This is a genomic window from Azotobacter tropicalis (assembly GCF_059739045.1).
In genome coordinates, this window is record NZ_AP046059.1 from 2,583,441 (window position 1) to 2,670,000 (window position 86,560).

Consider the following 86,560-nt stretch of genomic DNA (forward strand, 5'->3'; position numbering starts at 1 on the left):
GCGCATCGCACGCCAGCGCGGCCCCGTGCGCGGGCACAGCCCGAGGAGGCAAGCCATGTCCAACGCGCCGCTGGATAGCGAGGAAACCGCAACCACCCTCGCGATCACCCCCATCCCCGCCGAATCCCTGCCACTGGTGCACGACGCCATCGAGCGCCTGCGCCCGGGCGTGCAACGCGACGGCGGCGACCTGGAGCTGGTCGCCGTGCAGGACAACATCGTCCGCCTGCGCCTCAAGGGCGCCTGCGTCGGCTGCGCCATGTCCGCCCAGACCCTCGGCGGCGTGCGCCGCGAGCTGGTCAGGGTGCTCGGCAACCCCTCGGTCCGCGTGCTGCCGGCCCCCTGAGCAACACCCCATGCGCCAGACAGAACGCCAGACAGGAGCGGTTCCCCCATGTCCAGCCTTCCCCACTACTGCGAATGCGACTTCGGCGAGTGCCGCACGGACCTGCTGCCGCTGCTCTACGAGATGAGCCAGATCGCCACGGAGAGCGGCGATCTGTCGAGCATCATCAACATCCTGCTGCGCCTGATGCAGCGCCACATGAAGGTGGTGCGCGGCATGGTCACCCTCTACGACCGGGACTCCGGCAGCATCGTCCTGCACGAGAGCTTCGGCCTCAGCCCCGAGGAGGCCGGCAAAGGCGTCTACCTGCTCGGCGAGGGCATCACCGGGCGGGTGGTGGAGAGCGGCCAGAGCATCGTGGTGCCCTGCATCCGCGACGAACCGGCGTTCCTCAACCGCACTGGCAGCCGCGACTGCGCAAGCGACGACGCCAACCTGTCGTTCATCTGCGTGCCGATCATGCGCGGCCGCCAGGTGATGGGCACGATCAGCGCCGAGCGCCTCTACGACAATGCCGAGCTGCTCAAGCTGGACGTCGAGGTGCTGTCGATCCTCGCCACCACCACCGCCCAGGCGGTCGAGCTGTATCTGGTGGAAAACGTCGAGAACGTCGCCCTGGAGGCGGAGAACCGCCGGCTGCGCAGCGCACTGGGCGAACGCTTCAAGCCCGCCAACATCATCGGCAACTCCAAGCCGATGCTCGAGATCTACCAGCTGATCCAGCGCGTGGTGCGCACCAAGACCACGGTGCTGATCCTCGGCGAGAGCGGCGTCGGCAAGGAGCTGGTGGCCGGCGCCATCCACTACAACAGCCCGGCGGCCAAGGGGCCGTTCGTCAAGTTCAACTGCGCCTCGCTGCCCGAATCGGTCATCGAGAGCGAGCTGTTCGGCCACGAGAAGGGCTCCTTCACCGGCGCCATCGGCCTGCGCAAGGGGCGCTTCGAGGAAGCCGCCGGCGGCACCATCTTCCTCGACGAGGTCGGCGAGATGTCGCTGACCACCCAGGCCAAGCTGCTGCGCGTACTGCAGGAGCGCAGCTTCGAGCGGGTCGGCGGCAACACCACCCTCCACGTCGACCTGCGGGTGATCGCCGCGACCAACCGCAACCTCGCCGAAATGGTCGCCGAGGGCAGCTTCCGCGAGGACCTCTACTACCGCCTCAACGTCTTCCCGATCACCATCCCGCCGCTGCGCGAGCGCGGCAGCGACATCATCACCCTGGCCGACCACTTCGTCTCGCGCTTCTCCAAGGAAATGGACATCGAGGTCAAGCGCATCTCCACCCCGGCGCTGAACATGCTGCAGAGCTACCACTGGCCGGGCAACGTGCGCGAGCTGGAGAACGTCATCGAGCGCGCCATGCTGCTCAGCGAGGACGGCGTGATCCACGGCTACCACCTGCCGCCGTCGCTGCAGGCGCCGGTGGTCGGCGACGGCGAGGCGCCGGCGGACGGCCTCGAGGCGCGCCTCGGCGCCATCGAGTACGAGCTCATCGTCGAGGCCCTCAAGCTGCACCACGGCAACATGACCGAGGCGGCGGCCCACCTCGGCCTGACCCGCCGCGTGCTCGGCCTGCGCATGGGCAAGTACCACCTCAACTACAAGGACTACCGCTGAGCGCGGCGGCGTACGCGAAGGTACCGCGGCGTACGGGAATCGTTCGCCGCGGTACGCCAAAGCCCGGCGGATCGCGCCGGAGCCCGCCAACGACGCGGCTTGGCGCGGTTGGCGCGGCCTTTGCTCCAGCCTCTGCAGGGGTTCGCGACGGAGCGCTCCGCCCGCCGGACTGCACCTTTCCATCCACCGCACGCGACGGGCGCCGCCCGTCCGGAGAGGGACGATGAACCAGACCGAGATCCAGAACCTGCTCGACGAGCCGGCCTGCACCCACAACACGGCGGGCAAGACCGGCTGCGCCCGCTCGCGTCCCGGCGCCACCCAGGGCGGCTGCGCCTTCGACGGCGCGCAGATCGCCATCCTGCCGATCGCCGACGCCGCGCACATCGTCCACGGCCCGATCGGCTGCGCCGGCAGCTCCTGGGACCTGCGCGGCAGCAGCTCCTCCGGCCCGCAGCTGTACCGCCTGGGCATGACCACCGAACTGTCCGACGTCGACGTGATCATGGGCCGCGGCGAGAAGAAGCTGTTCCACGCCATCCGCCGCGCGGTCGAGCAGTACCGGCCGCAGGCGGTGTTCGTCTACGGCACCTGCGTGCCGGCCATGCAGGGCGACGACATCGAGGCGGTGGCGCGCGACGCCAGCCAGCGCTGGGGCGTGCCGGTGATCCCGGTGGACGGCGCCGGCTTCTACGGCACCAAGAGCCTGGGCAACCGCATCGCCGGCGACACCCTCTACCGCCACGTGATCGGCAGCCGCGAGCCGGCGCCGGTTCCGCAAGGCGCCGTCGCCCCCGGCATCAAGGTGCACGACGTCAACCTGATCGGCGAATACAACATCGCCGGCGAGTTCTGGCGCGTCGCGCCGCTGTTCGACGAACTCGGCCTGCGCATCCTCTGCACCCTCTCCGGCGACGCGCGCTTTCGCGAGGTCCAGACCATGCACCGCGCCGAGGCCAACATGGTGGTCTGCTCCAAGGCCATGCTCAACGTCGCCCGCCAGCTGCGCGAGGACTACGGCACGCCGTTCTTCGAGGGCAGCTTCTACGGCATCGCCGACACCTCCCAGGCGCTGCGCGACTTCGCCCGGGCGATCGGCAACCCGTCGCTGGCGGTACGCACCGAGCTGCTGATCCTGCGCGAGGCAAACCGGGCCAAAGCGGCGCTCGAACCCTGGCGCGAGCGCCTCGCCGGCAAGCGCGCGCTGATCTTCTCCGGCGGGGTGAAATCCTGGTCGGTGGTCTCGGCGCTGCAGGATCTCGGCGTCGAGGTGATCGCCACCGGCACCGAGAAATCCACCGAGGAGGACCGCGCGCGGATCCGTGAGCTGATGGGTCCGAACGCCCGGATGATCGACGACAACGACCAGAGCGCACTGATCGCCACCTGCATCGAGAGCGGCGCCGACATCCTGATCGCCGGCGGGCGCTACCTGTACGCCGCGCTCAAGGCGCGCCTGGCGTTCCTCGACATCAACCACGAGCGCGATTTCGGCTACGCCGGCTATGAAGGCTTCGTCGAACTGGCCCGCCAGCTCGCCCTGGCCGTGCACAGCCCGGTGTGGCAGCGCGTGCGCCAGGAGCCGCGCTGGGTGCGCGCGAGCCTCAATGCGGCCCTGCTGGAGGAAGCCTGACATGGCCCGGATCGTCCAGACCAACAAGCCGCTGAGCGTCAACCCGCTGCGCGTCAGCCAGCCGATGGGCGCCGCGCTGGCCTTCCTCGGCCTGGCCCGCAGCCTGCCGCTGGAGCACGGCGCCCAGGGCTGCACGGCGTTCAGCAAGGTGTTCTTTACCCGCCATTTCCGCGAGCCCATCCCGCTGCAGACCACCGCGCTGGACCTGGCCAGCACCGTGCTCGGCGGCGACGAGCGGCTGCACGAGGGCCTGGCCACGGTGATCGACGAGCATCATCCGGAGGTGGTCGGGCTGATCACCACCGGCCTGGTGGAGATGCAGGGCGCCGACATCCGCCGCGTGCTGCGCGACTTCCAAGCCGGGCGCTGCGAAACCGCCAGCGTCGTCGCGGTGAACACCCCGGACACCCTCGGCGGGCTGGAGAGCGGCTACGCCCTGGCGGTGGAGGCGATCGTCGAGGCGCTGGTGCCGGACGCCGTGCTGCCGGCGGCGCAACGCGCCCGCCAGGTCAACCTGCTGGCCGGATCGATGCTGACCCCGGCCGACGTCGAGGCGATCCGCGAATGGATCGAGAGCTTCGGCCTGCAGGCGGTGATCCTCCCCGACCTCGCCGACTCCCTCGACGGCCACCTGACGCCCCAGGGCTACACCACCCTGACCACCGGCGGCACCAGCCGCCAGGCGATCGCCGCCATGGGCCGCTCGGCGCTGACCCTGGTGATCGGCGACTCCCTCGGCCGCGCCGCCGACCTGCTCAAGGCGCGCACCGGGGTGCCGGACCTGCGCCTGCCCGGGCTGACCGCGCTGGCCGATTGCGACGCCTTCGTCCAGGCGCTCGCCGACGTCTCCGGCCGCCCGGTGCCGGCGCGCCTCCTGCGCCAGCGCGAGCAGCTGCTCGACGCGATGGTCGACAGCTACGTCCCGGTCGGCGGCGCGCGCATCGCCATCGGCGCCGACGCCGACCAACTGGTCGCCCTCGGCCGCTTCCTCGACGACATCGGCGCCCGCCTGGTCGCCGCGGTCAGCCCCTGCCGCAGCACGGCGCTGCAGGCGCTGAACGTCGAGGAAGTGCTGGTCGGCGATCTCGAGGACTTGGAGGAACGCGCCCGCACGGCCTCCGCGCAGCTGCTGATCGGCAACTCCCACGCCCTGCAGAGCGCCGAACGCCTCGGCATCCCGCTGCTGCGCGCGGGCTTCCCGCAGTACGACCAATACGGCGCGGCGGCGCGCCTGTGGGTCGGCTACCGCGGCGCGCGCCAGCTGCTCTTCGAGCTGGCCAACCTGTTCGCCCCCCGGGGCGCCGGCATCGCCCCCTACCACTCGCCGCTGCGCCAGGATTTCGACGGCGCCGCCAGCCCTTCCGCGAGGAGCATTTCCGCATGATCAAAGTCGCTTTCGCCTCCAACGACCGCGTCAACGTCAACCTGCACTTCGGTGCCGCCGACACCCTGATGCTCTATGACGTTTCGCCGGGCTATGCCGAACTGCTCGGCGTCGGCGAGTTCGTCCAGGTCAACATGAAGGGCGAGAACCGCTTCAAGTCGCTGTCGGAGGGCCAGACCAACATCATCGACCTGCAGCTCAGCGCCGAGGAGCTGGAACGCCTCGCCGCCAAGCCGCCGGAGGACAAGGTGATCGCCAAGCTGGACTTTCTCGACGGCTGCTCGGCGATCTACGCCGCCTCGATCGGCACCTCGTCGATCAAGCGGCTGATCGCCGCCGGCATCCAGCCGATCATCGTCGGCACCGGCCAGACCATCGAGGATTTGCTCAACGAGGTCAGCCTGGCCCTGCACTGCGGCGGCCTGAGCTGGGTCGAACGCGCCAAGGCCAAGGCCGAACGCGCTGCCCAGCCCCCGCCGCGCCCCGCGAGCCCGGCAGCGGGCTACGCCTGATCACCTCCATCGAGGAGCTGGAATAGCCGCCCGTGCGGGGCGGCGGGAGACGATCAGCGCATCGAGTGGTGATGCGTGGAATGACCTTCCATGGCGTCCATCCCGTGATCGCTGAGCTGGGCGCCGATCCAGCTGTGGATCGCATGGATCAGTTCCGGCCTGGCGGCGGCGAACTGCAGCTGCGCGCCGTCCCGGATATCGGTGTATTTCACCGACATCTCGCCCGGCGCGGCTTGCCGTAGCGCTTCGAGGCCCGGCATATCATGGCCATGGATGGTTTCCGGCCCGGAAAAGTCCTGCTGCGCGAACTGATCGCCGATCTCCTGCAGATGCTGACGGATCAGCGCCAACTGGGCGGGGTCCGCCCCCTCCCTCAGGACGACCTGCTGGATGCCGCCGTCGGCCGTTCTCTCGAAGACATGCGTGGTCTGACTCAAGGCGAAGGGCATCACCTGCGCGCCACGGCGGGCGACATCCGCCTGGCGCTCGTGCGACGCCTGGGACGCGACCGCATGGCCCGAAAGACATACCGCGATCCCCACTACCGACAAGAGCTTCATCGATCTTTCCATAGAACTCACACCAGCCTCCTGCACACCACGTGCACTATTCGATGCCTCAACGAGCCCCCGGCTCTCGGCAAATCCTGAAAGCGATCGGCTGTTTCTCCGCGCGGGTATCAGCCGCCGGCCATGGCCGATACGACAAATACTTCATCACGAGGTTCGAGGACCGTTTCCATTCCCTCGAGCGCCTTGATGTCCTTTCCGTTGACGAAAATCCTGATGTATTTCTTCATCGCGCCATCCTGGCCGTAGAGCTGGGCGCTGAAACCCGGATAGTGCACATCGACTGCTGCCAGAAGTGCATTGATGGTTCCTGCCCCGACCTCCAGCTTGGACTTGTCCTTGACGGACTTTCTGAACGGCGCGGGCACAAAAAGGATGGGCATTCTCTTCTCCTGGGTCAGTGGCTCTTGCTCGCCCCGCAGGCAGGGCAATCCTTCGTACGTCCGATCTCGAGATAGCGGGTCGTGTTCGACTCGAGGTCGAAGAACCAAAGAACGTTCTTGAGCGGTTGCCCGAAGCCGGTCAGCACCTTGATCGCTTCCATGGCGATGGTCGTCCCGACCATCACCGGACCGGGACCGATCGCCGGGAAGACCTTCATGTCCGTCCAGTACTCGGGCTTTTCCGGAAACACGCAGCGCAGGCAGGCGGTTTCGCCGGGATGAAGGTGCTGGCATAGCCCTCCATGCTGAACATGGCGCCCATGCACACGGGTTTTCCCTGCCGCATCGCCTCGTCGTTCATCAGATAGCGTTCCTCGAACAGGGGCGCGCCATCCACGACCACATCGGCTTGCGCGACGAGATCCGCGACATTCCGCTCGTTGATGTACTCGTTGACCGTGACTAGCTCGATGTCCGGGTTGATTTCCCGGAGCTTCTCCGCCCACACCTCGGCGCAAGGCCTGCCCAGGTCGGCGGGCGTCACCAGTTGCCAGCGATTGAGGTATTCCGGAACCACTTCGCCGCCGTGCGCCAGGACCAGGCGGCCGACACCGGCGCGCACCAGATTCATCGCCGCGGTGCCGCCGACACCGCCGACCCGGGAAACAAGTACGGTAGAACCCTTGAGACGTAATTGCCCCGCCTCGCCAAAACCTTCGATTCGCAACTGCCTGGAGTAACGCGCCCTGTCGAACTCGCTAAGCACTTTGGTTTGCATGAGACTCCTTCACTCGATCACGGTTACAACACGTGAGGCGCCCTACCGGCAATGCCAATAGAGGACAGCCTCAGGATACGACTCATCAATAAAAGGGCATTTCCGGATCGACTTCCGCCGCCCAGGCCCGAATACCGCCTCGCAAGTTATAAGTCTTGTGGAAACCCTGCCTGGCAAGAATGTCCAACGCCTTCCGACTGCGCTCGCCCATCAGGCAATAGACGATGAGTTCCTTCGACGGGTCCAACTCCGCATAACGAACAGGCAACTCGCTCAAGGGCACATGTAGTGCGCCTTCGATTCTGCAGATTTCCCACTCATGCACTTCCCGCACATCGAGAAGAACTACATTTTTGTCATGCCTGGACTTGGCAGCCGCCTCCGTGGCGGTAATCTCCCGATAAGACCCTTCCGCCGGCGCGGGCGAACTGCAGGAAACCTGATAATTCCGAAGCGACGTGATGCTAGGCGAAGCACCGCATATTGGACAGCTGGGATCTTTCTCGATCTGCAGTTCGCTGGTGCGCATGCTCAAGGCATCGACCATCAGCAAGCGTCCGACCAGCGGATCGCCGATACCCAGAATCTGCTTGATCACTTCGGTCGCCTGAATGACCCCCAGCAATCCCGGCAGAACGCCCAATACCCCGGCCTCGGCGCAACTCGGCATTTCTCCGGGAGGCGGCGGCTCGGGGTATAGACACCGATAACAAGGCCCCTTGCTGGCATGGAAAACCGATGCCTGCCCCTCGAAGCGGAGGATGCTGGCATGCACATTGGGTTTTCCCAGCAGCACGCACACATCATTGGTCAGATAGCGCGTGGAGAAATTATCGGTGCCATCGGCAACGATGTCGTACTCGGAGCAGATCGCGAAGGCGTTCTCCGCCGTGAGCATGGTGTCATGCTCCACGATCTCGATTTGCGGATTGAGATCCCGCAGTTTCCTGGCAGCCGAACCTATTTTCGGCTGGCCGACATCGGAAGTGTGGTGAATGATTTGACGCTGCAGATTGCTGTAATCGACCACATCGCTATCGACGAGTCCCAGGCGCCCCACGCCTGCAGCGGCCAAATACAATGCCAGCGGAGACCCCAGACCGCCTGTGCCGACGCACAGAACTTTAGCCTGCTTTAGCCTTAATTGTCCTTCTCGTCCCACTTCCGGTAACAGCAGATGCCTGCTGTATCTGTTGACTTCCTGATGCGAAAGCTCCATCGAGCATATCCTTGCAGAAGATCGAGCAGAAATAGCTACCCGACTCTTTCTTGTTCTTGTAGAGGTTCGGCAGCCGACTCAATCAAATAATTCAATGCAAAGCAACGCCTTTAAAGATTTTTGCCTGCCGAGACAGCGACAAAACCGTGGCGCTATATTTTTTTATTTATATAAAAACATTGCATCACTTATAAAACACTTTAAAAACAAGGTGTAGCACGCTATGGCGACATTTCTTTTATAGCGCCATACATATATCAAAAGATGAAGAACCTGCGGCTCCCATAAACTTATGGAGAAAAACGCCAGGCAAGTTGCTCGGACCCAATTTACGACACCTGAAGTCAGGGATCCGCCAATACCACCGGCACGAAAGAGTGATCCCCGTCACGAACCCGGCAAAAAGCCATGTTACAAAATGTTTCAAACCTATCGCCTGTGCATAGGACAGGCTCTGGTCAGCGATGCGCGGTGTCGCTCATTCAGAGGCGCTTGCCACGAAACCAAATCCTCTGGGGGGCGTCGACACATCCCGTCGCCAACCAACCTTCGCTCATCGAAAGGAAACCGCCTCTATGCACCTGCGCCGCATTCACCACGCCGCCATCATCTGTTCGGACTACGCGGTTTCGAAGCGTTTCTACACCGAGGTCCTCGGCCTTCGCGTCGTGGCCGAGCACTACCGAGCCGAGCGCCGCTCCTACAAACTCGATCTGGCGCTGCCGGACGGCTCGCAGGTCGAGCTGTTCTCGTTTCCCGCGCCACCGCCCCGTCCTTCCCGACCGGAAGCCCAGGGGTTGCGCCATCTGGCCTTCGAGGTCGACGACGTGACGGCCTGCAAGGCGGAACTCGAGGCCCAGGGCATCGCCGTCGAGGCGATCCGCAGCGACGAGCACACCGGCCGGCGTTTCACCTTCTTCGCCGACCCGGACGGGCTGCCGCTGGAGCTGTACGAAGCGCCGCCGCAGGCGGAGGGCTGACGAAAAGGCCCGCCGGACAATGTCGCGGCGGGCCTTGCGGACACCCGGAGGGGGCTCAGGTGGCGTCGGCGTGGCTGACCAGCCCCTTGACCAGGATCGCCGCGCTGGCGAGGCCGGCCGGCAGCAGCAGGGCGCTGAGCACTTCCTCGAAGGTCCAGCCGAGGCCGAGCAGGGTCGCGCCGATCCAGGCGCCGAGGATGGCGCCGAAGCGGCCGATGCCGAGCATCCAGGACACCCCGGTAGCACGACCCTGGGTCGGGTAGAAGCGTGCGGCCAGGGACGGCATGGCCGACTGGGCGCCGTTGACGCTCATCCCGGCGAGCAACACCAGGGTCGCCAGCAGGGCGGCCTGGCCCAGGCTCTGGCCGACCGCCCAGGTGAACAGGCCGGCCATCAGGTAGAACAGGCCGATCACCTTGTGCGGGTTCATCCGGTCCATCGCCCAGCCGACCGCCACCGCGCTGAGCACGCCGCCGAACTGGAACAGCGCGCCGATGAAGGCGGCCCGTTCCATGCTCGCGCCGCTGTCGCGCAGCAGCGTGGGCAGCCAGCTGGTCAGCAGGTAGACGATCACCAGGCCCATGAAATAGGTGAGCCAGAGCAGCAGGGTGCCGATACGGAAGGTGCCGCCGAAGATCACCGCGAAGACGCTGCCGGCCTTCTCCGTGCGCTGCTCGGGGATGCTGAAGCCTCTGGCCCGGACGGCCTCCTCGCCGATCGGCCGCAGCACCCGGCGGACGCGCTCGACGTCGTGACCGCGCGCCACCAGGTAGCGGGCCGACTCGGGCAACCAGAACAGCAGGGCCAGCGCCAGGAGCAGCGGCAGCACGCCGCCGACCAGCAGCAGGCTGTGCCAGCCGTAGACCGGAATCATCCAGGCGGAGACGAAGCCGCCGCCAGCCATGCCCAGGTTGAAGCCGCAGAACATGCTGGTCACCAGCAGCGACTTGTGGCGCACCGGGGTGTATTCCGAGAGCAGCGTGGTGGCGTTGGGCATTGCCGCGCCGAGGCCCAGGCCGGTGAGAAAGCGCAGTACCACCAGTTCGCCGACGCCGCTGCTGTAAGCCGAGGCCAGGCTGAACAGGCCGAACAGCAGCGCCGAGCCGACCAGCACGCCCTTGCGGCCGAAACGGTCGGCCAGCGGGCCGGAGCAGAGCGCGCCGAACACCATGCCGATCAGCGCAGCGCTCATCACCGGGCCGAGGCTGGCGCGGTCGATGCCCCAGTCCTGGATCAGCGCCGGGGCGATGAAGCCCATGGCGGCAGTGTCCAGGCCGTCGAGGAAGACGATCAGAAAGCACAGCAGGACGACGCGCCACTGGTAGAGACTCAGCGGCCGGGAATCGATGAAGGTTTGTACGTCGAGGATGTCCGGAACCGAGGCGCTGCCGGCTGCGGCGGCCTCGCCCGGAAGCGTGAGGGGGGTGCTCATAAGGCTCTCTCTTGTTGTTGTTGTTGGGGGTAGAGCGAACCTGAACGCTACGGCCGCCCCGCCCTGCCGGACAAGCCGATAACCGCCTTAGCGTTCGATCAGCGCACGACTCTTCCCGGCGCGACCCGCTTGCGCCGCACGCCGGCCAGTGCCGCCCAAGTGCTGGCATCCCCCCAGTACCGAGCGGAACGGATCGCCTGCCGGCTGTACCTGCGGGTACGCCGCACGGCCGGGCGGCGCAAAACCGCTTCTTTCATGCTTGCAAAAAGCCACGCGCCAATGGCATAAAAAACTATAAAAGATAAATATATTGGTTTTTTATGCCAAAAATACACAAAAAATGAATTTCATACCCTGATGGCATCGCCCTTGCTCAATCTCCTCCGACACTAATCAAACGCCACGAATCAACGGAGGTTCCAAGATGGCATTGCGTCAGTGTGCAATTTACGGCAAGGGTGGTATCGGCAAGTCCACCACCACCCAGAACCTGGTAGCCGCCCTCGCCGAGTCCGGCAAGAAGGTGATGATCGTCGGCTGCGACCCGAAGGCCGACTCCACTCGCCTGATCCTGCACTCCAAGGCCCAGAACACCGTCATGGAGATGGCCGCATCCGCCGGCTCGGTGGAGGACCTGGAGCTGGAAGACGTGCTGCAGATGGGCTTCGGCGGCGTCAAGTGCGTCGAGTCCGGCGGTCCTGAGCCGGGCGTCGGCTGCGCCGGCCGCGGCGTGATCACCGCGATCAACTTCCTCGAAGAGGAAGGCGCCTACAGCGACGACCTGGACTTCGTGTTCTACGACGTGCTGGGCGACGTGGTGTGCGGCGGCTTCGCCATGCCGATCCGCGAGAACAAGGCCCAGGAAATCTACATCGTCTGCTCCGGCGAGATGATGGCCATGTACGCCGCCAACAACATCGCCAAGGGCATCGTGAAATACGCCCACTCCGGCAGCGTGCGGCTGGGCGGGCTGATCTGCAACAGCCGCAAGACCGACCGCGAAGACGAGCTGATCATGGCCCTGGCCGCGAAGATCGGCACCCAGATGATCCACTTCGTACCGCGCGACAACGTCGTGCAGCACGCCGAAATCCGCCGTATGACCGTGATCGAATACGATCCGAAAGCCAAGCAGGCCGACGAGTACCGCGCCCTGGCCAAGAAGATCGTCGAGAACAAAATGCTGGTCATCCCGAACCCGGCGAGCATGGAAGACCTCGAAGAGCTGCTGATGGAATTCGGCATCATGGAGAAAGAAGACGAGTCCATCGTCGGCAAGACCGCCGCCGAAGGCTGATCCACCCAGCGCCGTGTTTGCGGAGGAGAGCGTGCGTCGCGGGTTTCCTGAATGGCTTCTCGCGGCCGGCGGCGCACGCCGTCCTCCCTTTTGAACCACCCCGAATTTCCCGACCTCAGGAGCTGACCCTATGGCGATGGCCATCGACGGCTACGAATGCACCGTCTGCGGCGACTGCAAGCCGGTCTGCCCGACCGGCTCGATCGCTCTCCAGGACGGCGCCTACGCGATCGACGCCGACAGCTGCAACGAGTGCGCCGATGCAGGCGAACCGCGCTGCCTCGGTGTCTGTCCCGTGGATTTCTGCATCCAGCCGCTCGATGACTGAAGACTGAACGACTCCGCACCCCGTTGCCGGCGGCAGGACATCCCGCGCCGTTCTGCCGGCGGATCTCGAACGGCGATCGCTTTCCTCAGGGGCGGTCGCCGTTTTGTTTTTCTCCTCCGATAGCGACTTTTCCGGTTCCGTTTTTCCTCTCCGGCGACGCCCCCTTCCGGGCGGCCACAAGCGCCCCCCAGTACTGCCTGCCCACATCCCGCAAGAAGCTGCCCATCGGCATCCAGCCTTCGCCAAGATTCATGATCGTACCCACGCTCCTGCGTGGGTACGCCGCAGGGAACGCTTCGGCGCAGGACTGGGGGAGCCATCAATCGCCGAGGGCCGCGAATGAATTCGCTCCTACGGGCCTGCCAGCTCCGGAGCATCGCCTGCGATCCGGAGCGGCTCGACGCCACGCACCTCGACGTACAGACCCCGAACGCTCCGTACTTGGCTGAACGAAAAACCTTTGGCGTATTCCGCCGGCCGTCCGCGCCAGCGCCGCAAACGCGGAAAAAATGCCCGAAAAGCCCCTGCGCGGCGCCTTTAGGCAGCACTGAAAGAAATGCGCAAGCCATTGATTAGAAAGCACTAATCAGGCCGCCGGGCGGGCGGGCGGAAAATTCCCGCAGCCACCGCAAGGGCATCTGGCACGCATCCTGCCATTACCTCCTCGCCAACCGGTTTTTCCGGTCCCGGTCGAGTGCCGTCAGGGGACTCGATCCACGCATACAGCCGAGGAGACTTCAACCATGCCAATGGTATTGCTGGAATGTGACAAGGACATACCCGAGCGCCAGAAACACATCTATCTGAAGGCGCCCAACGAGGACACCCGCGAGTTCCTGCCGATCGCCAACGCGGCGACCATCCCCGGCACCCTGTCCGAACGCGGCTGCGCCTTCTGCGGCGCCAAGCTGGTGATCGGCGGCGTGCTCAAAGACACCATCCAGATGATTCACGGCCCGCTCGGCTGTGCCTACGACACCTGGCACACCAAGCGCTACCCGACCGACAACGGCCACTTCAACATGAAGTACGTCTGGTCGACCGACATGAAGGAAAGCCACGTGGTCTTCGGCGGCGAGAAGCGCCTCGAGAAGAGCATGCACGAAGCCTTCGACGAGATGCCGGACATCAAGCGGATGATCGTCTACACGACCTGCCCGACCGCACTGATCGGCGACGACATCAAGGCGGTGGCCAAGAAGGTGATGAAGGACCGTCCCGACGTGGACGTCTTCACCGTCGAGTGCCCCGGCTTCTCCGGCGTGTCCCAGTCCAAGGGCCACCACGTTCTGAACATCGGCTGGATCAACGAGAAAGTCGAGACGATGGAGAAGGAAATCACCAGCGAATACACCATGAACTTCATCGGTGACTTCAATATTCAAGGTGATACCCAGCTGCTGCAGACCTACTGGGACCGCCTGGGCATCCAGGTCGTCGCCCACTTCACCGGCAACGGCACCTACGACGACCTGCGCTGCATGCACCAGGCCCAGCTCAACGTGGTGAACTGCGCGCGCTCCTCCGGCTACATCGCCAACGAGCTGAAGAAGCGCTACGGCATCCCGCGTCTGGACATCGACTCCTGGGGCTTCAACTACATGGCCGAGGGCATCCGCAAGATCTGCGCCTTCTTCGGCATCGAGGAGAAGGGCGAGGCGCTGATCGCCGAGGAATACGCCAAGTGGAAGCCGAAGCTCGACTGGTACAAGGAGCGTCTGCAGGGCAAGAAAATGGCGATCTGGACCGGCGGCCCGCGCCTGTGGCACTGGACCAAGTCGGTCGAGGACGACCTGGGCGTGCAGGTCGTGGCCATGTCCTCCAAGTTCGGCCATGAGGAAGACTTCGAGAAGGTCATCGCCCGCGGCAAGGAAGGCACCTACTACATCGACGACGGCAACGAGCTGGAGTTCTTCGAGATCATCGACCTGGTCAAGCCGGACGTGATCTTCACCGGCCCGCGCGTCGGCGAGCTGGTCAAGAAACTGCACATCCCCTACGTCAACGGCCACGGCTACCACAACGGCCCGTACATGGGCTTCGAGGGCTTCGTCAACCTGGCCCGCGACATGTACAACGCCGTGCACAACCCGCTGCGCCACCTGGCCGCCGTGGACATCCGCGACAAGTCGCAGACCACGCCGATCATCGTGCGGGGGGCCGCCTGATGAGCCAGTCCCATCTCGACGATCTGTTCGCCTATGTCGAGGAGCGCTGCCTGTGGCAGTTCTTCTCGCGCACCTGGGACCGCGAGGAAAACATCGAGGGCGTGCTCAATCAGGTCGGTCGCCTGCTGACCGGCCAGGAGCCGCTGCGCGGCACCCCGCAGGAGCGCCTGTTCTACGCCGACGCCCTGGCCATGGCCAACGACGTCCGCGAGCGTTTCTCCTGGGCTTCGCAGGTCAACAAGGAAGAGATCGCCTTCCTGATCGACGGCCTCAAGTCCCGTCTGGTCGACGTGACCATCACCCGCTCGACCAACCGCGAACTCAACCACCACCTCTACTGAGTCACCGGCGCGCAGACGGCCGTCCGGCCGTCTGCGCGCACGAAGGAGCCATTTCATGAGCAATTGCGAGCTGACCGTCCTCAAGCCGGCGGAAGTCAAGCTGTCCCCGCGCGACCGCGAGGGCATCATCAACCCGATGTACGACTGCCAGCCCGCTGGCGCCCAGTACGCCGGCATCGGTATCAAGGACTGCATTCCGCTGGTCCACGGCGGCCAGGGCTGCACGATGTTCGTCCGCCTGCTGTTCGCCCAGCACTTCAAGGAAAACTTCGACGTCGCCTCGACCTCGCTGCACGAGGAGTCGGCGGTGTTCGGCGGCGCCAAGCGCGTCGAGGAAGGCGTGCTGGTCCTGGCCCGCCGCTACCCGAACCTGCGGGTGATCCCGATCATCACCACCTGCTCCACCGAAGTGATCGGCGACGACATCGAAGGCACCATCAACGTCTGCAACCGGGCACTCGCCGCCGAGTTCCCGGACCGCAAGATCTACCTGGCGCCGGTGCACACCCCGAGCTTCAAGGGCAGCCACGTCACCGGCTACGCCGAGTGCGTGAAGTCGGTGTTCAAGACCATCACCGACGTGCACGGCAAGGGCCAGCCGAGCGGCAAGCTCAACGTCTTCCCGGGCTGGGTCAACCCCGGCGACGTGGTGCTGCTCAAGCGCTACTTCGCGGAAATGGGCGTCGACGCCAACATCTACATGGATACCGAGGACTTCGACTCGCCGATGCTGCCGAACAAGAGCATCGAGACCCACGGCCGCACCACCGTCGAAGACATCGCCGACAGCGCCAACGCCCTGGCCACCCTGTCCCTGGCCCGCTACGAGGGCAACACCACCGGCGAGCTGCTGCAGAAGACCTTCCAGGTGCCGAATGCCCTGGTCAATACGCCCTACGGCATCAAGAACACCGACGACATGCTGCGCAAGATCGCCGAAGTCACCGGCAAGGAGATCCCCGAGTCGCTGGTCCGCGAGCGCGGCATCGCCCTCGACGCCCTGGCCGACCTGGCGCACATGTTCTTCGCCAACAAGAAGGTGGCGATCTTCGGCCATCCGGACCTGGTGCTCGGCCTGGCCCAGTTCTGCATGGAAGTGGAGCTGGAACCGGTACTGCTGCTGATTGGCGACGACCAGGGCAACAAGTACAAGAAGGATCCGCGCATCGAGGAGCTGAAGAACACCGCGCACTTCGACATCGAGATCGTCCACAACGCCGACCTCTGGGAGCTGGAGAAGCGCATCAACAACGGCCTGCAGCTCGACCTGATCATGGGTCACTCGAAGGGCCGCTACGTCGCCATCGAAGCCAACATCCCGATGGTCCGCGTCGGCTTCCCGACCTTCGACCGCGCCGGCCTCTACCGCAAGCCGACCATCGGCTACCAGGGCGCCATGGAGCTCGGCGAGATGATCGCCAACGCCATGTTCGCCCACATGGAATACACCCGTAACAAGGAATGGATCCTCAATACGTGGTGAGTTGAGCCACCAGCGGCGGCCCCCTGCTTCGGCAGGGGCCTCCGCCCCGTATTCCACTCCGGCCGCCATGCCGCCTTCGGGAGAGAGCCATGAAACAGCGACAGGAAATGGTCGCCCACTACCGCGCGTGCTTCGGCGAGCTGTGCGCCCGACCGGAACACCGCCCCATCGAACCCTACACCCGCCCGCGGCGCCTGAACTTCGCCGAGCCGGAAAGCGAGACCGCTCGCCGCGTGCCGGCCCGCCTGACCCTGGCCCTGACCAGCGCCTACGCCCTGCTCGCCGACTGGCAGGAGTCCCGCGACCCGTCGCTGGCTGGCCTCGGCAGCTGGCAACGCTACCTCGCCCTGCCGCGCCGCACCCCGGCGGAGAAGCTGATGGCCGAGGTCTTCCGCATCCTGCGCGTGTTCCGCGCCGCAGCGATCCAGCAGAACGGCGCCATCGAGATCCGCGACGACGGCCTGATCCGCGCCAGCTGCACCTACAACCGCTGCGCGCTGAGCCTTTTGATCAGCCAGAGCGGCCTCGAACTGCTCGCCGCCTGCGTCGCCTGCTACCTCGAATCCTTCGACCAGCCCTACAGCGACGCCTACGAGGAACTGCTGCTCGGCCAGTACTACGCCGACATCGTCGCCGAGATCCGCGCCTTCGCCGACGACGACCGGGTGCTGTTCCAGTTCCGCCACACGTGCTGGTTCAACCGTCATGTCCGCCTGGACTGCGACAACCCGCGCCTGCTGCTCGAAGAGGACGGCCACTACCGCATCGACCTGGGCAAGTACGGCGAAAACGCCGCCCGCCACCCGATCGATTTCTACATCAGCCTCGACGACCGCCTGTACATCGTGCCGGTCGAGGCCCTGAAGGCCGGGCGCATCGCCGTCGCCGAGCTGCCCCGCTGGCAGGCGCGCACGGACGGCGGGACGAAGCTGCCGGACGCCTTCCGCCTGCGCTTCGCCCACGAGAAGAACGTCGTCGGCCTGCCGATGACCTGAACCCCGCGCGCCGGGCCGCGCCCGGCGCCCGCCCGAGCCACCCCGAGGACACGGACATGAACGAGATCGGTCATCTGAAAATCGCCATCACCAGCAACGACCTGCTGCAGGTCGACGCCAATTTCGCCACCGCCAAGCAGATCGTCATCTACGACGTCACCTACGACGAGGCCAACTTCCTCGACGTCGTGCAGTTCAAGGGCGGTGGCAAGGGCGGCGAGGGCAAGCGCGGCCCCGGCGGCGGCGGTGGCTGCTCCATGGGCGATCCGACCGGCGGCGCCTCGGTCGACCAGATCCAGCTGCGCGTCGACGCCATGGCGGGTTGCGCCGTGCTCTTCACCCTCGCCCTCAGCGACTTCGCCGCGGTCAAGGTGAAGAACGCCGGGGTCTTCCCGGTGAAGATGCAGCACCCCCGCGAGATCGACGAGGTGGTCGAGCACCTGCAGCGGATGATGGGCAGCAACCCGCCGCTGTGGCTGCGCAAGGCGCTGGGCTACGGGGTGCGCAACCCCGACTACCTGATCGAGCGCGAGGCATGAGCGGCGTCTACCAGCTGCCCCTCGAACGCGCCCTCGCCGGCACCGCAACCTCCGGACACGACACGCCGGCGCTGGCCGCGGGCGGCTCGCCGGTGCTGCTGCGCCTCGACCGGGTGTCGATCGAACGGAGCGGCAAGCGCATCCTCGACGGCCTCGACCTGGAGATCCGCCGCGGCAGCATCACCGCCATCGTCGGCCCCTCGGGGATCGGCAAGAGCACCCTGCTGGCCACCCTCAACGGCCTGCTGCCGCCCGCCTCCGGCACGTTGAGCGTGGATGGCATCGGCCGCCTGCAGACCCCGGCCAGCCTGCTCGCCCACCGGCGCAGCAGCGCCACGGTGTTCCAGGAGCATGCGCTGATCGCCCGCCTCTCGGCGCTGGACAACGTGCTGCTCGGCCTGGCCGACCGCCGCCACCCGCTGTCGCCGCTGCCCTGGCCGCGGGCGATGCGCGAGCAGGCCCTCGCCGCCCTCGCCGAGGTCGGCCTGCTCGGCAAGGCCCTCGAGCCGGTCGCCCGGCTCAGCGGCGGCGAGCGCCAGCGCGTCGGCATCGCCCGCGCCCTGGTGCGCGAGCCGCGCCTGCTGCTCGCCGACGAACCCTTCGCCTCGGTCGATCCGGCCCTCGCCGAGCGCCTGGCCGGCGAATTCCGCCGCCTGGTGCGCGACCACGCGCTGACCCTGGTGATCGTCCTGCACCAGCTCGATCTGGCCCGCCGGCTGGCCGAGCGCATCGTCGGCCTGGCCGACGGCCGGATCGCCTTCGACGGCCCGCCGTCGCGCTTCGACGCCGCCGCCCAGGCGCGCCTGTTCCCCCTGCACCCAGCCCCGGAGCCCAGCCGCCCCCAGTAAAAGGAACGCCCCATGACCCGACTGCTCAAACGCCTGCGCCCGCTGTTCGCCGCGCTGCTCCTGCCGGCCGCCCTCGCCGCCCTCGCCGCCCACGCCGACGACGCGGCCCTGCCGAAGAAGCTGACCATCGGCCTGCTGCCGGCGAGTCAGCGCCCACCGTGATGCGCCTCAACGAACCGCTGCGCGCGCACCTGGAAAAGACCCTCGGCATGCCCGTCGAACTGACCGTCGGCGCCAACTACGCGGCGACCGGCGAGGCGCTGCGCTTCGGTCGCATCGACATCGCCTACCTGGGGCCTGTGACCTACATCCTGCAGAGCCAGCGCGCCAGGCTCGAACCCTTCGCCCGCCCGAGCCACGCCCAGGTCGGCCCGACCTTCCAGGCGGTGCTGATCGTCCCGGCCGACAGCCCGGCGCGCAGCTTCCAGGACCTGCGCGGCCAGGACGTCGCCTTCGGCGATCCGGCCTCCACCTCGGGCACCTGGGTGCCGCGCTGGATGCTGGCCGACGCCGGCCTGGTCTCCGGACGCGACTACACCCTGCGCGTGCTCGGCGCCCACGATGCGGTGGCGCTGGCCGTCGCCAGCAAGAAGGTCGCCGCCGGCGGCCTGTCCAGACCGATCTACGAACGCCTGCTCAAGGAAGGCAAGCTCGACCCCGCCAAGGTGCGCGTGCTGGCCGACTCGCCGGCGATCCCCGAATACATGTGGACCTTCCGCGAGGGCCTGGCGCCGGAGCTGAAGGAGAGGATCCGCCAGGCCTTCGTCAGCACCAGCGACCCGGCGGCGCTCGGCGTGTTCCGTGCCGAGGCCTTCATCCCCAGCGTCGATGCCGACGTCGACCGGGTGCGCGAGTGGATCTCGGTGGTCGAGCGCGAGCATCCCGAAGCCGTGACGGTGAAGCCATGAGCGCCGCCTTCGCCCAGCGCCAGGCGCTGCTGAAGGCAACGGCGCAACGCGCCTGGCTGTCGCGCCTCGCGCTGCTGGTCGGCCTCGGCGTGGTGCTGCTGGCCACCGGCTATACCGGCGCGCTCGATGCCGAGCGCTACCGCGAGCTGCTGCCGACCCTCTGGACGCTGGCCGGCGACGCCTGGCCGCCGGTGTTCGAGCGCTGGGAACACTGGAGCAAGCCGCTGCTCGACACTCTGACCATGAGCGTCGCCGGCACCGTCGGTGGCATCCTCGTCGCCCTGCCGCTCGGCGCCCTGGCGGCCGGCGGCCAGGCGCCCGCGCCGCTGCGCCAGTTGGTCCTGCTGCTGCTCAACGCCATCCGTTCGATCCCCAGCCTGGTGTGGGGCATCCTGTTCGTCGCCGCGGTGGGCTTCGGCCCGCTGCCCGGCGTGCTGGCGCTGGCCACCCACTCCACCGGCATGCTCGGCAAGTTCTTCGCCGAGATCTTCGAGCACGTCGACCGCGCCCCGGTGGACGCGCTGCGCAGCCAGGGCGCCCCGGTGCTCGGCGTGCTGCGCTTCGGCGTGCTGCCGCAGGTGCTGCCGCGACTGGTCGATGTCGCCCTCTACCGCTGGGAACACAACATCCGCGCCGCCACCACCCTGGGCGCGATCGGTGCCGGCGGCCTGGGGCTGGAGATCGTCACCGCCTTCCACCTCTTCGAATACCGCGAGGCCCTGGCCCTGATCGCCGTCCTGCTGGCGCTGGTCAGCCTCGTCAACCTGCTCGGCGCGCAGATCCGCCGCCGTTTCCTCGACCCCACCACCGCTTAAGGAGGCATTTCCGATGAGTGTCGAATCCGCCAAGGCCTACATCAACCGCATGCGCAGCGACGAAGCGTTCAAGAACCTGGTCAACGAAGGCGCGGAAGACGAAGAAGCGAGCTGGGCGCTGCTCAAGGAGCACGGCTTCGAGTTCAGCATGAACGAGTTCCGCCAGGCCCAGGACGAGATCTACGCCGAATACGGCATCAATCCCCTCTGAACAACACCCTCCCCTGCGACTCTGGCCTTGCGCCGACCGGACTCCCTGCCGGTCGGCGCTTTTTTCGTGTACCCATGTGCGCCTCCAGGTTCCCGCTGCGCCGCCCCCGCTCGCGTCCGAGCGCTTATGCTGAGGAAAGAAGGAACCACCGACAGGAGTCCCCATGGCCCGCTTCATCGTCATCGAATCCCTGGACGGCGTCGGCAAGACGACCCTGGTCCGCAACCTGGCCGCCGCGCTCGGCGGGATCGCCATGAGCATGCCCGGCCCGGCGGTCAAACCGCTGCGCGAGCAGATCCACAGCGTGCTGGGTGACGCCAAGATCGCCCACGCCCTGTTCTACCTCGCCATCGCCGCCGCCGAGGGCACCAGGGCGCGGGCCGCGGCGGACGCCGGCCGGACCGTGGTGATGGACCGCTTCCTGGCCTCCACCATCGCCTACGCCCGGGCACGCGGCGTCGAGGCCGACTTCGACGCCCTGCTCCCGGCCCTGCCGCGCCCGGACGTCTCGGTGCTGCTCACCCTGGACGAGGCCGAACGCCTCCGCCGCCTGGGCGCCCGCGGGGAAATGAGCCTCGCCGACCGCCAGAGCCTGGACCCGGCATTCCGGGGCGTGGTCATGACCGAACTCCGGGCGCGCTGCGATCTGCAGGTGGATATGACGGGGGCGGATGAGGAAGAGGCGGTAAGGCGGGTGATCGCGGCGGTTGGCAGTCTACCAACACTGCTGTAGGAGCGAACTTATTCACGACAGGAAGCCGCACCATCGCGAATAAATTCGCTCCTACCGAGGCCTGCTCCATCGGCCTCCCGAATAGGAAAGTGCAAGACCTTGAAAGGGCTGGAAATGAACGCTCCCGATCCTCACAAGCAACGGCGGCTGCACAGCTTCGGCAAGGCCCTGCTGCAACTCGACGAAGCCATGAAACTGATGAGCCGGCGGCCCCTGTCGAAACTGGAAAGGCAGGGAGCGTTTCATGTGTTCGAATGCAGCTACGAGCGGGGCTGGAACACGCTGAAAGATTTCCTCGTCTGGCAAGGCATCGAAGGAATCGTCGGCCCACGCGATACCATCCGCGAAGCCTTCAGCGCCGGCCTGATCGCCGATGGACAGGGCTGGATGCAGATGCTGACCGACCGCAACCGCACCTCGCACACCTACAACGAAGAAACCGCCGAAGCGATCCTGCTCAATATCCGGCAACAGCATCATCCGCTGCTCAAGGCGCTGGAGCGTGTGCTTTCCAGCCGGGCGGAGCCGAACGCATGACGCCCGAGGAAATCGGCCTTCCGCCGCAGGTCGTCGAGTCCATCCGCTAGGTGCTCGACCAGTTTCTGTGCGTCGAACAGGCCGTGCTCTATAGGGCCCGCGCCAAGGGCAACTGTGCGTCGATGATGGTTCTGTAAAAGATCGGTGCAACTGCCAGCAGACGGGTTTTATCGTTTTTAGAAGGCCGGCGTGGAGATCTATTTCTGCGGCCGCCCCTTTTGCAGCGCGGCAGCAACGAGAACATCAACGGGCTGATCCGCCACTACTTGCCCAAGGGCACGAACCTGACGGTCTACAGCCAAAAGCAGCTAAATACGATTGCCTATAAGCCGAATATCCGGTAGCGCAAACACTCCGAGTTTGAATTTCCGATCAAATTGATGACGGAAGCAATAGCGCTGCATCATGCTGTGCCTGCTTCCATCCAGTAATCATGCTGCACTCAGGCTCTGTAACAACCATCGCTAACTCTTGAGTTGAGCTTAGCTACGCAGCAGCTCCGACTCAAATAAATTTCCAGCCTCTAATCTCAATTAGATCCTGAATTTGCACATCAGCACCTCTGTTTCATATGACTAAATCTAATGAAATCTATCAGCGAATCCAGGATAAAGTTAGCTCATGTGCTCAATAAAAATTGCAAGCTCGCTCCCAGTGAAGAAATCCAAGCTGTATGCGAATGGCCAGAGCAGCGATTGCAGCAGTGTAAGCCCAGTCGAACCTCCGATGAGCATGGGGGCAACTCCCATACGAAAGAGCACAACATAAAAAAGCATTGCCACGCCAATCTGTAATAGTTTTACAGTAATCTCTTTCATCACCGTCTCTATAGTTCGATGCGAGATGGCATGTGCAAGCTCATGCGGCGACTTGCCCCAAAGCTGGTTAAAGAGCCGTTTCACGCTTCCGAGACTATTAATTTCTTTGCGCGCCTCTTTCAATGCCTCAGCATAAATTTGCGCTTGAATATAGCTTTTAATTTTGAATCGGTGGCGAGCCAGCTCTATTCCTTTCGGCAGATAGCCGACAGCACTAAAAGTGCCCGTGACTACGGACACTAAGTAAACAGAACAAACTAATAATTTTCCGGCTTCTTCCGTGAGCACCACCCCAGTGGCAACCACGGCGAGGCTGATTGACGCTACGTTTATTAGCACTGTTATTAAATACCCCCGGAGCATCTGACGAACCTGAGTCGAGACCTCGCTCCGGGCCCTACCGACACCGTCACGTACCCCTTGGTCCACAGCTTTTTGCACAAGTGTCCTGGCAGCATAACGAGCTCCAAAGTAGATAACAGGAGCGATCAGCACTGGCAACATGATTGGCCATTTCTCCGACTCATTTCCTTAAAGTCTCATATATATCTAAATTATTAATTCCCATAGCAAGCGCCCAATTGCCATCTTCTCTTCATCAACGTCAAAATAACAGCCGGCAGGAGAGACTTGGCTTGACCCCTCAGCCTAACAAGCCACTGGCCCAACAATTAAGTTAAACAACAACCAAAAACCATGATCTTTAGCCACCTTATAAATTTCTTGATTAACCTTGACCATATAGCTGGCTTGACGATATCCTCAAAAACCACAAGAGCCTAGCCACCTTGCATTAGCCACCTTATTAGCTTTTGGCTACTTAAACCCATAAGCACTTAGCTTAATGATCACTGTAGATCTCTGCTCCCCACCCTCTACCGTTGGCAGCCTTGCAGTTACTTGGTATTGAGTCGAGGAAGTACTTAAAGTCCATGAGAGCTCCTTAGGAACCTTCCGCGTAGTTATTGAGCCATCTTGGAACTTTGACAACGCTTTGGAAAACCCATCTTGCACTCCTTGTTTGTAGGAGCTTTGGACTAACTGATTTATAGAGACATCCAAACTCCCACCCGATTCAATAGCCAATTTAATCTTCTCAATCAAGTCCTCCATTCTTTCAGTTGGCGCACCACCAGAAGATACAATCTCCGTTTCCTCTTCAAGCCTGCCAATCCACTTGACCATAGACTCTGATCTGGCCTCTTTTAGTATTATATTTAATGGCTTCTTACTTTCCACCTTAGACACAACCCCACCACCCAAGAAAATTAACCACTACCAGACAACAAATACACAGCTTATCAAAACAGCACACTTTAAATAACGCCCTTGCACTCTCCAAGACTTCCATCCGCAATGGATTTTTGGCAAGAAACTACTTTTTCGGAAACTACATATTCATCTGCGTGAGGCTCTTCCATGGCATCATGAGAAGGAGAGGCAATCCTCAATGACCACATTACTCTGACATACCTGCTCTAACGCCCCATGCCTATCCCCTTTCTACTTTTACACCCCCATAAAATAAAGAAGAAAGGCACCGCAAAGCACACCCAAGCCGGCCAACTCGAAGGACGATAAAGACAGAGCAACAATTAAATATGGAGATAGAGAGCATGGCAGGCACCATTGCCGAAAAAAGCCCACAGAGCCATATGGTAATTTCACACGCATAGTAATGGCATTTTGATTTTATAAAAACTGGCCTGTTTACGACTCGACTAATCCATGACTGCTCAGCCGGGGCCTACAGGTACGGCGGACGCCCTGCGCAAGCGCCCAACTGCACTCTACCCAGGTAGCCCCCGATACCTCCGCTCCGCACTCCTCGGCCTTCTCGCCACCGCATAAAACCGCCGCTTCACCGCCTCCGACGCCGCTGCGTAAAGCAAGGTGATCACCCCGATCATCGCCAAGAGTCCCGGCGGCAGGGGGACGAGATCGAACCAGCTGCCGGCCGGGGTGTAGGGCAGCAGCACGGTGAGCAGCATCACCGCCAGGGTGCTGGTCAGCAGCAGGCGGCCGGGGCGGCTGCGGTAGAGGGGTTTGTAGGTGCGCACCACGAAGATGATCGCCAGCTCGGTGAGCAGCGACTCGACGAACCAGCCGGTGCGGAACAGTTCGGGCCGTTCGCCGACGAAGTAGAACAGCGCGCCGAAGGTCAGCAGGTCGAAGGCCGAGCTGACCAGCCCGAACACCACCATGAAGTTGCGCACCTCGCGGATGTTCCAGTGGTGCGGGGTGCGCTCCCATTCGCGGTCGACGTTGTCGCCGGCGATGCCCATCGCCGGGATGTCGGAGAGGAAGTTGTTGAGCAGGATCTGCTTGGCCAAGAGCGGCAGGAAGGGCAGAAACAGCGAGGCCAGAGCCATGCTGATCATGTTGCCGAAGTTGGCGCTGGTGGTGATGAAGATGTACTTGAGGGTGTTGGCGAAGGTGTGGCGGCCTTCGTCGATACCCTGGCGCAGCAGGTCCAGGTCGTGGCGCAGGAGCACGAAGTCGGCCGCTTCCTTGGCCACGTCCACCGCCTGGTCCACCGAGACGCCGACGTCGGCCGCGTGCAGCGCCGGGGCGTCGTTGATGCCGTCGCCGAGAAAGCCGACCACGTGGCCGGTCTTCTGCAGGGCGAGGATGATCCGCTCCTTCTGGTTGGGGTCGACCTCGGCGAACAGCGCCACCTGCGGCGCCAGGTTGAGCAGTTCCTCGTCGCGCATCTGCAGCAGCTCGCCGCCGGTGATCACCCGTTCGGCGGAGATGCCGACCGCCTCGGCGACATGGCCGGTGACCAGGCGGTTGTCGCCGCTGATGATCTTCACCGCCACGCCGAGCCGGCCGAGGGCCTGCAGGGTGTCGCGCACGCCGGGCTCGGGCGGGTCGAAGAACAGCAGGAAGCCGGCGAAGGCCAGCTCGCTCTCGTCGCGCTCGGCGTAGCGCGCCAGGCGCGTCACCGGCCGGCTGGCCAGGCCGAGCACCCGGTAGCCCTGGGCGCTCCACTGCGCGTAGCGCTCGCGGAGCGCGGCCAGTGCCGCCTCGTCCAGCGGCGCCGCCGCCTCGCCCTCGCCGATCCGCGTGCAACGCTCCAGCACCTTGTCCAGCGCGCCCTTGACGATCATCAGCGCCTGCCCGTCGGCGCCCTCGACGACCACTGCGAGGCGCTTGCGCACGAAGTCGTAGGGGATCTCGTCGAGCTTGCGATAGGCGCCGAGGTCGAGGCCCTGCTCCTGCGCCGTAGCGACCAGCGCGGCGTCCAGGGCGTTGGCCAGCCCGGTCTGCAGGCTGGCGTTGAGGCTGGCGAGCAGCAGGCAGCGCGCCGAGGGCTCGCCGCGCTCGTCCAGCGCGCCGTCGAGCTGCACCACGCCGCGGGTCAGGGTGCCGGTCTTGTCGGTGCACAGCACGTCCATGGCGCCGAGGTTCTCGATGGCGTTCAGGTGACGCACGATCACCCCGCGCCGGGCCATGCGCTGCGCGCCCTGGGCCAGGGTGATGCCGAGGATCGCCGGCAGCAGCTCGGGGGACAGGCCGACCGCCAGGGCGATGGCGAACAGCAGGGTGTCCACCGTGGGCCGTTCGAGCAGGATGTTGGCCGCCAGCACGCCGACCACCATCAGCAGCATCACCTTGAGCAACAGGGTGCCGAAGTGGCGCAGGCCGCGCTCGAACTCGGTTTCCGGCGGGCGCAGGCTCAGGCTGCGGGCGATCTGCCCGTACTCGCTGTCGGCGCCAGTGCGCACCGCCAGCAGGGTCGCCGTGCCGCTGCGCAGCGAGCTGCCCATGAACAGGCAGTTGTCGCGCTCGGCGAGGCTCGCCTCGGGCCGGGCCTGCCCCGGGCGCTTCTCCACCGGGAAGGTCTCGCCGGTCAAAAGACCCTGGCTGACGAAGCAGTCGCGCGCCGCCAGTACCAGCCCGTCGGCGGGGATCAGGCTGCCGGCGGACAGCTCGACCACGTCGCCCGGCACCACCTCGCCGGCCGGAATCTCGACCAGCGTGCCGTCGCGGCGCACCCGGGCGGTGATCGCCACGCGCCGGCGCAGCTGCTCCAGGGCGTGGGAGGCGCGGTATTCCTGGCCGGCGCCGAGCAGCGCGCTGACCAGCACGATGACCAGCACGATGGCCGCGTCCAGCCAGTCGTGGACCACCAGCGAGACCACGCTGGCGAAGATCAGGATCAGCACCAGCGGGCTGCGCAGCTGTTCGAGGAACATCCGCGGCAGACCGCGGGGGCGGGCCTGTTCCGCGGTCCGGCCGGCGCCGGCGCGGGCGGCGGCCGCCGGGCCGGCGAGCCCTTCGGCGCGGCTGTCCAGGGCGGCGCAGGCCTGCTCCGCCGTCCAGCTCCACCAGGCCTCGCCGCTCGCCGCCGGCGCCGCCTGCGGCGTGCGCAGCGCCCTGCGGGTGACCAGCAGGCCGGGCAGCATCGGCAGCCAGAAGCTCAGTCCGCGAAACAGCAGGGTCGCCGACAGCGCCACCGCCAGCGGCACGCCGGCCCAGTGCAGGGTGGTCACCGCCGCCGCCTCGAAGACGCCGAGGCCGCCCGGCGTGACGCCGATGCTGCGCAGCACGCAGGCCAGCATGTAGCCGGCGAACGCCCCGCTCCAGGGCACTTCGCCGCCCAGCGAATGGACCAGCGCCCAGAGGCTGGTGGCATCCAGCAGGACGATGCCCAGGTCGAGGGCCACGGCCAGCGCCAGCAGGCGCGGGTTGCGGGTCAGCCGCCGGTCGGCCTCGCCGATCAGCGCCAGGCCGCGCTCGACCCAGGCGCCGCCGTCGAGGCGTTGCAGCCAGCCCGGCAGGCCGCCGCCGGCCAGCAGCGCCACGCCCAACCCGACCGCCAGGCTGCCGAGGGCGAACAGCGTGCCGGCCACCAGCAGCAGCAGCGTGGCATGCCCCTCGGCGACCGCGATGCCGAGCGCCACGGCCAGCGCCAGCGCATAGGCGAGCAGGTAGGAGCTCAGGCTGACCGCCAGGCAGGCCATGGCCACCGGGCGCGGGATGGCCAGGCGCTCGAAGGCCGCGGTGACCGCCAGGGTTCCGCTGACCCCGTAGGTCGGCAGCGCCTGGTCGACGAACAGTTTCATCAGCCCCAGCCGGCAGGCGCCGAGCAGCGGCAGGCGGGCTTGGCCGGCGCGCGCCACGCTGCGGTAGAGCTGGCCCTGGGACAGATAGGTCAGCGCCTGCAGCGCCAGGGCCAGGACGAACCAGCCCGGCTCGACCTGCTCGACCAGGCGGGCGAACGCCTCGGCCTCGGCGCGATGCAGGGCCACCCCCACCACCGCCGCCAGGGTCGCCGCGCCGAACAGCCAGGAACTCCACAGCCGCCGCAGCGGCTGCAACAAGCGCGGGGAGCCGCTGCCGAGGGTGCCGGCGGACGAATCCATGTCGTTGGAACTGGTCATTTCTCCCCCTTGCCGGCGACGCGGGCACACCTCTACAGCGTAGCCAGCGCGGCGGCTGTCCGGGAGCGGGCAGGGTGTCACGCCCTCGAGCAGCGGAGACGGCGTGTTCACGGCTTCCGCGGGGCTTTTGCGCAGCGCCTCGGCTACCGGCGGCCGCGATCTGCCCGGCTGCCGGCGCGATCGTGCGAGGATGTGCATTTATCTGGATGAATCGTTTTACCTAAGAACAATTCCGGCGAAAACCAATTGATAAGCCGACATCTTGTCAAATGGAAAACCCCCTACTAAGGTAGCGATATCCCGGTACCAAGACCCTTGCCAGGACCACCGCCCGTTTCGGAACGGCCCCGGCAACCGACAAGAACAACAAGACGGCGACGACGCTCCGCTCCGTGGCGCTACGCCCGGCGAAGACAGCGGTGTCTGCCGACAAGGTGTCCCATGCCTCCAGCCATCCTGGCGCTCGCCCCGTGGGCGACTCTCCCGCCCCGCTCATCACTGTCCCCTGCCTGGCGGGCGGCCCTCCCGCGCCATGCCCAGCCGTCACCGTTGCCCGTGTTTCAGACCGCATCCCCCAGGAAGAACCGCAACACGCAAGGAAGTGCGCGTCCTGCTTACCGATAATCCCAACAATAGGAAGCTTGTATGTTTCGTCGTAAGTTCCTCGGCACCACCGTCATGACCGCTCTGGCGCTGTCCCTGGCGTCGCTCCACCCCGGCGCCCACGCGGCCGGCCAGACCGGCGAGGACTGGTCGCGCCATTCGGTGATCTACCAGATCTATCCGCGCTCCTTCGCCGATGGCGATGGCAACGGCATTGGCGACATGTCGGGCGTCATCTCGCGGCTGCCCTACCTGGACAGGCTGGGCGTGGACGCGCTCTGGCTGTCGCCCTTCTACAAGTCGCCCCAGGCCGACGCCGGCTACGATGTGGCCGACTACCGGGTGGTCGATCCGATGTTCGGCAGCACCGAGGAGTTCGAGCGCCTGCTGAAGGAGGCCCATGCCCGCGGCATGAAGGTGATCGTCGATCTGGTGCCCAACCACACCTCCGACGAGCACGCCTGGTTCCAGGCCGCGCTGAAGTCGCCGCCCGGCAGCCCCGAACGCGCCCGCTACATCTTCCGCGACGGCCGGGGCGAGAACGGCGAGCTGCCGCCGAACAACTGGCCGAGCGTGTTCGGCAAGGCCGCCTGGGACCGGGTGCCGGGCGAGAAGCAGTGGTACCTGCACCTGTTCGACAGCAAGCAGCCGGACCTCAACTGGGACAACCCGCAGGTGCGCGCCGAGTTCGAGCAGGTGCTGCGCTTCTGGCTGGAGCGCGGCGTGGACGGCTTCCGCGTCGACGTGGCGCACGGCCTGATCAAGGAGAAGGGACTGGCCGATCTGCCGGTCGAGGAAGGCCGCGAGAACGCCGGCGCGCTGGTCGGCCCGATGTGGGATCAGGACGGCGTGCACGAGATCTACCGCTCCTGGCGCAAGGTTCTCGACCAGTACCCCGGCCAGCGCATCCTGGTGGCCGAGGCCTGGGTCACCCCGCGCGAGCGCCTGACCCATTACGTGCGCCCCGACGAGATGGACCAGGCGTTCAATTTCGAATACCTGATGACCCAATGGGACGCGGGCGCCTTCAAGGAAGTCATCGACAGTTCGATGGCCCTGACCGCCACGGTGGGCGCGCCGACCACCTGGGTGACCTCCAACCACGACACCGTGCGCGCGCCCTCGCGCTACGGCCTCGAGGCGCTGGGCAAGCATGCCCTGCCGGGCAACGGCATCGGCCCCGCCAGCGCGCAGCCGGACGAGGCGCTCGGCCTGCGCCGGGCCCGCGCCCTGGCCATGCTGACCCTGGCCCTGCCCGGCTCGACCTATATCTACCAGGGCGAGGAGCTGGGCCTGCCCGAGCACACCACCATGGAAGGCCAGTACCGCCAGGACCCGATGTTCCTGCGCACCAAGGGCGAGGAAGTCGGCCGCGACGGCTGCCGCGTGCCGCTGCCCTGGAAGGCAGACGCCCCGTCCTTCGGCTTCGGCCCGGGCGACAAGACCTGGCTGCCGCAGCCGGCCGCCTACGCGCGCTATGCCGTGGACCGCCAGGAAGGCTCCGCCGATTCCACGCTGAACCTGTACCGGAAGATCCTGGAGCTGCGCCATGAGCACAAGCTGGGCGACGGCAAGCTGCAGTGGGTCGACGCTGGGAAGGACGTGCTGGCCTTCGACAATGGCGACCTGCGCGTGCTGATCAACATGGGAACACAGGCCGCAGCGCTGCCGGAAGGCAGCCAGGTGCTGCTGTCCAGCGAAGCGCTGCCGGAGGCGGGCAAGCTGCCGGGTAATACTGCGGTCTGGCTGAAACGGACGTAATCGCAATCCGGGGCAGCCTTCGCGGCTGCCTCATCACAAGAAAAGAAGGGTCACCATGAACAAGCTTTCCTGCCTCATCAGCCTGGCCGCCATCGTCGGCACCACCTCTGCCCTGGCCCGGGACTATGTCCTGCTCGATGCCGACAAGCCGGCACAGAACTGGAAGATCGACAGCCAGCAACTGGGCATCCAGACCGACAAGCCGTTCTCGGTCAGCCTGCGCACCCTGCACGGCGGCCTCCAGGAGGGCGTCAGCCTGATCGACATCGACACCGGCGCGATGACCATCACCGTGGTGCCGACCCGCGGCATGAACGTGCTGCGCGCGGTGGCCGGCGACGTCCGCCTGGGCTGGGACTCGCCGGTCAAGGAGGTGGTCAACCCGGCGTTCATCGAGCAGAACGGCCGCGGCGGCCTCGGCTGGCTGGAGGGCTTCAACGAGCTGGTCACCCGCTGCGGCTACGAGTGGGTCGGCCACCCCGGCATGGACAACGGCGAACTGCTCACCCTGCACGGCCGGGCGGCGAACATTCCGGCTACTCGGGTGGTGCTGAGCATCGACGAGCAGCCGCCGTACGCCATCCGCCTGAGGGGCGAGCTGAAGGAGCAGGCGTTCAAGAAGGTCGACTTCGCCATCGCCACCGAGCTGAGCACCGCGCCGGGCGCCACGGGCTTCGTCATCGACGACACCCTGACCAACAACGGCGACTACCCCAAGGAATACCAGGCGCTCTACCACAACAACTTCGGCACCCCGCTGCTGGGCCAGGGTGCGCGCTTCGTCGCCCCGGTCAAGCAGGTTTCGCCGTTCAACGAGAAGGCCCGCGGCGACCTCGCCGGCTGGCAGACCTACCGCGGCCCGACCAAGGACTACGACGAGACCGTCTACAACCTGATCCCCTACGGCGACGACAAGGGCGACACCCTGGCCGTGCTGCACAACCAGGCCGGCGACCGCGGCGTGCGGGTCGACTACAACGTCCAGCAGCTGCCGGTGTTCTCCCTGTGGAAGAACACCGACACCGCCGGGCAGGGCTACGTCACCGGCCTGGAGCCGGGCACCAGCTTCTCCTACAACCGCCGCTTCCAGCGCCCGCTCGGCCTGGTGCCGACCATCGGGCCCAAGGAGCAGCGCCGCTTCCGGGTCGGCTTCGCCCTGCTCGCCGACAAGGCGGCGGTGGAGCAAGCCGTGCAGCGGGTCAACGAGGTCCAGGCCGGCCGGCCGACCGAGGTGCGCGAGGCGCCGCTGGTCGATCTGACCAAGCCGCAGTAAGTCCTTCCGGGGCGTAGGGCGGGTGAAACCCGCCGATTTCGGTGCGGCCCGCGCCACTTAGTTGATCGTGCCCACGCTCCTGCGTGGGCACGTTTCAGGGGCGCAGGAGCGCCCGGCCCTGGGCTCCTACGTAAGAGCGTTGGAGCCGCTGCCCTCAGGCCGGGGCAGCCCCCTCCCGCAGCGTGCGCTCCAGATCCTCGGTCGCCGCGACGATGGTCCGGAAATTCTGCTGCGCCTCCTCGTCGCGCGGATTGGCCCGCTCGATCCAGGCGCGCGCCTGGGTCAGGGCGTGGCGGGCCTCCTCCTCGGCCTTGCCGAGCAGGGTGGCGCTGCCCAGCTTGCGCGCACCGACCAGGCGGCGAGTGGCGTTGACGATGCCGCGTGACTTCATGGCGTGTTCCTCGTGATGAATGCCCCGGGAGCGATGCCAGCGGCGTGCCAGAAGCCCGCAGCCGCCGCCGGCCGGGCCACGAACGCCAAAGGCGCCGGCCCAAGGGTTCGCCCCGGTACGTCTGGCGCGGCAAAACGTTCCGCAGCGAACGTTTCCTCCACGCGCCCTTCCCCGCCCATGAGCCCGCAGCCCCGGCTGGCGCGGCTCCGCGCCGGCTGGCCCGAATCTCGCTAAAGCCTGTCCACAGGGTGGAAAACGCGCGCAGCGATTTTCCACCGACCGAGGCACCCACGGACCAGACGACCCGCCGGAGCAAGGAGGTCAGCGTGACGACACCGCAGCACACCCCCGCCGACGCCGGCCACGCGCTGCCGGCACCGGGCGCCCTCGGCGCCCTGGACCTGCTCGGGCGCATGCCGATCCCGCTGCGCCGGGCGTTCAAGGCCGGCATCGACCAGACCCTGGCGGCGCAGCGCGCGGCCGGAGGCCCGGCCCTGAACTGCTGCTGTCTGGGCGGCGGCGAGTGGTACAGCCCGTTCGACACCCTGGCGACCGAGCGCGACCCGGCGCGCCTGCCGGGCCTGCTGGTCTCGACCGTCTACCAGGACATCCTGGCGCCGGATCTGCTCGCTCGCTACGCCCCCGGCCCCGCGGCCCGCCCCCTGCCCGAATTGCATCCGGCATGCGCGGCGGCCGGCCTCGCCGACCCGCTGGGCGCCTTCCGGGTGTTCGCGACGATTCCCTTCGTCTGGCTGATCGACCGGCGCCGCCTCAAGGGCCGCCGGCCGCCGCGAATCTGGAGCGACCTGCTCGATCCGCAATGGGCCGGGGAGATCGTCTTCGGCGGCTGGCGGCCGAATCCGCAGGTGCCCTACCAGGACTACAACGCCTACCTCTTGCTGGCGCTGTACCGGGAGTTCGGCCAGAGCGGCCTCGCCGCCTTCGCCGACAACGTGCGCCACCTGCAACACAACGTGCGCACCGCGACCCAGGCCGGCTCGAACAGCCCGGACGTCGGCGCCATCGCCGTGCTGCCCTGGCTGCAGGCCGAACTCTGCCCGCGCCGCGAGCGCACCGCGGTGCTCTGGCCGGAGGACGGCGCGCTGGTCATGCCGATCGGCTACCTGCTCAAACCCGGCGGCGAGGAGCGCCTCGCCCCGCTCATCGACTACCTGCACGGCGCGGAGCTCGGCGCGGTGCTCGCCCGCAACTGCTACCCGCCGACCGGCGCCGCGCACGCCCGGGCCTTTCCGCCGGGGGCGCGGCTGAAATGGCCGGGCTGGGAGTTCTTCCACACCCATGATTTTGCCGCCGAACAGCGCCGCGCCGCCGAGCTGTTCTTCGCCGCCGGCCGCGCCCAAGGAGGCCTGCGCCTATGCAACTGATCACCGTGGCCGGCTCGCCGTCGGTCGGCAAGACCTCGGTCATCCTCCAGGTCGCCAAGCTGCTGAAACAGGACGGCCTGGCCGTCGGCGTGGCCAAGTTCGACGCCTTGTCCAGCGACGACGGGCGCCTCTACGCCCAGCACGGCATCCCGGTGGCGGTCGGCCTGGCCGGCGCCCTCTGCCCGGACCACTACTTCGTCTCCAACATCGCCGACTGCCAGGCCTGGGGCCGGCGCCAGGGCCTCGACGTGCTGATCGGCGAGAGCGCCGGGCTGTGCAACCGCTGCTCGCCGCACATCGACGGCGTGCTGGCGATCTGCGTGGTCGACGCCCTGGCCGGGGTGCACACGCCGAAGAAGATCGGCCCGATGCTGCGCCTGGCCGACCTGGTGGCGATCACCAAGGGCGACATCGTCTCCCAGGTCGAGCGCGAGGTGTTCGCCTTCCACGTGCGCCTGGCCAACCCCGGCGCGCCGGCGCTGTTCTGCAACGGCCTCACCGGCCAGGGCGCCGCCGACCTGGCCCGGCACATCCGCGCCGCCGCGCCGACGCCGGACCTGGACGGCAGCCGCCTGCGCTTCTCGATGCCCTCGGCGGTCTGCCCCTACTGCGTCGGCGAGACCGCCATCGGCGAGACCCATCAGCGCGGCAACGTGAAGAAGATGCGCTTCGCCGACCTGGAGGAGTCCCGATGAGCCTCGCCGAGCTGCCCTTCGCCCTGCTGGCGGAGCGCCATCCGCAGGCGGCCGAATTCGTCGCCGCCCTCGCCCTGCCCCCGGCCGCGCCCGGCGCCAGCGTCACCCAGTGGCTGGCCGGGCTGCCCGACGAGGCGCTGTTCGATGCCGGCATGCAGCGCGACCAGCTGCTCGACCACCTGGAGCGGCTGGTCGCCGAGGTGCGCGCCCTGGCCGAGGCGCCGGACGCGCGGGTCGACAGCCTCACGCTGCTCGGCGGGCACGACAAGCAGGGCCGCGCCGAGGACCTCGAACTGGTCTTTTCCGCCGGCGAGATCGTCTGCATCGTCGGCCCGACCGGCTCGGGCAAGAGCCGCCTGCTCGCCGACATCGAGTGCCTGGCCCAGGGCGACACGCCGACCGGCCGCCGGGTGCTGGTCAACGGCGCCGAGCCGCCCGCCGAGCGCCGCTACGCGCCGGACCGCAAGCTGGTCGCGCAGCTCTCGCAGAACATGAATTTCGTCGTCGACCTCGGCGTGCGCGAGCTGATCGAGATGCACGCCCGCTGCCGGATGGTCGCCGATCCGGAGGGCATGGCGCGCACGGTGATCGCCTGCGCCAACGCCCTGACCGGCGAGAAGTTCGCCGCCGACACCTCGGTCACCCAGCTCTCCGGCGGCCAGACGCGCGCCCTGATGATCGCCGACGCGGCGCTCTTGTCGGCCTCGCCGGTGGTACTGATCGACGAGATCGAAAACGCCGGGGTCGACCGCAAGCGCGCCCTGGACCTCTTGGTCGGCGGTGCCAAGATCGTGCTGATTTCCACCCACGACCCGCTGCTCGCCCTGCGCGGCGCACGGCGGCTGGTGATCCGCAACGGCGGCATCGCCGAGGTGCTCGACACCAGCCCGGCCGAGCGCCGTAACCTGGAGCGCATCGAGCGCCTGGACGCCGCCCTGATGGGCATCCGCGAACGGCTGCGCGCCGGCCTGCGCATCGAGGAGGAACTGGCATGGGCGGAATGATCCCGATTCCCGCGCCGGATTCCGCCCTCGGCCTGCTGCTCAACCGCCGCTCCTGCCACAGCGTGCGCGCGCCGGGGCCGGACGATGCGGAGCTGGCGCTGATCCTGCGCGCCGCGTTGCGCGTGCCGGACTTCCAGCGCCTGCGCCCGTACCGCTTTCTCGCCGCCCGCGACGAGGGTCTGGACCGACTGGGCCAGGCCATGCAGCGCGCCGCCCTGGCCGCCGGGCGGAGCAAGGCGGAAATCGCCCGCACCCCGCGCATGCCGCACCGCGCGCCGCTGGTGATCACCGTGGTGGCCAGTCCGCGGCCGAGCACGGTGGTGCCGCTGTTCGACCAGCAGCTGTGCGCCGCCAGCACCGTGCTGACCCTGCAGCTGGCCGCCCGCGCCCTGGGCTACGGCGGCCTGTGGCGCTCCGGCTGGCTGATGTACGACCGCGGCTTCCACCGCGAGCTGGGGCTGGACGAAGACGAGCAGATCGTCGGCTTCCTCTATCTGGGAACGCCGCAACGCGCCGAGGAGACAACCCATGAGGCTGTGCCAGCCCCCCAAGACGTCCTCACCTGGATCTAGGCCGATGCCGGCCGTGCACTACGGCATCGAATTCGAATACCTGCTGGTCGATACCCGCGGCCCGCAGGCCGGGCGCCTGCGCGACATCCATGCCCTGGACGTCGCCCGGCTCGCCGAGCTCCTGGCCGACCGGCCCGGCCTCGGCGATCCGGCGCTGGCCGAGGGCGACCTGGGCATCCGCCGCGGCTACTGGTATCTGGAGGGCGACGAGCGCTTCGACCCGGACGGGCGCTTCTGCGGCTTCGTCGCCAAGGGCGTGGAGATCCGCACCCCGCCGCGGCCGGGCGTCGCGGCCGCGATCGACTGCCTGCTCGACATCGAGCGCCAGCTCGCCACACGCCTCGGGCGCGACGGCCTGGGCCTGGCCATCGCCGGCTTCGACCCGCTGCGCACCCAGTACGGCTACCAGCCGCCGCTCAACGCCTTCGAGCAGCGCCTGCGCGCCGGGGACCGCGAATACGAGGGCATGGAGCTGTCGATGCTGACCTACGGCCCGGACCTCAACCTGTCGCTGCCCGACTGGAGCACCCGGCGCAACCTCGACGCGGCGCGCAAGCTCAACCACTACGCGCCCTACATCGTGCCCTTCAGCTTCAGCTCGCCGTACTGCGCCGGGCGGCCCTGGCACGGCTGGTCGCGACGCACCTGGCTGCGCTGCGACCGGCGCCCGGCGGTCAAGCTGTTCCTCGGCCTCGAGGAATACGCCGAACAGGCCGGACGCTCGCCGCTGCTGCGTCCGGCGCGGCTGGCGCGGGAGGCCGGGCGCATCGAGTTCAAGGCCTTCGACGCGATGCCCTCGGTGGAGCTGCTCGCCGCCTGCTGCCACCTGCTGACCGGCATCTGCCTGGCGGGCAATCTGCGCGGGCGCAGCGACATCCCGGACGTGGCCCTGTACCGCCGCGCCGCGCTGCACGCCTTCGACGATGCCGAGATCCGCAACGGCGCGCGCGCCGCGCTGTACGCCGCCGCCGAAGCCCTCGACCGCGCCGGCAATTCCGCCGCCGTCGAAGGCCTGGCGCCGCTGGCCCGCCTGCTGTCGAGCCGCACCACCCCGGCCCACGCCCTGCGCGCCGGCGGCCGGCTGTTCCATGCGGGCGGGCTGGCCGACCGCCTGGCGCAGGCGGCGGCCTGCTGAGGAGCGGGCCTCAATCGGCCCGGCTGGTCCGCATCTGCTCGAGCATGGGCCTGCAACGGTTCGGCTGTTCGGCGCTGGGCGCGATCAGCGCGAGCAGGCCGGCCACCGGGGCGACGGCGCTGCCGAGCGCCACCATGCCGGCGCCGCGGGCGATCAGGCCTTCGGCCTGCACTCCCGGATCGGGGTTCTTGAGGGTGCCGCGCACGTAGAGCGGCGAGCGCAGCGAGATGATCCGCACGCCCTTGGACTTGGGCACGATGTCGAGGTCCAGCGCCTCGCTCTTGAAGTTGATCGAGCCGTCGATGTTGACCACCGCGTTCTCCGTGTCGAAGACGAACAGCCGCGGCGTCGCCAGGCCGTTCTTGAAGCCGAGGTCCGCCGCCGCGCAGTTGATCGCCACCTCCTCGTCGCCGAACAGGCGCTCGACGACGTAGCTGCCGACGTTCAGCCCGGCGAGCTCCATCAGCGCCCGGCTGATGGTGCCGTCGTTGACCAAGAGCCTCAGCTCGCCGTCGGCCGAGCCGAGCAGGGCCGCCACCGAGTTGCCGGTGCCGCGCAGGCTGGCCTCGCCGTTCAGCTCGCCGAGGCTGTCGCGCATGGTCTCGACGGTGGGAAACAGGCGCTTGAGCTCGAGGCCGCGGATGCTCATCCGGAGCTTGCCGTCCAGCGGCGTCTGCCGGCCGTCGAGGGACACCGTGGTGTCCAGGCGTCCGCCGGCGACGCCCAGGCGCAGCGGGTCGAGGCGCAGCCTGCCGTCCTCGAGCTGCACGTGGGTGGACAGGTCGGTGATCGGCAACTCCTTGCGCCGGACGATGCGCTTGCCCTCGAAACGCACGTCGGCGTCCATGCTGCGCCAGCGCTCGGTGCGGAACGCCTCCACCGGCAGGGCCTTGTTCGGCGGCTGTTTGGATTCCTCGCGCTCGGCCTTGGTGTCGGTGCCGATCAGTGGGCCGAGGTCGCGGAACAGCAGTTGGTTGGAGGTCAGCGCGCCGGACAGCTTGGGCCGTGGCTTGCGCGCCACGTAGGTCAGGTCGCCGTGGATGTCGCTGTCGCCGATCTTGCCGCTGAAGTCGCGGTAGCGGTACTCGGCGCCCTCGGGGTCGCGCAGGTCGGCGGTCAGCCGACCGCGGGTGGAATAGGCGTCGGTGTCCGGCAGGGTCACGCCGATCAACGGATGCAGGTTGGCCAGGCTGTCGCCGGACAGGCGCAGGCGCAGGTCCAGGGCGCTGAGCTTGCGCGGCGCGACCAGCACGCCCTCGGCGCGCAGGCGGGTCTTCCCGGCGCGCAGGTCGACCTGCACGGGAAACGGCAGCTCGGCGTCCTGGAGGGCCAGGAGTCCGCCAACCTTGCCCTCGCCGGCGAGCGGCTGGCCCCGGTAGCGGCCCTGCGCCGTCCAGGCGAAGGCGTAGTCCTGCGGCCGGGCGCCCTCGCGGATGGCGTGCGCGGCCTGCGCCTTGCCGACCACCTGCTCGAAGGGGATCGGCGCGCCGAGGGGTACGACGTCCGCCTGCAGATCGGCCTTGAGCACCTGGTCGTCGACCCGTATGCGCGCCCGGTCGAACTGCACGGTGCCGATGTCGAGGGACCAGGGCGAGGGTTCCTTGTCCTCGGCCTTGTCGCCCTGGTCGAAGGTCCAGTTGGCGCGGCCGTCGGCCAGGCGTTCGAGGCTGGCGTCCGGGCCGGTCAGCCGGATCTGCGGGATGCGCACGGTCTTGCCGAGCAGGGCCAGCGGCGCCAGGTCCAGCTCGACCCGTTCGAGGCTGACGAAGCGCTCGCCTCTGGCCCAGTCCGGATTGCCCAGGCGCAACGCCTCGGCGCTGATGTGCGGCCAGGGCACCCAGGCGCGCCAGCCGGACTCCTGCGCCGGGCGCTGCCAGCGCACCGCCAGGTCGCCCTCGATGGCGAAGGGACGGTTCAGGGCCTCGGAAACCTGCGCGTTGATCCGCGGCTTGAGCCGGTTCCAGTCGAAGGTCGCGACGAGCACGACCAGGGCGACGAGCAGCGCCGCCAAACCGCCCAGCACCCAGATGAGGATCTTTCCGCTTCGCGCCATGTCGTTCTCCGGCGGCCCTGCCTCGCTCTGCGGCAGCGTTCTTGTTCTGCTATCGACTGACGAAAGGCGCCGATGACTCCGGCGTCAGCGATGAGCGGTCCCTGGCTGCCGATCGGCCAGCACTATCGTTCGGTTGCACGGTCGTAAGCGAAGACTCCCTCCGGCGTCACGCCCGGGACGCCGCATCCCACACGAGGAACTCCGCGCATGTCGACCCTGACGCTTCAAGACGGCACCACCCTCTTCTACAAGGACTGGGGATCGGGCCAGCCGATCGTCTTCTCCCACGGCTGGCCGCTCTGCGCCGATGCCTGGGACGCGCAGATGCTGTTTCTCGGCCTGCGCGGCTACCGGGTAATCGCCCACGACCGCCGCGGCCACGGCCGCTCGGCGCAGACCTGGGACGGCAACACCATGGACCAGTACGCCGACGACCTGGCCGAGCTGCTGGAAGCCCTCGACGTGCAGGATGCCGTGCTGGTCGGCCACTCCACCGGCGGCGGCGAGGTGGCCCGCTACATCGGCCGGCACGGCACGGCGCGGGTCGCCAAGGTGGTGCTGCTGGGCGCGGTGCCGCCCCTGATGCTGAAGACCCCGAGAAATCCCGGCGGCCTGCCGCCGGAGGTGTTCGACGCCATCCGCCAGGGCGTTCAGGAGAACCGCGCGCAGTTCTTCAGGGACCTGCCGACCACCTTCTACGGCTTCAACCGCGATGGGGCGCAGGTCTCCGAGGGCCTGCGCGAGGCCTTCTGGCTGCAGGGCATGAGCGCCGGGATCAAGCCGGCCTACGACTGCATCGAACAGTTCTCCGAGACCGACTTCACCGAGGACCTCAAGAAGATCGACGTGCCGACGTTGATCGTGCACGGCGACGACGACCAGATCGTGCCGATCGACGCCTCGGCCCGGCGCGCCGTACAGCTGGTGCCGAACGCCACCCTGCTCGTCTATCCGGGCGGCTCGCACGGCCTGGCGCAGATCGAGGTGGAACGCTTCAACCACGACCTGCTGCGCTTCGTCATCGAGGGCTGAAGAAGGCCCTGAAAGGACAATGCCCGCGCAGGCGGGCATTGTCATGGCAGGCACCGGGCTCGCTCGATTTCGCAACCCTGCGCGGCTCAGGTCCGCGCGTTAGTGGCGATGGCCGTGATCGTCATAGTGACGACGGTGCGCCTCTTCGTGATGGAAGCGGGCGTCCCGGTGGTGTTCGATGGCCCAGTGACGCTCGGCGGCTCTGCGCCGCTCCATGGCCCGCTGGTGCCGGATCGCCGCCCGGCGGGCCTCTTCATGTTCGTGTGCCGCGGCCCAGTGGCGTTCGCGGTGCTCGTCATGGTCATAGCGATGGTGATCGTGCTCATAGGCGGAGGCGGAACCCGCCGCAACGAAAGCGAACAGGCCAACGAGCATCACCCTGGTCATACAGCGTTTCATGGTCACGGCAACCTTCCATCGAAAAAGGCGGAGATGGCAACCGAGCGGCCGGGGCCGGCGAGGGCCGGCTCAAGCGAAACGCCCGATGGCACGCGACATACGACCTCGAACCGGAACGGGAGTTCTATTTCCGCCCGCACGGCGCGCGGGAGCGCCGGCCCACCTCGACCGGGAAGACTGCTTGACTTGAAGCGCACTCGAACTTCTAGGCTTCCCCCATGAGCAAGTACCTGACCATTTCACAACTGGCAGCCCGTTCCGGCTTGAGCGCGCACACGCTTCGCTACTACGAGCGGATCGGCCTGCTCGATCCGGTGGGCAGGGCCAGTAGCGGCCACCGGGTTTTCGTCGAGAAGGATGTGCTCTGGATGGAGTTCCTGCTGCGCCTGAGGAGCACCGGCATGCCGATCCGGCAGATGCAGCGCTATGCCGAGCTGCGCCGCCAGGGCGAAACCACCCTGGCCGCCCGTCGGGAGTTGCTCGAGGAACACCGCCGGGCGGTCGCGCAGCGGCTCGAAGAGCTGGGCCGGTCCCTGCAGGCCCTCGACGGAAAGATCGACCTTTATCGCCAACTCGAGCACGAGGTGAACGCCCGTGAGTCTCCGATTGCCCCCGACCAGTACCCTTCTTTGGACCCTTCTGACAGGAGCGAGCATGATCAGCCAGGCCAGCCCACTTCCCGAAAACGACCGGCGTGCCCGCGGTGAAGCCGCGCTGGCCGAAATCACCGGCAGCGCCGGGCGGAACGTCGTCGACTCGCTGCAGGGCATCGCCCCGGAGCTGGCCGACTGGATTCTCGACTTCGGTTATGGGGATGTGTTTTCCCGACCGGGGCTCGATTACTGCACCCGCGAACTGGCCACGGTCGCGGCCCTGACGGCCATGGGCAACGCCCAGCCGCAGCTGAAGGTGCATATCGGCGGTGCGCTGAACGTGGGGTGCAAGCCGGAAGCCATCATCGATGTCATCCTGCAGATGGCGGTCTATGCAGGCTTTCCCAGCGCCCTGAACGGCGTGGCGGCGGCGCGCGAGGTGTTCACTGCCCGGGGCATCGACCCGGTCGCCGCCGGAAAGGGCTGATGGCCCGGGCGGACAAAGCAATGCCCGCGGATGCGGGCATTGATGAGTGGGCGGCGTCGACAGCGGGCGCAGGGGATGACGCCGCGCCGTCGCGGGCACGCCGCCCCAAGGTTCAAGTCCGGTCGATACCGCGCTTGATCGACTCTTTTATGTCGCCCTTGACCTGCTGGGCCTTGCCCCGGGATTCCTGAGCGCGACCTTCGCTTTCCAGGGCCGGATCGTCGGTGGCGCCGCCGATGCCCTTCTTGATCTTGCCGGCTGCCTCGTTGACATTGCCTTTGATCTTGTCGGAAGTGCTGCCCATGTGTCGTCTCCTTAATGTCATGAGTGACACCTGAATGGACCGGCAAGGCGCAGCGATAGTTTGGCGGAACCGGACGAACGGTACAGGAGCAGGGTGCTTAACAGTCCCGGGTAGTGCGCGGCGCTTCGTCCCTGCCTTCCAGGCACTGCTTCAGCCAGGCCCGGTCCTGCTCGGCGCTGCGCGCCAGCACCCGCTCCCGATACAGCGCCAGCCGGCGCTTGCGCTCCCCGGCGGCGAGCCCGTCCCAGCCGAGAAACAGGCCGGCGTCGTCCGCCGCCTGCAGGTCCGCCTCCAGGCGCGAAGGCGAACGCATCCGGCGTCCCAGGCACACGCCGGCCACGAACAGGGCGCAGCATGCGAACCAAACCACAAGAACCAGGGCCATGATCATCGGCCACCCTCCTTGGCATAGCGATTCGTAACAGGTTATTACGTCATCAGCGCTGTGACAGTCCGCCCTGGCGAAAGTGCGACCCCGTTCGGCACCTGCCGCGGACACTGCGCACGTCTCTCGCGGCCTGGGATCTGGCCGATGGATGCGGCCGCGGCGGCCTCATTAGAATCGGCGCCCTCATTGATCGACAGAAGGAACCGCGTCGATGGGCCATCCGACTGCAAAGAAGATCGTGTCGCTGCTTTCCGGCATCGTACTGGCCGTCGCCGGCGCGCTGTTCAGCGATATCGAGCCGCCCGACACCTTCGGCGAGGCGAAGAAGATCGCCCGGGCGATCCATGCCGACGAGCCGCTCACCTTCTACTGCGGGTGCCGCTATCGGGACAATCGCGTCGACCTCGCCAGTTGCGGCTACAAGCCGCGCAAGAACCCGCAACGCGCCCGCCGGCTGGAATGGGAGCACGTGGTGCCCGCCTGGGTCATCGGCCATCAGCGCCAGTGCTGGAAGAAGGGCGGGCGCGAGCACTGCACGGCCAACGACCCGGCCTTCGCCCGGGCCGAAGCCGACCTGCACAACCTGGTGCCGGCGATCGGCGAGGTCAACGGCGACCGCAGCAACTTCGGCTTCGCCATGCTGGGCAAGGCGCCCGGCCAGTACGGCCAGTGCCGAATGGTCGTCGACTTCGCGGCGCGCAAGGCCATGCCGCGCGAGGAAGTGCGCGGCGCCGTGGCGCGCATCTACCTCTACATGCACGACCGCTACAAGCTGCGCCTGTCGCGCCAGGACCGCCAGCTCTACGAGGCTTGGAACCGCCAGTACCCGGTCAGCGCCCAGGAACGCCAGCGCAACCAGGAGGTCGCCTGCCGGATGGGCTGGGGCAATCCCTACGTCGGCGAGGTCAGCCTGTGGCGCTGCGGCTTCGGCGGGGTCATGAGCAGCCTGCTCGACGGCGCCGGCGCGCTGGCGCGGGCCGGGCTGGGCGACACCCTGGGCGCGCTGCTGAAGCGCTGAAGGCCGGCCCGCCGCGGGCGGCGCCCGGCCAGGGGCGGACATTGGAAGAGCCGATGGCGGGCAGCTATCCTGCGAACAGAGAGCCTCTTACTGCCACGCAGTCGGCCGCCTCGCTGGCTCGCTGTCCATGCACGCGTCGCCGGGCGCGATGCGGACCGATCCGGAAAAAAGGCGGAACTGCCCGCACCTCTTCGACTCCATAACCAAGGAGTGCCGCTGACGAGGCTGAACGAAGCGATGCGCTCTCCTTACTTTCTTTGCTAATTGATTGGAGGTCCTCATGGCTGAAAATAAAGGCAAGATGAGTGTAAGCGAAGCGGGACGGAAGGGCGGTGAGGCGACGGCTGCCAGCCACGACCGGGAGTTCTACCAGGAGATCGGCAGCAAAGGCGGCCAGCAGAGCGGCGGCAACTTCCGGAACGATCCGGAGCGCGCTGCCGAAGCCGGCAGCAAGGGCGGCCGCAACAGCGGCGGAAATTTCGCCAACGACCGCGAGAAGGCTTCCGAAGCCGGCCGCAAAGGCGGCAGGAACAGCCACGGCGGCGGCCGCAACGGCTGAGCCGAGCGGAGCGGAAGCCCCGGCTTCCGCTCACCTTCCCTGCCCCGTGCAAGGCTGCTCCCGGCACCGCAAGCTCCCATGGGCCGAGGCGCCAGCGGCAGTTCCTTGCCGGTGTCGTGATGCGAAGGGCAGCGCTCGACCGGCGCACGCACAGCGCACGCCGGCAAGACGCAACGGTGCCGACAGCGAGGTATCGAACATGCCGCAACAGATGCCGGAGCAGGACCATGCAGACATGGCGGATGCCATGCACAGCCCTGGCGACGCCAAACCTCACGCGAGTAGTAATCCATGACGAACCATGTCATTCACTTCACGGGGCCGATCAACTCCTCGACGTGCGGGCAGCTCATCAACAAGTGCTCGCAGGCCCTCAAGCAGGATGCGTCCGAGATCACCATCAAGATCGCCACCATGGGCGGCGAGTGCAGCTACGGCTTTTCGCTGTACAACTTCCTGCTGTCGCTGCCCATCCCGGTCAATACCCACAACCTCGGCACCGTCGAGTCGATGGGCAACATCATCTTTCTGGCCGGGCAGCGACGCACCGCCTGCCAGCACAGCAAGTTCCTCTTCCATCCCTTCCACTGGACCATCCACGGTTCGGTCGACCACGCCCGGATGTCCGAATACGCCATGAGCCTGGATTTCGACCGGGTCCTGTATGCGCGCATCGTGGCCGAACGCACCCTCGGGGCGATGGACCCCCTGGACGTCTCTCAGTATCTGACGGCCGACTCGAAGATCCTGACCCCCGACGAGGCCATGGCCGCCGGGCTGATCCATGCCGTCGAGGATCTCGGCATGTCCGCGAACACCACCAGCTGGTGCATCCACTCCTGACACGGCGACGCGAACGCATTCGCGGCGCCGTGGCGCGCCCGTGACCGGTGCCGCTCAGCAGGGGTTCAGATCGTCTCGCTCCACGTGCTCCGACTCCACCTCTCCCCGCTCCTGCTCCCTCACCACCGCCTCGTCGTAGGAGCCCGACGGAATCTCGCCTTCGTCGACGTTCGCTTCGCCGTCGTCCGGCCCCAGATCGCTGCGGCCCCGGCTCAGCGGATCGCAAGGCCCCGGATACGACGTTTCTCTGCCTCGACCATGACTCATAACCACCTCCGGCAGCCCCGACACCAGTACAAGTAGGGCCTCGATGAGTTAGAGAGGCCACGGGATCGAAGCGTTCGGGCGGCCGCACGACCGTCCGTCAACACGCCGGCACCGGGCGCCCGCGCACGGACCGTTCCCCTGGCAGGTTTTTCAGGAACCCTCTGCGCCCCGGCGGCAGCCCGGGGCACCATGGCGCGCCGAGGGGAGAAATCCGCAGCGCCCCTTACCTAATCCCGGCCGCCCCGGGAAACTAGCTGCACATGCGGAGAGACATGCCTTGGCGAGGTCCGGGAGGCCGACCGTGCAATACCTGTTCGTGCTGGGGGCACGCGACCCCGAGATGATGATTATCGAGAAGCTGGTGCAGGACGCCGGGCACAAGGTGGCCTACGCCATGGCCGGAGAACGGCGGGTGCATGCCGGCAACGCCTATGCCGCCGAGCGGACCTCGGCACGCCCGGGCCGGCACCGCGGCCCGCTCGTCTGGGTCGAATGCGCCCTGGCCGACCGCGGCGTCCCGCGGGACATCGTGGTCGATCACCATCACCCCGGCGATCCCGGCTTCAGCATGCCTGCCGAGCGCTTCTGGGAAGGCGCCTCGCTCGGCCAGGTCTGCACGCTGCTCGGCATCGAGCCCACCGAGGAGCTGCGCCTGGCGGCGGCCGCCGACCATTGCCTGAACGCCGCCTACCTCGGCCGCTGCCCGGCATCGCGCCGCAGGCGATGCGCGCCTGGCGCCTGGCGTCGCGCGCCGCCTGGCAGAAGATCGACCCCGAGGCGCTGGCCGAGCGGATCGAGGCGGCCATCGCCCAGCTGCGATCGCTCGCCCGGCTGCGCATCGGGGCGTTCGAGTTCGCCGACGCCATGGGCCAGGAGATCCCGGAGATCGCCGAGGCCTCGGCGATCCTCGGCATCGCCGTGATGTACACCCTGGCCGAGCCGCGCTCCGGGCGGATCAAGGTCGGCGCGCTGAACGGCACTCCCGAGATGCTGGAGGCGTGGATGGCATTCGCCCGCAATGTGCTCGGCCTGGCCGATGTCTATGGCAGCCCGGTGCGCGGCTACGCGGGGGGATATCTGAGCGAACCGGCGGCCGGATAATGGCAAACTCTCCCCTCGCTCCGATTCACCCTTCCGCTACGAAATCTCTCCCATGCCGAGCCGTTCCAACCGCCACCTGCCGTTCTGCGTCGCCGCCCTGCTGCTGTTCGCCTACACCGGCGCCGCCGCCCAGCCAACCCCGCAGGCCAGGGGGCCCGCCGCTTCGACGGGGGCACGCCTGGCGGCGGCCGAGGTGCAGACCCTGCTGCGCGAGCACAACCGGGCGCGGGCGGAGGTCGGCGTCGCGCCCCTGCAATGGTCGCCACAGGTGGCCAGGACCGCCCAGCGCTGGGCCGACCACCTCGCCTCCAGCAGTTGCCGCATGCAGCACAGCCGCGGCTCGGGCTACGGCGAAAACCTGTTCATGGGCACGGCCGGCCACTACGGCGTGCGGGACGCCGCCCTCGCCTGGGAACAGGAGAAAAGGCTCTACCGGGGCGGCGCGCTGAAGCTGAACAACTGGAAGGGCAGCGGCCACTACACCCAGATGGTCTGGCGCGACACCCGCCACCTCGGCTGCGCCCTCAGCCAGTGCAGCAAGCGGATCATCGTGGTGTGCAACTACGAGCCGGCGGGCAACTATCTGGGCAAGGCGCCGTACTGAACGGCCTGCAACGGCGCCGCGTGCCGACGGGTGCGGGTCGGCTTATCGATCCAGCGCTACTGCTCCATGAAGCGCAGCAGGCGCCGTTTCAGGCGCTCGTTCTCGGCCCGCAGGCGCGTCACCTCGTCGAGCAGGTCCAGCGCCACCGCCACCGCCTGCCAATCGAGCTGCAACTCGCGATGCAGGCGCAGTGCCTGGCGCAGCCGGCCCAGGGCGAGGCTGTCGAAGCGCCAGTCGGCCGGATCGGCGCCGCCCGGCTCGACGATGCCGTACTCGACGATCTCGACCAGGCTGGCGGCCGGCGCCTCGACCAGCAGGCTGCATTCTTCCAGGGTCAGTTGCACGGTCAGGGTCGTGGTCATGCTTGCTTGCTCCATTGACTGCGCGGGTCGAAGTCCGCCGCCTCGCGCAGCTCGGCCCACAACTGGCGGGCGCGCTCGTCGCCGTGCGGCGGCATCATCACCTTCAGCACCGCATACAGATCGCCCTCGCCCTGCCGGCCCTTCAGGCCCTTGCCGCGGATGCGCAGGCGCTGTCCGCTCTGGCTGTCCGGCGGGATGCTCAGGCTGATCCGCCCGGACAGCGTCGGCACCTCGATCCGCGCGCCCAGTGCCGCCTCCCAGGGCGCCAGGGGCACGGTGAGGACGAGGTCGCGGCCGTCGACGTCGAAGAGCGGGTGGGGCACCAGGCGGACGATCAGGTACAGGTCGCCGCTCGGCCCGCCGTCGACGCCCGGTGCGCCCTGGCCCTTGAGGCGGATGCGCTCGCCGTCGGCGACGCCGGCGGGGATCTTGACGTGCAGGCTCTTGTGCCGATCGACGCGCCGGCCGTGCTCGTCGAAGTCGGGCACCGCATAGTCGAGCGGCTTGCGCTGCTCCGCCAGCGTTTCCTCGAGGAACACCGGCATCTCCAGCTCGATGTCGCGGCCCCGCCGCGGCGGCCGCGCATGGGGATGGGCACCGGGCCGGGCGCCGAAGATCGACTCGAAGAAGTCGGAAAAATCGCCGCCGAAATGCTCGTGCGCCCCGCCGAAACCGTGCGCCCGCTGCCAGCCCGGCGGCACCTCGAACTGCTCGCCGGCGCGGCCGTACTGGCGCAACTGGTCGTACTCGGCGCGCTTCTCCGCGCTGCCCAGCACCTCGTAGGCCTCGGCCACCTCCTTGAAGCGGTTCTCCGCGCCGGCCTCCTTGTTCATGTCCGGGTGGTACTTGCGCGCCAGCCGGCGGTAGGCCGTCTTGATGGTCTTCTCGTCGGCCGTGGGTTCCACGCCGAGGATCGCGTAATAGTCCTTGAACTCCATGGAAGCTCCCCTGGTTCGCTCGCTCTCAGTCTAGGCGCGCCACCGAGGGAGAGGATCGGGCAGAAGACGGTTGCAGGCGAATGAAGCGCGCCGCCATATCCCTACCCGACGTAAGTCGATTGCCTGCAATGCCCCTGCTGCGGCATAGTGACGCAAGCTTACATGTAGGCACCTATTGAAAAGCCCATGCCTTCCGGAGGTAACGATGATCGCCGATCCGATTGTTTCCAGTGCCTTGGTCGTGGTTCTTCTCGCCTTTTCCGTATACCTGGCCAGCGGGCCGCGTCGCCCCGCATCCGGCCAGGACAGTCCCGGCCACGACATGCCACGCGCCGAAACGACCCCGCCCGGCCGGGACGAGTGCGCCACGCCCCCGGCGCTGTACCGGGGCAAGCGGAGCCTGTGCATCTGAGGCCAGCCCGCTTCGGGCAACCGGTCTGAGAGTGCTCGCCCAGCATCTCGCGCCCGGCGGAGGGCTCGAAGTTCAGTTGCCAGACTTCGCCGTATCCCAGGGCGCCTCACCATTGCTCGTTCCCGGCCGCCGGCATGACATCCCAGCCCTCGGCTCGTGCCTCCTTCGGCGTTTCGGCGATCAGTTCGGCCAACGTCGGTTTCTTGTGGGCCGGCTTGATGATCAGGGCGTCCCCTTCGATCATCCAGACCATCTGGCAGCCGGCCGACAGTCGATTCTGCGCGGCAAAGGCCGCCGGCACGGCCAGAATCAGCGACCCGCCGGAGCGGCGCAGTGCAACGGTCCCCATGGCGGGAGCCTCTTCGGGTTTTCCGAAAACATGATCAAGGTTTTACCCATGGAAAACCGGCAGGAGACAGCCGAGCCGGGCTGCGGATGCCAAAGTCGGCACGCAACGGCAGGTCGGTGTGGCGGCGCCTATGCCGAGAGCAGAGTCCACCTGTGGCGCTGAATCACAATGCCACATTGCCATCGATTTCCTCGTCGAGGTCGATGGGGCGCTCCAGGCTGGCCAGCATCAAGCGCGCAAGATCCTCCGAGAGGGCCGTCATGTGCTGCCCGGATCGAATGTCCTGCTCCAGCAGACGGAGAACACTGGCAATTGCAGGATCGGCGTGATCCTCATCCGCTATGCGGGGGACGATGACCTGCGAGCCCACCAGATCGAACGCGACCTTATCGCCCAGATCCACGCCCGGCGCTTGGCGGATCGACTTGGGCAGGGCGATTCGCCCCTTGGCAGTGATGGTGGCGACGCTACGAATGCTGGCCATGCTGGAACCCTCCTGATTTTGAGCAAAAGCAAAGAATGATTCTTACCCCGTCAATGACCGTCTGCCTGCCTTGGCATGAGAACAGGCTCTGGCCTGCCTTGAGCGCCGACTTCTTCGACAAAAAGCCGCTGCCTCCTCACGAAAGCAGCGGCTCCTGTCCTACCTGGAACGCTATTACTGCCGGGCGCCACGCACGCCTTCGGCCAGTTCACGGCAAAGCCCCAGCACATCGCTGACGGCCTGCTCCTTCGAACCGGCCTTGGCAATCCGGTCGACCAGTGCCGAGCCCACCACCACGCCGTCGGCCAGGCGGGCGACGCTAGCGGCGTGTTCCGGGCTGCGGATGCCGAAGCCGATGCACACCGGCAGATCGGTGTGGCGGCGCAGGCGGGCGACGGCCTGCTCGACGTGCGCCAGGGTGGCGGCGCCAGCGCCGGTGACGCCGGCCACGGAGACGTAGTAGACGAAACCGGAGCTGCCGGCGAGCACCACCGGCAGGCGCGTGTCGTCGGTGGTCGGGGTGGTCAGGCGGATGAAGTCGAGGCCGGCGGCCTGGGCCGGGTCGCACAGCTCGTCGTTGTGCTCCGGCGGCAGGTCGACCACGATCAGGCCGTCGACGCCGGCTTCCCTGGCGTCGGCGATGAAGCGTGCGACGCCGTAGGCGTAGATCGGGTTGTAGTAGCCCATCAGCACCAGCGGAGTGTCCTGATTGCCGGTGCGGAATTCGCGCACCATCTGCAGGGTTTTCAGCATGTTCTGCTTGCCGCCGAGGGCGCGGATGTTGGCCAGCTGGATCGCCGGGCCGTCGGCCATCGGGTCGGTGAAGGGCATGCCCAGCTCGATCACGTCGGCGCCGGCCTCCGGCAGGCCCTTGAGGATGGCGAGGGAGGCGGCGTAGTCCGGGTCGCCGGCGGTGACGAAGGTGACCAGGGCGGCGCGGTTGGCTTGCTTCAGTTCGGCGAAGCGGGTCTGCAGGCGGCTCATGCGTGCTTCTCCAGTTTTTCCTGCATGTGGTGCATCACGGTCTGCATGTCCTTGTCGCCGCGGCCGGACAGGTTGATCACCATCAGGTGATCCTTGGGCAGCGTCGGCGCGCGCTTGAAGGCTTCGGCCAGGGCATGGGAGGACTCCAGCGCCGGGATGATGCCTTCCAGACGGCAGCAGTGGTGGAAGGCCTCCAGCGCCTCGTGGTCGGTGATCGGCACGTATTCGACGCGCTTAATCTCGTGCAGCCAGGCGTGTTCCGGGCCGACGCCGGGGTAGTCGAGGCCAGCGGAGATGGAGTGGGCGTCGGCGATCTGGCCGTCGGCGTCCTGCAGCAGGAAGGTGCGGTTGCCGTGCAGCACGCCCGGCGCGCCACCGGCCATGCTGGCGGCGTGCTTGCCGGTGTCGATGCCGTGGCCGGCTGCTTCGACGCCGACGATCCGCACGCTGGCGTCATCGAGGAAGGGGTGGAACAGGCCGATGGCGTTGGAACCGCCGCCGATGCAGGCGACCAGCGAGTCGGGCAGGCGGCCTTCCTTTTCCATGATCTGCGCGCGTACTTCGTTGCCGATCACCGACTGGAAGTCGCGGACCATCGCCGGGTAGGGGTGCGGGCCGGCGGCGGTGCCGATCAGGTAGAAGGTGGTCTCGACGTTGGTCACCCAGTCGCGCAGCGCCTCGTTCATGGCGTCCTTGAGGGTGCCGGTGCCGGCGACGACGGGGATGACCTCGGCGCCGAGCAGCTTCATGCGGAACACGTTGGCCTGCTGGCGATCGATGTCGGTGGTGCCCATGTAGATGACGCACTGCAGACCGAAGCGCGCAGCCACGGTGGCGGTGGCCACGCCGTGCATGCCGGCGCCGGTCTCGGCGATGATGCGCCGCTTGCCCATGCGCCGGCCAGGAGGATCTGGCCGATGCAGTTGTTGATCTTGTGCGCGCCGGTGTGGTTCAGGTCTTCGCGCTTGAGGAAGATCTTCGCACCGCCGAAGTGCTCGGTCAGGCGCTCGGCGAAGTACAGCGGGCTGGCGCGGCCGATGTAGTCGCGCTGGAAGTAGGCGAGTTCTTCGAGGAAGGCCGGATCGTCCTTGGCCTTCTCGTATTCCGCCGCCAGCGAGTTGATCAGCGGCATCAGGGTTTCGGCGACGAACTGGCCGCCGAACTGGCCGAACAGGCCTTTTTCGTCAGGGCCGGTGCGGTAGGAAGTCTCGGTCATGGGTGCTCCCGGGATGTGCGGAGGGGCAGGCGGTGCGCTGTGCACGGTCCGCCTGCGATGGTCACACGGTAACCAATGGCGCCCCCGGCGAAAAGCGATAAGATCGCCCGAACACGTCAGGAAAACTCACCGATGACGCACCCGGACCTGCCCTCCCTGAACGCCCTGCGCGCCTTCGAGGCCGCCGCCCGCCTGCAGAGCGTCAAGCAGGCAGCCAAGGAGCTGCACGTCACCCACGGGGCGATCAGCCGGCAGATCCGCGCCCTCGAGGAAGCGCTGGGGGTGGCGCTGTTCGGCAAGGAGGGGCGCGGCGTAAAACTCACCGATTCCGGCATGCTGCTGCGGGATGCCGCCGGCGACGCCTTCGCCCGTCTGGACGGCGCCTGCGCCGAGCTGAAGCGGCGCACCGAGGAGGCGGCCTTCGTGCTCGGCTGTCCGGGGAGCCTCTTGGCGCGCTGGTTCATTCCGCGCCTGGATCGCCTCAATCGCGAGCTGCCGGAGCTGCGCCTGCAGCTGTCGGCCAGCGAGGGCGGGCCGGACCCGCGTCGGCCGGGCCTGGACGCCACTTTGCTGTTCGCCGAGCCGCCGTGGCCGGCCGACATGCGGGTTTTCGAGCTGGCCGCCGAGTGCATCGGCCCGGTGCTCAGCCCGCGCCATGCACGCTTCGCCGCGCTGCGCCGGGCGCCGCCGCGGGCGCTGCTCGACGAGGCCCTGCTGCACACCGCCTCGCGCCCGCAGGCCTGGCCGAACTGGGCGGCGAGCCAGGGACTGCCGGTGGCCGGGCTGCGCTACGGCGCCGGCTTCGAGCACCTTTATTACCTCTTGGAGGCGGCGGTGGCCGGGCTCGGCGTGGCCATCGCGCCGCAGCAGCTGGTCGCCGACGATCTAGCCGCCGGGCGGCTGGCCGCGCCCTGGGGCTTCGTCGAGACGCCAGCGAAGCTGGCGCTGTGGGTGCCGCTGCGCCGCGGCGAAGGACGGGCGGAGCGGCTGGCTGGCTGGCTGCAGAGGCAGCTGGCGGAAGCGCCGCAGGCTGGCGATCTGCGCTAGGGACAGACTCATCGCGCTGCCTGGAGTGCCACCGGTGACGAGCGCGGCTCAGCCCGCCAGGGCGGTGTCCTTGTCCAGCTCGTAGCCGTTCGGGTTGCGCCGCTGCCAGCGCCAGGCGTCGCGCAGCATGCAGCTCAGGTCGCGCTCGGCACGCCAGCCCAGTTCGCGCTCGGCCTTGCCCGGGTCGGACCAGCAGCGCGCCACGTCGCCGGGGCGGCGGGCGACGAAGCGGTGCGGCAGCGGCCGGCCGGTGGCCTGCTCGAAGGCGTGGATCATCTCCAGCACCGAGTAGCCGCGGCCGGTGCCGAGGTTCCAGATGGACACGCCGTTGCCGGCCGACAGACGCTCCAGCGCCTTGAGATGCCCGCGGGCCAGGTCGACCACGTGGATGTAGTCGCGGATGCCGGTGCCGTCCGGGGTCGGGTAGTCGTTGCCGTAGACGTTGAGGCATTTCAGCCGGCCGATGGCGACCTGCAGCATGTAGGGCAGCAGGTTGTTGGGCAGGCCGTTGGGCGATTCGCCGATCAGCCCGGAGGGATGGGCGCCGATCGGGTTGAAGTAGCGCAGCAGGCCGATGGACCAGCGCGGGTCGGAATGGGCCAGGCCCTTGAGCACGTTCTCGGCCATCAGCTTGGACTGGCCGTAGGGGTTGGTCGGGATGCCGGTCGGGCAGTCCTCGCGGATCGGCATGCCCACCGTTTCGCCGTAGACCGTGGCCGAGGAGCTGAACACCAAGCGGAACACCCCGGCCCGGCGCATCGCCTGGCACAGGGCGATGCTGCCGGCGACGTTGGTCTCGTAGTAGCGCAGCGGTTCGCGCACGCTCTCGCCGACCGCCTTGAGGCCGGCGAAGTGCATCACCGCGTCGATCGGGTATTGCTGGAGCAAGCGGTCGAGCAGCCGGCGGTTGCGGATGTCGCCCTGCACGAAGTCGAACGTTCGGTCACTGAGCTGCCCCAGGCGTTCGAGCGCGAGCACCGAGCTGTTGCACAGGTTGTCCAGCACCAGCACGTCGTGGCCGGCGCCGAGCAGTTCGAGCACCGCATGGGAGCCGATGTAACCCGCACCTCCAGTCACCAGAATCATTCAGGACCTCCGTACCGCCGTCTGCGAGCAGGGCGACGGGCCAGCCAGGCGGAGCGCGCCGGCACCGCGAGGCGCCGGAGGCGATGCCGGTGGCCGGCTCGTCGGGCCGAAACGAGCCGAGCATGAAAATACGGATGCTCCGCCGCCAGCGGAGTTCCCTGCCGGCCGCCGGGCTGCACGGCTCGACGGCCGCCCGGCGGGCAGGCGGAACCTGGCCGCTTTTCCTCCAGTCCATACCTCCCATGACGGCTCGCCCCCTGCCGGACGGCGAGCCAGACACCGACAACCCGGGAGCAGGAGGCAGCCGGCGTCCGCACGGGAGAACAGGCATGAGCTGGGCAGGCCCCTTCCAATACGCCCTCGGCAAATCGAGCCAGACCACGGCTGCGGCACCGATCGACTACACGGCGGATGCGCCGACCTTGCTGTGCCTGTCCCATCTGCGCTGGAGCTTCGTCTACCAGCGCCCGCAGCACCTGATGGCGCGCTTCGCCCGCGACTGGCGGGTGCTGTTCTTCGAGGAGCCCATGGCCGACGCCAGCGGCGAGCCTTGGCTGGAAAGCCGCCACGAGGAAGGCGTGCAGGTGCTGGTGCCGCACCTGCCGGCGGACTGCCAAGGCCCGGCGGCGGCGGCCGTCCTGCGCCGCCTGCTCGACGAGCACCTGGCCGCGCAGCGCCCGCGGCGCCTGATCCTCTGGTACTACACGCCGATGGCGCTGGCCTATAGCGAGCACCTGGCCGCCGAGGCGGTGGTCTACGACTGCATGGACGAGCTGTCGGCCTTCCGCGGCGCGCCGCCCGAGCTGGTCGAGCGCGAAACCGCGCTGCTGGAGCGCGCCGATCTGGTGTTCACCGGCGGCTACAGCCTCTGGGAAGCCAAGCGCCAGCGCCATGCCAACGTCCATCCCTTTCCCAGCAGCGTCGACATCGCCCACTTCGCCGCCGCCCGCACGCCGCAGGCCGATCCGCCCGACCAGGCGACGCTGGCGCACCCGCGCCTGGGCTTCTACGGGGTGATCGACGAGCGCCTGGACCTCGGGCTATTGGATGCGCTGGCCGCGCGGCGGCCCGACTGGCAGCTGGTGATGCTCGGCCCGGTGGTGAAGATCGATCCGGCCAGCCTGCCGCGCCGCCCCAACCTGCACTTCCTCGGCGGCAAGGTCTACGACGAGCTGCCGCGCTACCTGGCCGGCTGGGACGTGGCGCTGATGCCCTTCGCGCTGAACGAGTCGACGCGCTTCATCAGCCCGACCAAAACCCCGGAATACCTGGCCGGCGGCCGCCCGGTGGTGTCCACGCCGATCGCCGACGTGGTGCGCAGCTACGGCGACAGCGGCCTGGTGCGCATCGCCGCCGGCGCGGCCCCCTTCGTTGCCGCCTGCGAGGCCGCCCTGCGCGACAGCGCCGACCGCGAACGCCTGCTCGAGCGCGCCGATGCGCTGCTCGCCGACATGTCCTGGGACACCACCTGGGCACAGATGAGGGAGAAGATCGCATGCACGATGAACCGAACGGCAGCCGGCGCGGCAAGCGCCAGGGTTTCGACTACCTGATCGTCGGCGCCGGCTTCGCCGGCAGTGTGCTGGCCGAGCGCCTGGCCGCCGGCCTCGACAAGCGCGTGCTGCTGATCGACCGGCGCCCGCACATCGGCGGCAACGCCTACGACCACTACGACGACGACGGCATCCTGGTGCACCGCTACGGGCCGCACATCTTCCACACCAATTCGCAGCGCATCGTCGACTACCTGTCGCGCTTCACCGAATGGCGCCCCTACGAGCACCGGGTGCTTGCCGAGGTCGACGGCCGGCAGGTGCCGATCCCGATCAACCGCATCACCCTGAACCTGCTCTACGGCCTGGCGCTGGACGAGGCCGGGGCCGCGGCCTTCCTCGCCACCCGCGCCGAGCCGGTGGCTGAGATCCGCAGCAGCGAGGACGTGGTGGTCAACCAGATCGGCCGCGAGCTGTACGAGAAGTTCTTCCGCGGCTACACCCGCAAGCAGTGGGGCCTGGACCCATCGCAGCTGGACCGCTCGGTCACCGCGCGGGTGCCGACGCGCACCAGCGACGACGACCGCTACTTCACCGACAGCTTCCAGCAGATGCCGCTGCACGGCTACACCCGGCTGTTCGAGCGGATGCTCGACCACCCCAACATCAAGATCCTGCTCAACACCGACTACCGCGAGATCCGCAAGGCGGTGCGCTACCGGCACCTGGTCTACTGCGGGCCGATCGACGAGTACTTCGACCACTGCTACGGCCGCCTGCCCTACCGCTCGCTGCAGTTTCGCCACGAGACCCTCGACCGGGAGCAGCTGCAGCCGGTGGCGGTGGTCAACTACCCGGCCGAGGACGTGCCCTGGACGCGGATCACCGAGTACAAGCACTTGACCGGCCAGCGCCATCACAAGACCAGCATCACCTACGAGTACCCCTCGGCCGAGGGCGAGCCCTACTACCCGATCCCGCGCCAGGAGAACACCGAGCTGTACCGGCGCTACCAGGCGCTGGCCGACGCCACGCCGGGGGTGACCTTCCTCGGCCGGCTGGGCACCTACAAGTACTACAATATGGACCAGGTGGTCGGCCAGGCCCTGGCGCTGTACAAGCGCATCGAGGAGGCCGAGCGCGGTGCGGCGCCGGACGAGAGCCCGGAGCACGCCGCGAGCCTGGCCCGGCAGGCGTCCTAGGATGCCGCCCTGCGCGGCGCCGGGTGCACCGCGCCTGCCGCGCCCTTGGGGTATCAGACCAGCATTCCCAGGCAGGAGTGGATGATGCACCGACCGACCGTCTTCGCCGGTTTCTTCCAGGGCGGCTTCGAGTGCTCCACGCACCGTCGCCACGACGACCTGCGCCTCGACCTGATCGCCGCCACCGGCCATGACCTTCACGCGGCCACCGACTACGCCCTCATGGCCGCCCACGCGCTGTTCACCGTGCGCGACGGCGCGCGCTGGCACCTGATCGAGCGCTCGCCGGACCAGTACGACTGGTCGAGCTTCCTGCCCATGCTGCGCGCCGCCCAGGACCAGGGCCTGCAGGTGATCTGGGACATCTGCCACTACGGCTGGCCGGACGACCTCGACATCTGGCGGCCGGCCTTCGTCGAGCGCTTCGCCCGCTTCGCCGCCGCCCTGGCCCGGCTGCTGCGCGACGAGGGCATCGCCGAGCCCTTCTATTCGCCGGTCAACGAGATCTCCTACTGGGCCTGGGCCGGCGGCGACCAGGCGCTGTTCAACCCGCTGGCCCGCGGCCGCGGCCAGGAGCTCAAGCACCAGCTGGTGCGCGCCAACATCGCGGCGATCGAGGCGATCCGTGCCGTCGAGCCGCGCGCGCGCTTCGTGCAGATCGACCCGGTGATCCACGTGTTGCCGTCCCGGCCCGCCGACACCCAGGCGGCCGAGGCGCATCGCGAGGCCCAGTACGAGGCCTGGGACCTGCTCACCGGGCGGGCCTGGCCGGGACTCGGCGGCCGTCCCGAGTACCTGGACATCGTCGGCGTCAACTACTACTCGGACAACCAGTGGTTCCACGACGGCGCCACCATCCCCCTCGGCCACCCGGCCTACCGGCCCTTCCAGGGCATCCTCGCCGAGGTCTACCAGCGCTACCGGCGACCCCTCCTGATCGCCGAGACCGGCGCCGAGGGCGAGGCCCGCGCGCCCTGGCTGCGCTACGTCGCCGAGCAGGCCTTCGCCGCCCTGCAGCGCGGCGTGCCGATCGAGGGCATCTGCCTCTACCCGATCCAGGACTATCCCGGCTGGTTCGACGAACGGCACTGCTCGACCGGCCTGATCGGGGTGCCCGACAACCAGGGTCGGCGCATACTGCACAGCCCGCTGCAGACCGAGCTGCGCACGCAGCAAGCCCGTCTGTCCCGATTGCTGGAAGACCCGAGCGCATCGCATTTCCCGTCATGAGCCCAAAAAACAAGTCTGCCCCCCGCCGACGATTGCAGCTGCCGAGCCAGACGCTGCCCTTCCTGTGGCGCTACCTGCGCATGCGCCCCTGGCACTTCGGCCTGATGTTCGTGCTGATCTTCGCCGCCTCCAGTTGCGCGGTGGCCGTACAGTACGGCATGAAGCTGCTGGTCGACGCCCTGGCCACCGGCGGCGACCGCCAGCACGCCGACGTGTGGACGCCGCTGGCCCTGTTCCTCGGCCTGATCGCCGCCGAGAACGGCCTCTGGCGGCTGAGCGGCTGGCTCGGCTGCCGCACCGTGGTGGCCAGCTGCGTGGACATCCGCGTCGAGCTGTTCCGCTACCTCACCGGCCACCCCATGCGCTACTTCAACGAGCACTTCGCCGGCGCCCTGGGCAACCGCATCACCGCCACCGGCATGGCGGCGGGCAACATCTATGGCGGCTTCGCCTGGAAGATCATGCCGCCGCTGGTCGACTTCTTCGGCGCGGTGGTGGTGCTGTTCACCGTCGACTGGCGCATGGCCGTGTCGCTGATCGTCGTGGTGCTGCTGGTCGCCGTGCTGATCACCGCCTACGGCATCCGCGGGCGGGACAAGCACCAGCGCTACGCCGCCCAGGCCGCCCAGGTCGGCGGCGAGCTGGTCGATGCGGTGTCCAACGTCTGGACCATCAAGGCCTTCTCCGCCCGCGACCGGGAGAGCGATCGCCTGGCGCGCAAGATCGGCCGCGAGGCGCGCGCCCACCGGGGCAGTTGGCTGTACATGGAGAAGACCCGCGTGCTGCACGACATCTGCCTGTCGCTGATGGCCGCCGGCATGCTGATCTGGGCCATCCTGCTGTGGCGCGCCGGCCGCGTCAGCGCCGGCGACGTGGTGCTGGTCAGTGCGCTGACCTTCCGCATCCTCAACGGCTCCCGCGACCTGGCGCTGGCCCTGGTCGACGCCGTGCAGCAACTCAGCGCCATCGCCGACACCCTGCGCGTGATCGTCAGGCCGCACGCCGTGAAGGACGCCCACCTGCCGCTGCCCGACGTCGACGGCACCATCGATCTGATCGACGTGAGCTACAGCTACCCGGATGGCCGGCAGGTGTTCCAGGGCTTCAACCTGCACATCCCGGCCGGGCAGAAGGTCGGCCTGGTCGGCCCCAGCGGCGCCGGCAAATCGACCCTGGTGCAACTGATCCAGCGCCTGGACGACGTCAAGGAGGGCCAGATCCTGATCGACGGGCACGACATCCGCCAGGTCAGCGTCGACAGCCTGCGCCAGATGATCGCCGTGGTGCCGCAGGAAACCGCGCTGTTCGCCCGCAGCATCCGCGAGAACATCCGCTACGGCCGCCCGGAGGCCGGCAACCGGGAGGTCGAGGAAGCGGCGCGCCTGGCCTACTGCGACACCTTCATCCGCGAACTGCGGCACGGCTACGACACCCAGGTCGGCGAGCGCGGGGCGCGGCTCTCCGGCGGCCAGCGGCAGCGCCTGGGGATCGCCCGGGCCTTCCTCAAGGACGCGCCGATCCTGATCCTCGACGAAGCCACCTCGGCCCTCGACACCCATTCCGAGGCGGAGATCCAGGTCGCCCTGGCCGACCTGGTGCGCGGCCGCACGGTGCTGGCGGTGGCGCACCGGCTGTCCACCGTGGCCAACTTCGACCGCATCCTGGTGCTGCAGAACGGCAAGGTGGTGGAGGACGGCAGCCCGGCCGAACTGCTCGCCCGCGACGGCCTGTACGCCTCGCTGTGGCGGATGCAGGCCGAGGGCTTCCTGCACGGTTCCGAGCCGTCGGCGCCCGGCTGAGCGGCACGCTCACGACTGAACTCTCGCGGCTTTGGCCTGCCTCATCCGAACGGGGCAGGCGCCTGCCCCCCATCAGGGAGACCAGCATGTCCGACCATCACACCTACAAGAAGATCGAAATCGTCGGTTCCTCGCGCAGCAGCATCGAGGACGCCATCAGCAACGCCCTGGCCGAGGCGTCGAAGACCCTCGACTACCTGGAGTGGTTCGAGGTGGCCGAGATCCGCGGCCACCTGGAGAACGGCGCGGTCGGCCACTATCAGGTCACCCTGAAGGTCGGCTTCCGCCTGGCCGACAGCTGACACCGGCAGAGCACGCCCCCTGCCCTTCGCCGCCAACGGCGAAGGCGCGGGCCATCCGGCACGAAGTCCGCGCACGAAACCGGCCAAGCGGCACAGCCTTTTGTTTTAGCCTCACCGGCAAGCCCGCAAGGGCACTTCAAGGAGATCCCCATGCCACGACTGGCCGCCACCGCCTTTTCCATTCTCGACCTGGCGCCGATCCGCGACGACAGCGGACCGGCCGAAGCCCTGCAGAATTCCCTGAAGCTGGCCCGGCATGCCGAAGCCCTGGGCTTCACCCGCTTCTGGGTGGCCGAGCACCACAACATGGACGGCATCGCCTGCTCCGCCACCGCCGTGCTGATCGGCTACCTGGCGGCCGGCACCTCGCGGATCCGTGTCGGCGCCGGCGGCATCATGCTGCCCAACCATGCGCCGCTGGTGGTCGCCGAGCAGTTCGGCACCCTCGCCACCCTCTATCCGCGGCGCATCGACCTCGGCCTCGGCCGCGCGCCGGGCACCGACCCCTACACCGCCCGCGCCCTGCGCCGCGACCGCCTGGGCAGCGACGAGGACTTTCCGGCGGATGTCGAGGAGCTGCAGGCCCTGCTCGCGCCGGCGCAGCCCGGCCAGCGGGTGATCGCCATGCCCGGAGTCGGCACCGAGGTGCCGATCTGGCTGCTCGGCTCCAGCCTGTTCAGCGCCCGTCTGGCGGCGCGCAAGGGGTTGCCCTACGCCTTCGCCTCGCATTTCGCGCCACGCTACCTGCATGAGGCGATCCGTCTCTATCGCCAGAATTTCCGACCCTCGCCGGCGCTCGACAAGCCCTACGTGATGCTCGGCGTGCCGCTGATCGCCGCCGCCACCGACGAGGAAGCCGGCTACCTCGCCACCACGGCCTTTCAGCGCGCACTGGCGCTGATCCGCGGCGAAAGCCGGGTGCTGCGCCCGCCGGTGGAATCGATGGTCGGCCGCTGGCAGCCGCACGAACAGGCAGCGGTCGGCGACGTCCTCGGCCTGGCGGTGATCGGCGGCCCGGAGAAGGTCCGCGCCCGCCTGGAGGTGCTGCTCGAGCAGACCGACGCCGACGAGCTGATCTTCACCGGCGACCTCTACGACCCGATCGCCCGCCTGCGCTCGTTCGAGATCCTCGCCGGGCTGCGCTGAGAGAGGGCGGCGGGAGAGTCCGCCTCTCCCGCCGCCGGAAACGCAAAAAAAAAAGGGAGTCTCACGACTCCCCAAACCGCCTTTCAAACTTTCAAGACTTGCGAATCAGCCCTCGATCTCCACCAGCAGCTCGCCGGGATTGACGCGGTCGCCCTTGGCGACGTGGATGGCCTTGACCGTGCCGGCGATCGGCGCCTGGACTTCGGTCTCCATCTTCATCGCTTCGGTGATCAGCACCGGCTGGCCGGCCTTGACCGCATCGCCTTCCTTGACCAGGACGTCGACGATGTTGCCCGGCATGCTGGTGCTGACGTCGCCCGGGCCACCGGCCTGCTTGCGCTTGCCGGAGCCGCCGGCGACGAACTCGTTGAGCGGCTCGAACACCACCTCTTCCGGCATGCCGTCGATGGACAGATAGAAGTGGCGCTTGCCCTCGCCCTTGAGGCCGACGCCGGTGATGTCCACCCGGTAGGTCTCGCCGTGCACGTCGATGAGGAACTCGGTGGGCACGCCCTCGCTGGCCGGGCCGGCGCCCGCGGTGGGGATCGGCAGCAGGGCTTCGGGCACCAGGGTGCCGGCCTTGCGCTCCTCGAGGAACTTGCGACCGATGTCGGGGAACATGGCGTAGGTCAGCACGTCCTCCTCGTTGCGCGCCAGGTCGCCGATCTCCGTGCGCAGCTTGGTCATTTCCGGCTTGAGCAGGTCGGCCGGACGCACGTCGATGACCTCCTCGTTGCCGATCGCCTGGAAGCGCAGGTGCTCGTTGACCTTGCCCGGCGCCTTGCCGTAGCGGCCCTGCAGGTAGAGCTTCACCTCGTTGGTGATGGTCTTGTAGCGCTCGCCGGCGAGCACGTTGAACACCGCCTGGGTGCCGACGATCTGCGAGGTGGGGGTGACCAGCGGCGGGTAGCCGAGGTCGGCGCGCACCTTCGGAATCTCCTCGAACACCTCGTTGATGCGGTGCAGGGCGCCCTGCTCCTTCAGCTGGTTGGCCAGGTTGGACATCATGCCGCCGGGTACCTGGTTGACCTGCACGCGGGTGTCGACCGCGGTGAATTCGCTCTCGAACTGGTGATAGCGCTTGCGCACCGCGTAGAAGTACAGGCCGATCTCCTGCAGCAGCTCCAGGTCCAGGCCGGTGTCGTACTGGCTGCCGCGCAGGGCGGCGACCATCGACTCGGTGCCGGGGTGGCTGGTGCCCCAGGCGAAGCTGGAGATGGCGGTGTCGATGTGATCGGCGCCGGCCTCGATGGCCTTGAGCTGGCACATGGCACCGAGGCCCGCGGTGTCGTGGGAGTGGATGAACACCGGCAGGTCGATCTCGGCCTTCAGCGCGGCGACCAGCTCGGCGGTGGCGTAGGGGGTCAGCAGACCGGCCATGTCCTTGATCGCCAGGGAGTCGACGCCCTTCTCCTGCATGCGCTTGCCCAGCTCGACGAAGGAGGCGACGCTGTGCACCGGGCTGGTGGTGTAGCAGATGGTGCCCTGGGCGTGCTTGCCGGCGGCCTTGACCGCCTCGATCGCCACGCGCAGGTTGCGCACGTCGTTCATCGCATCGAAGATGCGGAACACGTCGATGCCGTTGACCGCCGCCTTGGCGACGAAGGCCTTGACCACGTCATCGCTGTAGTGGCGGTAGCCGAGCAGGTTCTGGCCGCGCAGGAGCATCTGCAGGCGGGTGTTGGGCAGCGCGGCGCGCAGCTGGCGCAGGCGCTCCCAGGGGTCTTCCTTGAGGAAGCGGATACAGGCGTCGAAGGTGGCGCCGCCCCAGACTTCCAGCGACCAGTAGCCGACCTTGTCCAGCTTGTCGCAGATCGGCAGCATGTCCTCAAGGCGCATGCGGGTGGCGATCAGCGACTGGTGGGCGTCACGCAGGATGGTGTCGGTGACCGTGATCTTCTTCATTCGTCAGTTCCTCTTGAGCCTGCAGCCAGAGCGCAGCCGGGCTGGTGTTCGTCAGAGCCCGGCATGGGCGGCGATGGCGGCGGCGATGGCGATGGCCAGTTCGCCAGGCCTGCGCTTGATCGAGTAGTTGAGCAGTTCCGGGTGTTCGTCGACGAAGCTGGTGTTGAACTGTCCGCTGCGGAAATCCGGGTTGCCGAGAATCTGCTGGTAGTAGGGCGCGGTGGTCTTCACCCCCTGCACGCGCATGTCGTCCAGGGCACGCAGGCCGCGGGCCAGCGCCTCTTCCCAGGTCAGCGCCCAGACGATCAGCTTCAGGCACATCGAGTCGTAGTACGGCGGGATGGTGTAGCCGGTGTAGATCGCCGTGTCGGTGCGCACGCCGGGGCCGCCGGGGGCGTAGTAGCGGGTGATCTTGCCGAAGCTCGGCAGGAAATTGTTCTTCGGATCCTCGGCGTTGATGCGGAACTGCAGGGCGTAGCCGCGGTGCTGGATGTCCTTCTGCTCGATGGAGAGCGGCAGGCCCGAGGCGATGCGGATCTGCTCGCGGACGATGTCGATGCCGGTGATTTCCTCGGTGATGGTGTGCTCCACCTGGACCCGGGTGTTCATCTCCATGAAGTACACCTCGCCCTCGGCGAGCAGGAACTCCACGGTGCCGGCGTTCTCGTAGCCCACCGCCTTGGCCGCGCGCACCGCCAGGTCGCCGATGTAGGCGCGCTGCTCGGGGTCAGCTGCGGGCTCGGGGCGATCTCGATCAGCTTCTGGTTGCGACGCTGGATCGAGCAGTCGCGTTCGAACAGGTGCACGGTGTTGCCGAAGGAGTCGGCGAGGATCTGCGCCTCGATGTGCTTGGGGTTGACGATGCACTTCTCGAGGAAGACTTCCGCGCTGCCGAAAGCCTTGGTCGCCTCGGAGATCACCCGCGGGTAGGCGTGCTCCAGCTCGGAGACGCTGTTGCAGCGGCGGATGCCGCGGCCGCCGCCGCCGGAGGTGGCCTTGAGCATCACCGGGTAGCCGATGCGCTCGGCTTCGCGCAGGGCCTCGGCCAGATCGGCGACGTTGCCTTCGGTGCCGGGGGTGCAGGGCACGCCGGCGGCGATCATGCTGCGCCGCGCCTCGGTCTTGTCGCCCATGCGGCGGATCACTTCCGCGCTCGGGCCGATGAACTTGATCCCGCGCTGGGCGCAGATCTCCGCCAGCTCGGCGTTTTCCGAGAGGAAGCCGTAGCCCGGGTGCAAGGCGTCGCAGCCGGTTTCCACCGCCAGGTTGACCAGCTTGCGCGGGTTCAGGTAGCCGGCCAGCGGATCCTCGCCGATGAAATGCGCCTCGTCGGCCCGCTTGACGTGCAGGGCGTGGCGGTCGGCTTCGGAGAAGATGGCCACCGAGCGGATGCCCATCTCGGCGCAGGCACGCACGATGCGGACGGCAATCTCGCCACGGTTGGCAATGAGGATTTTTCTTATCACGGAGGTCTCCCTCGGCTGAACTGGCCAACTCGGACGGTCAGTCGGCAGGTGTGCTAACCCTAGGCCGGGGGATCGATTAAGAAAAATGAATATTTGTTAGGTTAGGCATAAACTACAACTTATACATCCACGTATAGCCACCGCCGACATGCGGTCTTTCCTGCCAAAAACCGCATCGCGCGCCTTTTCGCCACCGAGGTCACCATGCGTAAGTCCTTGATGCGCCTGACCCTGCGCCAGCTTCGGGTATTTCGCGCGGTATGCGAGAGCCGTTCCTACAGCCGCGCCGCCGAGGAGATGGCACTGACCCAGCCGGCGGTCAGCCTGCAGATCCGTCAGCTGGAGGAGCTGGTCGGCCAGCCGCTGTTCGAGTACGTGGCCAAGAAGCTCTACCTGACGCCGGCTGCCGAGGCGCTGCTGAAGGCCAGCGAGGACATCTTCGGCCGCCTGGAGAGCCTCGACATGCAGCTGTCGGACCTGCAGGGCTCGCTGCAGGGCCAGCTCAACCTGGCGGTGGAATCCAGCGCCAAGTACCTGGTGCCGCACCTGTTCGCCGCCTTCCGCGCCCAGCACCCGGAGGTCAGCCTGCAACTGGTGGTGGTCAATCACGCCCAAGCGGTGCGCCGCCTGTCGATGAGCCGCGACGACCTGCTGATCATGTCGCAGGTGCCGACCGAGCTGGCGCTGAACTTCTATCCCTTTCTCAACAATCCGATCATCGCCGTGGCGCCGCCCGGACATCCGCTGTGCGCGCGGCCGGGCCTGCGCCTGCAGGACCTGACGGACTTTCCGCTCTTGCTGCGCGAGGCCGGCTCCGGCACCCGCCGGGCTACCGAGGAGTACTGCCACCAGAAGCGTGCGCACTTCGCCGAAACCTTGGAGATCGGCTCGACCGAGGCGCAATTGCAGGCGGTGATCGCCGGCCTCGGTCTGGCCCTGCTGCCGCGCCATGCGGCGAGCCTGGAACTGGCCACCGGCCAGCTCTGCGAGCTGCCGGTGGCGGAGTTGCCACTGTACCACAGCTGGTGCCTGGTGCATGCCGAGGGCAAGCGGTTGAGTCCGGTGGCGCGGGCCTTCGAAACCTTCATCCGCGCCGAACGCGCGCAGATCAGCGCGCTGGCCGGGCGTTTTGCCGGGAAATCGCCAGAGATGCAGGCAACAGGCTGACCGCCAGCAGGTCCGGGAAATCGTCCAGCTCGTGCTGCAGCTGGCGCTGCTCGTCGTAGCGCTCGATGGCCCGGCGAAAGTGCATGCGCCGCTCGTCCAGCCGCTTGCGGCGAGCCTTGGTGTCCTGGGGGCAAGGGTAATACGCGTCTTCCGTATGGCGAGGCATGAGGGTCTCCCTGCGGGGGATCGGGGACCCTCAGAATGGCCGGTGGCCGGTGACGCTTTCACGGCAGGGGCATGACACTGGCATGACCCGTGACCGCCCGGTGCGTCACTCCTCCGCCGCGCGCACCGCCTTGGGCGACAGACGCAGGCTGCGCAGGCTGCGCTTGACGCTCTTCAGGTGGTTGACCAGGTCCGGCCCGCGGGCCATGGCCACGCCCATGGCCAGCACGTCGATCACCACCAGGTGGGCGATGCGCGAAGTCAGCGGGGTGTAGACCTCGGTGTCCTCGTGCACGTCGATCGCCACGTTGATGTTGGCCAACTCGGCCAGCGGCGTCTGCCCGGGGCACAGGGTGATCAGGGTGGCTCCGGTCTCGCGGACCAGGTTGGCGGTGATCAGCAGGTCCTTGGAGCGCCCCGACTGGAAATGCAGATCGCCACGTCGCCGGCCTTGAGGGTCACCGCCGACATGGCCTGCATGTGCGGGTCGGAATAGGCGGCGGCGGTGAGCAGCAGGCGGAAGAACTTGTGCTGGGCATCGACGGCCACCGCGCCGGAGGCGCCGAAGCCATAGAACTCGATGCGCGGGGCCTTGGCGATGGCGTCGATGGCACGCTGCAGCGCTTCCGGATCGAGCCGCTCGCGCACCTCCATCAGGGTATGCAGGGTGGTGTCGAAGATCTTCAGGCTGAAGTCGACGACCGAATCGTTCTCGTGGATGGCGAACTGGCCGAAGCTGGCGCCGGCGGCCAGGCTCTGCGCCAGCTTCAGCTTGAGGTCCTGGAAGCCGGTACAGCCGATGGCCCGGCAGAAGCGCACGATGGTCGGCTCGCTGACCCCGACCTCCTGGGCCAGGCTGGCCATGGAGCTGTGCATCGCCGCCGCCGGATCCAGGAGTACATGATCGGCCACCTTGAGTTCCGACTTGCGCAACAGGGCGCGCGATTGGCAATATGCTGCAAGAGATTCACGGGGGCTGAACTCGGTTATGATCGGGAGTCGGGCTGTAGTGCGCCTGTAGTTATACTACACGACGAACTTCCAGCCCATAGCCAAACGCCTTGGAGGCTGTTGTGATCCATCCCTGCGACATGCTGGTTTTCGGCGGCACTGGCGACCTGGCGCTGCACAAGTTGCTGCCGGCCCTCTACCATCTGCATCGCGACCGGCGCCTGCCGGCCGACATGCGCATCCTCGCCCTGGCGCGCAAGCCGCTGAGCCGCGATGCCTACCGCGCCCTGGCCGAGCGCCATTGCCGCGCCCATGTGGCGCGGGCGAACTTCGACACCGCCACCTGGCAGGGCTTCGCCGAACGGATCGACTATTTCGCCATGGACGCCAGCCAGAGTGCCGACTATGGCCGCCTGAGCCGGCATCTGGGCGACGCCTGCCAGCGCGGGCGCATCTACTACCTGGCCACCGCCCCCGGCCTGTTCGAGGATATCGCCGCGCACCTGGCCAACGCCGGCCTGGCCGGCAGCGACACGCGCATTGTGCTGGAAAAACCCATCGGCCACTCGCTGGCGTCGGCGCTGGCGATCAACCAGGCGATCGGCCGGGTGTTCCAGGAGTCGCAGGTCTTCCGCATCGACCATTATCTGGGCAAGGAAACCGTACAGAACCTGATGGCGCTGCGCTTCGCCAACGCCCTGTTCGAGCCGGTCTGGCGCGCCGGGCACATCGACCACGTGCAGATCAGCGTCTGCGAAACCCTCGGCGTGGAGAACCGCGGCAGCTACTACAACCAGGCCGGGGCGATGCGCGACATGCTGCAGAACCACCTGTTGCAACTGCTCTGCCTGGTCGCCATGGAAGCACCGGTGCGCTTCGATGCCGAAGCGGTGCGCAACGAGAAGGTGAAGATCCTCGAGGCGCTGAAACCCATCAACGGTTTCGACGTGAAGGACCGCACGGTGCGCGGCCAGTACGCCGCCGGAAAGATCGGCGGGCAGGAGGTACCGGCCTACTACTTCGAGAAGCATGTCGACAACGACAGCGATACCGAAACCTTCGTCGCGGTGCATGCCGAGATCGACAACTGGCGCTGGGCCGGCGTGCCCTTCTACCTGCGCACCGGCAAGCGCATGGCGAAGAAGAGTTCGGAGATCGTCATCCAGTTCAAGCCGGTGCCGCACCGGTTATTCCTGGACGGCCAGGCCAATCGCCTGCTGATCCGCCTGCAGCCGGAGGAGTCGATCAGCCTGCAGCTGATGGCCAAGAGCCCGGGCAAGGGCATGCACCTGGCGCCGGTGGAGCTGGATCTCAACCTGGCTCATGCCTTCCGCCAGAAGCGCCGCTGGGACGCCTACGAACGCCTGCTGCTGGACGTGGTGGAGGGCGACTCCACTCTGTTCATGCGCCGCGACGAGGTGGAGGCCGCCTGGCGCTGGGTCGATCCGATCATCGCCGGCTGGCACGCTTACTATCAGCGGCCGCGCCCCTATCCTGCCGGCTCCTGGGGCCGGAGCAGGCGCACAGCCTGCTCGAACAGCAGGGCCGCACCTGGCACGAATGAGCCGGCCTGCCGGGCTCAGGCCCCGGCGTCCGCCTCGTCGCCCTCCTCCTCGACCAGGTTCAGCCAGTGCGCCAGCACGCCGTGGGCCTCCTCGATCCCCTGGCGCTTGGGCGCCGAGAACAGCTGGAGGCTCACGCCTTCGCCCCAGCCCTGGCGGATGTCCCGCTGAACCTTGAGCAGGGCGTTCTTCGCCGCGCCGAAGGCCAGCTTGTCGGCCTTGGTCAGCAGGATGTGCATGGGCATGCCGCTGGCGCCGGCCCAGTCGAGCATCATCCGGTCGAAGTCGGTCAGCGGGTGGCGGATGTCCATCAGCAGAATCACGCCGGCCAGGCTGCGGCGGCTGCCCAGGTAAGCCTCCAGGTGATGCTGCCAGTGCTGCTTGAGAGGAATCGGCACCTTGGCATAGCCGTAGCCGGGCAGGTCGACCAGACGGCGCTCGTCGTCGAGACGGAAGAAGTTCAGCAACTGGGTGCGCCCCGGGGTCTTCGAGGTGCGCGCCAGATTGGCGTGGGTCAGGGTGTTCAGCGCACTGGACTTGCCGGCATTGGAGCGTCCGGCGAAGGCAACCTCGAAGCCTTCGTCGGCGGGACACTGGTCGACCCGGGCGGCGCTGATCATGAAGGCAGCCTGCTGGCACAGGCCGAGAATGGGATTCTTGAAGGACATCGGGGGGAGTTTCCGCTGGGCTGGCACACGCAGGCTGCGGCGCCATGTCGTTTCCGTTTCGGAGTCACGAGTATATAATACCGCGGATTTTGTGTGCGCTTTGCCCCTGTCCCAGGGTAAGTGTTCACGGGAACGGTTTAAGACTGACCGTACGTTGCCAGCACGGTGCTTGTTCCCTGCGGAAGGCCGGCTCAGAAGCCCGATCGCCCGCCGCAGTGTCGTGATGCTGCCCTTGACTGCCAGCTGCCCAGTCGACTCTGGCCCCGCAGGCGCGCATGGATGCATGGACAGCCACGCCGAAGCCGCCGGGAATTCCCCTGAAAAGCCGGGCCCATCGGACGACAACAACTTTCTTGAGCCGTGATTTGGATTAGCTGATGAACAAAGCACTCGTGACTCTGCTGTTAACCCTGGGGATCACCGGTCTTGCCCATGCCGCGGGCGATGCCGCCGCCGGTCAGGGCAAGGCGGCCGTATGCGGCGCCTGCCACGGCCCGGACGGCAACAGCCCGGTGCCGGACTTCCCGAAACTGGCCGGCCAGGGCGAGCGCTATCTGCTCAAGCAGATGCAGGACATCAAGGCCGGCACGGCGCCGGGCGCCGCCGCTGGCGTCGGCCGTAACGTGCCGCAGATGACCGGCATGCTCGATCCGTTGAGCGACCAGGACATGGCCGACATCGCTGCCTACTTCTCCGCCCAGAAGATGGGCGTCGGCGCCGCCGATCCCCAGTTGGTCAAGGCCGGCGAAGCGCTGTACCGCGGCGGCAAGCTGGCCGACGGCATGCCTGCCTGCACCGGTTGCCATTCGCCGAACGGCGAAGGCAACGCGCCGGCCGCCTACCCGAGACTGGGCGGTCAGCACGCGAAGTACGTGGCCACGCAGCTGACCAACTTCCGCGAAGGCGTGCGCACCAACGATGGCGACAGCATGATCATGCGCTCCATCGCCGCCAAGCTGAGCAACAAGGATATCGCCGCGATCTCCAGCTACATCCAGGGCCTGCACTGAGCACGGTTCACCGGCATCGAAAAAGGGCGGCAGATGGCCGCCCTTTTTCATTGGCCCTCCCCTTACAATAGGCCCATCCGCTTTGCCCCCGCCGGGTCGAAAACCGGCTCGTACCGGAAGTCCCCCTCAGCAATGCAAGGAGTCGTAACGCATGCGTAAACTGATCCTCGGCGCCGTTCTCGCCAGTGCCGGCCTGCTCGCCCTGACTGCCCAGGCAGAATCGCTCGCGCCCGCCGACATCAAGGCCGGCAAGCAGTATGTCGAGCTGCCCAACCATGTGCCGGTGGCGCAGCCGGGCAAGATCGAGGTCGTGGAGCTGTTCTGGTATGGCTGCCCGCATTGCTACCAGTTCGAGCCGAGCATCAACGCCTGGGCCAGCAAGCTGCCCGAGGACGTGAGTTTCCGGCGCGTGCCGGCCCTGTTCGGCGGCCTGTGGAACGTCCACGGCCAGCTGTTCCTGACCTTGGAGGCGATGAACGTCGAGTCGAAGGTCCATACCGCCATCTTCGATGCCATCCACAAGGAGGGCAAGAAGCTGGCCACGCCCGAGGAAATGGCCGAGTTTCTCGCCGGACACGGCATCGACAAGGATGCCTTCCTCAAGACCTACGGCTCCTTCAACGTGAAGACCCAGATGGAGAAGGCGAAGAAGCTGGCGATCGCCTACCAGATTTCCGGCGTCCCGGTGATGGTCGTGAACGGCAAATACCGCTTCGATCTGGGCAGCGCCGGCGGCCCGCAGAACACCCTGCAGGTGGCCGACTACCTGATCGACCAGGAACGCACCGCCCAGTGACGACGGGCAGGAGGAACCATGCTGCGCCGACGCACGGTTGAACGCCAGGCCGCCATACAGCAGCCGCGGACCAATCCGCACTGCCGAGTGCCGGGCAGACTGCCTGACGACGGCCGGCTGCGTCTGCTGAGCTTCAATATCCAGGTCGGCATCCGCACCGAGGGCTACCGACATTACCTGACCCGCAGCTGGCAGCATCTGCTGCCGCATGCCGGGCGCGCGGTGAACCTGCAGCGAATCGGCGACCTGCTCGCCGATTTCGACCTGGTGGCCCTGCAGGAGGTCGATGGCGGCAGCCTGCGCTCCGACTACGTCAACCAGGTGGAGCACCTCGCCCAGCTCGGCAACTTCCCCTACTGGTACCAACAGCTCAACCGCAACCTCGGCCCGCTGGCCCAGCACAGCAACGGCTTGCTCAGCCGTCTGCAGCCCACCGAGCTGGAAGACCACCCCCTGCCCGGCCCGCCGGGACGCGGCGCGATACTCCTGCGCTTCGGCACGGGACGCGAGGCCCTAGCGGTGGTGATGATGCATCTGGCTCTCGGCGCACGGACCCGCACCCGCCAGCTCGCCTATATCCGCGAGCTGATCGGGGACTACCGCCATCTGGTGCTGATGGGTGACATGAACACCCATGCCCGCGAGCTGCTGGAACATTCGCCACTGCGCGACCTCGGCCTGCTCGCCCCGCAGATCGAGGCCACCTTTCCCAGCTGGCGTCCGCAGCGCTGCATCGATCATATTCTGCTCAGCACCAGCCTGGCCCTGGAGCGCGTGCAGGTGCTGCGCCAGCGGATCTCCGACCACTTGCCGGTGGCGGTGGAGGTCCGCCTGCCCGCACACTTCGGGCGCAATACCCTGCCACAGGCCCGCCCCTGAACGGGAGCGGCCGGCCGACCGCTCTCAGCGACAAGCGCGGCAGATCGCCATGCTTTTGCAATACTTCACTGGTGCGCACGGCCCATCCGCCGCGCTCCCGAACCTTGCCGGACATCCCCGAACTTCATGAGACCCCTCGCCTTCAGCCTGATCCTCGCCCTGCTGGCCGGCTGCGCCGCCGGCCCGCGGATCGATACCCGCCATACCTCGCGCAGCCAGGACAGCCGCGTGCAGTACGTCATCCTGCACTACACCTCGGAGGACCTGCCGGGATCGTTGCGCCAGCTCACCCAGGGCGACGTCAGCAGCCACTATCTGATCGACGCCAAGCCCGCGACCATCTACCGTTTGGTTAAAGAGGAACGCCGCGCCTGGCATGCGGGAGACAGCCAGTGGCGCGGAAGAACCTGGCTGAACGCCAGCAGCATCGGCATCGAACTGGTCAATCCCGGCTATCTGGACACCCCCAACGGGCGCCTCTGGTATCCCTATCCGCCGGAGCAGATCGATGCGCTGATCGTCCTGCTCAAGGATATCCTCAAGCGCCATGGCCTCGGGCCGGAAGCGGTGCTCGGCCACAGCGACGTCGCCCCGCTGCGCAAGGTCGACCCGGGACCACAGTTTCCCTGGAAGCGCCTGGCCGAGGCCGGACTGGTCGTCTGGCCCGACGCACGCCGGGTCGCCGAACTGCAGAAACGTTATGCGGTCCATTTGCCGGATGTCGCCTGGTTTCAGGAGCAACTGATCCGCCACGGTTATACGCTGGAGCGGCATGGCGTGCTCGACGACGAAACACGGCGGGTCATCGCCGCCTTCCAGATGAAATACCGTCCGGCCCGTTTCGACGGCACGCCGGACGCCGAAACCGCAGCCCTGCTGGCCACCCTGAACGAAACGGGATAGGAACACACACGGCCGGCGTCAGACCTGAAAGGATGTCAGGAGCGCTCACATGCGACACGCCCTGGTGCAACTGTGCCGGTCCCTCTACCGGCCCTGGCCGATGGCCCTGCTGACGACCCTGGCCGGCGCCCTCCTGCTCGCGCTGCTCGGCCTCGGGCTGGCGCTCTCCCAGGCGCGCGAGGCGCAACGGGAAGACCTTGAAAGCCGTGGCGAACGCCTGCTGCTACGCCTCGAACAAGTTCTCGGGCAGATGCGCCAGGGGCTGGCCGGCCTGGAGCTGCAATCCCAGCGCCACTGCGATCCGGCGCTGCTGGAAAGTCTCCGTCAGGTGAGCTTCAAGCACCGCTTCATCCACGAGGCCAGCTTCGCCGCCGAGGGGCAGCACTGCTCCAACCGGCCGCGTCACGCTGCCGAGGAGCCGGCGCGGCCGGCGGACTTCCACAGCCAGGGCCTGGACTACTGGTTGAGCGCCGCATCTGCTGCCGACGAAGACCTGGCCCCCCAGCCGATGCCCCTGATGGTCGCCCACGGCCCGTTCCGGGTTTCCAGCGCCCGCGGCCATCTGCTCGACGCCTTCGACCCCACCGACGGCCTCGCCGTCTACCTGATTCCCCGCGGCAGCACGCAGGCTCTACCGATCCTCGCTGCGACACCGCCCCTGACGATCCTGCCCGGAACGGCGGACAGCAGCGCGCTGCAACTGCTCGACGGAAGGCCTTTCTACGCGCTGCCGAACGACACCCCGGATTACCGGCTGGCCTTGGTGGCCCCGCGCGCCAGGCTGCTCGAGCGCATTCGCACCCACTGGGAGCGCCTGTTACCCGTCGGCCTGCTGCTGGCCCTGCTGGGTGGCGGCGCGGTCTTCTGGCTGGTGCGCCGACGTCTGTCGCTCCGCGGGAACTGCAGGGTGCCCTGCGCCGTCAGGAACTGCAGGTCCATTACCAGCCGATCTTCCACCTCGCCAGCCGCCGCTGCATCGGCGCCGAAGCCCTGATGCGCTGGCAGCGCCCGGACGGCAGCCTGACCAGTCCCGAGCAGTTCATCCCGCTGGCCGAGTCGACCGGGCAGATCCGCGCGATTACCGACTTCCTCCTCGAAGAGGTGCTGAAGCAGCTCGGCGACCTGCTGCGCAATCACCCCAAGCTGTACATCTCGATCAACCTGTCGGCCTGCGACGTTAGCGTGCCGCGCATCGGTCCGCTGACCGAACGCCTGCTCGTCCGGCATGGCGTCCGGCCCGAACAGATCGCCTTCGAGGTGACCGAGCGTGGCCTGATCGACCTGCAGGCGGCCAGCCGGAACCTGGCCGAACTGCGCGCCCGCGGCCACCGGGTGCTGATCGACGACTTCGGTACCGGCTACTCCAGCCTGGCCTATCTGCAGACGTTGCCGGTGGACTGCCTGAAGATCGACAAGGCCTTCGTCGACGCTCTCGGCGCCGATGCCGCCAGCAGCGGCGTCGCACCGCACATCGTGCGCATGGCCAGGGCGCTGCGCCTCAAGGTGATCGCCGAGGGCATTGAGCGCGAGGATCAGGCCCGCCTGCTCGGCAACGAAGGTGCCGACTACGGCCAGGGCTGGCTGTTCGCCCGCCCGCTGAGCGCACACGCCTTCCGCGAACTGATCGGCGGGACCCCGCCCGAGGCTCTGGCGGAACCTATCCTGTACCGTAGACGGCAGGCAGTTTCCCGGCCTCATCCGGAAGTACCGGCCAGGGCCTCAGGCAACTGGTACCCCGAACCCGGCGGGCCCTGAGCCGGCCCCTCGCTGCTCAATGCGCCTTTCCATCGAGGGGGCGCCCCCTGCAGCAGCCAGGCGCACGGACTTGAAACAGTTTATAAATAAATATATTGTCTATCGATATAACCAAGCGTTCTGCGCAGGAGCGACAGAATGAACATCGACTGGGTGCACTTCACCCCGTGGACGGCACTTGCCGGCGGCGCGCTGATTGGCCTCGCGGCCGGCCTGTTCGTGATGCTGAACGGACGCATCGCCGGCATCAGCGGTCTATTCGGCAGCCTGCTGCAACGCAACGCCGACGGCCGCGACGAGAAGGCGCTGTTTCTGCTCGGCCTGCTCGCAGCGCCGCTGTTCTGGGAACTGTTCGGCGCGCTGCCGGCGGTCGAATTCCAGACCGGTTGGCCCGGCCTGCTGCTCGCCGGACTGCTGGTCGGCCTCGGCACCCGCTACGGCTCCGGCTGCACCAGCGGACATGGCGTCTGCGGGATCGCCCGCCTGTCGCCGCGCTCCCTGGTCGCCACCCTGACCTTCATGGCCAGCGGCTTCGCCACGGTCTTCGTCCTGCGTCACCTGTGGGGAGGCTGAACATGCGTAGACTGAGCGCCCTGCTCGCCGGCCTGGTCTTCGGCACCGGCCTGCTGCTGGCCGGCATGAGCAATCCGGCCAAGGTGCTCGGCTTTCTCGACCTGGCCGGCACCTGGGACCCCTCGCTGGCGCTGGTGATGGTCGGCGCCATCGGCGTCGCCCTGCTGCCCTTCGGCTGGGCCAGGCGCCACCGGCGCTCGCTGCTGGAGGCCCCCATGCAGCTGCCGCAGCAGCGCGAGCTGGATCGCCGACTGATCGGCGGCAGCCTGCTGTTCGGCATCGGCTGGGGCATCGCCGGCATCTGTCCGGGGCCGGCCCTCACCCTGCTGCTCGGCGGCTACTGGCAGAGCCTACTCTTCGTGTCCGCCATGCTGGGCGGAATGTGGCTGTTCGCCGTGCTGGAGCGCCGGCACGCGCCCTCACGATGAAAGCCGGCCTCGTTCTTCTCGACAGCGCCCTGTGCATCGCCGCCGGCCTGCTCCCGTATCTACCCGGCCTACACTGTGACGGGCATCCCCCCTGCAAGAGCAGGCCAGTGAAGTTTCCCCGGGTTCCGCTGCCGCCTGGCTCTCGTATGACAATTCCCGGGGTACGGATCCCCTTGCTGAAGGACAGCCCATGAACGCCCGTGTAGAAGCCTTCTTCGATCCCGCCACTTGCACCTACAGCTATGTGGTGAGCGATCCGCTCAGCCGCCAGTGCGCCCTGATCGATACCGTGCTGGACTACGAGCCCGCCTCCGGACGCACCGACCATGCCTCTGCCGAGCGCCTGATCGCCCATGTCCGCACCCAGGAGCTGGAAGTGCAGTGGATTCTGGAAACCCATGTGCACGCCGATCACCTGAGCGCCGCCGCCTATCTCAAACGACAGCTCGGCGGCAGGCTGGGCATCGGCGAGCGCATCAGTCAGGTTCAGGAAACCTTCGGCCAACTGTTCAATGCCGACGACGCATTCGCCCGTGATGGCAGCCAGTTCGACCATCTGTTCCACGACGGCGAGGATTTCCAGATCGGCGGCATCCAGGCCCGGGCCCTGCATACCCCCGGGCATACCCCGGCCTGCATGACCTATCTGATCGGCGACGCCGCCTTCGTCGGCGACACTTTGTTCATGCCCGACTACGGCACTGCCCGCTGCGATTTCCCGGGCGGCGATGCACGCACCCTTTACCGCTCGATCCAGCGCCTGTACCGGTTGCCGGACGACACCCGGGTGTTCATGTGCCACGACTACAAGGCGCCGGGGCGCACGGAGTTCCTCCACGAAACCAGCATGGGCGAGCAGCGTCGGCATAATGTCCACATTCACCAAGGCATTGACGAGGAGGTATTCGTGGCCATGCGCAAGGCAAAGGACGCGACCCTCGCCATGCCGGCCCTGATCCTTCCCGCAGTGCAGGTCAATATGCGCGCCGGCGAGCTGCCGCCGGCCGAGGACAACGGCATCCACTATCTGAAGATTCCGCTGAACGCGTTCTGAGCCACACCGGCCCTCCGGCCGGCAGCAGGCAGAACATATGGCTGTCGTCCAAGCCATGCCAGAATAGCCGTGCCAGAGCCCCAGAGGCTCTGGCGGGCAACGCGGCAGAGGAAACGTGAGTCCGCGACTACCCCGCCCTGAAACCGCGCGCTCTTGGAAAACTCGAAAAACGTCAAGGACTACAATCGTGATGCACAAGCTTTCACTACTCGCCGCAGGGATCGTTCTGAGCGCCCACGCCCTGGCCACGCCACAGACCAACGAACCCATTCAGCCGATACAGCCGGCCAAAGTCGACAACCCGGCCAAGGTCGAGCTGGGCAAGCAGCTGTTCTTCGAGCCGCGCCTGTCCAAGTCCGGTTTCATTTCCTGCAACTCCTGCCACAACCTGAGCATGGGTGGCAGCGACAACCTGCCTTCCTCGATCGGCCACCACTGGCAACAGGGGCCGATCAACTCGCCGACCGTCCTCAACGCCGGCTTCAACGTGAAGCAGTTCTGGGACGGCCGTGCCGCCGATCTCAAGGAACAGGCCGCCGGACCGATCGCCAATCCCAAGGAAATGGCCTTCAGCCATACGCTGGCGGTGGACGTATTGAACTCGATTCCGCAGTATCGCGAGTCCTTCAAGAAGATTTACCAGTCCGACAAGATCACCCTGGATGCGGTAACCGACGCCATTGCCGAATTCGAGAAGACGCTGGTTACGCCCAACTCACGCTTCGACCGCTGGCTGCAGGGCGACGAGACGGCATTGAACAAGACCGAACTGGAAGGCTACCAACTGTTCAAGTCGGTGGGCTGCGTGGCCTGCCATAACGGTCCGGCCGTCGGCGGCGGTTCGTTCCAGAAGATGGGCCTGGCGGCTCCCTACCAAACCAGCAATCCCGCTCAGGGCGTGGCCGGTCTGACCGGCAAGGAGTCGGATCGTCTGCTGTTCAAGGTGCCGACCTTGCGCAACATCGAGCTGACCTATCCCTATTTTCATGATGGCGCCTACTGGAAGCTGGAAGAAGCAGTCGACGTGATGGCCCGCGTCCAGCTCGGCCGCCAGTTGAAGCCGGACGAGATCGACAAGATCACCGCCTACCTGAAGACCCTCACTGGCGAGCAACCGCGGCTAGAAATGCCCATCCTGCCGCCTTCCACGGCGCAGACCGCGAAGCCAACCCCTTTCAATTGAGGGAAAGCCGGGGCGAGGGAACCGTCGCCCCGGCCGATCTGCGGAACGATGGCTGCCTGCGGGAAGGTCTGGAAGACGGGGTGGCCGAGGCTGGCCACCGATCCCGAGCGCCGCGAAGCTGCGGGACCCGGGAACGCCACGACAAAATCAGAAGGCGTGGCTGTAGTAGGCCGAGAAGGACTCGATGCCATCGTTGGGCTGCTTGATGCCGGCGTTGGAGTAGTGGATCGCCCGGACACCGACCTTCTGGCCGCCCGCGAACTTGATACCGGCGCCGATACGGTCTTCGAAGTTGAAGGAAGAACCCAGCTGCTGCTCGCCTACGCGGGTCTTGGAGAAGAAAGCGACGCCGACGCCGAGCTCGACGAACGGAGTGACGCCGAGACCGGTGAACTCGTAGGTGAACACCGGGCTGAACGACAGCGAGTGTGCGCCGGCGTAGTTGTCCTTGCCGGAGCCGCCTTCCCAGTAGGTATAACCGGCATCCCAGTAACCCGACACATGGCCCAGGTCACTTTTCCACCATTGTTTGTCCCAAGGCAGGCCCAGGCTGAGGCGATAGGTCATGTCGCTCTGGCTGGTGACGCCGACTGCGGCACCCACTTCGACAGCTTGTGCCACCCCCGCCGATCCAAGAAGCAGAACGGCTACTGCGGGCAATGACAGATACTTTCGCATTGAAACATCCTCTATTTTGTTAGCAATTACGATTATGCAGAACTCCTGGACAGTCCGGGCCAGCCTGGCCGGACGTAAGCCTGTCCGCCGGTGGCAGGCAGGGCGAGTTTCGCAGAAAAGGCACGCGAGCATTGCGCGCAAAAGCCGCACGCAATACGGCGGCAGGAGTTTCGCATGACAATGGTCCGAGCTTGAATACTTATTCTATTTAGCCGGCTCTTTACGGAGTGGCTAAAGCTTTTTTGTATTTCTCGTACTGCTCACGGGACAGATTGCTCCGCCCCAGCATGTCTTGGGCGAACTCTTTGATTTCGGCATCTGAATGGGAGCGCTGGGCGATCTGCGGCGGCGATCCACAACCGCTCAGCAGACATGGAACGAAGACAAGCGCCATCCATAGCGGAACGACCACCGGTGTCATAGGTTTCACCTGTCAATGAGCGGTTGGGTTTCCGCACCCGGCCGCTCCTCCAGCGCCTCCTCTATTCCGAGGTTGGAGTGGAGACGGGATATCTGCGTTGGTTGCAGGCCGGGATGATGAAAGCTATGGGGATTTTAGAAGCGGCGCGGAAGGCAAAAAACTGGGGATTTCAAAAAGTATCGTTACCAATTACGCAACAATGTATTGATAATTTCCTTACAATCCTGCGGATTCATGTAGGGAATGTCTGCTTTACGCCAGTCCTTCGACAACGCTGATCGAAGCCGTCCCGCTCCAGAATCGGCTACGGGACGGGACGGACAATACCGAAGACGAGGTCTCGCTCAGCCGCAATGGATCTGCCTGATCACCAAGCGCTCGTCGACATCTAGATTCAGGCGCTTGGAATCGTAGTCCAACGTTATCCCGTCCCGGGGGCCGATGACGCGGGCCGTCTGTGCCCCGGCCCGCTGCCGGGCCTGCTCGAGTAGGCTCGGGCTGGCAGTCTGGCCCACCAGGCTTTGTACCAGGCTGGCGTCGCAGCCCTGGCTGGCGCTCGCTATAGGTTCAGACTTGTCGGCGGAGCTGCAGCCGGTCAGCAACAGGACGGCGAAAAGGAGACGGGAAGGGGCGTGTATCGAGATCATGTCTGCTCCTGGAACAATGCAAGCACGACAACCATATCACTCTTGGCGCGGCAGCCCGGTTGCCCGCGACGGATGTCGCTCGGCAGCAAGCACCTCAGGAGGCTCCTCCGCCCCCGTCGGCCGTCCGCTTGTGCTCCTTGAACCAGGAGGACACCAATACATAGAACAGCGGCACCCAGAAGATCGCCAGCACGGTGGCGGTGAGCATGCCGCCGATCACCCCGGTACCGATGGCATGCCGGCTGCCGGCTCCGGCGCCGCTGGAGACGGCTAGCGGCACGACACCAAGGATGAAGGCCAGGGAGGTCATGACGATCGGCCGCAGACGCATGCGGCAGGCCTCCACCGCCGCATCGAACAGGTCCATGCCCTGCTCGTGCAGGCTCTTGGCGAACTCGACGATGAGGATCGCGTTCTTCGCCGAGAGGCCGATGGTGGTGAGCAAGCCTACCTGGAAGTAAACGTCATTAGACAACCCGCGCAGGCTGGTGGAGCCGAGCGCGCCGACGATCCCCAGCGGCACCACCAGCATCACCGAAAAGGGGATCGACCAACTCTCGTAGAGGGCCGCCAGGCAGAGGAACACCACCAGCAGCGACAGTGCGTAGAGCGCCGGGGCCTGGGAGCCGGACAGGCGCTCTTCGTAGGACAGCCCGGTCCACGCGTAGCCGACCCGGGCGGCAGTTCCCGGCGATCCGCTCGACCTCGGCCATGGCATCGCCGGAGCTGTATCCGGGCGCCGGCTCGCCGAGGATCTCCATCGCCGAAACGCCGTTATAGCGTGCCAGTTTCGGCGAGCCATAGGTCCATTCGCCGCTGGCGAAGGCGCTGAACGGCACCATGGCACCGGCCGCGTTGCGCACGAACCACTTGCCAAGATCTTCCGGGCTCATGCGCGCCTCGGGCCTGCCCTGCAGATAGACCTTCTTCACCCGGCCGCGGTCGATGAAGTCGTTGACGTAGCTGGCCCCCCAGGCGATAGAAACGCTGCTGTTGATGTCCGCCAGAGACAGGCCATAGGCGCGTGCCTGCTCGTCGTCGATCAGCAGGCGGTACTGCGGCTCGTCGCGCAGACCGTTGGCGCGTACCCGACTGAGCGCCGGACTCTCTGCAGAACGGGCGAGAAACTGGTCGCGAGCGGCGCTCAGCGCTTCGTGGCCGACGCCGGCGCGGTCCTGCAGGAACAGGTTGAAACCGCTGGCGTTGCCCAACTCCATCACCGCCGGCGGGGCGAAGGCAAAGGCCAAGGCATCGCGGAAGGTGGCGAAGCGCTGCTGGGCGCGCCGGGCGAGAGCGAACACACTGCTCTCCTCGCCGGTTCGCTCAGCCCACGGTTTCAGCGCGATGAAGGCCAGGCCGGAACTCTGGCCCCGACCGGCAAAGTTGAATCCGGTCACGGTAAAGACCGAGTTGACCAGACGGCCCTCCTCGGTCAGCAGGTAGTCTCGCATTGCATCCACCACCCTCTGGGTGCGCTCGGCGGTGGACCCGGAGGGCGTCTGTATCTGGGCATAGAGCACGCCTTGGTCCTCGTCGGGAAGGAAGGCGGTCGGTATACGGGTGAACAGCCAGGCCATGAGGGCAATGATCGCCATATAGAGCAGCAGATAGGGCAGCTTGCGTCTGAGTACTACCCTGACGCCATGTTCGTAACCCTGCACGCTGAGTGCGAATACACGGTTGAACCAGCCGAAGAAGCCACGCGTCTGGTGATGCTCGCCCTTGGCGACAGGCTTGAGCAGGGTTGCGCAGAGCGCCGGGGTGAAGATCAATGCGACCAGCACCGACAGCGCCATGGCGGCGACAATGGTGATGGAGAACTGTCGGTAGATGACCCCGGTCGAGCCGCCGAAGAAAGCCATGGGCACGAATACCGCGGACAGCACCAAGGCGATGCCGACCAGAGCCCCCTGAATCTGTCCCATCGACTTGCGCGCGGCTTCACGCGGCGACAGGCCATCTTCGACCATGACCCGCTCGACGTTTTCCACCACCACGATGGCATCGTCGACCAGCAGACCGATGGCCAGCACCATGGCGAACATGGTCAGGGTATTGATGGTGAAGCCGAAGGCGGCGAGCACGCCGAAGGTGCCGAGCAGCACCACAGGAACCGCCAGGGTGGGAATCAGCGTGGCGCGAAAGTTCTGCAGAAACAGATACATCACCAGGAAGACCAGAACAATCGCCTCGCCAAGGGTTTCCACCACCCCTTCGATGGAGGCAGAGATGACCGGCGTGGTGTCGTAGGGATAGACGACTCTCATCCCCGGCGGAAAGAAAGGCTCTAGTTCGTCGAGGGTTTCGCGCACCGCCTGGGCCGTTTCCAGCGCATTGGCACCGGTGGCGAGCTTGATCGCCATGCCCGCGGCCGGTCGGCCATTGTAGGTCGAGGTAATGCTGTAGTTCTCACCCCCAGGGCCACTTCGGCGACATCGCCAAGACGTACTTGCGAACCGTCACCATTGACCTTGAGCAGGATGTCGCGAAACTGTTCGGCAGTCTGCAGGCGGGTCTTGCCGACGATGGTAGCGCTGAGCTGCTGGCCGGCCACGGCCGGGAGGCCGCCGAACTGACCGGAGGAAACCTGGACGTTCTGGGTCTCGATGGCCACGCGCACGTCCACCGGGGTCAGCTGGAAATTGTTCAGCAGGGCCGGGTCCAGCCAGATGCGCATGGCGTATTGGGAACCGAAGACTTGGAAGTCGCCAACTCCCTTGGCGCGAGAAATCGGGTCCTGAATATTCGATACGATGTAGTTGGCCAGATCGTTGCGATCCATGCTGCCATCGTCGGAGACGAAGCCAACGATCAGCAGGAAGTTCCTCACCGACTTGGTCACCCGGATACCCTGCTGCTGTACCTCCTGCGGCAACAGCGGAGTGGCCAGCTGCAGTTTGTTTTGCACCTGCACTTGTGCGATATCCGGATCAGTACCGGGCTCGAAGGTGGCCGTGATGGTCATGCTGCCGTCGGAGTTGCTCTCCGAGGTGATATAGCGCAAGTTGTCGATGCCATTGAGTTGCTGCTCGATCACCTGCACTACGGTGTCTTGGACAGTCTGCGCCGAAGCGCCTGGATAAGTCACTGAAATCCCCACTGCCGGTGGAGCAATGTTGGGATACTGATTGATCGGTAGAGCGAGAATGGACAAGCCGCCGGCCAGCATGATCACCAAAGCAATCACCCAGGCAAAGATGGGGCGGTCGATAAAGAATCTGGGCATCGCGCTATCCCTTGCTCATCCCTTCTAACCTGAAGGCAGCTTGGCGTTTTGCCCGACGTTGGCTGCCGGTACCACCTTGACCTCGATGCCAGGGCGAATGAACTGCAGGCCCTCGGTGATCAACCTGTCGCCTGGGACGAGCCCCTCGCTCACCAGCCAGCGATCACCCACAACGCGCTCTGCCTTTAGCATTCGCAACTCGACCTTGTTCTCTGCATTGACCACCATGGCTGTGGCCTCGCCCTTGATGTTGCGCGTCACACCTTGCTGAGGCGCGAGAATTGCCTGGCTCTTCAGCCCACCGAACAGATGGGCGCGGACGAACATGCCCGGCAGTAATTCTCGGTCGGGATTGGGAAACACCGCACGCAGGGTTACCGAACCGGTACTCTCATCGACACTAACTTCGGAAAATTCGAGCCGCCCCTCATGGGCATATTCGCTATCGTCCTCCAGAGTCAGGGTCACTTTGGCCGAGTTCTCTTCTACTTTCTCCAGACGACCACCGGCCAGATCGCGCCGCAGGGCGAGCAGCTCACGCGCGGGCTGGATAACATCAACATAGATGGGATCGAGTTGGTGAATAGTGGCCATGACCTGAGCTTGACCATTGCTGACCAGCGCCCCTTCAGTCACGGCAGAACGGCCGATACGCCCGGCAATGGGTGCCAATACCTTGGTGTAGCGCAGATCGATTCGGGCCTTTTCCAGGCTGGCCTCCGCCTGCTGGCTGGCTGCCCGTGCCTCGTCATAGGCCTGTCGACTCACCGCTCGGCTCTTGACCAGGACCGTATAGCGCTCCGCCAGCGCTCTGCTTGAGGCTAGGCTGGCCTCGGTCTCCTTGAGTGTTGCCTCATATACGGCAGCATCGATTTGATACAATTGCTGTCCAGCCCTGACCTCACTGCCCTCGCTGAACAAACGTTTTTGAATGATGCCGCTGACTTGAGGGCGTACCTCCGCAATCCGATAAGCAGCAGTACGGCCCGGCAGTTCATGGGTCAGCACATAGGGTTGCGGCTCGAGAGTTACGACCCCAACTTGGGGTAGCTGGCGAGGCAGCGGTGACGATTCTTGCTTACAGCCATTCAGTACAAGCACAGCTAGAGCGATGGAGACCACCGCAACAAAGGCTCGCCCCTTTGGCATCCGAAGAACCTCGCTTGTGGTGACGCAGGCCAGTTCTGCTGTATTACAAGCGTAGATGCCATGAAGCAGATGGCCGTCCACTGTGATTCGTGCTCACCTTGAGGCTCGCGCACCATGGGGGCAGTACACTCCCGAAATTCCGGGCCAGATTAGTATTGGTTGGTATCTTCATGGCCCTATCCTCTCAAACTCACAGGTTGAAGGCCTCAGAAAAAACCGGGGCGGTTCAGCAGACTCCTGTTCTGCTAGTGAGGGATCGTAGCAGCCATTTAATGGGAGAGACTCGATATGATTGTGTCGGGGACGGCTGATAGCGCTTTCATGGCACTCAAGCTTGCCCGCTCTCGGCCCCGCTGCCGAGTGCTTCAAACAAAAACCCCGAGCCGTCTGTTGCGGCTCGGGGGTTCGGGATAGGCGCTTGACGATGACCTACTCTCGCATGGGGAAACCCCACACTACCATCGGCGATGCGTCGTTTCACTGCTGAGTTCGGGATGGGATCAGGTGGTTCCAACGCTCTATGGTCGTCAAGCAATTCGGTGGGGACGTCGCGGTCAGGCGCCATCCCGTATCGGGCATGTGATACTGCAGTCTCGGTGGCTTTGCGGTTCAGCCAAATTTTCGGCTCAGTCGGCTTCGACCTCACCCCTGCACCGCCCTGTCGGGGGCCAGATTGTTTGGGTGTTATATGGTCAAGCCTCACGGGCAATTAGTATGGGTTAGCTCAACGCCTCACAACGCTTACACACCCCACCTATCAACGTCGTAGTCTTCGACGGCCCTTCAGGGAGCTCGAGGCTCCAGTGAGATCTCATCTTGAGGCAAGTTTCCCGCTTAGATGCTTTCAGCGGTTATCTTTTCCGAACATAGCTACCCGGCAGTGCCACTGGCGTGACAACCGGAACACCAGAGGTTCGTCCAACCCGGTCCTCTCGTACTAAGGTCAGCCCCTCTCAAATCTCAAACGTCCACGGCAGATAGGGACCGAACTGTCTCACGACGTTCTAAACCCAGCTCGCGTACCACTTTAAATGGCGAACAGCCATACCCTTGGGACCGGCTTCAGCCCCAGGATGTGATGAGCCGACATCGAGGTGCCAAACACCGCCGTCGATATGAACTCTTGGGCGGTATCAGCCTGTTATCCCCGGAGTACCTTTTATCCGTTGAGCGATGGCCCTTCCATACAGAACCACCGGATCACTAAGACCTACTTTCGTACCTGCTCGACGTGTCTGTCTCGCAGTCAAGCGCGCTTTTGCCTTTATACTCTGCGACCGATTTCCGACCGGTCTGAGCGCACCTTCGTACTCCTCCGTTACTCTTTGGGAGGAGACCGCCCCAGTCAAACTGCCCACCATACACTGTCCTCGATCCGGATAACGGACCAGAGTTAGAACCTCAAGCATGCCAGGGTGGTATTTCAAGGATGGCTCCATGGGAACTGGCGTCCCCACTTCAAAGCCTCCCACCTATCCTACACAAGCAGGCTCAAAGTCCAGTGCAAAGCTACAGTAAAGGTTCACGGGGTCTTTCCGTCTAGCCGCGGATACACTGCATCTTCACAGCGATTTCAATTTCACTGAGTCTCGGGTGGAGACAGCGCCGCCATCGTTACGCCATTCGTGCAGGTCGGAACTTACCCGACAAGGAATTTCGCTACCTTAGGACCGTTATAGTTACGGCCGCCGTTTACCGGGGCTTCGATCAAGAGCTTCGCTTGCGCTAACCCCATCAATTAACCTTCCGGCACCGGGCAGGCGTCACACCCTATACGTCCACTTTCGTGTTTGCAGAGTGCTGTGTTTTTAATAAACAGTCGCAGCGGCCTGGTATCTTCGACCGGCATGGGCTTACGGAGTAAATCCATCACCCTCACCGGCGCACCTTCTCCCGAAGTTACGGTGCCATTTTGCCTAGTTCCTTCACCCGAGTTCTCTCAAGCGCCTTGGTATTCTCTACCCGACCACCTGTGTCGGTTTGGGGTACGGTTCCTAGTTACCTGAAGCTTAGAGGCTTTTCCTGGAAGCAGGGCATCAACCACTTCGCCTTCGTAAAAGAAGGCTCGTCATCAGCTCTCGGCCTTGAACACCCGGATTTGCCTAAGTGTTCGGCCTACCACCTTAAACTTGGACAACCAACGCCAAGCTGGCCTAGCCTTCTCCGTCCCCCCATCGCAGTAACTAGAAGTACGGGAATATTAACCCGTTTCCCATCGACTACGCTCTTCAGCCTCGCCTTAGGGACCGACTCACCCTGCGTCGATTAACGTTGCGCAGGAACCCTTGGTCTTTCGGCGTGGATGTTTTTCACACCCATTGTCGTTACTCATGTCAGCATTCGCACTTCTGATACCTCCAGCAAGCCTCTCGACTCACCTTCACAGGCTTACAGAACGCTCCTCTACCGCGCATCTTGCGATGCACCCGTAGCTTCGGTGCCTGGTTTGAGCCCCGTTACATCTTCCGCGCAGGCCGACTCGACTAGTGAGCTATTACGCTTTCTTTAAAGGGTGGCTGCTTCTAAGCCAACCTCCTAGCTGTCTAAGCCTTCCCACATCGTTTCCCACTTAACCAGGACTTTGGGACCTTAGCTGACGGTCTGGGTTGTTTCCCTTTTCACGACGGACGTTAGCACCCGCCGTGTGTCTCCCGTGCTGACACTTGCCGGTATTCGGAGTTTGCATCGGTTTGGTAAGTCGGGATGACCCCCTAGCCGAAACAGTGCTCTACCCCCAGCAGTGATACACGAGGCGCTACCTAAATAGCTTTCGAGGAGAACCAGCTATCTCCGAGCTTGATTAGCCTTTCACTCCGATCCACAAGTCATCCGCTACCTTTTCAACGGGAGTCGGTTCGGTCCTCCAGTCAGTGTTACCTAACCTTCAACCTGCTCATGGATAGATCGCCCGGTTTCGGGTCTATACCCAGCGACTAAACGCCCTATTAAGACTCGCTTTCGCTACGCCTCCCCTAAACGGTTAAGCTTGCCACTGAATATAAGTCGCTGACCCATTATACAAAAGGTACGCAGTCACCCAACAAAGTGGGCTCCCACTGCTTGTACGCATACGGTTTCAGGTTCTATTTCACTCCCCTCTCCGGGGTTCTTTTCGCCTTTCCCTCACGGTACTGGTTCACTATCGGTCAGTCAGGAGTATTTAGCCTTGGAGGATGGTCCCCCCATGTTCAGA

General features: G+C 66.4%; 80 protein-coding genes, 2 rRNA genes and 8 pseudogenes (1 of these 90 running past the window's edge). 55 read left to right on the forward strand and 35 right to left on the reverse strand.

Features of this window, described 5'->3' with window-relative positions; translation table 11 throughout:
• Positions 1-55: 55 nt before the first annotated feature.
• From Atro_RS12270 to Atro_RS12290, 5 genes are all read left to right on the forward strand, one after another.
• Entirely contained in the window at positions 56-346 is a 291-nt protein-coding gene (locus Atro_RS12270) for a NifU family protein (RefSeq protein WP_497922635.1), read from the forward strand.
• A 48-nt stretch (positions 347-394) separates the two neighbouring features.
• Positions 395-1,963, forward strand: a complete 1,569-nt coding sequence (gene vnfA1, locus Atro_RS12275; protein ID WP_497922637.1) for a vanadium-dependent nitrogenase transcriptional regulator VnfA1 — start codon at positions 395-397, stop codon at positions 1,961-1,963.
• 223 nt (positions 1,964-2,186) lie between these two features.
• Positions 2,187-3,596 (forward strand): nitrogenase iron-molybdenum cofactor biosynthesis protein NifE, encoded by a 1,410-nt coding sequence (gene nifE, locus Atro_RS12280; protein ID WP_497922638.1) that lies wholly within the window; start codon positions 2,187-2,189, stop codon positions 3,594-3,596.
• A gap of 1 nt (position 3,597) precedes the next feature.
• A complete protein-coding gene (nifN, locus tag Atro_RS12285) occupies positions 3,598-4,980 on the forward strand; it encodes a nitrogenase iron-molybdenum cofactor biosynthesis protein NifN (protein WP_497922640.1) in 1,383 nt (460 codons plus the stop codon).
• A complete protein-coding gene (locus Atro_RS12290; protein WP_497922641.1) occupies positions 4,977-5,492 on the forward strand; it encodes a NifB/NifX family molybdenum-iron cluster-binding protein in 516 nt (171 codons plus the stop codon). Before nifN ends, Atro_RS12290 begins: the two co-directional genes overlap by 4 nt.
• 53 nt (positions 5,493-5,545) lie before the next feature.
• On the opposite strand, the gene Atro_RS12295 is transcribed toward Atro_RS12290, so the two are convergent.
• The 4 genes and pseudogenes from Atro_RS12295 to moeB all read right to left on the reverse strand — a co-directional run bounded on the left by Atro_RS12295 (position 5,546) and on the right by moeB (position 8,441).
• Entirely contained in the window at positions 5,546-6,052 is a 507-nt protein-coding gene (locus Atro_RS12295) for an aspartate carbamoyltransferase (protein WP_497922643.1), read from the reverse strand.
• A 119-nt stretch (positions 6,053-6,171) separates the two neighbouring features.
• Positions 6,172-6,444: a MoaD/ThiS family protein gene (locus Atro_RS12300; RefSeq protein WP_497922645.1), complete on the reverse strand. Its 273-nt coding sequence runs from the start codon at positions 6,442-6,444 to the stop codon at positions 6,172-6,174.
• A gap of 14 nt (positions 6,445-6,458) precedes the next feature.
• Positions 6,459-7,222 (reverse strand): annotated as a pseudogene (locus tag Atro_RS12305) (HesA/MoeB/ThiF family protein).
• 85 nt (positions 7,223-7,307) lie between these two features.
• Entirely contained in the window at positions 7,308-8,441 is a 1,134-nt protein-coding gene (moeB, locus tag Atro_RS12310) for a molybdopterin-synthase adenylyltransferase MoeB (RefSeq protein ID WP_497922646.1), read from the reverse strand.
• Between the two features lie 575 nt (positions 8,442-9,016).
• Between moeB and gloA2 the strand changes: the two genes are divergently transcribed.
• A complete protein-coding gene (gene gloA2 / locus Atro_RS12315) occupies positions 9,017-9,421 on the forward strand; it encodes an SMU1112c/YaeR family gloxylase I-like metalloprotein (RefSeq protein WP_497922648.1) in 405 nt (134 codons plus the stop codon).
• Positions 9,422-9,476: 55 nt separating this feature from the next.
• Here gloA2 and pcaK read toward each other — a convergent pair whose 3' ends face one another.
• Positions 9,477-10,853, reverse strand: coding sequence for a 4-hydroxybenzoate transporter PcaK (pcaK, locus tag Atro_RS12320; RefSeq protein WP_497922650.1), 1,377 nt, complete (start codon positions 10,851-10,853; stop codon positions 9,477-9,479).
• Positions 10,854-11,277: 424 nt separating this feature from the next.
• On the opposite strand from pcaK, the gene nifH reads away from it, so the two are divergent.
• Positions 11,278-12,150, forward strand: a complete 873-nt coding sequence (gene nifH, locus Atro_RS12325) for a nitrogenase iron protein (RefSeq protein WP_497922651.1) — start codon at positions 11,278-11,280, stop codon at positions 12,148-12,150.
• A gap of 130 nt (positions 12,151-12,280) precedes the next feature.
• The gene (locus tag Atro_RS12330; RefSeq protein ID WP_497922652.1) at positions 12,281-12,478 is read left to right on the forward strand and encodes a ferredoxin family protein; all 198 of its coding nucleotides are present in this window, start codon (positions 12,281-12,283) and stop codon (positions 12,476-12,478) included.
• An 85-nt stretch (positions 12,479-12,563) separates the two neighbouring features.
• Here the strand turns inward: Atro_RS12330 and Atro_RS12335 are convergent, their stop codons facing one another.
• Positions 12,564-12,731, reverse strand: a complete 168-nt coding sequence (locus Atro_RS12335; RefSeq protein WP_497922654.1) for a hypothetical protein — start codon at positions 12,729-12,731, stop codon at positions 12,564-12,566.
• Positions 12,732-13,221: 490 nt separating this feature from the next.
• On the opposite strand from Atro_RS12335, the gene vnfD reads away from it, so the two are divergent.
• The 13 genes and pseudogenes from vnfD to Atro_RS12400 all read left to right on the forward strand — a co-directional run.
• Positions 13,222-14,646: a nitrogenase vanadium-iron protein, alpha chain gene (vnfD, locus tag Atro_RS12340; RefSeq protein ID WP_152386420.1), complete on the forward strand. Its 1,425-nt coding sequence runs from the start codon at positions 13,222-13,224 to the stop codon at positions 14,644-14,646.
• On the forward strand, positions 14,646-14,987 hold the full coding sequence (gene vnfG / locus Atro_RS12345) for a V-containing nitrogenase subunit delta (protein ID WP_497922656.1): 342 nt from the start codon (positions 14,646-14,648) through the stop codon (positions 14,985-14,987). The genes vnfD and vnfG overlap by 1 nt, the downstream gene beginning before the upstream one ends.
• Before the next feature lie 55 nt (positions 14,988-15,042).
• Positions 15,043-16,470 (forward strand): V-containing nitrogenase subunit beta, encoded by a 1,428-nt coding sequence (gene vnfK / locus Atro_RS12350; protein ID WP_497922658.1) that lies wholly within the window; start codon positions 15,043-15,045, stop codon positions 16,468-16,470.
• Positions 16,471-16,559: 89 nt separating this feature from the next.
• On the forward strand, positions 16,560-17,465 hold the full coding sequence (locus tag Atro_RS12355; RefSeq protein WP_497922659.1) for a hypothetical protein: 906 nt from the start codon (positions 16,560-16,562) through the stop codon (positions 17,463-17,465).
• Between the two features lie 56 nt (positions 17,466-17,521).
• Positions 17,522-18,004: a NifB/NifX family molybdenum-iron cluster-binding protein gene (locus Atro_RS12360; protein WP_497922661.1), complete on the forward strand. Its 483-nt coding sequence runs from the start codon at positions 17,522-17,524 to the stop codon at positions 18,002-18,004.
• Positions 18,001-18,852 (forward strand): phosphonate ABC transporter ATP-binding protein, encoded by an 852-nt coding sequence (locus Atro_RS12365; protein WP_497922662.1) that lies wholly within the window; start codon positions 18,001-18,003, stop codon positions 18,850-18,852. The genes Atro_RS12360 and Atro_RS12365 overlap by 4 nt, the downstream gene beginning before the upstream one ends.
• Before the next feature lie 12 nt (positions 18,853-18,864).
• On the forward strand, positions 18,865-19,014 hold the full coding sequence (locus tag Atro_RS12370; protein WP_497922664.1) for a hypothetical protein: 150 nt from the start codon (positions 18,865-18,867) through the stop codon (positions 19,012-19,014).
• Positions 19,014-19,760, forward strand: coding sequence for a phosphate/phosphite/phosphonate ABC transporter substrate-binding protein (gene phnD, locus Atro_RS12375; RefSeq protein ID WP_497922666.1), 747 nt, complete (start codon positions 19,014-19,016; stop codon positions 19,758-19,760). Before Atro_RS12370 ends, phnD begins: the two co-directional genes overlap by 1 nt.
• Positions 19,757-20,575: a phosphonate ABC transporter, permease protein PhnE gene (phnE, locus tag Atro_RS12380; protein WP_497922668.1), complete on the forward strand. Its 819-nt coding sequence runs from the start codon at positions 19,757-19,759 to the stop codon at positions 20,573-20,575. The genes phnD and phnE overlap by 4 nt, the downstream gene beginning before the upstream one ends.
• A 13-nt stretch (positions 20,576-20,588) precedes the next feature.
• Positions 20,589-20,786 (forward strand): Nif11-like leader peptide family natural product precursor, encoded by a 198-nt coding sequence (locus Atro_RS12385; protein ID WP_497922670.1) that lies wholly within the window; start codon positions 20,589-20,591, stop codon positions 20,784-20,786.
• A 163-nt stretch (positions 20,787-20,949) separates the two neighbouring features.
• Positions 20,950-21,519: an AAA family ATPase gene (locus tag Atro_RS12390; RefSeq protein WP_497922672.1), complete on the forward strand. Its 570-nt coding sequence runs from the start codon at positions 20,950-20,952 to the stop codon at positions 21,517-21,519.
• 99 nt (positions 21,520-21,618) lie between these two features.
• The gene (locus Atro_RS12395; protein WP_497922673.1) at positions 21,619-22,056 is read left to right on the forward strand and encodes a nucleotidyltransferase substrate binding protein; all 438 of its coding nucleotides are present in this window, start codon (positions 21,619-21,621) and stop codon (positions 22,054-22,056) included.
• Positions 22,057-22,236: 180 nt separating this feature from the next.
• Positions 22,237-22,487 (forward strand): annotated as a pseudogene (locus tag Atro_RS12400) (IS30 family transposase); the annotation flags it as partial.
• 183 nt (positions 22,488-22,670) lie between these two features.
• On the opposite strand, the gene Atro_RS12405 reads toward Atro_RS12400, so the two are convergent.
• The 3 genes from Atro_RS12405 to mgtA form a co-directional block, all read right to left on the reverse strand.
• The gene (locus tag Atro_RS12405) at positions 22,671-23,378 is read right to left on the reverse strand and encodes a hypothetical protein (RefSeq protein ID WP_497922675.1); all 708 of its coding nucleotides are present in this window, start codon (positions 23,376-23,378) and stop codon (positions 22,671-22,673) included.
• A 312-nt stretch (positions 23,379-23,690) separates the two neighbouring features.
• Positions 23,691-24,122: a hypothetical protein gene (locus tag Atro_RS12410; RefSeq protein ID WP_497922677.1), complete on the reverse strand. Its 432-nt coding sequence runs from the start codon at positions 24,120-24,122 to the stop codon at positions 23,691-23,693.
• A gap of 542 nt (positions 24,123-24,664) precedes the next feature.
• The gene (mgtA, locus tag Atro_RS12415) at positions 24,665-28,264 is read right to left on the reverse strand and encodes a magnesium-translocating P-type ATPase (RefSeq protein ID WP_497922679.1); all 3,600 of its coding nucleotides are present in this window, start codon (positions 28,262-28,264) and stop codon (positions 24,665-24,667) included.
• Positions 28,265-28,909: 645 nt separating this feature from the next.
• Here mgtA and Atro_RS12420 point away from each other — a divergent pair.
• Both Atro_RS12420 and Atro_RS12425 read left to right on the forward strand, forming a co-directional pair.
• Entirely contained in the window at positions 28,910-30,628 is a 1,719-nt protein-coding gene (locus Atro_RS12420) for a glycoside hydrolase family 13 protein (RefSeq protein WP_497922681.1), read from the forward strand.
• A 55-nt stretch (positions 30,629-30,683) separates the two neighbouring features.
• Positions 30,684-31,901 (forward strand): aldose 1-epimerase family protein, encoded by a 1,218-nt coding sequence (locus Atro_RS12425; RefSeq protein WP_497922683.1) that lies wholly within the window; start codon positions 30,684-30,686, stop codon positions 31,899-31,901.
• Between the two features lie 154 nt (positions 31,902-32,055).
• Here the strand turns inward: Atro_RS12425 and Atro_RS12430 are convergent, their stop codons facing one another.
• Positions 32,056-32,292: a hypothetical protein gene (locus tag Atro_RS12430; RefSeq protein WP_497922685.1), complete on the reverse strand. Its 237-nt coding sequence runs from the start codon at positions 32,290-32,292 to the stop codon at positions 32,056-32,058.
• A 326-nt stretch (positions 32,293-32,618) separates the two neighbouring features.
• Between Atro_RS12430 and Atro_RS12435 the strand changes: the two genes are divergently transcribed.
• From Atro_RS12435 to Atro_RS12455, 5 genes are read left to right on the forward strand one after another with little or no spacing between them, the layout of a single operon-like run.
• Entirely contained in the window at positions 32,619-33,677 is a 1,059-nt protein-coding gene (locus Atro_RS12435) for an ABC transporter substrate-binding protein (protein WP_497922687.1), read from the forward strand.
• Positions 33,668-34,372: a GTP-binding protein gene (locus Atro_RS12440; RefSeq protein WP_497922689.1), complete on the forward strand. Its 705-nt coding sequence runs from the start codon at positions 33,668-33,670 to the stop codon at positions 34,370-34,372. Before Atro_RS12435 ends, Atro_RS12440 begins: the two co-directional genes overlap by 10 nt.
• Positions 34,369-35,376 (forward strand): ATP-binding cassette domain-containing protein, encoded by a 1,008-nt coding sequence (locus tag Atro_RS12445; protein ID WP_497922691.1) that lies wholly within the window; start codon positions 34,369-34,371, stop codon positions 35,374-35,376. Before Atro_RS12440 ends, Atro_RS12445 begins: the two co-directional genes overlap by 4 nt.
• Positions 35,364-35,948, forward strand: coding sequence for a nitroreductase family protein (locus Atro_RS12450; RefSeq protein ID WP_497922693.1), 585 nt, complete (start codon positions 35,364-35,366; stop codon positions 35,946-35,948). The genes Atro_RS12445 and Atro_RS12450 overlap by 13 nt, the downstream gene beginning before the upstream one ends.
• A 4-nt stretch (positions 35,949-35,952) precedes the next feature.
• Entirely contained in the window at positions 35,953-37,083 is a 1,131-nt protein-coding gene (locus Atro_RS12455) for a glutamate-cysteine ligase family protein (RefSeq protein ID WP_497922695.1), read from the forward strand.
• 10 nt (positions 37,084-37,093) lie between these two features.
• Here Atro_RS12455 and Atro_RS12460 read toward each other — a convergent pair whose 3' ends face one another.
• Positions 37,094-39,136, reverse strand: coding sequence for an AsmA family protein (locus Atro_RS12460; RefSeq protein ID WP_497922696.1), 2,043 nt, complete (start codon positions 39,134-39,136; stop codon positions 37,094-37,096).
• Positions 39,137-39,343: 207 nt separating this feature from the next.
• Here Atro_RS12460 and Atro_RS12465 point away from each other — a divergent pair, with 207 nt between their 5' ends.
• Positions 39,344-40,168 carry an alpha/beta fold hydrolase gene (locus Atro_RS12465; RefSeq protein ID WP_497922698.1) on the forward strand — a complete coding sequence of 275 codons (825 nt, stop codon included), beginning with the start codon at positions 39,344-39,346 and terminating at the stop codon, positions 40,166-40,168.
• Between the two features lie 99 nt (positions 40,169-40,267).
• Here Atro_RS12465 and Atro_RS12470 read toward each other — a convergent pair whose 3' ends face one another.
• Entirely contained in the window at positions 40,268-40,567 is a 300-nt protein-coding gene (locus Atro_RS12470; protein ID WP_497927674.1) for a hypothetical protein, read from the reverse strand.
• 218 nt (positions 40,568-40,785) lie between these two features.
• Between Atro_RS12470 and Atro_RS12475 the strand changes: the two genes are divergently transcribed.
• Both Atro_RS12475 and Atro_RS12480 read left to right on the forward strand, forming a co-directional pair.
• Positions 40,786-41,274: a MerR family transcriptional regulator gene (locus Atro_RS12475; RefSeq protein ID WP_497922700.1), complete on the forward strand. Its 489-nt coding sequence runs from the start codon at positions 40,786-40,788 to the stop codon at positions 41,272-41,274.
• Positions 41,222-41,647, forward strand: a complete 426-nt coding sequence (locus tag Atro_RS12480; protein ID WP_497922702.1) for a carboxymuconolactone decarboxylase family protein — start codon at positions 41,222-41,224, stop codon at positions 41,645-41,647. Before Atro_RS12475 ends, Atro_RS12480 begins: the two co-directional genes overlap by 53 nt.
• 112 nt (positions 41,648-41,759) lie before the next feature.
• Here Atro_RS12480 and Atro_RS12485 read toward each other — a convergent pair whose 3' ends face one another.
• Positions 41,760-41,951 carry a CsbD family protein gene (locus tag Atro_RS12485; protein WP_497922704.1) on the reverse strand — a complete coding sequence of 64 codons (192 nt, stop codon included), beginning with the start codon at positions 41,949-41,951 and terminating at the stop codon, positions 41,760-41,762.
• A 97-nt stretch (positions 41,952-42,048) separates the two neighbouring features.
• Positions 42,049-42,342: a hypothetical protein gene (locus Atro_RS12490; RefSeq protein ID WP_497922706.1), complete on the reverse strand. Its 294-nt coding sequence runs from the start codon at positions 42,340-42,342 to the stop codon at positions 42,049-42,051.
• Positions 42,343-42,550: 208 nt separating this feature from the next.
• Here Atro_RS12490 and Atro_RS12495 point away from each other — a divergent pair, with 208 nt between their 5' ends.
• The 3 genes from Atro_RS12495 to Atro_RS12505 all read left to right on the forward strand — a co-directional run bounded on the left by Atro_RS12495 (position 42,551) and on the right by Atro_RS12505 (position 44,759).
• Positions 42,551-43,357: an endonuclease gene (locus Atro_RS12495; protein ID WP_497922707.1), complete on the forward strand. Its 807-nt coding sequence runs from the start codon at positions 42,551-42,553 to the stop codon at positions 43,355-43,357.
• 280 nt (positions 43,358-43,637) lie between these two features.
• Positions 43,638-43,916: a con-10 family general stress protein gene (locus Atro_RS12500; RefSeq protein WP_497922709.1), complete on the forward strand. Its 279-nt coding sequence runs from the start codon at positions 43,638-43,640 to the stop codon at positions 43,914-43,916.
• A 291-nt stretch (positions 43,917-44,207) separates the two neighbouring features.
• Positions 44,208-44,759, forward strand: coding sequence for an ATP-dependent Clp protease proteolytic subunit (locus tag Atro_RS12505; protein WP_497922710.1), 552 nt, complete (start codon positions 44,208-44,210; stop codon positions 44,757-44,759).
• Between the two features lie 54 nt (positions 44,760-44,813).
• Here Atro_RS12505 and Atro_RS12510 read toward each other — a convergent pair whose 3' ends face one another.
• Positions 44,814-45,026, reverse strand: coding sequence for a hypothetical protein (locus tag Atro_RS12510; RefSeq protein WP_497922712.1), 213 nt, complete (start codon positions 45,024-45,026; stop codon positions 44,814-44,816).
• A gap of 250 nt (positions 45,027-45,276) precedes the next feature.
• Positions 45,277-45,699, reverse strand: coding sequence for a hypothetical protein (locus Atro_RS12515; RefSeq protein ID WP_497922714.1), 423 nt, complete (start codon positions 45,697-45,699; stop codon positions 45,277-45,279).
• On the opposite strand from Atro_RS12515, the gene Atro_RS12520 reads away from it, so the two are divergent.
• Both Atro_RS12520 and Atro_RS12525 read left to right on the forward strand, forming a co-directional pair.
• Positions 45,699-46,127 carry a hypothetical protein gene (locus Atro_RS12520; RefSeq protein WP_497922716.1) on the forward strand — a complete coding sequence of 143 codons (429 nt, stop codon included), beginning with the start codon at positions 45,699-45,701 and terminating at the stop codon, positions 46,125-46,127. The two genes, Atro_RS12515 and Atro_RS12520, sit on opposite strands and share 1 nt — an antisense overlap.
• 52 nt (positions 46,128-46,179) lie before the next feature.
• A complete protein-coding gene (locus Atro_RS12525; protein ID WP_497922718.1) occupies positions 46,180-46,731 on the forward strand; it encodes a CAP domain-containing protein in 552 nt (183 codons plus the stop codon).
• Positions 46,732-46,787: 56 nt separating this feature from the next.
• Here the strand turns inward: Atro_RS12525 and Atro_RS12530 are convergent, their stop codons facing one another.
• Both Atro_RS12530 and cbpA read right to left on the reverse strand, forming a co-directional pair.
• Positions 46,788-47,093 carry a chaperone modulator CbpM gene (locus Atro_RS12530; RefSeq protein WP_497922720.1) on the reverse strand — a complete coding sequence of 102 codons (306 nt, stop codon included), beginning with the start codon at positions 47,091-47,093 and terminating at the stop codon, positions 46,788-46,790.
• Positions 47,090-48,031, reverse strand: a complete 942-nt coding sequence (cbpA, locus tag Atro_RS12535) for a curved DNA-binding protein (protein WP_497922722.1) — start codon at positions 48,029-48,031, stop codon at positions 47,090-47,092. Before cbpA ends, Atro_RS12530 begins: the two co-directional genes overlap by 4 nt.
• Positions 48,032-48,236: 205 nt before the next feature.
• Here cbpA and Atro_RS12540 point away from each other — a divergent pair, with 205 nt between their 5' ends.
• Positions 48,237-48,443 carry a hypothetical protein gene (locus Atro_RS12540; RefSeq protein WP_497922723.1) on the forward strand — a complete coding sequence of 69 codons (207 nt, stop codon included), beginning with the start codon at positions 48,237-48,239 and terminating at the stop codon, positions 48,441-48,443.
• A gap of 106 nt (positions 48,444-48,549) precedes the next feature.
• On the opposite strand, the gene Atro_RS12545 is transcribed toward Atro_RS12540, so the two are convergent.
• From Atro_RS12545 to trpB, 4 genes and pseudogenes are all read right to left on the reverse strand, one after another.
• Entirely contained in the window at positions 48,550-48,792 is a 243-nt protein-coding gene (locus tag Atro_RS12545; RefSeq protein WP_497922725.1) for an AbrB/MazE/SpoVT family DNA-binding domain-containing protein, read from the reverse strand.
• A gap of 163 nt (positions 48,793-48,955) precedes the next feature.
• Positions 48,956-49,276: a type II toxin-antitoxin system PrlF family antitoxin gene (locus Atro_RS12550; RefSeq protein ID WP_497922727.1), complete on the reverse strand. Its 321-nt coding sequence runs from the start codon at positions 49,274-49,276 to the stop codon at positions 48,956-48,958.
• Positions 49,277-49,450: 174 nt separating this feature from the next.
• Complete coding sequence (trpA, locus tag Atro_RS12555; protein WP_497922729.1) at positions 49,451-50,260, reverse strand: tryptophan synthase subunit alpha; 810 nt, start codon at positions 50,258-50,260, stop codon at positions 49,451-49,453.
• Positions 50,257-51,476: pseudogene (gene trpB, locus Atro_RS12560) on the reverse strand (tryptophan synthase subunit beta). Before trpB ends, trpA begins: the two are co-directional and overlap by 4 nt.
• Positions 51,477-51,608: 132 nt before the next feature.
• Between trpB and Atro_RS12565 the strand changes: the two are divergent.
• A complete protein-coding gene (locus Atro_RS12565; protein ID WP_497922730.1) occupies positions 51,609-52,523 on the forward strand; it encodes a LysR family transcriptional regulator in 915 nt (304 codons plus the stop codon).
• A gap of 48 nt (positions 52,524-52,571) precedes the next feature.
• On the opposite strand, the gene galE is transcribed toward Atro_RS12565, so the two are convergent.
• Positions 52,572-53,609 carry a UDP-glucose 4-epimerase GalE gene (gene galE, locus Atro_RS12570; protein WP_497922732.1) on the reverse strand — a complete coding sequence of 346 codons (1,038 nt, stop codon included), beginning with the start codon at positions 53,607-53,609 and terminating at the stop codon, positions 52,572-52,574.
• A 329-nt stretch (positions 53,610-53,938) separates the two neighbouring features.
• Here galE and Atro_RS12575 point away from each other — a divergent pair, with 329 nt between their 5' ends.
• The 6 genes from Atro_RS12575 to Atro_RS12600 all read left to right on the forward strand — a co-directional run bounded on the left by Atro_RS12575 (position 53,939) and on the right by Atro_RS12600 (position 60,781).
• Positions 53,939-55,162: a glycosyltransferase family 1 protein gene (locus Atro_RS12575; RefSeq protein ID WP_497922734.1), complete on the forward strand. Its 1,224-nt coding sequence runs from the start codon at positions 53,939-53,941 to the stop codon at positions 55,160-55,162.
• Positions 55,105-56,304, forward strand: a complete 1,200-nt coding sequence (gene glf, locus Atro_RS12580) for a UDP-galactopyranose mutase (protein ID WP_497922735.1) — start codon at positions 55,105-55,107, stop codon at positions 56,302-56,304. The genes Atro_RS12575 and glf overlap by 58 nt, the downstream gene beginning before the upstream one ends.
• Before the next feature lie 84 nt (positions 56,305-56,388).
• Positions 56,389-57,534 (forward strand): beta-glucosidase, encoded by a 1,146-nt coding sequence (locus Atro_RS12585; RefSeq protein WP_497922737.1) that lies wholly within the window; start codon positions 56,389-56,391, stop codon positions 57,532-57,534.
• Positions 57,531-59,333 carry an ABC transporter ATP-binding protein gene (locus tag Atro_RS12590; RefSeq protein WP_497922738.1) on the forward strand — a complete coding sequence of 601 codons (1,803 nt, stop codon included), beginning with the start codon at positions 57,531-57,533 and terminating at the stop codon, positions 59,331-59,333. Before Atro_RS12585 ends, Atro_RS12590 begins: the two co-directional genes overlap by 4 nt.
• A gap of 86 nt (positions 59,334-59,419) precedes the next feature.
• Positions 59,420-59,635, forward strand: a complete 216-nt coding sequence (locus Atro_RS12595) for a dodecin (RefSeq protein ID WP_497922740.1) — start codon at positions 59,420-59,422, stop codon at positions 59,633-59,635.
• Positions 59,636-59,785: 150 nt separating this feature from the next.
• A complete protein-coding gene (locus tag Atro_RS12600; protein WP_497922742.1) occupies positions 59,786-60,781 on the forward strand; it encodes an LLM class flavin-dependent oxidoreductase in 996 nt (331 codons plus the stop codon).
• A 105-nt stretch (positions 60,782-60,886) separates the two neighbouring features.
• On the opposite strand, the gene oadA is transcribed toward Atro_RS12600, so the two are convergent.
• Positions 60,887-62,686 (reverse strand): sodium-extruding oxaloacetate decarboxylase subunit alpha, encoded by a 1,800-nt coding sequence (gene oadA, locus Atro_RS12605; RefSeq protein ID WP_497922744.1) that lies wholly within the window; start codon positions 62,684-62,686, stop codon positions 60,887-60,889.
• A gap of 51 nt (positions 62,687-62,737) precedes the next feature.
• Positions 62,738-64,152: pseudogene (locus Atro_RS12610) on the reverse strand (acetyl-CoA carboxylase biotin carboxylase subunit).
• A gap of 204 nt (positions 64,153-64,356) precedes the next feature.
• Here Atro_RS12610 and Atro_RS12615 point away from each other — a divergent pair.
• Positions 64,357-65,319 (forward strand): LysR family transcriptional regulator, encoded by a 963-nt coding sequence (locus Atro_RS12615; protein ID WP_497922746.1) that lies wholly within the window; start codon positions 64,357-64,359, stop codon positions 65,317-65,319.
• Here Atro_RS12615 and Atro_RS12620 read toward each other — a convergent pair.
• On the reverse strand, positions 65,261-65,485 hold the full coding sequence (locus Atro_RS12620; RefSeq protein ID WP_497922748.1) for a PA3496 family putative envelope integrity protein: 225 nt from the start codon (positions 65,483-65,485) through the stop codon (positions 65,261-65,263). The genes Atro_RS12615 and Atro_RS12620 overlap by 59 nt on opposite strands.
• A 105-nt stretch (positions 65,486-65,590) precedes the next feature.
• Positions 65,591-66,455: pseudogene (hexR, locus tag Atro_RS12625) on the reverse strand (transcriptional regulator HexR).
• Between the two features lie 120 nt (positions 66,456-66,575).
• On the opposite strand from hexR, the pseudogene zwf reads away from it, so the two are divergent.
• Positions 66,576-67,999 (forward strand): annotated as a pseudogene (gene zwf / locus Atro_RS12630) (glucose-6-phosphate dehydrogenase).
• A gap of 15 nt (positions 68,000-68,014) precedes the next feature.
• On the opposite strand, the gene yihA reads toward zwf, so the two are convergent.
• A complete protein-coding gene (gene yihA / locus Atro_RS12635) occupies positions 68,015-68,665 on the reverse strand; it encodes a ribosome biogenesis GTP-binding protein YihA/YsxC (RefSeq protein WP_497922749.1) in 651 nt (216 codons plus the stop codon).
• 377 nt (positions 68,666-69,042) lie between these two features.
• On the opposite strand from yihA, the gene Atro_RS12640 reads away from it, so the two are divergent.
• From Atro_RS12640 to Atro_RS12680, 9 genes and pseudogenes are all read left to right on the forward strand, one after another.
• Complete coding sequence (locus Atro_RS12640; RefSeq protein ID WP_497922751.1) at positions 69,043-69,675, forward strand: c-type cytochrome; 633 nt, start codon at positions 69,043-69,045, stop codon at positions 69,673-69,675.
• Positions 69,676-69,826: 151 nt separating this feature from the next.
• Positions 69,827-70,471, forward strand: a complete 645-nt coding sequence (locus Atro_RS12645) for a thiol:disulfide interchange protein DsbA/DsbL (protein ID WP_497922753.1) — start codon at positions 69,827-69,829, stop codon at positions 70,469-70,471.
• Between the two features lie 18 nt (positions 70,472-70,489).
• Positions 70,490-71,350 (forward strand): endonuclease/exonuclease/phosphatase family protein, encoded by an 861-nt coding sequence (locus tag Atro_RS12650; protein ID WP_497922755.1) that lies wholly within the window; start codon positions 70,490-70,492, stop codon positions 71,348-71,350.
• Positions 71,351-71,476: 126 nt separating this feature from the next.
• Positions 71,477-72,253, forward strand: a complete 777-nt coding sequence (locus tag Atro_RS12655) for an N-acetylmuramoyl-L-alanine amidase (RefSeq protein WP_497922757.1) — start codon at positions 71,477-71,479, stop codon at positions 72,251-72,253.
• Positions 72,254-72,302: 49 nt separating this feature from the next.
• Positions 72,303-73,879: pseudogene (locus Atro_RS12660) on the forward strand (EAL domain-containing protein); the annotation flags it as partial.
• A gap of 267 nt (positions 73,880-74,146) precedes the next feature.
• On the forward strand, positions 74,147-74,581 hold the full coding sequence (locus Atro_RS12665; protein WP_497922759.1) for a YeeE/YedE family protein: 435 nt from the start codon (positions 74,147-74,149) through the stop codon (positions 74,579-74,581).
• 2 nt (positions 74,582-74,583) lie between these two features.
• The gene (locus tag Atro_RS12670; RefSeq protein ID WP_497922761.1) at positions 74,584-75,009 is read left to right on the forward strand and encodes a DUF6691 family protein; all 426 of its coding nucleotides are present in this window, start codon (positions 74,584-74,586) and stop codon (positions 75,007-75,009) included.
• A 190-nt stretch (positions 75,010-75,199) separates the two neighbouring features.
• Positions 75,200-76,063, forward strand: a complete 864-nt coding sequence (locus tag Atro_RS12675) for an MBL fold metallo-hydrolase (RefSeq protein ID WP_497922763.1) — start codon at positions 75,200-75,202, stop codon at positions 76,061-76,063.
• A 190-nt stretch (positions 76,064-76,253) separates the two neighbouring features.
• Positions 76,254-77,246: a cytochrome-c peroxidase gene (locus Atro_RS12680; RefSeq protein WP_497927675.1), complete on the forward strand. Its 993-nt coding sequence runs from the start codon at positions 76,254-76,256 to the stop codon at positions 77,244-77,246.
• A 147-nt stretch (positions 77,247-77,393) separates the two neighbouring features.
• Here the strand turns inward: Atro_RS12680 and Atro_RS12685 are convergent, their stop codons facing one another.
• The 7 genes and pseudogenes from Atro_RS12685 to Atro_RS12715 form a co-directional block, all read right to left on the reverse strand.
• Positions 77,394-77,924, reverse strand: a complete 531-nt coding sequence (locus tag Atro_RS12685) for an acyloxyacyl hydrolase (RefSeq protein WP_497922765.1) — start codon at positions 77,922-77,924, stop codon at positions 77,394-77,396.
• A gap of 220 nt (positions 77,925-78,144) precedes the next feature.
• On the reverse strand, positions 78,145-78,345 hold the full coding sequence (locus Atro_RS12690; protein ID WP_497922767.1) for a hypothetical protein: 201 nt from the start codon (positions 78,343-78,345) through the stop codon (positions 78,145-78,147).
• 344 nt (positions 78,346-78,689) lie between these two features.
• Positions 78,690-78,992, reverse strand: a complete 303-nt coding sequence (locus Atro_RS12695; protein WP_497922769.1) for an I78 family peptidase inhibitor — start codon at positions 78,990-78,992, stop codon at positions 78,690-78,692.
• A gap of 94 nt (positions 78,993-79,086) precedes the next feature.
• Positions 79,087-82,218, reverse strand: a pseudogene (locus Atro_RS12700) (efflux RND transporter permease subunit).
• A gap of 24 nt (positions 82,219-82,242) precedes the next feature.
• Entirely contained in the window at positions 82,243-83,367 is a 1,125-nt protein-coding gene (locus Atro_RS12705) for an efflux RND transporter periplasmic adaptor subunit (RefSeq protein WP_497927676.1), read from the reverse strand.
• Between the two features lie 416 nt (positions 83,368-83,783).
• A 5S ribosomal RNA gene (rrf, locus tag Atro_RS12710) occupies positions 83,784-83,899 on the reverse strand.
• Between the two features lie 156 nt (positions 83,900-84,055).
• Positions 84,056-86,560, reverse strand: a 23S ribosomal RNA gene (locus Atro_RS12715) (it continues 387 nt past the right edge of the window).

Excerpts from the sequence above, each read along its gene's own strand:
- Atro_RS12270 (WP_497922635.1), top strand. The coding sequence starts at position 56 with ATGTCCAACGCGCCGCTGGATAGCGAGGAAACCGCAACCACCCTCGCG.
- vnfA1 (WP_497922637.1), top strand. The coding sequence starts at position 395 with ATGTCCAGCCTTCCCCACTACTGCGAATGCGACTTCGGCGAGTGCCGC.
- nifE (WP_497922638.1), top strand. The coding sequence starts at position 2,187 with ATGAACCAGACCGAGATCCAGAACCTGCTCGACGAGCCGGCCTGCACC.
- nifN (WP_497922640.1), top strand. The coding sequence starts at position 3,598 with ATGGCCCGGATCGTCCAGACCAACAAGCCGCTGAGCGTCAACCCGCTG.
- Atro_RS12290 (WP_497922641.1), top strand. The coding sequence starts at position 4,977 with ATGATCAAAGTCGCTTTCGCCTCCAACGACCGCGTCAACGTCAACCTG.
- Atro_RS12295 (WP_497922643.1), bottom strand. The coding sequence starts at position 6,052 with ATGAAGCTCTTGTCGGTAGTGGGGATCGCGGTATGTCTTTCGGGCCAT.
- Atro_RS12300 (WP_497922645.1), bottom strand. The coding sequence starts at position 6,444 with ATGCCCATCCTTTTTGTGCCCGCGCCGTTCAGAAAGTCCGTCAAGGAC.
- moeB (WP_497922646.1), bottom strand. The coding sequence starts at position 8,441 with ATGGAGCTTTCGCATCAGGAAGTCAACAGATACAGCAGGCATCTGCTG.
- gloA2 (WP_497922648.1), top strand. The coding sequence starts at position 9,017 with ATGCACCTGCGCCGCATTCACCACGCCGCCATCATCTGTTCGGACTAC.
- pcaK (WP_497922650.1), bottom strand. The coding sequence starts at position 10,853 with ATGAGCACCCCCCTCACGCTTCCGGGCGAGGCCGCCGCAGCCGGCAGC.
- nifH (WP_497922651.1), top strand. The coding sequence starts at position 11,278 with ATGGCATTGCGTCAGTGTGCAATTTACGGCAAGGGTGGTATCGGCAAG.
- Atro_RS12330 (WP_497922652.1), top strand. The coding sequence starts at position 12,281 with ATGGCGATGGCCATCGACGGCTACGAATGCACCGTCTGCGGCGACTGC.
- Atro_RS12335 (WP_497922654.1), bottom strand. The coding sequence starts at position 12,731 with ATGAATCTTGGCGAAGGCTGGATGCCGATGGGCAGCTTCTTGCGGGAT.
- vnfD (WP_152386420.1), top strand. The coding sequence starts at position 13,222 with ATGCCAATGGTATTGCTGGAATGTGACAAGGACATACCCGAGCGCCAG.
- vnfG (WP_497922656.1), top strand. The coding sequence starts at position 14,646 with ATGAGCCAGTCCCATCTCGACGATCTGTTCGCCTATGTCGAGGAGCGC.
- vnfK (WP_497922658.1), top strand. The coding sequence starts at position 15,043 with ATGAGCAATTGCGAGCTGACCGTCCTCAAGCCGGCGGAAGTCAAGCTG.
- Atro_RS12355 (WP_497922659.1), top strand. The coding sequence starts at position 16,560 with ATGAAACAGCGACAGGAAATGGTCGCCCACTACCGCGCGTGCTTCGGC.
- Atro_RS12360 (WP_497922661.1), top strand. The coding sequence starts at position 17,522 with ATGAACGAGATCGGTCATCTGAAAATCGCCATCACCAGCAACGACCTG.
- Atro_RS12365 (WP_497922662.1), top strand. The coding sequence starts at position 18,001 with ATGAGCGGCGTCTACCAGCTGCCCCTCGAACGCGCCCTCGCCGGCACC.
- Atro_RS12370 (WP_497922664.1), top strand. The coding sequence starts at position 18,865 with ATGACCCGACTGCTCAAACGCCTGCGCCCGCTGTTCGCCGCGCTGCTC.
- phnD (WP_497922666.1), top strand. The coding sequence starts at position 19,014 with ATGCGCCTCAACGAACCGCTGCGCGCGCACCTGGAAAAGACCCTCGGC.
- phnE (WP_497922668.1), top strand. The coding sequence starts at position 19,757 with ATGAGCGCCGCCTTCGCCCAGCGCCAGGCGCTGCTGAAGGCAACGGCG.
- Atro_RS12385 (WP_497922670.1), top strand. The coding sequence starts at position 20,589 with ATGAGTGTCGAATCCGCCAAGGCCTACATCAACCGCATGCGCAGCGAC.
- Atro_RS12390 (WP_497922672.1), top strand. The coding sequence starts at position 20,950 with ATGGCCCGCTTCATCGTCATCGAATCCCTGGACGGCGTCGGCAAGACG.
- Atro_RS12405 (WP_497922675.1), bottom strand. The coding sequence starts at position 23,378 with ATGTTGCCAGTGCTGATCGCTCCTGTTATCTACTTTGGAGCTCGTTAT.
- mgtA (WP_497922679.1), bottom strand. The coding sequence starts at position 28,264 with ATGACCAGTTCCAACGACATGGATTCGTCCGCCGGCACCCTCGGCAGC.
- Atro_RS12420 (WP_497922681.1), top strand. The coding sequence starts at position 28,910 with ATGTTTCGTCGTAAGTTCCTCGGCACCACCGTCATGACCGCTCTGGCG.
- Atro_RS12425 (WP_497922683.1), top strand. The coding sequence starts at position 30,684 with ATGAACAAGCTTTCCTGCCTCATCAGCCTGGCCGCCATCGTCGGCACC.
- Atro_RS12430 (WP_497922685.1), bottom strand. The coding sequence starts at position 32,292 with ATGAAGTCACGCGGCATCGTCAACGCCACTCGCCGCCTGGTCGGTGCG.
- Atro_RS12440 (WP_497922689.1), top strand. The coding sequence starts at position 33,668 with ATGCAACTGATCACCGTGGCCGGCTCGCCGTCGGTCGGCAAGACCTCG.
- Atro_RS12445 (WP_497922691.1), top strand. The coding sequence starts at position 34,369 with ATGAGCCTCGCCGAGCTGCCCTTCGCCCTGCTGGCGGAGCGCCATCCG.
- Atro_RS12450 (WP_497922693.1), top strand. The coding sequence starts at position 35,364 with ATGGGCGGAATGATCCCGATTCCCGCGCCGGATTCCGCCCTCGGCCTG.
- Atro_RS12455 (WP_497922695.1), top strand. The coding sequence starts at position 35,953 with ATGCCGGCCGTGCACTACGGCATCGAATTCGAATACCTGCTGGTCGAT.
- Atro_RS12460 (WP_497922696.1), bottom strand. The coding sequence starts at position 39,136 with ATGGCGCGAAGCGGAAAGATCCTCATCTGGGTGCTGGGCGGTTTGGCG.
- Atro_RS12465 (WP_497922698.1), top strand. The coding sequence starts at position 39,344 with ATGTCGACCCTGACGCTTCAAGACGGCACCACCCTCTTCTACAAGGAC.
- Atro_RS12470 (WP_497927674.1), bottom strand. The coding sequence starts at position 40,567 with ATGAAACGCTGTATGACCAGGGTGATGCTCGTTGGCCTGTTCGCTTTC.
- Atro_RS12475 (WP_497922700.1), top strand. The coding sequence starts at position 40,786 with ATGAGCAAGTACCTGACCATTTCACAACTGGCAGCCCGTTCCGGCTTG.
- Atro_RS12480 (WP_497922702.1), top strand. The coding sequence starts at position 41,222 with ATGATCAGCCAGGCCAGCCCACTTCCCGAAAACGACCGGCGTGCCCGC.
- Atro_RS12485 (WP_497922704.1), bottom strand. The coding sequence starts at position 41,951 with ATGGGCAGCACTTCCGACAAGATCAAAGGCAATGTCAACGAGGCAGCC.
- Atro_RS12490 (WP_497922706.1), bottom strand. The coding sequence starts at position 42,342 with ATGATCATGGCCCTGGTTCTTGTGGTTTGGTTCGCATGCTGCGCCCTG.
- Atro_RS12495 (WP_497922707.1), top strand. The coding sequence starts at position 42,551 with ATGGGCCATCCGACTGCAAAGAAGATCGTGTCGCTGCTTTCCGGCATC.
- Atro_RS12500 (WP_497922709.1), top strand. The coding sequence starts at position 43,638 with ATGGCTGAAAATAAAGGCAAGATGAGTGTAAGCGAAGCGGGACGGAAG.
- Atro_RS12505 (WP_497922710.1), top strand. The coding sequence starts at position 44,208 with ATGACGAACCATGTCATTCACTTCACGGGGCCGATCAACTCCTCGACG.
- Atro_RS12510 (WP_497922712.1), bottom strand. The coding sequence starts at position 45,026 with ATGAGTCATGGTCGAGGCAGAGAAACGTCGTATCCGGGGCCTTGCGAT.
- Atro_RS12515 (WP_497922714.1), bottom strand. The coding sequence starts at position 45,699 with ATGGTCGGCGGCCGCCGCCAGGCGCAGCTCCTCGGTGGGCTCGATGCC.
- Atro_RS12525 (WP_497922718.1), top strand. The coding sequence starts at position 46,180 with ATGCCGAGCCGTTCCAACCGCCACCTGCCGTTCTGCGTCGCCGCCCTG.
- Atro_RS12530 (WP_497922720.1), bottom strand. The coding sequence starts at position 47,093 with ATGACCACGACCCTGACCGTGCAACTGACCCTGGAAGAATGCAGCCTG.
- cbpA (WP_497922722.1), bottom strand. The coding sequence starts at position 48,031 with ATGGAGTTCAAGGACTATTACGCGATCCTCGGCGTGGAACCCACGGCC.
- Atro_RS12540 (WP_497922723.1), top strand. The coding sequence starts at position 48,237 with ATGATCGCCGATCCGATTGTTTCCAGTGCCTTGGTCGTGGTTCTTCTC.
- Atro_RS12545 (WP_497922725.1), bottom strand. The coding sequence starts at position 48,792 with ATGGGGACCGTTGCACTGCGCCGCTCCGGCGGGTCGCTGATTCTGGCC.
- Atro_RS12550 (WP_497922727.1), bottom strand. The coding sequence starts at position 49,276 with ATGGCCAGCATTCGTAGCGTCGCCACCATCACTGCCAAGGGGCGAATC.
- trpA (WP_497922729.1), bottom strand. The coding sequence starts at position 50,260 with ATGAGCCGCCTGCAGACCCGCTTCGCCGAACTGAAGCAAGCCAACCGC.
- Atro_RS12565 (WP_497922730.1), top strand. The coding sequence starts at position 51,609 with ATGACGCACCCGGACCTGCCCTCCCTGAACGCCCTGCGCGCCTTCGAG.
- galE (WP_497922732.1), bottom strand. The coding sequence starts at position 53,609 with ATGATTCTGGTGACTGGAGGTGCGGGTTACATCGGCTCCCATGCGGTG.
- Atro_RS12575 (WP_497922734.1), top strand. The coding sequence starts at position 53,939 with ATGAGCTGGGCAGGCCCCTTCCAATACGCCCTCGGCAAATCGAGCCAG.
- glf (WP_497922735.1), top strand. The coding sequence starts at position 55,105 with ATGCACGATGAACCGAACGGCAGCCGGCGCGGCAAGCGCCAGGGTTTC.
- Atro_RS12585 (WP_497922737.1), top strand. The coding sequence starts at position 56,389 with ATGCACCGACCGACCGTCTTCGCCGGTTTCTTCCAGGGCGGCTTCGAG.
- Atro_RS12590 (WP_497922738.1), top strand. The coding sequence starts at position 57,531 with ATGAGCCCAAAAAACAAGTCTGCCCCCCGCCGACGATTGCAGCTGCCG.
- Atro_RS12595 (WP_497922740.1), top strand. The coding sequence starts at position 59,420 with ATGTCCGACCATCACACCTACAAGAAGATCGAAATCGTCGGTTCCTCG.
- Atro_RS12600 (WP_497922742.1), top strand. The coding sequence starts at position 59,786 with ATGCCACGACTGGCCGCCACCGCCTTTTCCATTCTCGACCTGGCGCCG.
- oadA (WP_497922744.1), bottom strand. The coding sequence starts at position 62,686 with ATGAAGAAGATCACGGTCACCGACACCATCCTGCGTGACGCCCACCAG.
- Atro_RS12615 (WP_497922746.1), top strand. The coding sequence starts at position 64,357 with ATGCGTAAGTCCTTGATGCGCCTGACCCTGCGCCAGCTTCGGGTATTT.
- Atro_RS12620 (WP_497922748.1), bottom strand. The coding sequence starts at position 65,485 with ATGCCTCGCCATACGGAAGACGCGTATTACCCTTGCCCCCAGGACACC.
- yihA (WP_497922749.1), bottom strand. The coding sequence starts at position 68,665 with ATGTCCTTCAAGAATCCCATTCTCGGCCTGTGCCAGCAGGCTGCCTTC.
- Atro_RS12640 (WP_497922751.1), top strand. The coding sequence starts at position 69,043 with ATGAACAAAGCACTCGTGACTCTGCTGTTAACCCTGGGGATCACCGGT.
- Atro_RS12645 (WP_497922753.1), top strand. The coding sequence starts at position 69,827 with ATGCGTAAACTGATCCTCGGCGCCGTTCTCGCCAGTGCCGGCCTGCTC.
- Atro_RS12650 (WP_497922755.1), top strand. The coding sequence starts at position 70,490 with ATGCTGCGCCGACGCACGGTTGAACGCCAGGCCGCCATACAGCAGCCG.
- Atro_RS12655 (WP_497922757.1), top strand. The coding sequence starts at position 71,477 with ATGAGACCCCTCGCCTTCAGCCTGATCCTCGCCCTGCTGGCCGGCTGC.
- Atro_RS12665 (WP_497922759.1), top strand. The coding sequence starts at position 74,147 with ATGAACATCGACTGGGTGCACTTCACCCCGTGGACGGCACTTGCCGGC.
- Atro_RS12670 (WP_497922761.1), top strand. The coding sequence starts at position 74,584 with ATGCGTAGACTGAGCGCCCTGCTCGCCGGCCTGGTCTTCGGCACCGGC.
- Atro_RS12675 (WP_497922763.1), top strand. The coding sequence starts at position 75,200 with ATGAACGCCCGTGTAGAAGCCTTCTTCGATCCCGCCACTTGCACCTAC.
- Atro_RS12680 (WP_497927675.1), top strand. The coding sequence starts at position 76,254 with ATGCACAAGCTTTCACTACTCGCCGCAGGGATCGTTCTGAGCGCCCAC.
- Atro_RS12685 (WP_497922765.1), bottom strand. The coding sequence starts at position 77,924 with ATGCGAAAGTATCTGTCATTGCCCGCAGTAGCCGTTCTGCTTCTTGGA.
- Atro_RS12690 (WP_497922767.1), bottom strand. The coding sequence starts at position 78,345 with ATGACACCGGTGGTCGTTCCGCTATGGATGGCGCTTGTCTTCGTTCCA.
- Atro_RS12695 (WP_497922769.1), bottom strand. The coding sequence starts at position 78,992 with ATGATCTCGATACACGCCCCTTCCCGTCTCCTTTTCGCCGTCCTGTTG.
- Atro_RS12705 (WP_497927676.1), bottom strand. The coding sequence starts at position 83,367 with ATGCCAAAGGGGCGAGCCTTTGTTGCGGTGGTCTCCATCGCTCTAGCT.